The organism is Nostoc sp. FACHB-888, from assembly GCF_014696655.1.
In the GTDB taxonomy this organism is placed as follows: Bacteria; Cyanobacteriota; Cyanobacteriia; order Cyanobacteriales; family Nostocaceae; genus Nostoc.
Genome location: NZ_JACJQM010000014.1, coordinates 1 through 115,343, shown reverse-complemented (window position 1 = coordinate 115,343; position 115,343 = coordinate 1). Strand labels below are relative to the sequence as shown.

Sequence of the window (115,343 nt, the reverse complement as noted above, 5' to 3'; positions counted from 1 at the left end):
ATTTAGCTTTTGTAACAGTGCAATAGATTGCACTACTACACTACATTATGGCTAATCACAATTAGACTAGTGTGGGTAACAACCGACCTAACTTGTACGTGCTTAACGAACTTTGCTAAAAATTATCTATTGAACTGGCAGAGTTTTCCATACTGTTATCAACTTTTTCCATTCATTTTTTAAGAAAAAGTTGAAGTGAAGGCGGTATTTCAATTAAAGGCAGAAAAATTCTGCCAATTTGGCATTACAACTCTCTGTTTTGGAGTTTAAATGAGATATCAAGAGAACGGGACAGCCCAAAGGTTACATGAGGAATGGTTTACCATCTGCCTCAGTACCTCCACAAATCGCCAGTTGTTGACCCAACGCTGTAGAATATCTCTTCAGGCAACTTACAGCGTTCGGTCATCGCTTCTTTACAACTGGCTAGTAATTTACTAGAAAACACATAGCAATTGATTAAGTCTAAGCTGTTACGCATTTAACTTGAACATTTACACTAAGGCTGATGACTGCCTTTCTTGATAACGTTAGTAAACTCTTGCAAAGTTTCTTGAATATCATACCCAATAGGGACTATTTTGATTTTCGTGCCGATTTGGGCGGTGTTCGATGTGCGCCAAAGTACTTCTCACTACGGTAGCGCAGCCATACCCGCAACACTTGCGGAATCTGGTCTTTTTGTTCTTTGCTCAGTGTATTGTAAAGGAAGATTGCCCGATCGCGCTCACCTCGACAGGCAGCGTTATTATGAGCATCCCAATAGCTGCGGGCTACCCGAATCCGCCGACAGACTTCCTTAATTAGCGCTTCTCCTGTGAGTGGTTCGTCCTGCTTTGACATACTCAGATGCGATAAATTTCTAATGCGATCGTAGCGAGTCAGGCTCATTCTTACAAATACAACTTAAATAAATCAAACCCGCAAATCGATTTCACTAAACTTTAGACACAGACAGCAAAACCAACTTAGCAATCAAATTCTGTGAAAACATAAATTTGTTCACTCCTAAGTATGGTGATTATTCATCTTTTTTCATCTTTAAAAGAGATTAATGCTCGGTAGAATCATTTATGCGTATTCATCATCTTAATTGCGGTTGTATGTGCCCGATTGGTGGGGCACTCTTCGACGGTTTCAGTCGCGGACTAACAGCCTGTCTCGTCTGTCACTGTCTGCTCATCGAGACAAATCAGGGACTGGTTCTCATCGATACAGGCTTTGGTCAGCGCGATATTCAAGCGCCATTATCAAGACTCAGCCCCTTCTTTATGAATTTGAATCGGATCAAATTTGAACAAAAATACACGGCGGTTGCAGCTATTGAGAGGCTTGGTTTAAACCCGCGTGATGTTCGCCACATAGTGCTTACTCACCTCGATTTTGATCATGCAGGTGGGTTAGAAGATTTTCCCGAAGCAACCGTGCATGTAATGCTCAGTGAGATTGAAGCAGCCAAGGAACGGCACGGCTTTGTCTCATCTCGACGTTACCGCCCTGGCCAGTGGGATGAAGTAAAAAATTGGAAGTATTATTCGGCTGGTGGTGAACCTTGGTTCGGCTTTGAGGCAGTACGTAACCTTGAAGGACTACCGCCCGAAATTCTCCTGATACCGCTCGTCGGTCACACACGGGGTCATGCAGGTATCGCTATTGAGACATCCGAAGGCTGGCTCTTACATGCAGGCGATGCTTACTTTTACCGACACGAAGTCGGCTCTCCTAAACGAGTTTGCACACCTGGTCTACGTGCCTACCAATCGTTTATGGAGGTAGACCGCAAGGCTCGACTTTATAATCAAGATAAGTTGCGGGCGTTATCGCTCGACCACAGTAGTGAAGTGCGGCTCTTTTGTAGCCATGATGCTATCGAGTTCAAAACCTTCGCTGACCAAGATAATTTGCAATTGCAGAAAGACAATTCGCCTTCAACAGCCTCCAATTAGCTCAAAAACTCAATGCATCTCAACAGAATTATAAGGTTTTCAAGGTTCGGCTGAGATGCGTTGATCAGTTTTAACACACTCACCTCAAAGTAAAATATCTTACTTAAGCTTGTCAAGCTTTTAATATTTGCTCAAGTTGATTTCAATAAGCAGTTAAGCATATTGCTTTCCCAAAATGCTTGATTGCTTTCTCATTTCAGTAGATTTAGCAAGCAAAAAGGCATATTGCTTTCTCAAAATGCCTGATTGCTTTCTCATTTCAGTAGATTCAGCAAGCAAAAAGGCATATTGCTTTCTCAAAATGCTTGATTGCTTTCTCATTTCAGTAGATTTAGCAAGCAAAAAGACATATTGCTTTCTCAAAAGCTTAATTGCTTTCTCATTTCGGTATATCGCGCATTCATTTCAGTAGATTCAGCAAGCAAAAAGACATATTGCTTTCTCAAAATGCTTGATTGCTTTCTCATTTCGGTAGATTTAGCAAGCGAAAAGACATATTGCTTTCTCAAAAGCTTAATTGCTTTCTCATTTCGGTATATCGCGCATTCATGACAAGATTGCTATGTAACAAAAACCATTGGATAATTGCCGGAGTTCTCTCAAGCTGATCAATACGAAAGTTCTTTAGAGTAAAGAATATTAACCGTATTGGATTACAAGGTTCAGATCATGGCTCGGAGAAAAAGAACGTCTCAGGTATTAGAAAAAGCAGCGCGTCGTGCTGCTGGCATCAATTCAATTGATCCGAATTTAAATGTTGGCAATGGACTCACCCTACCAGCCTTCTCAACCCTAATTGAGACGATGCGAACTAGAGAGCATTTATACAACACTGCTCTTTCCAATCTCGATAAGTTATACCATGAAATGCTCGAAACAGAGCGCGAGTTGGCAGATATGGCAGAGCATATGCTGTTGGGTGTTGCTACTCAATATGGTAAAAGCAGTGTGGAGTATGGCATGGCGGGAGGTGTTCCTAAGAACCAACGCCGTAAGGGACTGCGAGGTGAGTCACCAGTTCCTAGTTCACAGCAACCGTCATTCATTGCCAGTGTGAACGGTAACGGCAGCAAAAATGGCAGCCAGAATGGAAACAAAGCAGCAGCAACAAGTTAGCTTAAGCATTTTTCTTTTGAGAATCGCTATAGCCTGACGCTTCATTAAAAATTATTCTGATTTATAGGAGTGATAAAGAAGGCGATCGCGCTAACACTTTCAATTCAAATGTACTACGTCACCTTACAATCACTCCTATTTTACAAAAAAGACGTATCAATAATCTATTAATCTACCAGGAGTAAATAAGATAAAATTCGGTAAACTGAATTGGACACTCAGGAGTTTTTTGTGCCTACTTTGAGAACCCTGCAACCTGGAGATGAAGTATCGCTGGAAGCATTTCTCTTGCAACACGCTAATACTTCTATGTTTTTGCGCTCTAATTGGCGAGCTGCGGGACTGCTTGATAAAGGTGCAAGATTTCAAGGAACTTATATAGCGGCCTACATAGATGAAACTATAGTGGCAGTTGCAGCCCACTTTTGGAATGGGATGCTCGTAGTGCAAGCTCCTGTACATTTGCTAGAGGTGGTACAAGCAGTTGTGGCACAATCTGGACGTGCTATTTCCGGAATTAGTGGTCCAGCAGCACAAGTCGAAGCGACAAAAAGCATTTTGGGACTTAGCAACCGACCAACTCAGCTTGATGAACCTGAAATATTGTTTTCTCTAGCGCTACAAGACTTACAAATACCTGAAGCTTTAGCATCGGCAAAGGTGCAGTGTCGTTTGCCATATCCAGAAGAGTTGGAATTACTCACTGAATGGTGCGTTGCTTATAATGTGGAAACTTTAGGAAAAACGGATACTCCCAGTTTAAGACCTGATTGCCGTCTGGTAATTGAAGCGCGTCAAGATATAGCTATGCATTGGGTTTTAGTGGCAGGAGATACCCCAGTTTCCTACTCTGCTTTCAATGCCAGTCTACCTGATATTGTGCAAATTGGTGGAGTGTGGACACCGCCAGCGTTGCGGGGTAAAGGCTACGCTAAAAGTGTAGTAGCAGGTTCGTTGTTAGATGCGCGATCGCTCTTAGTAAAACGTGCCATCTTGTTTACAGGTGATAATAACCAAGCAGCCCAAGCCGTTTATCGAGGAATTGGCTTTTTACCTACTGGTGAGAAGTATGGCTTAGTATTATTTGACGAGACTCAGGCTTGAGAAATATTAGTTCGCTTTTTTGAATTTGCTGGGATTACTTTTGTAGTATAAACTGTAAGTGATAGTAATACTTTAACTATGACTCAGTATCGTTTTAAACAGTCGTTCTCTGCTGAATCCAGCATAAGCGATAAACTTTTTGACTTAATGGAAGTCACATTTCCCGGACTCAGAAGTTTAGCAGAATGTGCAAGAAAATTAGGTGCATCTTGGGAAACAGCTTCAACTCCGTTTATTCGCTTTCATGATGATATAGCTATTACCCATGTGGGAGTGTTAGAAATTCCCATGCAAATTATGGGACAAAAGCTTACTGTCGGAGGAGTTCATGGAGTAGCTACCCGTGCAGAATTTCGCAGGAGAGGATATTACCGGGAAGTGATGGAGGAAGTGCTAGGATATTGCGATCGCATTTACGAAACTTTAGTACTGACAACACCACAACCAGAGTTTTATTTACCTTTTGGCTTTCGTATTGTTGAAGAACACATCTTTAAAGTTAAGTGTAACTCCATAGGTAGCACTGATAGCTTCAGAACACTGAATTTTACAGATACCAAAGATTGCACATTGCTACACAGACTTTTGGAAACACGCGCCCCTGTTTCTAATATCGTTGGCGTAGTCAAGGAAAAACCTGTGTTCTGCGTCAATGAAGGAAGTCGTACTTTATACTACGCAGAAGATTTAGATTTAATCGCCTGCATGGAGATAGAAGATACCCGACTTCATCTTTTTGATCTAGTTACACCGCAGATATGCTCTTTAAACAATATTCTTGCTAAAATACCTCAACCCATTGAAGAAGTCGTGATTTACTTTAGTCCTGACCTTCTCGATGTCAAAGATGTGCAATCATTCCCCCACCAATTTGATGAAACTGTGCTGATGGCTCGTGGTAGATTTGCAGCTGAGGATGAGAAATTTATGCTGCCTCGTTCTGCAAGGTGTTGAGTTAGATTAGCTTTTTTTGAAACTTAATCAAAAAATTGCATATTCAAAACTCACAAATTTTGACTTAGGTGATTTCTGATAAAGAATATACCCAGGTTGATGAGTTTCGACGTCTCACAGAGAAGTTGAAACCAACAGTGATGCTAGATTTATTCACGGAAATTGCCTTAATTCCCGACAAGTTTACTGTTTTGTGAATAGTCTGTATAGCCTTGAATATTCTCTGGTTCAAATTGACGCACTATACGCGTAGCTTCGCGTGTTAAATTCCGATTTCCAGTAACTACAATTAGGTATTTGCCATCATTCAAACGGTTACGATAGGGTAAAGCATCGCCACTGCCAACTGTTAAGCCAACTCCTCGACCGATTAAAGTAGCGCCTAGCGCAGCAGATATCGCCCCTAAAATACCAGCAAGAAGTTCATTGCCAAATCGAGTAATCTGGGGAAATATTTCAATTGCTGTGAGATAGTTGAAGGCAGCACCTGCAACAAATCCAAAGGGCACAAGCCACCATAAGAGCCGAGTTGATTGTTTGCGGGCTTGCTTGTCGGGATCAATTAGTCCAAATTCATCAGCACTTAAATAACCATTGCCCAAAATATTAATTTGTGAAGTTGGCAAACCTGCTTTTTCTAGAGCAGAGTAGGCAGCTTCTGCTTGTATTCGATCTGGTAAAACAGCAACAAGGTAATTCATAAGACCTCGGTGAAAATATGAAATAAGAAGTAAACAATATCTAGACACTTTACTGGCGTCTACATACAAATTCAAAATCGATTAAAACTGATACTTGAACCTTATCTGAATTTAGACCAACATCCTGCTGAGAGTGAGTGTTAATCAGGGGGACATTGGGTTTACTTGTCCCCTTATCTCCCTCATCTCATGTTTGCACTTGGCTTTGAGGTGGAAAGCCATGCTGGATTCTGCCTTCATCTCCATCAAACTTCATGGAGGTTTTGAAGAGTTCAAAACGCCCATCGGTTGCATATTGAACGCAACGATCGCGCAACGCTTGCATTTCTTTTGCCTGCATCGGTTGAAAACCACGAGCGATCGCTAAATTTTGCCGCAGTACTTCCAGCGAATCAATACCACTAACAAGTGTAGCGATCGGTAAACTCATGACATAGCGGATGGCTTCTTGGGGAGTCACGACACCTTTTTTTACTGCATCAGCATTCCCACTGAGACTTTTCATCGCAATTACGGCAATTCCCCGTTTATTGAGTTCCGGTAGTACTTGCCGTTCAAAGCTTCTAAAACTAGCATCAAAACAATTAAGTGGCAATTGCACTGCATCAAACGGGTAATTGTAGGAAAGCATTTTTAGATGAATAGCAGGGTCTTTGTGACCCGTAAAGCCAACGAATCTGACTTTACCTTCCTTTTTTGCCTGATCTAGAGCTTCAATTGCCCCATTAGTACGAAAAATCCTTTCTGGATCGTTGTCGTAAACAACTTCGTGGATTTGCCACAAGTCGAGGTAGTCGGTTTTGAGACGACGTAGGGATTCTTCAAGTTGCTGCATTGCTACTTTGCGATCGCGTCCGTGGGTGCAAACCTTCGTCATCAAAAAAGCCTTGTCTCGTCGCCCTTGCAACGCCTCTCCCATCCACTCTTCACTACGATGCTTGTTATACTCCCAAGCGTTATCCATGAAAGTGATGCCGTTGTCAATAGCTTCGTGGGTGATGCGAATCGCTTCTTCTTTGCTCTTTGCTTGCCCTAAAGTTGCACCCCCAAGTGCGATCGCCGACACTTTTACTCCTGTTTTTCCCAGTGGACGGAGAGGAATTTCACCAGTATCTGTGCTGTTGGCTGGAGTTGCAGATAATGCTGGAACTTCTGCCGCTTCCACCTCAGAATTGGCATTGAGGATGTGATCAGCAAAAATTGCCCCTGCGCCAGCACCGATAAAGCCTATTCCTTTTAAAAAATTTCGCCGCTTTATCTCTAAAGGTAGATACTTTTGGGCATAATTATCATCCTTTTTATCTGTCATTGATTTTTCTTAATTAAAAATATTTAACGTTTGCCAATTTCGCCTACTAATTACACGTTTGAAAATAATTAGTAACTAGCAATTGATTTTTTTTAATTACTAGTTACTAATTACTAATTACTAATTATTTAAATTAATTGTTTGTGGCTTGAAGCTGGATGCACTATCCCAATAATTAATTTGGTTAATATTCACCTTAAGCAAAGCAATATCGGGTTCGTCCAGTCCTTTAGGAAACCAGGTTTGAAGTTCCGGCTTCCATAACTCTCGCATTTTGTTGCGGTCTTTGACGAGTTGCGATATACCTGAGATAGAAACGTATCGCTGCTGTTCGGGTGACGAAAAACTAACATTTACCTGCTCATGATGTTCAATCTCAGTCACCTTATGAGAACCAGCATAAGTAAAGAACCAAAGCGTGGGTTCAGAGTTAATCTCACCACTTTTTGACATCGGGTAACTATGTAAACTGCCATCATCATCGACTGTGGTAAACATACCATAATCGATATTTTTGATTAATTCGTGCAGCTTTTTAATGTGTTGATCGCGGTCTGTAGAAATTGCCATTTTTTGCACTCTTTTCTCTATTTGCTTTTCCTAACCTGGAATTTGGATTACAACCAGGTTGAATGCTGGTAAAGTTATTTTTAGTATTAACCTTTTTTGTTTTAATTGCGTGAGTCTACAGATGGAGTTATCCTAAAATTAGCTTTCTTAGTTATATCTATAGAGATATTGGTTGAGAATGACTGTTCTGTGCATACATAATTTTTAGGCATAGCGAAGTAAGTTTTGGCTTACTTCTTTAGACATAATTTTTATAAATTTTGAATTATATTTAAACTGCCTCTATAACTTTAGGGTGATGAATCTATAGCAATCTGAAATCATTTATGACAAAATAGGTAAACTAAAATTTAGCTTCTTTTTTAACCAAACTAATACCTACCAGCTTGAGCATAATCCCTGTGAAAGCCTTTTTTTAGTTAAATGTCATTTTGTTTGCGGAAAACACTGAAATAAGTAAACTGGGGTTTGAGAAAATAAACAGGCATTTTGATAAACTAATTAGTAAATATATCTGACGATTAAAAATCACGGCTGCACATAGCTTGCTTCCCGTTCGCCCTTGGCATCCCGTAGAGAAGGGTACAAAACCGACGCTTAAATATTCTGCAACTGTAAAATTTTATATGACACAGCAATAGCGATCGCTCTTGTATTGCTAAATTAACTAAGTAAATCAAATTCTAGCTTGCTGTGTCCATAAATAGTATTTATTTATACCTTGCGTTGCTGTTCCTATTCATAGTATGCTATGCATCTGGGAAAAATTTGTATTTATGACAATCTAGACCGGAATTATCACTAATTGGATTGTATAAGACACTTGTGATAATTTAAGCATTAACCACAATTAGAGGTTGAAAATGGCGAGTACATCCAACGTCCAGCTTACCATCGCCTTGCAAGAGCCTGATTTAGATAACGATGAACTGCAAGACGAAACGCAGAGACTATTGCAACAAATGCTGGAACTGGATGAAGTGGAAGATGCTAGTCTTTTCCGTGAAGCAGAAGCACCAGGAGGGAGCAAGTCACTAACAGGGCTGGCTGTGGGTTGGCTAACAGCGCAGGTGAATGCCAAGAATATTAAAGCACTGATGGGATTTTTAGGCGATCGCCTAGGTAACAAAACTATTGAACTAGAAATTGAGGCCAATGGCAAGAAGCTGAAAGTCAAAGCCAGTAGTCGGCAAGAGTTAGAAGCAGCAATAGATGCAGCAGAGAAATTCGTAGCAGGATAGGGAATCTCAAATGGTTAAGGTAGCGTTGCTGATTGGGGTGAGTGAGTATGAGCCTGGGTTGAACCCGCTACCTGCTGCTGTCAAAGATGTAGAAGCGATGCAGCAAGTGTTGTTACACCCAGAAATGGGCGGCTTTACTGAGACAGATATTATGGTGCTAAAAAATCCCCAGCGCCAAGATATGGAAGAAGCTATCGAAAATCTATTTGTTCATCGTCAAAAAGATGATTTGTTAGTTCTCTTTTTCTCCGGTCATGGCATTAAAGATGACACGGGTAGACTTTTCTTAGCAACGCGCACCACACGCAAAACTCCTAGAGGAGATTTAATTCGCTCATCAGCAGTAGCAGCCAGTGTTGTCCATGAAAGCATGAGCCGCAGCCGTTCTAAGCGGCAAGTTGTCATTTTGGATAGTTGCTTTAGTGGTGCTTTTGCCGAGGGTTTATCAGCAAAGGATGACGGTACTGTAGATATCCGTGAGCAATTAGGCGGTGAGGGACGGGCTGTTCTCACTTCATCTAGTTCAACTCAATATTCTTTTGAGCAGCAGGGGGCAGACCTCTCAATTTATACCCGTTATTTGATAGAGGGAATTACAACAGGCGCAGCCGACTTAGATGAAGATGGCGTTGTCTCCATTGACGAGTTGCATGAATATGCCAGCCGGAAAGTTAGAGAAATACAGCCGACGATGAAGCCAGAAATCTACACAAGTAGAGAAGGCTTTAAGATTCGACTTACAAAAGTTCCTCAAGGCGATCCTAAACAGAAGTATCGCAAAGAAGTAGCGCGATACAGTAATCGTGGAGATGTTACTTTTGTAGGTCGCAAGATTTTAGATGCACTCAGGAATCGCTTGGGACTATCCGAAGTAGAAGCAACTGCAATTGAAGATGAAATGTTAGCAGTTGCTCGTCAAGAATTTCGAGAAAAGTTACAGCGATATGAGAGAGACTTGACAGAAGCACTACAGCAGCAAGTAGCTCTCAGTGAAGATGATATCAATATGCTACGTCTGAATCTTCAGCAAATTTTGGGGCTGAGGAATGAGGATACAATGCCAATTGAGGCGCGAGTCAATGCAGAAATTGAAGTCTATAAACAGCATTTACAACAGTACAGGCAGTCGTTAGCTAAAGCAATGCGACAAGAGTATCCCCTAAGTCAACCTACTCGCCATCAACTGCAACAGATACAGCAGGAATGGCAACTTAAGAATGAAGATGTAGCTGCAATTGAAAACAGCCTTATAGCAGAGGTGGAGGCATATCGACAAAAGTTACAGCAGTTTGAGCAGGCATTTACAAAAGCAGTGCAGCAGGAATATCCTTTAGGCGAAGCAAAGCATAATCAACTATGGCAACAGCAGCAACTCTTAGGTCTAAAAGCTGAAGATATTCACCCAATTACAGCCCGAATTACATCAGAGATAGAGGCATATCGACAAAAATTGCAGCAGTATGAGCAGATATTTACTAAAGCAACACAGCAACAGTATCCTTTGAGTACAACACAGCTTAATCAACTTCGCCAAGAGCGGCAAATCTTAGCGCTCAAGAATGAAGATATAGCTTCAATTGAAACTATAATTACGGCTGAAATTGAAGCTTATCTGCACAAATTACAACAATATGAACAGGCATTTGCCAAAGCAATACAGCAGCAGTATCCCTTGAGTACAGCCCAGCTTAATCAACTCCGGCAGGAGCAACAACTATTAGGTCTAAAATATGAAAATATTACTCCGATAGAAAACCGAATTAAGGCTGAGATTGAAGCATATCTGCAAAAATTACAACAGTATGAACAAGCGCTAATTCAAACAATTCAACACGAGTATCCGTTTAGTGAGGAAATTCATGAAGAGTTAAGGCGATATCAGCGCGTTTTGGAACTTAGTAATGAAGAAGTAGCACGAATTGAAGAAAAAGTTGTTCGAGAAAGAGAAGCAAAGCTAACTCAAACTCGACAATCAAATACTTATGAACCACCAGTAGTCCAATCACATTCAATTGATACAAATGTGTTTTTTGGGGAAGAGGTAAATTCAGATGAATTACCAACTCAGTTTTTATCAAGGTCAGTAACTCAGGTAATTCCAGACACTGAGTCTGCTAAAACTCCTAGTTTACCGCTACATTGGATTATCCCCTTAATATTTGTAGTAGCATCAGGTTCTTTAGGATTGTTTGTGCAGCAACTGCGATCGCAATCAGAGTCAGTTCCAATTTTTTCCAATCCGTTACAAACTCAAAACCCTACCATCGAAGCGACACCCGCAGCGCGATCGCTTGCTAATCTTTCTCCTGGTTGGGTTATTCAAACCAACAATCAAATATCTTTGGGAAACAACCAATCACTTCCCCCTAGAGCTTTTTTAGAAGTTATCAACATAAAACCAAATTCTCAACCAGCTTCTGGGGATTTTTTGGTGTCTATGCGAGTCTGTCCAAATAAAAGCACACAAACTTCAGCTAATACTAATAATCCTGTAGGAACTTCCTCTATTTCATCAAATTCAAAACCTTTGCCGGAAGAGAAAATAGTATTGCTGTTATCTCAACTGAAACGCTTTGGTGTCTCTGTTTTACAATCAGATGTAAAAAGTCCATGTACAACCGACAGCGATCGCCAATAATTACTAAAGTTATTATACTTGCGAACCACTCATGAGTTGTTCTTGGCGTGTTATACCAAGTTTTGTCCGATAGAGTATTCTTGCTCAAAAATTTTGTTAAATTTGTACCCTCAGAATGAGCCTCTTCAACCTATAGTAGGAGTGTCATGTTCCATTAAGCGCCTACTATGAAGAACTAGGTAATCAAATCGCAGTATATCTGCTTTTAAAATTATGGACTTGAAGTACAAGTGGAAAAATGGCTATCGACCAAGCCGAGATGAAGCGGTAAAAAATCCTCATTTGTTAGATGAGAGCCAGTTCGATAACGAGCAAGACCGAAAGCTAGCTGAAGAATCTGCAAGAAAGCATTTGGGTGTACCAGCACCAACCTTAGACGAAGATAAGCCAATACTACCTCATTAGATTTGCCTAACGAAAAGGCTTAATAACACCATTTCCAATAATCTTTGCAACAAATTGGCTGTAGGGGCGTCTAGTTGTACGTCCCTACTCATGTGTCTGTAGCAGAAATTTCGTGGAATAATATAACGTTTAGGCATTTTGTGCCCATTTATGCTCCGCACCATTATTAAAGTGAGAAAAAATGCAAATTTATCAACTTATCAATCGATTAAACAATAGTAAATTCGGTAAGTTACTCACTCAAACAGTAGCTTTAGGCGTAGGTGCTACTATTCTTCTCTCAAGTACTAATGCTAATGCTGCTGAACAAGTTGTTTTAAGGTATGGTACTTTTCAGGGGCAAATATCTGTTGAAGAATTAACTCAGTTTACAGAAACTGGCAAAACTACCCCGACATTAAGAGCTTATTTACAGGCGGCGCAACAAGACCCCGCAGTAGCTCGTAAGGCATTGAAAGCTTCGATAAAAGCCGATCCTGCCTTTTTAAATAGCTTACTGTCTAGTTGGGCAGGGCCAGTTTTAGTTGATCAAATTGGTGAGGTAGTTCACCCTCCCGCAGGACAACTAGATCAGCAGGCGCTGCGAACTGCTTTAAGTTCATCTATCGAACAAAATGGTGAAGTTACACTGCTTGGAGCCATTCAGAATTATCCGAATACTTCTGTCGAACTTAAAGGAGATCGTCTCATCGCTGTTTATGAACGCTTGAGCAATCTTGCAAAACTCTTATGAGAGTTATCTCATCAGATAATTGGTTTGGTGTTTCAATAGTCGTAAATTCTTAGCAGTAATTAGGATTAAGTTAATACTGATGAGTCTATCTTAGGGTTCATACTCTGTTACTTAGAAATTCCCTAACCTAAATGTAGAGTTTAGTTTAAAAATAGGGAAAAGATTTGTATGACAGCCGATGTTTCTAGAGATATTAAGAAGGATGTTAATGGGTCACTGATAAGTGGTGTTCTTTTGAGTATTTTCGGGGTTGTTGCGATCGCAGCGCCTAGTCTCTCGACTTTATTTACCGAGACTTGGATTGCAGTAATTTTGATTTTCGCCGGATTTACAAAACTAGTTTATGCTACTCAAACCCGCCACCAAGGAGGTTTTATCTGGAAACTTCTCTTAAGCGGACTTTATATTGCAACAGGTATAATGCTGTTTGTTTATCCTTATACAGGTATTCTCACACTAACTTTGTTGCTTGGCAGCTTTTTGCTGGCTGAAGGTACATTCGAGTTAATTCTGGCATTCAAGTTACGTCCGCAAAATAACTGGACATGGATACTGGGTGATGGCATTATTACGCTGGTCTTAGGTGCAATGATTTGGTTCCAGTGGCCTTTCAATGCCCCCTGGCTTCTTGGCACACTAGTTGGTGTCAGCGTTATTTTCACCGGCGTTTCCCGCGTAATGCTATCGTTAAACGCGCGTTCTACGTCAAATCCTCCTGAGCAAGCTGCAAATCCTACTTAGTACATAGGAGTTGGGGAAGAAGCAGGGGGCAGGGAGCAGGGAGCAGGGGTGAGAACTTGAAACAAATCTTTCCCCTTGTCCCCAAGTCTTCTTGCGAATGCCCAATCCCCAATCCCCAATCAAACTTAAGTAGTGAAAGTTTACTAAGATATTGCAGCAGCGATCGCTCGGATATATTGCTAAATTAACTAAGGAATCAAAATCAAGGCCAGCTAGCTGCAATCATCAATGGTATCTATTGCTATTCCCTTCTCGGATATTCAAAACCATTGGGCACGCTTATTTATTACAGCCTTAGCCCAACGTGGTATTGTCAGTGGATTGCCTAACGGCACTTATCGTCCCGATAACTCACTCACTCGCGCTGAATTTGCCGCCATCATCGCCAAGGCATTTCCGACAGTTACCAAAAAACGGCAGTATATTCCCTTTGTTGATGTACCAACTGATTATTGGGCAGCAGCCGCCATTAAAAACGCTTACGAAAAAGCATTTATTAGTGGGTTTCCTGATAAAAGTTTCCGTTTTGCTAACCGAATTACAAGAGTAGAAGTTTTAGTTTCTTTGGTAGCAGGCTTAGAAATTGCCATCAAGGTAAAACCTGATCTCCTCTCAGCACTCCCACAAATTTATCAAGATTCTGTTCAGATTCCTGGGTATGGTATAAATCAGGTAGCTATTGCCACCAGAGCCGGATTGGTGGTTAGTTTTCCCAATATCAAATTACTCAGTCCCAATGTCGCAGCCACCCGTGCAGATGTGGCAGTAATTATTTATCAAGCTTTGGTGTATTTAGGTGAGGCAGAAAAAATTACCTCTAGTTACTTAGTGCAGCCGCCGACACCAGCACCAACGCCCACACCCATACCAGTACCAGTACCAACGCCAACACCGACACCAACACCAACGCCCACACCTGTCGGTAGCGTTAAGGTAAATCATAGTCGAGAATTTCGGGGGGCATGGGTAGCATCAGTGTGGTATAGTAATTGGCCTTCCAAGGCGGGACTTTCTGTTGCCCAACAAAAAGCTGAACTCAGCGAGATTATTAGTAAATTACAAGCGCTAAACTTCAATGCCCTTATCTTCCAGGTGCGACCAGAGGGAGACGCTTTATATGAATCCCAATTAGAGCCTTGGAGTGCTTGGATTACAGGAACTCAGGGGAAAGCACCAGAACCATTTTATGATCCTTTAGCCTTTGCGATCGCAGAATGTCATAAGCGCAATATTGAACTTCATGCTTGGTTTAATCCCTACCGCGCTAGCACTTCCACCAACCCAGCTAAAACAGTCCGTCCCCACATAGCGGCTACCAATCCAGAAAGCGTTTATTTGTGGAAAACTCAACGCTGGATGGACCCAGGGCTAAAAATAGTTCAAGATAGAGCTTACAACGTAATTCTTGATGTAGTGAAGCGCTACGATGTTGATGGGATTCACTTAGATGATTATTTCTATCCATATCCCATCGAGGGACAGTCTTTCCCCGATGACAAAACTTATGCTGCATATAAAGCAGCTGGTGGTACACTCAGCCTTGGCGACTGGCGACGAGACAATGTTAACAAAATGGTACAGCGCCTTTGGCAGGGAATTAAAACAACCAAATCCGACGTAAAATTTGGTATCAGTCCCTTTGGGATCTATCGCCCCGGACAACCCACTGGTATTACTGGATTGGATGCTTACAATGTGCTGTATGCTGACGCGAAGAAATGGTTAGAAGAAGGCTGGATTGATTATATTGCCCCTCAACTTTACTGGCGCACAGACCAACCACAACAAAGTTATTCGGCGTTGCTACAGTGGTGGACACAGATAAATACAAAGCAAAGACACGTTTACGCTGGTAACAATCTGACAGAACCAAGCAACAAAAGTCGAGAGAGTGATGAGATTGAAAAGCAGGTGAAAATTAGTCGTAGCCAAGCTGGACGGTTGTCACTGGGGAATATCTTCTTTAATGTCGGTGTTTTGACGGAAAATAGTCAAGGCATTGCTGATAAATTCCAAAGTCTGCTTTATAACAAACCTGCGCTAGCTCCAACTTTGTCTTGGCAGGATACAAAACCGCCCTCTCCACCTATTGAACTACAAGTTAATAACCGCAAACTAAGTTGGCAGCCTGGAGATAATCAGCCAGTTCGTTCCTGGACACTTTATCGGCAAACTGGCGATACTTGGACAATTCAGCAAATTTTGTCTGCTGGCACAACCTTCGCTACCGTCCAACAAGCGGGAATTTATGCCGTGTGTGCGGTGGATAGATTGGCGAATGAGAGTCTAGGAACTGTTATTACAGTTAGTTAAACCAAAGTGCTATCTATGAGTGCGTAGGCGCAGCCCGTCGTAGACATCGCTGCGGCGAGCAATGCGTGTGTAGGCACAGTCCGTTGTAGACATCGCTGCGGCGAGCAATGCGTGTGTAGGCGCAGTCCGTTGTAGTCATCGCACCTATAACTAAACCAGTTAAGATCGATTGGATAGTCAGCTTTTGCTGATTGCTAACTTATGTACAAGCCAATTCCATATTTCATGCATATTATGTCAAAAAACCATTGAACCGTAATGGCGATCGCTAATTGCGGCCTAATCTGGAGTTGATGCTTAAGTTATAGCCTTCACAGACTGGGGAGATGTATTTATTGGCGTTGCATAATTGCGGAAGATTTAGCAACTTCCAATCGGATTGCTTATTAACGAGAACTGAATTTGCCACAATTCATGATGCCCATTGGGAAATTGAAAGTTTTCACATATATAGCCATCAAGCAAGTATGTGGTATTTATACATTCACTTTTGAGAGACAGCCACGCAATTAAAACACACATATTTTGTTCGTTTCAAGCATTTGTTACTTTGGAGTTAATGCGCTATCAAAATGCAATTTATAATTAATATGAATTGCCAATAAACTTATTCAGTTTAAGTAGATCGGCGTTAAAAAAGCAAGCTATGTGACGAAATGTAAAATTAGTAAATAGCTTATAAATTGGTAGTTATATAGTTTTTATAAACTAAACAGATATGGTTTTTATCGTGCCGACTTACTTAGTTGTGCATGAGTAAATAGTAGAAAGTCTCAGCTCACCTAAACGGAAAATATAAATTTATCGTAAAGGTATCTTGACAAGCTATATGTAATTCTACTAAATAGAATAGAAGTTAATACATGAATAATTCAGGAGTATTTACTTTGTCTAGATAAACTCAGCGCCGTAGCTGTGCTGAATGTCAGATTTTAACAGTTAGGTATCAACTTTTATATACATTCTGTCAGGCAGTATCTAGAAATGCTGCTGCTCTTGTTTGCAAATTCTCTGCCCACTAGAGTTTAATTTTCATTCGTCTTTCAATAGTTTCCAGTTCAGTTCAAAAACTGATACTTTGGGTGGAGATGAGGTAATGTCATCAGTATTTTCTCAACAACTGCTACATCAGCAGATTACCCTTCTTTTGGGTGAAAAACTTTCAGAGCAAGAAATCGCTAGCTGCTTAAAACTGGCAGAAATCTTTGAGCCACCAGTGGCAAAGCAGTTTTGGCTAACAACAGCAGCGAACCCAGGAATTTACATCGTTCTGGCTGGAAAAGTTAGAGTGCTGGATAATGAGGAAAACTTAATCACGACCTTGAGTGCAGGGTCATGTTTTGGGGAAGGCACGCTGTTTGCACAAGAAGCTTTTCAGCCATATGCCGTTAGAGCCTCGACTAATCTTAAGCTTTGTTATCTCAAACAAGAGATATTGCTTGAGTTAATGGATCGCTTTCCTGGGATTCTCGATCGCCTATTTAAACGCGCAGAACTATGGGATTTGGTGATGTTATATCGTCAAAACTCGCAACTTCTAAGCAACCCATTGGATGTACCAGGAATACTCAAAGCCTTATCCTTATTTGAGCGGCATAATTTAAGTTTACAGCAGCAAATAATTATACCAAATGATTGCAAGTTATTACTGTTGCAAAAAGGAGAACTGCGGAATTCTGAAGGTCACGCTTTAACACCAGGCAAAATTTATTCAGAGGCAAAACCTGGTGCTTGGCAAGCCACACAACCAGTAGTAGCCTACATTCTCCGAGATTCAAATTGGCAAATAGCTAAAGAGGACTGGCAGCAACTGTCAGAATTTGTTGAAATCGAAGAGAGAAAAGCTGTTGTTGAGAACCAAAAGACACCTCACAGCAAGCCAAAACCAGAGCGAATAAGTTCTTCTAGCAACGTCATTTCTTTTCCCCAGCGAGAACAATCACCAAAACAAAAGCAAAAGAAATCTCTATCTTACTTCCCCAGCCCTAAAGTCAAGGTAAGGCAGGTGTGGGGAAGCCTTACTAAAACCTATCCCTTCTATGCCCAACAAAGTTCCGCAGATTGTGGCGCAGCCTGCTTGGCAATGATTGGTCGCTATTGGGGTAAACAATTTAGCGTCAATCGCTTACGAGAGCAAGCTAATGTCAGTCGCAGTGGATCTTCTCTAAGAGCTTTAGCCGCAGCAGCAGAAAGCCTAGGTTTTTCAACTCGACCTGTCAAAGCTAGTCTAGATAAATTTGCAGAGCAACCTCTACCTGCGATCGCTCATTGGCAAGGAAAGCATTACATTGTTGTTTATAAAATCACCAACAAACAGGTGATTGTCGCTGATCCAGCCATTGGCCAACTGAGCCTGACCCATGCTCAGTTGAACGAAGGGTGGACTGGTTATGCATTGCTTATGCAACCCACAGCACTTTTTAAACAAGCCGAAGAAGGCGACGCATCATTGTGGCAGTTTTTTGAGCTAGTCAAACCTTACTCAAAAGTACTGTTAGAAGTTTTCTTGGCTTCGGTACTGATTCAAATATTTGGACTGGTAACGCCCTTATTCACGCAGCTGTTGTTAGACAGGGTGATTGTGCAAGGTAGCACAATCACTCTTAACGCTGTCGGGTTTGGGTTGCTGATTTTTGGTCTGTTCCGCATCATCATTAACGGCGTGCGGCAATATCTCCTAGACCATACAGCCAACCGTGTTTCGGTAGCAATGTTGGTAGGTTTTATCAAACATACCTTCGACTTGCCTCTTTCGTTCTTTGAGTCGCGCTACGTGGGAGACATTGTTTCTCGCATCCAAGAAAATCAGAAAATTCAGCGTTTTCTAACAGGTGAAGCACTGTCAATTTGCTTGGACTTGATGACAGTGTTTATTTATGTGGGATTAATGTTTTGGTACAGTTGGCAGATGGCATTGCTCGTGCTATTGATTGTGCCACCATTTTTCCTGCTAGCGCTGTTTTCCACTAGCATTTTGCGTCGTCTTTCCCGAGAGATTTTTACGGCTGGTGCAGAAGAAAATAGCTATTTGATTCAATCCCTAACAGGAATTCGCTCTGTACGGTCAATGGCAATTGAGCAAACAGTGCGCTGGCACTGGGAAGAACTGTTAAACAAACTCATCAAAAAAGGGTTTAGAGCACAAGTTGTTGCCAATCGCCTGCAAATTATCAGTGCAACCATTGAAACATTAATAACTACAGGATTACTTTGGTATGGGGCATCGCTGGTGATTCAAAACCAACTCACCATTGGGCAATTAGTCGCTTTCAATATGTTGCTAGGCAACGTCATTCATCCTTTTCAGCGTCTAAGTGTCCTGTGGAATCAGTTGCAGGAAGTCATGATTTCTGCCGAACGCATTAACGACGTGTTGGAAGCGGAACCGGAAGAAGACTTGTTTGCCTCACCTCGTCAGGCTTTGAGAAAATTTTGTGGTCGCATTCGCTTTGAAAATGTGACCTTCCGCTATCACGGAGAAAGCGAGACGAACGTACTAGAAAACCTTAGTTTTGAAATCGAGCCTGAGCAGACTGTTGCGGTGGTAGGAAGGAGCGGTTCTGGGAAAACCACCCTATCTAAATTAATTTTGGGGTTATATCCTCCCACCGAAGGTAAAATTTTAATCGATGATCATGATGTGACGAGTATTTCTCTCAAGTCGCTGCGTTCTCAAATCGGTGTTGTTGATCAAGATACTTTCTTGTTTGGCGGTACAATCCGGGAAAACCTAAGTATTGCTCATCCAGAAGCTTCTTTAGAAGAGATTATTGAGGCGGCGACTCTAGCTGGTGCTAATGAATTTATTCAGAAATTACCAATGGGTTACGAAACCCAAATTGGTGAAGGCGGCGGAATGCTGTCTGGTGGACAACGGCAACGTTTAGCCATTGCCCGCGCCCTGTTGGGAAATCCCCGTTTCCTGATTTTCGATGAAGCTACCAGCAATCTTGATGCAGAGTCAGAACGGATTATTCAAAACAACTTGAATACTATTCTCAAAAGGCGTACCAGCCTGATAATAGCTCATCGCCTCTCTACGGTACGTAATGCTGACCTCATCCTAGTGTTAGACAGAGGCATTTTAACCGAAAGCGGTACACACGATGAGTTAATTAGCAAGAAAGGTCATTACTACTACCTCAACCAACAGCAACTTGCTCAAGCAGGTTGAGTTGAAGCAAAAAGTTAAAAATCAATACTTTTCTCACCTTTGCTACTTCCAACCTCTCCCTTTTCCCTGCTCCCATACCTCTTCATATTAAAGATGAAGCTATGCCACAACCATCTCTCAATTCATCATCTGGCTTTTCCAAACAGGAACCGGATGAGTATAGAAAATACATCCAGCCAGAAGATAATGCAGAATCTTTTGATCTTCAAAACAAAATAGAGACACCCAATAAGACGCAGGATTGGTATTATGGCACCGAAGAACTGCTAGATGCTCTACCACGCCTATGGACGCGTTCTTTGCTATATGTGGTGTTCGGCTTTATTGTTATCATCTTACCTTGGTCAATGCTCTCCAAAGTCGATGAAACAGGCAGCGCTCGAGGACGCATAGAACCAAAAGGCGCTACCCAAAAATTAGATACTCCAGCTAGCGGGAGTATCACTTTTGTTAGGGTTAAAGAGGGCGAAACCGTAAAAGCAGGACAGATTCTACTGGAGTTGGATTCAGATGTTCTAAAAACTCAACTCGAACAAGCAAACTTAAAGCTTGGAGGGCTGCAAAATCGGCAAGGTTCTTTAGAAATACTCAAAAACCAATTGATAATTTCTGTGCAGACTCAGAAGCAACAAAACCAAGCTCAACAATTGGCAAAACTTTCTCAAGTTGAGCAGGCACAACAAAATCTGAATACTCTTAAAGCTACTTATAACTTTCAGAACGCGCAACAATTGGCTAAAGTTAACCAGACGCAGCAAGCTCTCGGTTCTGGGAAAGCAGTATATAAAGTAGCCGAGATTAATTTCCAAGGTGCTCAAGAAAAAGTTCCACGCTATCAAAAAGCCTATGAACAAGGTGTCATTTCACAAGACCGCTTCAGTGAGATGAAACAGTTAGAAAAAGAAAATTATCAACTTCTTGTTAAAGCTAAAACCGAGATTTCTCAAGCTCAGTCCAGCCTTCAAGAACAACAGAACATCTATCAAAAAACTCTTCTTCAGGCTCAGTCTGAGATCCAACAAGCCTCTCTGCGCTTGCAACAAGAACAACGCAATTATCAAAGCCTGATCCATACAGGTAAGCTGGCAGAACTTCAAATACAGGAACAACTCAAAGAACTACAAACACAAATAAACTCCCTAAAATCAGAAATTGCTCAAACCAGAAGCCAGATACTATCCATCAAGATTGAGTTGCGCCAACGAGTGGTGCGATCGCCTATTGATGGTGTGATTTTTGAATTCCCTATCACCAAGGCAGGAGCTGTAGTACAAATAGGCCAGAGAATTGCTCAAATAGCACCAGAATATGCTGGCTTAGTACTCAAAGCCAATATGCCCAACACCGAAAGCGGTTTTATGAAAGTGGGAATGCCAGTGAAAATTAAGTTTGATGCCTATCCATTTCAGGAGTATGGCATCGTGGAGGGGAAAGTCAATTGGATTTCTCCTGACTCTAAAACCAGGGAAACACCTCAAGGCAATATAGAAACCTATGAGTTAGAAATCACCTTAAAGCAGCCCTATATCAAAAATGGTGACAAGCATATCCTATTAACTGCTGGACAAACAGCCACTGCTGAAGTCATTGTCCGCCAACGCCGCATGATTGACTACATGTTAGACCCATTTAAGAAATTGCAAAAAAGTGGTTTAGAGCTTTAGTTTACAATCATCAGTGCTTGCTTATCATGTCAAACATTTTGAATATTTCTCAAGAAGATATAATTCACAAGCTTAAACTTTCCTACCAAATTCCTGGTGTGTTGGAAGCTGTTGCTACGGAAAAAATTATCGCCAAAGCAGCCCTAGAAGCAGAAATTACAGTCACACCAGAAGAAATACAGGAGGAAGCAGATAGAATACGGTTTGAGCAAAAACTTGTTAAAGCTGCTGACACCTGGGCATGGCTGAAAAAATATCATCTTTCTCTAGATGATTTTGAAACCTCAATCCAGATCAACATACTCTCTCGAAAGCTGGCACATTTTCTATTTGCAAATAAGGTTGAACACTTCTTTTACCAACACAAACTCAATTATGTTGCTGCCGCTACATATGAAGTCATCCTAGAAGATAGAGATTTAGCTTTGGAACTGTTTTATGCTCTTCAAGAAGGCGAAATCAGCTTTCCAGAAATAGCTCGTTGTTATATCCAAAATCCAGAACTTCGTCGTGCAGGAGGATATCAGGGTATTCGATACCGTAGAGATTTTCGACCCGAAATTGCTACTACGGTATTTGCTGCAAATCCACCACAAGTTATCAAACCTATCACTACACAGAAAGGGATCTATTTGATTTGGGTGGAGGAAATCATTCAACCGCAATTAGACGAACAGATGCGCTTTCAAATACAGCAAGAATTATTTTTTGATTGGTTAAAGGGACAAATCGAGCAACTAGAAATTGTGGTTCAGCCAGGTTCAGATAGCAATTTACAACTATCCCAAGAACTTCTGCCGTCAGCTTAAGCCCATACCAGTTTTCAATTAACTCTTCGCTAAACATGTGCAGCCTGAATATTTTGATTCTGAAAGTATTAACAGAGTATAAGTGTTGAGGTTACACTTGACAGTTTATTGCTTGGTGGTCGCTCTGATTGTCTGAATACTAAATACGAGATGAGGTAAATTATCCATCTTTACAACCCCCTGTGGACTAAGGTAGGCGTAGGCATCGCATATTTTTTTTTGCTTTCACTACCACACTTGTTGTCTAATTTATCAATGCGTAATTTCTGATCATATCTATAGTTTATTGAAGATAAAAAGGTAATTTGGTAATAACCCGAGTTGCTAGTTATTTATTTGAACGATACCTACGGTAAGCTTTGCTAACGCAACGAAGTTATTTAAACAATAAAATCCTCTTCAGATAGAAAATTAGGAGGGGAATATGCTTAATGAAATAATTTCCATCTATAGCTATCACTGATAACCTCTTAAAGGCGATTAGGCATGAAAATGATCCTAGATCGGAAATGAGTAATGCGTAAATTATTACAACGGCGTTGATTGCAGTAATCTTATTTAATGTTAATCATAGCAAGGCTTATCCTATATAAAAGACGGTAATTTAATTTTATAAATTTTAAAAAAATACTATTTTATCGCCGCTTGCATAGAGACTTAATACTAATTAAAAATTTATTTTATCAAATTAAAATGATGTCGATAACCAGCAATTTGCATTAATATAAATTTTATTCTTTATGAATATAAAATTTGCGTAAAACCACTATTTATTAATTTTTAATAGTGTTATTATTTTTTTCGTCACGAGAAATAAATTCTATCTAGTGGCACAAAACCAAACAAGTCCACTTTACTAATTATTAGAAAAGTAAAACCATGATTATCAATGATCTTTCTCATGTAGAAACCATTCTTGAAGATAAAAATATTCAAGGTGGATTAGCAGTTTCAGAAGCTTTCTCTGATGGATTTGCTGTTGGTAACTTCTTGGCTATCACATCAACTTCCACTTTTACCTCTGCTTCTTCAAGGAGCTTCCGCTTTAAAACGTTGAACTCAGCTAGTTCTAGTTCTAGCTCTCAATCAGTTTCTGCGTAGCTAAACATGCCTTAGCACTACAGTGTGCTACAGAGCATTTAAGAATAGAAAAATTGCTGAAAGTTTTTCACAACTTTCAGCGATATATCTGTTTGCCAAGAAGAGCTTTATTTATGGAGCGATGGAGACTTTTCGATCTCAGTTTTTGCGAAAACGAAGTTAACGACTGTCGGTTCAGAGAGTACCAGCCAACTTGATGGTACAGTGGGTAATTTCAACGTATTCTTTGGAACACGAACTTTTGGTTTTACTTCATCACGTTAGACAATTTAATGCTTTAGGCATTACCTAAAGCTGCATATTTAGGGCTGGAGTTAAAGTTTGACTCTAGCCCTTCATTTTTAACGTCGTGCTTATAATGTTCCTAATGGCACGATGCAAGTATATGTTCATTTCAGTCAAGGCTTTGAAGTTTTATTTAGATGTGTTTGCCCTTGGCTGACTCATATCTTGTACAATTTTGACCCTGACCTGAAAAGTACCTTTTTAAACGAAAAGCTCAGTATTTGAGGTTAAATCAATGGTATTTAATCTATTTTTGGATGCTAATTCAACATTTGAATAAATTTCTTACAGAGTTATTTAAAAATAAAAAACTAATCATTTATTTACAATCTTTTAAATCGAGTGATTATAAAGTATAAAACATTGCTTTTGCTACAGGGCAATCATTAGCTCATATCTAACTTCTTAATTACTTCAGTTTATTTTGCTGAACCTAATAAGAATATAGAAAAGTTAATTTTGTAATCTAAATTTTAGTTCTGTAAAAATACTAGGAATTCAATTATGGGGGCTATCTTATATCCACTCTATACGGTAGCTAATTTGGTCTTAGCTACATGGAGCATAAGTTTATGGCAACACTCACACCATGCAAACATATTGTTGCTGCTGTTAGTGATAGCTGGAATGACCTATGACAATCTTATTATTTCGCTGGGTCGTTTGATTAATGAAGGTAGTTTCCTAAAATTCCTTAATCGTCTGCGGTTTTTATTACATGATTTATTGATTCCGTTGTTAGTGGTAGTGGCTGTTAAACTAGCTAGTGCTGCTGGTGTGTTGTGGGCAAGTAAACCGATTTTGCTCTCTGGTTCCTGGACGATTACATTTGGTTTGATTGGATTGGCATTGGTGACTAATTTCAAGCACTTGGAACTAGCACCAATAACTTTTGCTGGCAGTTTGAGATATAAACCTAAAAAAAGTCAAGCGCCAATTTTGACAATTTTAATCGCTTTGTTGGTTGGTGTGGCAGGATTCTACATTTGGCGCGAAATCCAATGGCCTTAGATGTTTGTGGGAACAGTGGTAATGTTGTTTGGCAATGCTTTACCTACAAAGATTTTTGGTTCTCTAGTTGGTTCGGCAGTTGATTTTGTATTTATCTTAGGCATCATGTAAAAATAAGTTGTACAAATTTAATTTGGAATAAGCTGTTAGCCTTACTTTCCAATCAAAAGTGTTCAAGTTATTTTTGCGCGACTCCTTAGCTCTGTTGACAACACAGATTGTATTGTATTAATTAGGGATAATTTCGCGCCTCTATAAAGCCCAAACTTTAGTTTAAGGCTTGCTGCAAGATGGGAATCCAATCCATAAATTAGTAATCAAGGGTAATAGCATGGCTCAGACTGTCTCTAAATATACAGAAAGTCTTCCTGCTCCAGTGTCACCAGCAAAGCAGCATCGCACCAAAGCGGTTCCTTTGATATTGGCAACGGTGACGATCGCAGGTATTGGTTATCTATTTTGGAGCTTAGGATTTGTGTAAAAATAACCTGAACAATTTTTGTGCGAAAGCTAGATTTAGCAAGCTATTCCAAATAAATTTTGTACAACTTATTTTTACATGATGCCTTACAGCCGCAACCGAGAGCAGACATACTCAAAGTAAGTGGACGCATTGAAGGTTATGAAACTGAGATTGGCGTAAAGCTTTCGGGACGAATTGAGTCGATCGCAGTACGCGAAGGGGCAGCAGTTAAAAAGGGTGAGAAATTAATTAAATTAGATAACAGCAACGACCAACTGCTGCAAGGACAACTGCAATCTGCAAACGCACAGATTGCGTCTGCTCAATCTGATGAACAACAGGCTCGTTCAGATGTAGAGCGGGTACAAGGTGAGATAGAAGAAGTCAACAGCCAAATCCTTGAAGCACAACTTAATTTACAGCAGTCTCGAGGTGATACGGTAGGTCAAGTTAATCAAGCACGAGCTAACACTGCGGTAGCTAGGGCACAAGTTGTGCAAGCGCAGGCGGTACTTAAACAGGCAGCAGCGGAAGTCAAGCTAGCTAAAATAAATCGCGATCGCTATGCTAAATTGCTGAATGATGGAGCAGTTACCCAACAGCAATTTGACCAAACACAAACTACTTTCGACACTGCGATCGCAACTTTACAGGCACGAGAGGCAGCAGTAAATGCGGCTTCTGAGCAGTTAATCGCTGCCCAAGCGGCACTCACCCAAGCACAATCAACTGGTTTCAACCCCGGTATAAGAAACGCGCAGTTAGAAGTTTTTCTTACAGACAGTGTTTTATTTGGTTTGCTATTTGGGGTACGAAGCAGTAACCAAAATGCTGCTGTACAAAGTGTCTCTGTGATCGGTTTTGTTACCTCTCTATTACTGTCTGGTTTTATTTATCCTATTAGCAACATTCCCTTTCCCATATCACTTATGCCTAACATAGTTCCCGCCCGCTATTTTATAGATATCACTCGTGATGCATTTGTCAGGGGTACTGGATGGGCAGGAGTTTGGTTTGATGTAGTCGTACTAATTGTTTTTGGATTGGTGTTTTTTAATATAACACGTCGTGCTTTAGGGAGGATGCAATTGCCTTATTAAACTGTTACTTCCTAAGTATTAATTCCTCATTATTCTTTTACACTTATAAATTGCATTTTTGTAGGCTGAAATCCTTAGCTTAAGGTTATTTTACAGGAAACTTATATAATCTAAAGATTGCTAAACTCTAACCTATAACTACTAACCAATATGTGTTTTTCACGATTAATTAATAGCTCGTTTTGGGCATTACTCCGGAAAGAAATCAATCAAATTCTGCGAGATAAGCAGTTAATTATTCTCTTGATTGTGCCACCAACAATGCAATTATTACTTTATGGATTTGCACTTAATCCTGATGTACATAATTTGAAATTGGGTGTTATTGATTATGCGAATGTAGGTGCTAGTCGGGAACTGGTTCAGGCAATGACCTCTAATGGCATTTTTACCATAGAATCTGTACCAACAACGGAGAAAGATTTAAGCCGTCAAGTAGAAGAGGGCAAACTGAATGTGGGGGTGCTCATTCCACCAGAATTCCCCAGAAAACTGCCAACAAAAGAAGCTGAGATTCAAATATTCATTGATGGAGTGGATGCAAATGCAGCAGGCATTGCCAGTGGCTACATGACTCAGATTATTCAAAATTATAATCGTAACTTTGGGCAAACCCAGCTGAATCCTCCAGTATCACTCCAAGTGGTATTTCTATATAATCCAGGACTAATAAGTAGTTGGTATTTTGTACCGGGAGTTATGGGTCTAGTGTTAACCCTTGTTGGAACACTAGTTTCATCAGTCGCTGTTGTGCGAGAGAAAGATAGCGGAACTTTGGAGCAATTACTTATGACACCAGCCGCAAACTGGGAAATTTTGCTCGCCAAAATTTTGCCCTTAGCGTTTTTGCTCATGGGAGATATTCTGCTAGCTTTGATTTTAGGACAATTGGTCTTTGGTTTACCGTTGCGGGGAAATTTTCTACTATTTTTTGGGCTGTCAATTATATATCTGCTTGTTGGGATCAGTATAGGTATTCTGTTGGCGATGTTTTCAAGCTCGCAACAACAGGTGGTACTGATGTCATTTTTCGTCAATATGCCGATATTGCAGACTTCTGGGGTGCTTGCCCCTATCGAAGCCATGCCCCCCTTTTTTCAAGTCCTATCTCTGCTGAATCCCTTACGTCATTACATTGCCATTGTTCGAGGCATTTTACTTAAAGGGGTTGGTTTAGAAGTGTTATGGATGCATATTCTGGCATTGCTTAGTATTGCTGTTGTGTTATTAACTATTAGTCTTAGCAAGTTTCGCAATCAATTAAGTTAGAGGATGTCTGATAATGCCCCTACCAGCGTATTTGTATCATTATTAAAGTGAAATGGTATAACCGCCAAGCGGGAGAAATAAAAGTATTTAGGACTTACGCACTGAAGCCTGAAACCTAGATCCCTCCTAGCCTCCTTAAAAAGAGGGGAACTTCTAACTGTCAAGAATGTTTTCCTTCCTTTTCATTCAAGCAAAAATCCCGCCAGCGACTTCAAGTAATTGCCAGGCGGGAGAAATAAAAATATTTTGCAATATCTGAGGATAAGTGCCCTCTCTTCACGGCAGATTAAAGTTTGACGAGGCTTGGCGAATCTTGTTGAACATGTTCAACCAAAAGCTCATCTGATTTATCAAACCTGCCTAGATTACATTATTTTAAGAAGGGATTTTCTCGACTTCCCCCAAATTGAAGATTTGATGGACTTAGCGGACATGTTGGGCTAGATAAGAGTGTTCCATTTAAAGTAAAAGTAGTTCCATTGGAATTCATCCCACTACCACTTATCCCAGGAGCTGAAACAAAGTCTCCCATTACTTGACCGTTAAATGCAATACTTACTAATGCTGAAGGGGGGGTGACTGCTCTCCAAGTTGCCTGATTGTTACCATTAGAAGTAGTATAAGTAGCGTTTTGCCCAAGAAAGCGTAAGGTACCATTGGTGTTAAATTGAAAACAAGCAGTAAAATTATCTCCTAAACTCGAATTAACACTGACAGTGTAGCTTTTGCCCTCCACTCCAGCTTGTACTGGCGCAGCAAACAACATTATTTGTCCAAGTAAACAAGTTAAAAATAAACCACATTTAGATTGAATGATTCGCACTGACATAATTGTTTGCCTGTTTTACGTAATTAAGTAATTGCTTGCCTTTGCCCATTGGTGACAGCTTAAGCTAAGTTTATTAACCATTTGTTAATAAATAATGGCGCTTAAAATCTACTCATAACCGAGGTTGAAAACACAAATTTTCAGCCTACGATGCCTACGGGTCATATTTAAAAGCATCGCTCGTTTTTATCTTTAAAGCTTAATTAAATACTCGGTAACATGAATAATTTATAGCCTAATTACGATTTACAAAACGAATTATATCATTATGAATACTTTTTTTGAGAGAGAAGAATAAGAGTCAGATCGAAGTTTATTCCATATAAAAGACGTGGAGCGGCTACTCTACGAGTTCTCCAACGTAGTACCCGTAAAGCACCAAAACTGCTATAGTTAAAGCTCTTGAGTGGGTATTGGTACAAGACAAGACTGAAAATTTATCCTCCACTCCCGCTCTCTACTCCCTTTAATTAATATTCTGGAACGATCGCAACACCATCCCTAAGATTAAGCAATCCTGAGATAATAACTTTATCTTTTGGCTGTAACCCTTCAATAACTTGATAATTATTATCTTTTATCTCGCCTAGCTTCACTCGCTTTTGCCGAGCTACTTGTTGGGATACACCTTGGGGAGATGTTTCTGTTTCAACAACATAAACAAAAGTGTCTCCCCCTATACGAGTCATTGCAGTTGTGGGGATTAAAATTCCGGGGCGCTGATTCCAGAATACTCTAGCCCTTACCAATTGATCTGCACGTAACTGACCATTAGGGTTATCAAAAAGTGCTTTTATCAGTATTCCTTGTGTTTCATTACTAGCACTAGGTGCAATAAAAAATACTCTACTTCTACCCAGCTTTTGACCTTGTGCGTTCATCACTTCCACTGGCATTCCCTTACGCAATTGTGGCCCTTGCTGTAATGGCACAGAGATATTGACTTATAAAGGTCGATTTTGCGTGATATTAACTAATGGTGTGGAAGTGTTAACTAAATCACCTACTTTCACAGCGATGTTGCCAACAGTGCCACTAAAAGGAGCAATCATTTTGTCAGACTGGAGATTCCCTTGTTGTGGAATATTTACATTAGCTTGCTGCAAAGTTTGTTCAGCCTGCAATATGTTGGCTCGTTGTGCTTGAATCCTGGAATCAATTGCATCAAGATTAGTTTTAGCATTGGCGAGCCGATCAGCAAACTGATTGCGAGTCTGTCGAGATACGGCTCCTTCTTCAGCTAGAGTGACAAACTTTTCGTAGTTCTGCTGGTACAATTGTACATTGGCAACAAAGGATGGTCGTTGTGCTTCCAGAGATTTGAGTATGGCGCGGGCATTTTCCAGTTGCACTAAAAATCCTTGAGGTATAGCATTGCTTCCACTGACACCTGCAAGTGAAGCAGGATCTACTTGGAGAATTGCTGCTCCTGCTGCGACTCGATCTCCCGATTTGACAAATATCTGGGTAACTTGGCCCTGAATCCTCGGCTGGAGCGTGACTGACCGCTGGGACTTGAGGCTAGCAATAAAATCTGAACTTTCCTCAATAATACCGCTTTGTACTGTCGATATTTTGACTCTTACCCCTTGAGGTTGAACATTAGCAGTTGAAGATACTGGATTTTGGGGAGTGAGCAAACGCCAAACTAGAGTTGCTCCGCCTCCTAACAATAGTAGTGCAGCTAAAACCCAAAGCCACCGCCGTTTTCCAGAAGGTGGCTCAAATGAGGTTTGTGGAGCTTTTTCTCCAAAATCAGTTTGAGGCTCAGGGGATGTCATGGCTTATGAGGAACTTAAGGAACTAACTAGAATTCTAGGACTTACGCACTGTACAAAGGAATCATCTTGTGTATCAATGTAAAGACGTTGTTTCAGGCTTTTATAAACCCCTTTGGTTGGTTGCGATCGCTTGGTGAATAATAGAAAAATCAAGTTAGAAGCGCTGAAAATCATACCTCTTATTTTGATTTTTATGTCAATGCGTAAGTTTAAATTCGCTCAATATTTTATCTGTTGATGTGGAAATTACTGATTTAGCATGAGGTTTTGTGGCAAATTATCTGTTATTACATCCAAATATACAGTTTTGATCATTCTGTCTAAATCTACCCAAAGGTGAATCCGTTTCTTAAAACCTATGGAAACATGCCGTTGTAGAACAGTGGTATGAATGTGAGGGGATCTTTACACTATGCACCTTAACCGAACCGTATTTATACTAATCCTGACTTCGACAATTGGTAGAGGTTCGCTTGATTTTACGTGGCTTGCTTGCTCATCAAAGGATGCTCTGGCATCAACATCACTTATGTCAATTCCTCTCTACCTAAATCCTTACCTAAATATCAATTAAGGAACGCTCCATTTTACTCAAAGTTTACATGACATGAATCGACGCACAATTAGTATAAGTATGTACTTAATTTTCTGCAATCTAGGGTTTATGACTAAATTACTGGTGCGGATATTACTGAACTTGGGGTGAGAAAACGGTAAATAAGCATTCATTGTTAAATAGAAGATTTCTTTTGCATAAGACAAAATCGGCTTGAAAATTCCCCAAGCTGTCCATCCTGCTTGCCTATATTTTGCTCTTGCTCATTAGTAAGGCAGTAAGTAAGCATGACAAATTTCCAATCCAAGCATCGTAAAAGGAAAAACAAAAAATTGTATGAAAAAATACATTAAAACTGTCAAGCGTTTTTTGGCACTGGTTACTCCAGCGATCGCTACTTCGATATTGGCAACCTCGCCGAGCCAAGCTGCTACCATTGCATATTCTGAGTCAAGATTCAACATAGACAACTTTAGTAGCAGTCCTTCAAGTGTTAGGACTCTGACTGATACTGTGACTGAAGCAATTAGCACAGGTGGTCAAGTAAGTGCTGATGCTAAAGCTGAGGCTAATTTTAATGTCGATGCAAACAACTCTGCCTCCAATTGGTCTTTCAGCCAAGCTAAAGGTCAGGGTGATGGGTATACAGGGTCGGCGAAAAGCTTGGCTGCGATTATCGGTTATGACTTTACAGTAGACAAAGAGTTTTATTTTGATTTCAGTGGCTTATTTAAGCTTGGAACATCCATTGATGATGCATTCACTGAACGTGCAAATGCTCGTGGAGAGTTATTATATGAGTTATACGACAGCGACACTGATGAACTTTTGGACTCTTTCAAGATTTATGGAAATTTATCAACTCTAGGTAACAATGATGCTTTTGTATTTGAACCGAGTAGCAGCATAACTCTTGATTCAAGTCAGACTTCTCGTAAAAACTATTTTGGCGGAAAACAGGAATATGCTTCGACTAGCTTTAAAGGTAAATATTCCCGTACTTTCGATAAGTTAACTCGTTTAACCTTAGTAGAATCTAAAAGTAATCAGGTGAACGTCTATACTGTCCCAGAACCCTCAACAATTCTAGGTTCACTGTTTAGTTGCACTATGCTTGGTGCTGCCTCGATACGCAAGCGTAAAAGAGCTTCTTCGGCTGCGTTGTTGGTTAATAAGGATTAAAGGGCTGTTTAGTACATTTGCTCCGGGGGAAGTTCAGCTTAAGTTTTAGCGATCGTTGAAAATAATTTTTTTGTTTTCATGCGCCGCGTATTTTAGTTAGCCCTCATAAAGAATTGGTATTACTTAAAACGAAGGCAGGAGGCAGGAGGGAAGAATTTGGTGAAGATTTAGACCCCCATCAATTAAGTGCCACTGAATCAGAGATTTCAGTGGGGGACTCAAACCCTTGCTTATTGCAGTCGCGGCAGAGGATAGAGGACAGAGGACAGTATTCCAACTGAGCCTCCTGCCCTCTGCCCTCTGCCTTTCCGGTTGAAGTCGCTGGCGGGATTTTTGCTTGAATGAAGTTGGCACTTTACCAGCGATCGCTAAATTTAACCTTGGTACAGTATGTTAACAGCAGATAATCACTTTGGCGAACCAAAATAAAACTAGATTAATCTATGGCATCAATAGCCGGGAAAGTTGCAATTATTACTGGTGCATCGCGGGGAATTGGACGAGCGATCGCACTCAAGTTAGCTGGTAACGGCGCATCTATTGTCGTTAACTATGCGGGTAATGCAGGCAAAGCACAGGAAGTTGTTGCAGAAATAGAAAAGTTGGGAGTAGAGGCGATCGCCGTACAAGCTGATATTAGCAAATTACCCGACATTCAACGGTTATTTGAGCAAACACTTCAACGCTTCGGTAAAGTCGATATTTTGGTCAACAATGCCGGAATCGCCCTCTATAAACCAATTACTCAGGTGAGTGAAGAAGATTTCGACGCGATTTTTGCTATTAACGTCAAAGGCACTTATTTTACTTGCCAACAAGCCGCGCAACACATGGCAGAAGGGGGGCGGATTATCAACTTTTCTTCATCAACTACGGCAATGATGCTGCCAACTTATAGTGCCTATGTTGGAACCAAGGGTGCTGTTGAACAAATTACACGGGTACTAGCTAAAGAATTGGGTGCAAAAGCGATCGCAGTTAATGTTATTTCTCCTGGCCCCACCGATACAGAAATGTTTCGAGAAGGCAAAACACAAGAACAGATAGATCGTTTAGCCCAAATGGCTGCTTTTGGCAAACTCGGAGATGTGCAACAAATCGCCGATGTAGTAGCGTTCCTCGCTAGCGACGAAGCCAGATGGATCACTGGGCAAAACATCCGTGTAAACGGTGGAATCGCGTGAGGCGATTGAAGCTTTCATCAGGAAAGCGATATTCCCCGTTTCAAAACCTCAACCAGTAATGTATAACGCCGTTAATCTACCAATAAAATTTCAGCCATGAATTCCAATATCAATCTTTTCACACCAGTTCAGCTTGGCCCTTACACTTTACCAAATCGGATCGTAATGGCACCGATGACGCGTTTGCGGGCAATTGCAAGCATCCCAAACTCGCTGATGGCAACTTACTACGCGCAACGGGCTAGTGCTGGGCTAGTTGTTACTGAATGTACAATGGTTTCACCTCTGAGCTTAGGATACATCAACTGCCCAGGAATTTACTCAGAAGAACAAGTGGCAGGATGGCAGTTGACAACTAATGCAGTACATGAACAAGGGGGCAGAATTTTTTTGCAACTTTGGCATTCTGGGAGAGTTTCTCACTCGGCTTTACTTGGTGGAGAGTTGCCAGTTGCTCCTAGTGCGATCGCTGGAGTTGGCTCACTCCATACACCCATAGGTAAAGTGTCGTTGGAAACTCCTCGTGCTTTAGAAACTCAAGAAATTTCCGAGATTGTCGAGCAATTCCGTAAAGGCGCAGAAAATGCCTTGGCGGCTGGTTTTGATGGGATTGAACTTCACGGTGCATTTGGCTATTTAATCGATCAATTCCTCCAAGATGGCTCGAACCAGCGCACAGATGAGTATGGCGGTTCAATAGAAAAGCGCAGCCGATTCCTCTTAGAAGTTGTGGAAGCAGTCGCTAGCGTTTGGGGTGCAAACCGTGTTGGGATCAAACTTTCGCCAAGTAATACTTTCTACGGGATGCATGACTCCAGCCCTCAAGAAACTTTTAGTTATGCCATCAACGCTCTTAACCCCTTTGGACTTGCCTATCTTCACCTGATGGAACCGAATGAAGTCGATTTAGCAACGCGCGAAGTCATGAACCCCGTAACACCTTACTTCCGCCAAATATTCCAAGGTACTTTAGTTACCAATGGTGGCTATGATCGCCTAACAGGAGATAGTATTCTGTCCAGCAACAATGCAGATTTAGTTTCCTTTGGCAAGTTATTTCTTGCTAATCCTGACTTACCAAAACGCTTAGAACTTAACACACATTTGAACACCCCAGATTCAAAGACATTTTATGCCCCTGATGCAACAGGATACACTGATTACCCATTTTTAGAACTTCAGACGACTTGAAGAAATCACAGTCATCTCTAAATCAAAAATATCATTTGTCATCTGTAAAACTTTTCAGTTTTATAATTGTCCAAGAGCAGCTCACAAAACGGATTACTAAATATAAGCCAATCAATTTTGTATAAAACGTTTCTAAAATTGTACAAAGAATGGCTCATCTATCCGGTTGTAGAGTCTGTATTTTCAGGCTAAACATCACTTTGCAGGCATCCAAAAATTATGGATTTGTCCAACTTTACTACACTTCAAAACTTAGAAGCTGCTTTCGGTGGTGAATCGATGGCAAATCGCAAGTATCTGTTTTTTGCAGATGTAGCGCGTCAACTTGGGTTTACAGACTTGGCAAAACTTTTTAAAGAAACAGCTGATCAAGAAACCGAACACGCTTTTGCACATTTTAAGTTGCTACATCCAGAACTTGTGGTAGAAGATTCGGCTGCTTTAACTGATGAACAAAAACGGGAAATTATCTCACGCTGTTTATCTTTGGCAATTGAGGGGGAGACTTACGAATATACCACAATGTATCCTGAGTTTGCCGCAGATGCTCAACGCGATCGCGACAATCCTGCGGCTGAAGAATTTCTCAAACAAGTTAAAGAATCTAGCGATCATGCTGACACGTTTCGGGAAGCTGCACACCGTTTTGGGTTGTTAAAATTTATCGAAAATTACCACGCCGATCGTTATGCTGAAGCCTTAGAAGTATTAAATGGAGGACAAACAGCAACCAGAGTCGCAGGTGAAGATGCCAAAACTCGGAAATGGATTTGCAAAAAATGCAGCATGATTTACGATCCGGTTGCTGGCGATCCTGATTCGGGAATTGCACCTGGTACACCTTTTGAAGAAATTCCCGATGACTGGGAATGTCCGATTTGCGGTGCTAACAAAAAAACCTTTAAACCATTTGAGGAAAAAGTTGCAGCTTAAGACGACAATCAATTAGGCACTCTTTTTTGCACATAAACGCGAAGCGTCTTAAGAGATGCTTCGCGTTATTGATTATTTATACACCAAAGTAAAATCATGAATTCACCAGAAGATAACAGCCAATTTGAACGACAGAGGCCAATTTATCTAGAGCTAAATTTTCAGATTATTTGTGCAGTTACATTGATTGCTGTTATCGGAGTTTCTAGCGTGACTCCGGCTTTTCCCAAGTTAGCCAAAGACTTAAATATCAACCCGAAAAATTTAGGTTTATTGATTACAGCATTTACATTCCCATCTCTGATTTTAGGGCCAATTATTGGTATTCTTGCCGATAGATGGGGCAGAAAGAGAATTATTGTTCCTTCACTGTTTTTATTTGGCATAGCTGGTACAGCCTGCGCCTTTGCTCGTGATTTTAATTTATTGCTATGGTTGCGTTTGCTACAAGGAATTGGTGCTGCTTCTTTGCTTTCTTTGAGTATCACCTTAATCGGCGATTTATACACAGGAGACAGACGAATTACTGCAATGGGTTACAATGCAAGTATTAGCAGCGTCGGCACATCAAGTTATCCAATAATTGGTGGTGCATTAGCAACAATGGGCTGGTATTATCCCTTCATGCTGCCGATATTAGCGATTCCTCTTGGATTACTAGTTTTGTTTGCACTCAATAATCCAGAACCAAAAGGCGATCGCAACCTTCAACAGTATTTAAGTAATGCCGTCAAAGTTCTGAAAAATCGTCAGCTATTTGGACTTTTTATTGCCAGTGCTGCTAACTTTGTGTTTCTTTATGGCGCTTACGTTACCTATTTACCACAGCTAATTAACGATACTTTTAAAGCGCCGCCTACGATTATTGGATTGCTACTTTCTAGTGTTTCTGTAGCAATTACTATTACAGCTTCCCAATTAGGTAGATTAGGTAGAAGATTTAGTGGCACAAGTTTAATTAGTGCATCTTATGTTTTTTATGCTTTAGCTATGTTAATAGTTCCCTTTGTGTCAAATATCTGGTTATTATTAATCCCTAGTACAATTTTTGGTATTGGACTTGGTATTGGTTTTCCTACTATCCAAACACTTTTAGCAGATTTAGCACCAAAAGAATATTTGGCAACAATTATATCGGTAAACGGAACATTCTATGGATTAGGACAAACATTAGGGCCATTGTTAATGGGCTATGCGTTTGGTTTTGGCGGAATTAATAGCGTATTTTATGCGGCGGTTGGTTTTGCAGTTCTGGTATTTTTTGTGTTTAGATATTGCACTTGTGTGAAAGGAGTCTAATATCGCTCATCACATTATGGCAGTTCTCATTTGCATAAAATACAAAAAACTTTATCCCGTCCTATTAGATATCTCTGTTTGATGGGGCAAGGTTTTTAGATAAGGTAAGGGAAAAGAAGGGGTAGATTTGTTTTTGCTAGTCGAAACAATCACATTGTCAGGCAAAACAATCACATTGTCAGGCAAAACAATCACATTGTCAGGCAAAACAATCACATTGTCAGACGAAACAATCGCATTGTCAGGCGAAACAATCGCATTGTCAGGCGAAACAATCGCATTGTCAGGCGAAACAATCGCATTGTCAGACGAAACAATCGAATATTGAACAAATACGTTCAGCGAGTGAGAGTATTTTCAATGCGACGGTCAGGGATGAGCCACATAACTGCAACCACAACATATAGTATACAGGCAAGCCATGAGTTTACAAAGGCAAGTGGAATTGCCACTGCATACAACAGCACCGATATTTTTCCTTTGAAATTTCGGCCTACTGCGATCGCTAATGTCGAATCGCTGCCATGATGAGAAATTAGGGTGCGGGTAAGGATGAAGTAAGCAATCGCTGACAATAACAATACCGTACCATAAAGGGCTGCTGGCATAGCAGCAAAGTTATTCTCGCCCATCCAGCCAGTGACGAAGGGGATTAGCGACAACCAAAACAGCAAATGCAGATTCGCCCAAAGAATACGCCCATTAACGTGTCGGACTGCCTGTAGGAGATGATGATGATTGTTCCAGTAAATGCCAAGAAAGATAAAACTCAGCACATAGCTGAGAAATACTGGAATCAGGGGACGCAGCGCAGCTAAATCGAACCCATGCGGCACTTTGATTTCCAGCACCATAATGGTGATGATAATGGCAATCACCCCATCGCTGAATGCTTCTAACCTCCCTTTTCCCATGTACGTATTCCTTTTTTATTTACTTGAAAGTAAGTTGTGACACTCTGCACTTTATCGTATCAAGTAGCCGCCGTTGATGAAGATTGTCTGCGCGGTGATCTTTGATATGCTGTGGTTGCTTTCCCTTAAGCTACTCCATACCCTGTATACGGACGCTTATACGGCGGATGTAAACCCAGAATACAGCAGTTTTCTTTTGCATGAAGTACAAAGTCACTGGTTTTGAGGCAGGAGGCAGAAGGCAGGAGGAAGAATAATTTGATTTGTGAATCCTTGGTTCTGCACCTCATTGTCTGAATTGCCACTCTCAAAATTACCGTGAGACGTTAATATTTGGCGGATGCTTTGGCGATACTGTTCTATTCTTTCCATTCGACAATCACCTCCTGAAAGCGATCGCAAAATATTTAATTCTCACTGGCCAATTTCCGCCGTAATTCCCGAATAGCAGCGCTAGTATTACGCTCGTAGGCAATTTTCAAACACTCTGTAACTACCTCTGACACATTGATGTTAGGAAAATAGCGGCTACTAGTTTCAATAGTGTAGACATCCCCTTGCAATCTGTAAATCACAAGCTGATTCTTTCTAAACAACCAAACTTCTGGTACTTTATAAGGCAGGTAGTCATTTACATCGGTGTAGCTAGTGATGTCTATCTCTACCACTAAATCAGGGGATGGATCAACACCCCAATTGATGCGGTTTTTACCTGCAATCGCTTGCCAGTTTTCAATATAAAAACAATAGTCTGGTTCTATACCACTTTCCTGTGGCAGTTCCATTGTGATTGGGGTAAATGCTTCGTATTCTCGCCCCAGATGATCGAGCAAAACTTTGATTACATCTGCAATTACACTTACTTTTCGCCCATGTTCTGGTAGCGGTGCCATCAAGAGAATTTCTCCATCTCGATACTTAATGCGAGGAGAGGAGCGATCGCCTAGTTGTTCATTGAGTGCTTGATAGTCTTGCCAACTTCCGGGTAGGCGTACTACTGCGCCTGGGGGCAAATGGATTGTATCGGGCGTGACAACAGCAAACATAGAACTGAACCTCCACCTTCACTGTAATGCTTAAATATCAACTGCTGCGGCTGAAAAATACAGCAGCGACAATAATTAAACCTAAAAGTGCCAAGGGAACCCAAAGATTAGGGATATCTGACAAACTCATTTTAATTACGAATTACGAATTATCTTAAGCCAATGCCTCCTTTAGCGAATTCTTCAACAGTTTTCTGTGAGAATTCGTGAGTTGCGATCGCTTGCAACATTACCAATGGTAAAGTCAAATGATCCGCCCCGGCTTGCAATGATGCGGCTGCTTCTTCGGGAGATTTGATACTAGCTGCCAAGATTTCAGTATCACTGCCTTTGAGTACACTAGCTATATCTCGCACCAAAGCAATACCATCACCTAACAACCGCGTCGCGCGATTTACATAAGCTATAGCAATTTTAGCTCCCGCCTCCCGTGCTACTGCTGCTTGTGCTGCACTGTAAATTGCTGTCACCGAACAGGTAATTTCTGGTGATAGACTCGCCACCACTTCAAAACCTAACGGTGTTGCGGGAATCTTCAAAATTGTTTGTGAACCAATAATCTCGAAAGCTTTTCTACCTTCAGCTAACATCCCAGCTTTATCAGATGCCACAAGTTGATAGTATAAGGGGCCATTCGTCAAGGCAACCAATTTTTTGAGCGTGGTTTCTGGTGGTGTATCGCTTTGAGACAACAGCGTGGGATTGGTTGTAATGCCTTTCACCCATCCCCAAAGTTTAACAACTTCAGCTTCAGATGCGATCGCTGAGTCTAGATATAGTGCCATAATTTCTCCCGATCAATTTCCCAATATTAATATGCAATAGCTGCACATGAGTCATGACAAGTTATACCAATTCACAATTCGCAATTCGCAATGGGCTAACGCCCCGCTCCGCTAACGCAATTAAAAAACTTAGATGCAGCAAGGCTTTCAGTGTTTACATTTGCATCAAATTTTTCGTGAAATGGTATTACAGCAGTTTTCAATTGGATAAATTTAATTTCTGCTCAAGTTTTTCAATCAGGCAACCAGCAGTATATCGTTACGTTTTATACTTAATAATCAAGAAGCGAGTATTTATCTTAGTGTTATTCGGCTAATCTGTACAAGTATCAATTACGTATAGCCAGTTATAGCATTTCTCATGAATCGTTACTCGTTAGCCAAACGATGTTTTGCAGAAGCTCTAGGTACAGCTTGGTTGGTTCTAATGGGCGTGGGTACTGCGGTTATTTCTGGCACAGTCCCTTGGGTTGGAGTTACTGGGGTGGCGATCGCTTTTGGCTTAAGTTTGTTGACTGCTGCCTATACTTTTGGGTCGATCAGTGGATGTCACATCAACCCCGCCGTCACAATTGGTTTTTGGGTAGCCAAGCAATTTTCTTTCCGAGACGTTTTGCCATATATAGGAAGTCAAGTTCTCGGCGGAATTTGGGGAACTACTATCCTATTTTTGATTTGCATGGGCAAGCCTGGGTTTACAACAGCCGACTTTGGTTCTAATGGGGTGGGAATTCACTCCCCTGGTAACTATAGCTGGTGGGCTTGTGCATTAGCCGAACTCATTGTTACCTGTGGCTTTGTGCTGCTGATCTTGAGCGTCACATCTTCTCCTGCCCTCAAGCAGTCTGCACCCATCCCCATAGGTTTAGGGCTTACCTTGGCGCATCTTATCCTGATCCCGGTGACAAATGCCAGCGTCAATCCGGTGCGATCGCTAGCCACAGCTGTCTTTACTCGTGATTGGGCATTGGCTGACCTTTGGATTTTCATCGTGTTTCCAATTTTAGGTGGAGTTTTAGCGGGTATGGTCGCGCGATGGCTGCAAGAACCAGACATTTAACGAAGAGGTAGGGGGAAAGCATTCTGCCCTTTTCTCTTTGCTCCCTTGCCTCTTTTTCAATAACTACTCACAACTTTACTGATACCAATTCTGTATTGTTACGCATCGATCGCTAGATACAGATATTTTGACCTAGTTTTCAAGGGATAATTCGTTTTATACAGCAGCCTATACGGAGAAATTAATATGACATCTCCAGAAATGGTTACATGGCTACAAGAACGCAGTACTTTAGGAATTCTCTCACATGAGGTGTTAAATGCGATCGCACAAGTAATTGAAGAACAAGTGGTGAGTGCCAAAACTGATTTAGTTAGCGAAGGCACTCCTCCAGAAGCCCTTTATATTCTCCAAGAAGGTCAACTCGAAAGCAACAGCACCAATAAAACTAACCCAGCCTTCGCTTGTGGATTTCTCCCCGGTGCAGTGATTGAACTTAAAGAATTGCTGTTGGATGAATTAACTCCATTCACAATTACTACAGTAACTGAATGTCATTTGTGGGTTGTACCCGGTGATAAATTCCGTGAATTAGCCACCCAATATCCCGAAATTGCTCAGGCTTTTTCGCGTCAATTGGCTCAAGAATTAGCTCAGGCAACATCTGCACTTGGCTATGAACAAGAACGTTCCGTAGCTTTGCGACCATATTTAGTTACCAAAGCCCAACGCGGAATTGTCGGTACAAGTCGCTATGCTGTAAGGCTACGTGAGCAAATTCGTTTATCGGCGGCTGACCGTAAATCTGTGGATATTTTTGGAGAACCAGGGTTAGAAAAAGATAATATAGCAGCCCTCATCCACTTTGGTTCTCCAAAACGGCGAGAACCAATTATTAAAGTAAATTGCGGTATTCTGCAAACTAGCGGTGCAGATTTATTTGGTCGCGCCGGCGGCAAACCAGGATTATTGGAGTGGTTGGGAGAAGGTACTTTAGTTCTCAACAACATCCAAGAATTGCCCGAAGAATTATTACCTTCCGTGACGCAGTTGCTCAAAACTGGCACATATACCCCCGTCAGCCGTTCTGGAGAAGTAGCACCCGAACCTCGTCCCAGTAAAGCCAGAATTTTGATTGTTTCAGAAAAAACTCAGCCGACAATTGAACGCTGTATCGGTCACATTATTAAAGTTCCACCGCTACGGGTGCGGAAAGCTGATATTCAGGCACAGGTAGAATATTACACTAGTCTTTACATTCGGGCTAGAGGCATTCCGAAACCGCGCATCACCCCAGAAGCTTTACGTCGCTTACAGTCTTATGATTTTCCTGGCAATCTTAAGGAATTAAAAAATCTGGTAGAAAGAGCGATCGTGCAAGCGGAGGGTGCTAATGAATTAACAGAAGAAATTTTCTGGCCAGCCGAAACGAAGAAAAAACGATTTCGGGTGAATCTGTTAAATGCCTATCCTGGTTTGCGGCGGTTTTTGCGTAGTCCCTGGTGGCCGGATCGCATTAACTATGGTTTTACTGCAACGGCTTTTGCCATCATCGTTGCAATATTATTTATTGGCCCACAAACCCGCGATCGCAATTTCGTATTAAATTTATTTTGGGCTTGGTGGTGGCCCTTCTTCCTATTTCTCTTTCCCTTTTTGGGTCGTATCTGGTGTTCTGTTTGTCCCTTCATGATTTACGGGGAAATTACCCAAAAGTTATCTCTCTGGCTGTGGCCTCGACAACTCAAGCGCTGGCCTAGACAGCAAGCTGAAAAATGGGGCGGATGGTTCATGTTTGGTTTGTTCTCCCTAATTTTCTTATGGGAAGAACTCTGGCATTTAGAAAATACTGCCTACCTCAGTGCTTGTTTGCTACTGTTAATTACTGCTGGGGCGATGATTTTCTCTGCGATTTTTGAGCGGCGATTTTGGTGTAGATATCTCTGTCCTATCGGCGGGATGAATGGTTTATTTGCCAAACTCTCAATGACGGAACTCCGCGCCCAGCAAGGGATTTGTTCTGCCAGTTGCACCACCTATCAGTGTTATAAGGGTGGGCCGCAAAAAGGCGAAGGGATGGAAACTAATGGATGTCCTTTATACTCGCACCCAGCGCAGTTAGAAGATAATAGAGATTGTGTACTATGCATGACTTGCCTTAAAGCCTGTCCCCATCGTTCCGTCGAATTCAACTTGCGTCCACCTGGTATTGAACTATGGACAACTCATGTACCCCGCACCTATGAAGTAGCATTATTGTTTTTGCTGTTGGGTGGGATATATCTGCATCGCTTGCCAGAATTGCAATCTTGGTTGGGGCTAGAACTGGATTTAACTCAGTTTTGGCCGCATTTGGGATTATCGCTGCTAGTGTTAATTATCCCAGCGATTTTTACCTTTGCGGCTTATGGCTTACTGCAACTGTTCAACTTTAACCGTAAGTCTCGCTCATTTGTAGAACTTGCTTATGGCTACCTACCATTGGTGTTAGGGGGAAACTTGGCTCACTATCTGCGTTTGGGCTTGGGCGAAGGTGGGCAGATTTTACCCGTAACCTTTGCTACTCTTGGTTTGAGTGGTGAACAATTGCCAATATTGGTGGCTCACCCGGCTGTGATTGCCTTTTTGCAAGGTGCAACGATAATTTTATCAGTATTACTGACTATATTATTAACGCAGAAGATTGCAAAGCAACCACTGCGTACACCAAAGGGGTTAGCGAAGCTATCGCTCCTTTGGCAACACCTAGCAGCGATCGGGTTGGGAGTTAGTATGTGGGCAGTTATCGTGTTTTGAGCTTCACATATAGCGCCAGCCCTTAATCCCCTCCTCGCTTGCGGGGTGGGGTGCAATGACTGTGGGAATCGTAACTAATTATGCAGACATCATATAACAGAGTTTGCGATCGCATCGTGTTCGTACCTGCTATTACACCACCAGCCAATGAACCCGTTGGTGTTCTCCTTTCTGGAGTGGAAGAAAAAGCAGTTTTAAAGCAAGCGATCTGCTGTATTTTACCAGACGCGTTGTAAGTTTAGAAATTTGGTTACAGGTGAATCAAAAAGCGCATTAGCCAAAGCAAGAAAAGCATAAGCGATCATTATTAAGTAATAAGCTTAGACAGTTAACTTTTTATGAACTGGATGAGTTATTTCTATCTTCTTACAGTAGCCGTATAAGTATATTTCTAATTATAATATTAACTTCTTCTGGAATTGGGATTTTATAATCTGTAATTACACGTAGAAAAATCAAGTTTAAAACTTTTAATAAAAATTGTGAGCAACAAACTAATGACACAAGATAACTCGCAAGACAAAGATAGCTTTCTTTACCCTCGTAGCCGATACTATGGTAAATTCCAGCCAGAGACTTTAGCATTTAATGCCAACCTCCAAGAATTTGCCCAAAAAATTAGTTACATCACTTGCCTAGAAACAGGCGGAAAGCTTTCTCCAGAAGAAGCTTACCAGCAAATTAGGGTGCTTTGGAAACACTTGAAACATAGCAAGAAGGAACTGGCGATTGGTGAAAATAAAGAAGTTTAAGCTTTAAACACGACGTGCGAACTATTCTAAGCAAGTCTTATCTGATTTTATTCTTATCTAAAGTCATAAAGGAGGTTAGCCCAGCTTATATATTCTTGCTAAAAGTTTGTATCTTAGCTTACAATTATATTTAACAATGAGCATTCCTTTTGAACGATGTTGCTGCTAACAGCAGCTATTATTGTCCTGATTAATAGCTTTGTTGATCTGAAATCAGTTTACTAATGTTTAAGTTTCTTAAACAAGTTGGTGATTACGCCAAGTACACCTTTCAACGTAAAAGCAGGGGAGAAAAGAGGGTTATTGTTTGGTAATTCTCCTCTCCCGGTCATGGGCAGAGTGCAGGAGTCAGAATTTCCTTCTGCCCTCTGCCTCCTGCCCTTTGCCTTTCTAGATAAACGCTTGATTGGCTCAAATTACTGAAAGCCTTACGATTCAACGACTTTACTCTAGTTTACAAATTAGCTCTAATCTGTCATTATGTAAGTTTTAATCATTTCAAACCACTATAGTGCCATTATTAACTGCCTCAGCCAAAGCTGAAGGAAAAGAACCTTCAGACTGAGAGTTAAATATGCCACCAAGACTAGAAGTGATCTCTCCATAGTTGAATGCACTGCGGCTAGTACTGATTCCCGCAGCAGGGTTAATCCGGTTATCGCCTTCAGGCAGCCTTTCGCTAGTTACAAGTTCGTTAGTGATATCAATGGTGGGAATTGATTCAGGAGCGGCAATACTTATGACATCTGAACCGCCGATAAATTTTTGCAGTTTTCCGTCCTTGATGTCAAGTTTAGCCAACCAACCGTCCAGAGCTGAGGTATTAACGCCACCACTGTTCCCTAATAAGCTATCAGTAGCTCCAGTCACGAAAAGACTACCTTTTCCCTCAGTAGTAACACCTATAGGATAGTCAAGATTATTTTTGCTTCCAAATTGTTGAATCCAGTTGTTATTGCCATCAGTGTCGAACTTCGCCACCCAGGCATTATAAGATTCGTCTTTTTGGCCTTTTCCTAACTTGCCATTAGATTCTCCGATAATAAAGATGTTGTCATTTTCATCTATTTGCATATCTGACAAGTACATGCCATCATCATCTGGAGAACCAAACTGTTTAGCCCACACTTGAGAGCCATCTGGGTTAAGTTTGCTAATCCAAATATCACGACCCCCGATTCCTTTTTTTCCGACCTTTGTGCCAATATCCCCTGTAGTCCATCCTGTAACATAAATATTGCCCTTGCTGTCAGTATCAACACCCCAAGCAAAATCAAGTCCCTGATTTGTACTTCCAAGCTGTTGAACCCACTGTATCTCCCCTGCGGTATTGACTTTTGACACCCAAGCATCGTACTTCAAAAGTTGTCGTGATGGGTCTGACTCTCTGAGTAAGCCCTGAGTCCAGCCTACAGCTATGCTGTTGCTATCCTTATCAACGGCAAGGTCGTAACATTCATCAAAAAAGGGAGTTATATCAAAAGGAAAGGTCGCTGAAGGATCTTTAATCAGGGTAAGCCACTGCTGGTTGCCATTGTTGTCAAACTTAGACACCCAGGAATTATCCTGAACGGCAAAATTGAAAATGTCTGTTCTATCATTGTTGTTAATTTCTATTCCTGATAAGTAGACATTCCCTGTTGGATCTAGATCAATGGAAAAGGCTCCACTACTAAAGCCACCAGCACTAAACTGCCTACCCCAAACCTGGTTGCCATTGGTGTCATATTTAGCCACCCAAACATCAGTTTCTGTTTGCTTGGTTCCAAACAAGTTACTCGACGTGCCACCTGCCATGTAGGAGTTACCATCCTTATCTGTAACCATCGCAAAGTTAGACTCATCCCCAGAAGAGCCAAACTGCCTACCCCAAACCTGGTTGCCATTGCTGTCATATTTGGCTAGCCAAGCATCTCCAAAACCAAGATTTGTTCCAAACAATGGCCCAGTGGTAGTTCCTGATATATAAACATTGCCAGCAGCATCTGCACCCGTAGCAAGACTGAGATCGTTTCCGGTAGTCCCTAATTGCTGAATTTTATTGTTTTTTGTTGGTTTTTTTGCTGGTTTTTCACCGACAAACCGGAAATTCTTCGATGTCAAATCTAAACTGACTTCCGGCTTGGCAACTACAAAAGTTACAAGGTCAGGTGCTCCCTGTTGCAGTGAAAATATCGCTTCTCCAGAAAGAGGTTGTGCTACTCCTGCAATCTGTAATCCATTAATTTTTACGATTCGATAGTCTGTCGATTTACCATTTAGCTGGATGACATCATTATTGATACCGAAATCATAAATGACAGCAAACTCGTTCAAACCAAGGAAGTTTGTGGTTAGTAGAGTATCTGGGTTAGAGGTAGTGTAGTAGGGCTGACTTGTATCACCAAGAACAAATCTGTCTGCCCCTACAGATGGGATATTTCTATCTAAGATCAGAAATGGATTACCACCTTGTTGAGCATTCTGAATATTCAGAATAATCTCATACTCTTCAGCAGAGTTGTCAAATATATCACCGAACAAATAATCTACATTTGTTGCTTGAGTCGCGCTTGCAATCGGATTGTCAGGATAAATGGTGTCGTTTCCGGCACGACCGAAAAGGGCTTCAGAATCATTTGTACCCCCTCCGAAAACTACATCGCTGGCAGGTGTTGCTAATGAGACTACTAATTTTTCGTCAGCCATTTTGTTGAAATCCTTTATTTGAAAAACAATCTAGATTTTTTCGAGACTCAGTTTCGGACTTATGAGAGGATGTTTTAAAAGTCGCAAAATCTACTATCTTGAGAAAATTTTTACTTACTCGAATGAAACGTCCCTGGGGACTAAGGCAGGGCTGTTTCATTCGATAAGATCATGATTTTGTCAAGAGTATGAGCGATAAATTTAGGAAAGTAGGAAAAAGAAAAATTACCTTAAAACATCCTTTTACTAATTTTCGTTAGCTGCTATCGATGGATGCTTTGGTGGTTATATTTAGGTATCTTCAAAGAATAGTATCCAATAATTAGACCAAATAGTAAATGATTTATTTTTCGTAGCGTCCTTAACAGTCTCAAATAAACGATAAATCCTGATTTTTCAGTTTATACATAAGTCATCTTTTTTGTAAAGTATAATTCAGATGCGTTTATCCTGTTTCTTGTATTTAATAGAAAGAAAAGAATTTTTAGTGACTTGGTTAAAAGTTGGCTGAACAAACACCAGAATCAAAAATGCCCCACCGAAGAGGGCAATACTAGCTACAAGCACAGTTGCGTGTAGACCCGACACAAATGCATTACTAATCGCCTGATGCATAGCTTGGGCTGAAATGTTGATTGGCAGGTTGCTGGGGACTTTAAATCCACCATGCAAAACATCAGCGATGAGGCGATCTTGGAGATTTGAGGGGAGGCCCAAAGTAGAGAGTGATCGCGCCAAATTTGAGGCTAGCTGTTGTGTGAGAATTGTTCCTTGTATAGCAACTCCTAAGATATTGCCCAGACGATTACTAGCGTTGATTACTGCTGAGGCAATTCCCACTTTTGTGGAGGGTGCAGAACTCAGACCTACTGCTGCTAAGGGTGCGAGTGTCAAGCCGCTACCGAACCCCGAAAGAATCAGGCTCCACAAAATCACTCCATACTCTGTATTGGCATTGATTCGGATCAAGGAAAACGTAGCTATGCTTGCTAAGATCAGTCCTGTTGTGATCGTAAAGCGCCACCCGAAGCGAGAGGCAAACCACCCAGAACATATAGATGCAATTACAAAAGCTCCATTCATCGGGAGGAAGCGCAAGCCCGCCGCCGTTGCCGAGTAACCCTGCACTTGCTGCAAGAACAGGCTGAAAATAAAAAGCAAGCTGACAAGAGTGAAGAATACCAAAATTTCAACGATATTGACTACAGTAAACGTTGAATTTTGAAATAAGGATAATGGCAGCATTGGGTGGCTACTGCGGGACTCAACAAATAAAAATGCTACCAAGCTAAGTGCAGCAACCATCAGCAGCAAGACAATGAGCGGCGATCGCCACAATCCAGCATTACCCTCAGTAAGTGCATAGGTAAGTGAAGCCAGAAAGATTACACTGAGCAATAAACCAGGCAGATCAAGACGTTGCCTGTTGGGATCTTTACTTTCCCTAACAACACGCGAAGTCACCCGAAAAGCGATCGCGCCCAGTGGTAAGTTGAGAAAGAACACACTCTGCCATCCCAAAGTATCCACTAGCAGTCCGCCTAGTACTGGGCCAGCAACGAGGGCGAGTCCTGACACCGCAGCCCAAATACCAAGGGCTTTAGCTTTTTCCTTCGGTTCAGGAAACGTATCAGCGATGATCGACAGAGAACCAGGCACTAAGGCAGCAGCCCCAATTCCTTGAAGAGCTCGCCCAGCAATCAATATACTTAAACTGGGGGCGAAACCACAGATTACAGAAGCGATCGTAAAGATGACTAGTCCTGAGAGGAAGACTCGCTTACGTCCATAAATGTCTCCTAATGTTCCACTTGGCAACACTAGACTAGCCGCAGGTAGGGTGTAAGCATTAAGAATCCACTGCAATGCTGACAGACCAGAACCCAGACTTGTCTGAATCTTGGGAAGCGCCATATTCATCACAGTGTCGTCAAGATTGGCCATGAAGAGGGCGAAACACATTGCCGCCAGCGTAATTGCTTTAACACGATCTTGATTCATCGCTTTCACTACCTCTGCTGGAGTGGTTCTGCCACTGTTGTTTTATAATTACTAGCCAGAATCTTCTCCAAAATATCGGGAATTTCAAATACGGCTCTATTGTTTACCGCAGCGACATTTGCACGGTAGCGGGCAAAATTCTCGGGCTGAAGAAACTGCTCAACTGCTCGATCAATATCTCGAAAACTGGGGATAACCAGACCCACCTGCTGCTGTTGAACCCAGTCAGTGTTGTATCGTTCCTGTGGCATTGTCGCAGCACTGCGTTCCACAATCACTGGTAACTTCATTACTAGCGCCTCGGTAATGCTACCAGGGCCTGGTTTACCAATCAGAAAATCACAAAGATGCATATAGTAAGGAATGTCTTTTGTAAAGGTGGTGACAAACCTCTTTTGAAGACCTTGGCTCTCACGTAAAGCCACAGCCAGTTCCTCATTGCGTCCGCAAATAAAGATGAGTTGTAGCTTTTGTTGAAAACGCTCCAGATGCTTGGCAATTTCTAGCATGACTTTGGAGCCATTACCCCCGAATAACACAAGTCCAGTCAGACAATCTGGATCTAGACCCAACCCTTGTCTTTCCTGGCCGCGATCCCTCACAATTGGTTCATAAAAGCGAGGGTTAATTACCAGTCCCGAAGTTTTGACGATCAGCTCCTCCTTTACTCCCAAAGAACGAGCTTGCTCTACTGCTCTTCCAGTGCCGCAAGCCACATAACTTCCTGTCTCTGGTTCTATCCAAAATGCGGGCGAACAATCAGCAAAATCTGTCATAACTGTCACAAAAGGTGTGTCTGGTTTTACCCGCTGTAAACTTTCCCATACCATTTTGTTAAACAACGGCACTACAGAAACTACCATATCTGGCTGTTGCTTGCGCCAATGTTCCTCAAACATCTTCACTCCAGCATCATAATTTAGTTTGATTAGTAGTTTAATCAGAGGCATTGTTATTTGGAGAACCCATGTCCAGCCCTTTTGCATCATCTGGTTTATAAATTGATCTCCACTAGTTCCGAATAGCTTAAAGATATCCAGTGTCTTTTTTTGTTCTGTTAAGCGCTGCCCTAATTCGTCCACATCGGTTAAACTAATTTCCCAAGGTCGTTGTTGCTGCTCAATGATTGAACGTAGCGCATTATAGGTAGCGATATGCCCGCCACCACCATTTCCGATGACGATATTTATCAAAAAACTTTTTTTTGGAGATGAGGGTGATTGGATTATTTTCATAAATGTAAAAACTCTTCTTTTATGCACAACAAAACTACTTTTTATTTGGCTGCTGCGCGAATTTCTATTACAGCAGTTTTCATGTATTTGAACTATATCTGTCGTAGGAACGTAAGTCTTTACGCCCCTACCGCGTGATCTATTTACCTGAAAATAGGTTTAAACACCCAACAGTGCTGTTGAATTAAATGCTTTTGCGGAACATGACAGACATCCTAGAATGGAAACTCAGCCAGTAGCCGAAAGTAGCGTAGAAGAGGAATTTAGGAGAGGAAAACATTTTCCATAGTTTGAGCGGCTCAAAAACAACATCTACTGACCCGTCCATGAGGCTGACGTAGGTATTCCAAGCTCGAACGTTATAGCCAAACCAAGGTGTATCGTCAAATCCCCGGTCAAAGAAATCTACAACCTCCCATCCCTGAGAACGCCCTAAAGATTCCAGGGTTTCACGCGTGTATGTATGAAGATGGTAGGGAACATGCACAAAGTTATAGTCATCGGGTGAGTCGGGTCGGTTCAGGTCAAGTTTGGCTGCGTTAGGTGTACCGATGAGGATATAACCACCAGGGGATAGCAAGCTGTTTAAATTTTCTAATAAAATATAAGGATCTTCAACATGTTCAATGACATCTTGGAGGGAAATATAATCAAATGGTCTAGACTGGAGGATTGTTGGATTGCCGAAGCCATCCTTTGACCCGTAAGGGTCGTATCCGTAGGAATTGGTAAAGCCGCGTTCTTGCAAATATTGTACAAATAGACCATTAGCACCACAGCCATAATCAAGCAGGGAGTGATCTTTAGAAAATCCGTGCTTTGTCAGTCGTCCGCAGAGGTTACTATAGATAAATCGGTAGGACGATGTTAATTGAGCTTGAAAAACTGGGAATTTTGCGTAGTAATGGTCGAGATCGACGACATCTAGACAATGAATTGTCTTGCAATCGGGACATCTCCAAACTTTAAACGTCTCATCCATAAAAGCTCTGACGTTACAATTGAACGTCGAAAATGCACATTCATCATTCGGATTGACGCGATAATTGCAAATTAAACATTCAAGGCGTTGCTTGGTTGTACTAACGAGTTGTTGTTGCACCATAATCCTTCTGTGAGAAAATATTAACAATTTTTTAGGGAGAATTTTAGAGAAATTCTATGTTTTTTATCCATCACAAGCGCGATCGCATCTTTTTGACACTTTTTACATAGAATTGGCTATTTCTTTCTCAAACAAACCAAGTGCCCGAAGTACTGCGTGATCCATGTCATAGTACTTGTAATCTCCAAGTCGTCCGGCAAACAGTACTGTACCGTTGAGTTTCTCTACTTCTTTAAGGTATAAGCTCAAGCGATCGCGGCTCTCTTCATTGAGAATAGGATAATAAGGATCATTTCTCCCTGGTACATAAGCCTGGGGATATTCCATCACCAAGGTAGTTTTAGGAGAAGTTTGTCCTGATAAATACTTCTGTTCAGTGATGCGAGTGATGTCGTAATCGTTGGGGTAGTTAACTGTACCCACTTCTTGATACTGTTCTTGATCCAAAGTGTCGAATTGAAAGCGTAGACTACGATAAGGCAATTCACCATACATATAATCAAAAAAGGTGTCAATCGGCCCAGTGCAAAGTAACCGATGAAACTTAACATCTTTGATAATCTCGCGGTAATCTGCGTTTAGCAGTACCTTAATGTTGGGATGAGCAAGCATTCGCCGGAACATTTCTGTATAGCCTAGCTTAGGCATAGCCTGATAGGGGTCTTGAAAGTAACGGTCATCCCGACTGATATAAACTGGAACACGTCCCGTTACTCCGCGATCCAGATCCTCTGGTTTCATGCCCCACTGTTTGATTGTGTAATGGAGAAAAACATTTTCATAAATGTAATCAGCTAAAAAGCTAAGATCCCCACTAGCACTTTCTCGCAGTTTCAAAATGGGTACTTTTACTCCAAAACCGAAGTTTTCTAAAAGCAAATTCTCCAACTTCTCTGCATATTTCTCAGGAAAAAGTGCATAGAGAGAATTGAGATTAAAAGGGATAGGAACTTTCTTACCCTCCAAAACTCCCAGCACATGATGATAGTAATGTCTCCATTCTGTAAATTGAGAGAGATAATCCCATACTTTCTTAGACTTAGTATGAAAGATGTGAGGTCCATATTTATGAACGAGAATACCATACTCATTGTAGTAATCGTAAGCATTACCCCCGATGTGATCTCGCTGCTCTACAATCAGTACTCTCTGCCCAAGCTGAGTTGCTAGGCGTTCAGCCATTACACAGGCTGAATATCCAGCCCCTACAATCAGCCAATCAAATAGCATATTATTTCACTCCGGTTATTTTTTTCGGAACTCATCAAACTGTTGAGGATAACTGCTTATTTATCTCAATTGTTGAAGAAGGCGCAACTGAGAAGGAGTTTTCAAGAATTTGTTCCAAAATATCAACAACTTCAAATACTCCTTGATTGTTGATCGCGGCGGCGTTGGCACGGTACTGAGCTAGGGTTTCCGGTTGGATTAGCTTTGCTACAGCTTGGTTAATATCGCGGAAATTGGGGACTACAATTCCAATCTCATTTTCTGCAATCCACTCAGCCGAAGGTCGCTCTTGAAACATACTTAAGGCGTTGCAATCTGTAATTACTGGCAAGCTCATTGCCACAGCTTCGCTAACACCTACAGAGCCAGATTTACCAATGAAGAAATCCGATAGATGCATATAGTAGGGAATTTCACTAGTAAAAGTTTCAATGAACCTTGGTAAACGACTTTGTTGACCGCGCAAAGTGTTTGCTATCTCTTGATTGCGTCCACAGATAAAAATTAGTTGTAGATTCAATGACGATTTCTCTAGAGAATCGGCAATTTCTAGCATTGCTTTTGATCCCTGACTACCAAAAGTGATTAAACCTGTTGGTAAATCTGGATTTAGACCTAAGCGTTCTCTTTCAATTTTGCGATCACTATTTACCGATTCAGAAAATCGAGGATGAATTACTACTCCTGAAGTGCTGAAAATTCGCTCTTGCGTATAACCCAAATTTTTTGCTTGTTCAACTGCTCGTTGAGTAGGACAAATTAAAAATTGTCCTTGTGGATCAATCCAGAAGTTGGGTGGACAATCGGCATGATCGGTCATTACGGTTGTAAAAGGCACACTAGGCGATACTGCCTGCAAGCTTTGATTAATCAGACCGTTGATATAGGGCAATAATGAAACCACCATATCAGGTTGATGCTGCTGCCAGTATCTTTTAAAACGTCCTAGCCAAGCAAAACGAGAAAGGCGTATTTGTAATTTGAATGAGGGAACTAAGAAAGGGTCATTAATAATTTTTGCCCAGTCTTTTTTGAGTATTAGCTGATTATAAACGTAATGTGGAGCAGTCGTACCAATAATTTCTTTGAAAGCATCAACTATATGAATTTCCCAAGGTAATTGCCGCTTATCGATCACTTTTTGCAAAGCATTGGCTGTGCTGCGATGACCTGCACCTAAATCATAAATCATCAAATATATTTTTTTCATGGCTTTTCCATTGGGTTTGTATTTGGGTTCGAGACAATCTTTTTAAATTTCATATCTAAATTCAACAAGATTATCTTTCAGTAGTTTTGTCTGTTGCTGCTACCATTGATTTACTTCCACTAAATTTCAACGCAACGGGCTTTTGATTCTCGATGCGGAGTTGATTGAGCTTACCTACTCCCATCCACTGATAAACTGCGTCGCCAAATAGGGGAAAAATTTGCCATAGCCCCATTAGCAGTTTTGATAAAGTTTCTGTTGTCGGATCTTGATTGACAATCACTTCTGCTTGATTCTGCTTAATAGCGCGGATGACGGCTTTTGCGACATCATCCGGTGTAGATGCACCTGCTAACTTTGGTATAGGTACGCCAGTATCGGCAATCATTCCCTCGCCAGAAACATATCCCGGACAGATTGCAGAAATCTCCACGCCACTACTAGCTAGTTCTTGTCTGAGTGCATCAGTCCATATAAGAAAACCGGCTTTGCTAGCAGAGTAAACACTGTTGTAAGGGTTTCCCTTTTTACCAGCCAGAGAAGCAATATTAACAATGTGACCCCTGTTTTGGGCTAACAGCGTTGGTAGTACCAAACGACTTAATTCCATCCCCGACAGCAAGTTAATTGTTAATATTGACTGTAACTCCGCAGTTGAATAATCTTGAAATTTCTTGTATATCTCTATACCTGCGTTGTTAATCAAAATGTCAATTGGCCCTGCAAGCTGATTGATTTGCTGAATGAGGTTTGGCAGATCCTCAACCTTGCTGAGGTCATATTTAATACCTAACCAGCGACCTCCTAAAGCTTTGACTTCGGCAGATACTTGATCTAGTGCCTCTTGCGATCGCGAAACACCAACTATAGTCGCTTTTTCTTTTGCCAAAGCACGAGCAATAAAGACTCCTATCCCGCGTGAGGCTCCTGTCAAAAGTACTGTTTGACCTGCAATAATTGACATGATTGCTTAACATCCTCTTTCATCAGTACCAACCTATTAGTCCGCCAAGTCAACAATGCTTAAGTAAACCAAGTTTTAGAATCTTTCTCTCTTTTTCTCTGTGCCTCTGTGGTTCGTTAACCCCACTCACTAGGAAGTAGCAACGCTCTCTTTGAGAGAAGGGAAATGCTTACCACCCAGTTCAATTTGTTCCTCTTCAACTCCAGTTTTGATTCTGGCGAGTAAATATTTCCAGTCAGAGGCGATGATATTTGTGCCATGATCTGGTTCTATCAAACTAGCTAAGGCAATATTGCTGCCATATTTATTCACTAGATTGTATATACCTAAGAAATTAAAAACTCCTGATTCATAAGTTCCACAAGGAACCGAGGGATTTTGAACTCCAGTGCAGTATTCATGGGGTTGCAACCATTCTTTTGAAGGATATCCGTGGAAATGAATCATTGGCATCCCATTTTCAATTAACTCTGGTGCGTATAAAGCAGCAGCCAGTGCGATCGCCACCATGACATAGATATCGTAAGAGGGTTTGATATCGCCGACTACAGAATCAAGTCCTTTTGGTAACTGGAGTAATAACCTATCTTGTAATCCAACTCTAAACACGTCTGTTTTTAAATTCAGGTTTGTTTTATTTGAGCCTGAACGAGAACTAGCAAGCCAGATATCTGGGATTTGTTTAAATACGTATTTTTCGGCAATCTTAGTTTTGATATACCTTCTACCAATTTCATTTTGACGCAGTTCATCACGGCTGAATCCTGCGATCGTTGATAAGGTGTCCCACTCCCTCTCGGATATTTCTACAGCACCGATATATTGTGGCGGTTCGGCGTATGCAACAAAACCGTAAGAAACTCCGGTTCTGCCATTTATCATCCAGTCCACAATATCTCGATGAGACTTTCTTTTCATTACATCGTTAATTTTAAAACCAGAAGGTAGTAAATCTGTTGATGCTAATTCTTTACCCAATTTGACTAATTGACCTGCATAGGTAGATGCTTTCGCGTCATATTCACCAATTTCAAATCGACTTAAAGGTAATGGTTGAATTGGTACAAAGATTTTAGGAATTAAAGATTTAGAAACGAACTCATCAAGCAACTCTGTAGAAAATACTGAGTCTGAGAGGTTCATGTTTAAGATAGAGATATTGGTGTTATCAACCCCAATCACAATTTCCGAAAAGTTCTTGATGAGGGTATTTACACCAATTGGAATTTTTTGCTGATAAGGTATTTTTGGATCTACTAGCTTTGGATTCAGTTTTGTTAAAACGATCGCTTGAGTATTTGTTGGGTCTTCAAGTGGTTGAACACTCTCTTCAGCCCAACTAATAAATTGCATGATTTTAGAAGCAGATATCGGGCTATTGTTGAAAACAAAACGAGAATATAATCGATATAGTACTTCTGCTACAAATATCTTTGCTTTGCCAAATAAAGAAGGATGTTTTTCAACATCTACGACAGCATTGACACCTGATTTAACTACCCTTGTGGTAATATTATTTTTCCAATTAATCAAAGGAATAGTAATTTCGTAGTTAAACTCTTTAGTTGCTTCTTCCCAAGATAATATCTGAACTCCGTTCTCTTGCAGTTTATGTTCTAGCTCTTTCCTAAACTGTAAAACTGTTTCTTCTTTGTAACCATTAGGTAAAGGTCTAAAGGTAACTTTTAACTTATTTGCCATCAGCTTTGGATCGATGACAGGAGGGATAAAGCCTGTAATTTTACGACAATAACCACCAATCAAACGGCCAATTGTTTGTAAGCTCAGGTCTTGAGCTTTAGTTGTAGAACTATCACTAACGGCATCGTTAGTTTTTTGCAGAAAGGCAAGGATTTCTGTTTTGCGTTGAGCTAATTCTGTGCGGATTTCTGCTGTTAGTAATCCTTTCGGAGAATTAATCTTGAGTTTATCATTATCAGCCCACAACTGAACGCCTTGATGATTAAGATTTTCCAAAAGTTCTGATACGTTCATAGATTCACCATTTTTGTTGTTATGTAAACAGAATTCAGGGGTCAGGAGTCAGAATGGATTATGTATGAATAGGCTTGGGTAAAAGGCAATTTTTTGAATGAACCGCAAAGGACGAAAGGGGGAAATAAAGAAAGGTTTAACTTAAATTTCAAATGTTTCTGATTCAGAAGCTTCTACTTCTTTGGCTAGATGCTGTGAAAGTGCCTCTATAGTGGGATAATGCACCAAGAGAAGTGGAGACATATCAAGTCCGAGGAATTGTTTTCCAGTACTGGCGATCGCGATCGCTAGCACGGAATCTAAGCCGTAACTGTCAAAAGGTAGCCGGACATTAATTTCATCGGGTTTGACTCCCAGTTCTTGGGCAATTTGGTTAACTAACCAAGCTTGAATATCTTCTGCTGTCAGAGACTTGAGACTGAGTTGCTGCAATGTTATGTTAGTTTCCTCCTGAGTTTCGGTCTGTTGGTGTTGCTTTTCTAATAGCTCAAGCAGTCTCGGCAGCAAATTCAACTCTGCTTGTGAAAGTTCTGCGGTCATTTCTAACTGCTTGACTAATTGCTTGAAGTCTGAATTATTAACAGATTTATTCGGGGAGACGCTCTCAACTTTCTCGTGCCCATTACGATTAGCTCCAAACCAGTGGCGCTTTCGCTGCCAGGGATAGGTTGGTAATTGCAGACGTTGACGCGAGTAATCTAGGTCAAAAGCTAACCAGTCTACTTTTGCCCCATGTACATATAAAGTCCCCAAACTTTCTAGTAGTTGTTGCCAATCTTGTTTTTCTGGATGCAGACTAGGAAGCGAAACTTTTTGATTCTTAGATAAGCGATCGCTACCTATTTCTACAAATATTTCGTACCCCTGTTGAGCTAAAATATCTACGCTAGCTGCATTTACGGGTTTTCGTACTTGCTCAGACCAATACTGAGGGGTAGCTATTTCATCAGTTAGATGAGAAACTACGGGAATTCGTGGTTGAGAGTAGGTTACTTCCTTAGCGATTTGTTCAAACTCGTCTACTTGGGACTTGACAACCAACTTTAAGGCATCTTCCAAGCTGAAAACTCCAGCTACACAGGCAGCAACATATTCTCCAACATCCTTACCCATAACTGTGGTAGGTTGTATACCCCAGGATTTCCATAACTGGAAAAGGGCATACTCTAGGGAGAAAAGGACAGAGAGGGTGGGGGAAGATTGAGAGAAAAGTAGCTCTAGTAATGGTTGCTCTAAGTAAGGACGCAGAATTTTATCGCAATGGTCGAGGACAGCACGGAAGGTAGGTTGAGTTTCGTAGAGTTTACGCCCTATTCCTAGATGCTGGTAGCTCAAGCCTGTGAAAATGAAGGCTATTTTAGGAGAACCTGTGACCTTTCCTTTAAATAATCCTGCTACTTCTTGCCCAGCGCGGAAGGCGGCTAGCTTTTCATAAAGTTTGGCTGATGAAGATGCTACCACACTTAACCGATGCTGAAAGTGCGATCGCCCGCTATTGGTACTAAAGCAGATATCTCCTAAAGCTAAGTCTGGATTAACAGCCAAGTGCTTCTCATACCGTTCGGCTAACTGGATTAGAGCTTCGTCTGTCTTCGCTGATAGTGCTAGTAAATGTAGGGGGCGTTCTATTGACCTTGGCGCTACTTCTGAAATTGGAGCCTCTTCCAAAATCACATGAGCGTTAGTGCCGCTAAAGCCAAAGGTATTAACTCCCGCCAATCGGCTCTTTGCTCCTACATTCCAGGGCATCCGCTCAGTCGGAACTTTTAGCCTGAATTCATTCCATTTAATGTTAGGATTAGGCTGCTGAAAATGCAGATGCGGTGGGATTTCTCCATGTTGCAGAGCCAGCACCACTTTAATTAAACTGGCAATCCCAGAAGCGGGTTCTAAGTGACCAATGTTGGTTTTTACTGAACCAATAACTAAAGGTTGATCTTGAGGACGATTCTTACCAAATATTGCCCCCAAAGCTGCCACCTCAATCGGTTCTCCAACTGATGTGCCAGTACCCTGAACTTCTACATAGTCAATCTGGGCTGAGTCTACGCCACTATTTTCTAAAGCTTGGCGAATGGTAGCTTGCTGAGACATCCCATTAGGAGCAATCAAGCTACTACTACGCCCATTGTGGTTAACCGCAGAACCCCGAATCAAGGCTAAGATATTGTCTCCGTCAGCCAAAGCATCTTTGAGACGCTTGAGGACGACGACACCACACCCTTCTCCTTTCACAAAGCCATTCGCAGCAGCATCGAAGGTTTGGCAGCAACCGTTAGGATTTAACATCCGTGACTTAGAGAGAGCAATGCTGGTGTCTGGGACGAGATTCAAACCAACTCCGCCAGCTAGGGCTAAATTGCATTCTCCCAGCCGCAAACTTTGACAAGCCAAATGCACTGAAACTAATGAAGAAGAACAAGAAGTATCGATCGCCATACTCGGGCCTTTTAGCCCTAAAATATACGACAAGCGCCCAGCCGCTACGCTCAAGGAGTTACCGATCGCACTAAAAGCGTCGATTTGGGTTGAGTCTCCTACTGACGACATTACCTTGCTGTAATCATTGAGGTAAATGCCGATAAATACTCCTGTAGAACTGTTATACAAATGCTCTGGTGCTTGAGTTGCATTTTCTAAAGCCTCCCAACCAACTTCTAGTAACAGCCGTTGTTGAGGATCTATACTTGCTGCTTCTCTAGCTGAAATCCCAAAAAATTCTGGGTTAAAGCCATCTACCTGAGCCAAAAAACCGCCTTTACGGGTACACACCTTGCCAGGAGCATCAGGATCTGGGTCATAGAATTTTTCAATATCCCAGCGATCGGCAGGAACTTCAGTAATGGCATCAACTCCGTTACGTAACAGTTGCCAGAAAGCCTCTGGATTTTCAGCACCGGGAAATCGGCAACCCATGCCAATGATGGCAATTGGTTCTCGTTTGGCATACTCCAACTGGTTAACTTTGGCTTCCAGGTCTTCAATCGCCCGAAGTGCCCGCTTGATGGGTGATACACTATTTTCTTGTTCTGACATCTCTTCAGTACCTCATGCTATTTAATTTACCAAGCAGCAGTTCTTCCGCTTCGCTGTCTGATAAATCGTCTAAATATGAATCAGTTACAACTTGCTCCTCATGGTTGGTTTCTTGTGACTCGACAGCAGATTCATCAGAAATTAAAGATGCGTTAGCGTTCGCGTAGCGTTCCGCAGGAAAGCTTACCGTTGGCGAAGCCTCTCGTAGAGAAGGTATCGCATCTTTAAGTAGGTAATCGACAAGTGCTTCGATTGTGGGATAGTCAAAAACTAAAGTTGAAGGTAGAGAACAACTCAGAGTGCTTTCCAAACAGTTTTTCAACTCCACCGCCATCAGAGAATCCATGCCGAGATCAAGAAAACCTTGTTGCGGATCTAATTCCGATGCATCAATCCCTAAAAGCTTAACAAGTTCAGTTTGGATGTGAGCAATTAAAAGAGTTTGCCGCTCGTTTACAGGGGTTGCCTCTAACTGTTGTAAAAATTGTGTTCGCTGGAACGATGGTTTTTTATCTATTGCAATGAAAGATTCCAGAAATGGTGAAACCACACCTTCAGGAAATTGTTCGCAGAACTTAGACCAGTTAACTGGCAATACTCCTACCTGGCTTCTATCCTGTCCTAGCAAATTTCCTAATATCTGCAATCCCTGTTCTAGTGGTATTGATTCCATCCCTTGAGCAGCTAATCTCGCTTGGTCGCGGTTTCCCAGACTTGTAGCCATGCCAGCATCTTTCCAGAGTCCCCAGTTGATGCTTAATCCTGGCAGTCCCGATGCTCGGCGATAATCGGTTAACGCATCCATGAAAGCATTAGCGGCTGCATAATTTCCTTGACCTAGCGAACCTAATAACGCCGCAGCCGAGGAAAATGTGACAAAGAAATCCAGTTGTAACTGCTGGCTCAATGTGTGCAGAATCCAAGTTCCTTTAACCTTTGCTGCCATAACTTGCTCGAAGGACTTCCACTCCTGCTGTCGAAGGATGCCATCGTGGAGCATACCAGCAGCGTGGATAATTCCTCCCAGAGGCGGCATTGAGGTTTTAATTTCCTCGAATACTCTAACCATATCGCTCCAGTGGGCAACATCAGCTTGAGCGATCGCTACCTTAGCTCCCAGATTTTCCATCTGAGCGATCGCTTGGAGTACTTCAGCTGATGCCTGTTTGCGCCCAGTCAGCATTAAGTGCCGCGCCCCTTGCTCTACCATCCACTGTGCTACTTTTAGACCTAATGCTCCCAACCCTCCAGTAATTAGATATGTGCTATCCGATTGCAGAGATATTGAGCGAGCCTCTGGTACTTCGCTGCGGATGAGACGAGCCACATAACGCCGTCCTTCTCGGAAGGCGATTTGGTTTTCCCCTTGAGAATCCCAAATCTCTGCTAACAGATTTACTGCTTCATCTGTGGGAGCATCAGCAGCCAAATCTAGTAATCCTCCCCACAACTTGGGATGCTCTAAAGCAATAACTTTACCCAATCCCCATAAAGAAGCCTGGGCTGGTGCTTGCAATGAAGATACTGCTGGTACTGCTCCTCTAGTTACTAACCACAAACGGGGTGAGGCGAGGCGGTCGGCAAGAGCTTGCACTAGATGCAAGGTACTGGCACAACCAAGAACCTGAATCTTTTCTATTAAAGGGACGGTTAATTCTGAAGTCAATCCTGCTTCTAAACTCCACAGGTGAACAACTCCTTTTAACGGTAACTTGTCAGTTCCCACTACCTCTTGGAAAAGCCGCTCAAAATCGGCTGGATTCGATGGGTTAACACTCCAAGTTCCAGGCTGTTTAACTTCATAGCTGTTCCCAGGATAGACCAGAAAACAACTTTCACCCTGCTTTTGTAAAAGATGCGCTAGAGCTTGTCCAACACCCCGTTTGTCAGCTAAAATCAGCCAGCTACCAGGTTCTTGATCGCTGATTTGTGTCAACTGACGGGGCTTGGGCTGCCAACTAACTTCGTAGAGCCAATCTTTGTAAGATGCTGCTGTTAGTTGTTGCTGATGTTGCTTGGCTAATATTTCTAGCAGCTTAGGCAGTACTTTAATTTCTTCTTGGGAGAATTGTGTTGCAGTTTGTAAGTATTTGGCTAGTTCTTGAGTCTCCCCTTGATGTAAGAGATTGAAGATTTGAGTCTGAATACAATCTTGGGATAAAGACTCTGTTTTTGAATGCCCATTCTTAACTGCTTCAAACCAATAGCGCTGGCGTTGAAATGGATAATTTGGTAAAACAACTCGACGACGGGCATAGTCTCGATCAAAACCATTCCAGTCTACGATCGCACCACTAATGTACAATGCTGCTAAACTGTCAAGGATTTGTTGCCAATCATCACGCCCAGTCCGCAGGCTAGGTAGCCAAGTTCCCTCTCCCTCCGGTAAGCAATAACGACCCATTCCCATTAGTATAGGCTTGGGGCCAATCTCGACAAATATTTTGTAGCCCCTCTGATACAGAGCCTCCATGCTGTCTGCAAATCTTACTGCCTGCCGCACATGATTGCACCAATACTCAGGGGTAGCCATTTCATCTGTAATTGGTTGACCAGTGAGATTGGAAATTAGGCTAATTTTAGGTGAAGAGTAGGTAACATTTTTGGCTACTTGCTCAAACTCACCTAGCATTGGTTCCATTAAGGGAGAGTGGAAAGCATGAGAAACTTGTAACTTTTTCGTCGTGATTCCTTGTGTCCGCAGAATGTTGGTAACTGTTTCTATAACGTGGCGATCGCCAGAAATTACTATATTCTTAGGGCCATTAATAGCAGCAATGGCAACTTGGGCATAAGGTTCAATAATTGAGGTTACTAAAGCTTCCGACGCAATTACCGCCACCATCTCACCATCTTGGGGCAATGCTTGCATGAGACGAGCGCGTTCGGCAATTAACTTTAGACCATCTTCTAAACTAAATATCCCGGCAATACAAGCAGCTGCATATTCACCTACGCTATGCCCCATCACTGCATCTGGTTTGATTCCCCAGGATTCCCATAACTGAAATAGAGCATATTCCAGAGCAAACAAGGCTGGTTGAGTGTAAGCTGTTTCATCTAAAAGCGAAGATTTGCCTGCTTCGGGATAAAGAATCTCAACTAAAGGTTGCTTAAGATATGGATGCAGAATTTGGGCGCATTTGTCAATAGCTTCCCGAAAAATTGGTTGGGTATCGTAGAGTTGACGACCCATACCTACATACTGCGATCCCTGACCGGTGAATAAAAATGCAAGCTTCGGCAATTTCTTTTTCTTTAATTGCCCACTCCTAAGACCGGAAGTATCTTCTCCAGCGCCAAAAGCACTCAATTGCTGACAAATTTCTACAGCAGATTCACCAACAACAGCCAAGCGATGCTCAAAATGCGATCGCCCCGTATTTCCACTGAAGCAGATATCCGCCAACGATACTTCTGGATAAGACGCAAAGAAATCTTGATACTCTTGTGCTAGTTCCGCTAGAGCCGGAGCAGTTTTCGCCGATAGGGTCAGAATGTGCTGGGGACGTTCAACTTCACTCGTGACTGGGGTTGGGAGCGGTGCTTCTTCTAAAATTATGTGGCAATTGGTGCCACCGAAACTAAAAGCACTGACCCCTGCCAAGCGACTTCCAGAGGAAGACCAAGGCTGACGCTCAACTGGAATGGCAAAGGGTGTGCCTTCCAGAGAAATATAAGGATTAAGCTGCTTGAGGTGCAGATGGGGGGCGATTTCCCGTTGCTGCATTTGTAACACCACCTTGATCAGGCCAGCCATGCCAGCAGCACCTTCCAAATGACCAATGTTGGTTTTAACTGAGCCAATCCAACAGGGTTGCTCTGGAGAACGACCTTCCATCAGTACAGCTTTGAGGGATTTGACTTCAATGGGATCTCCTAAAGAAGTGCCAGTCCCGTGAGCTTCTACATAGCTAATCTGTGCTGGGGCGACTCCAGCCTGTTCTAGGGCTTGGCGAATAACTGCTTGCTGGGAAGGCCCATTGGGGGCTGTCAGTCCATTACTCGTACCATCTTGGTTAACTGCCGAGCCTCTGATTAGCGCCAAAATGTTGTCTCCATCACGGAGAGCATCTTCTAGACGCTTAAGTACGACTACGCCGCAACCTTCTCCTCTGCTATAACCATCAGCACTAGCGTCAAAAGTCTTACAACGCCCGTCAGGAGCCATCATCTGAGCTTGGGAGCAAGAAATTGCAGGCTCTGGAGCTAACATCAAGTTAACTCCTCCAGCTAGGCAGAGATTAGACTCTCCGTTTCGCAAACTTTGGCAAGCTAAATGAATTGCTACTAATGATGAAGAACAAGCCGTATCTATAGCTATACTGGGGCCACGCAGATTCAGCAAGTAGGATAGACGATTGGCGGCAATGCAAGGGGTAGTCCCTGTAGCACTATATGCACCGATTTGGGAAGAGTCTTTGTAGATCAGTTTGTGGTAGTCAGCGTTGGTAAGACCGATGAACACCCCTGTTTGGCTACCTGCTAAAGTTGTTGGTACAAGTCCAGTATTTTCTAAAGCTTCCCAAGCTACTTCTAAGACTAATCTTTGCTGGGGGTCTAAATGTTCTGCCTCGCGGGCAGAGATTCCAAAAAAGTTGGGATCAAACAAATCTACCTGATCTAAAAAACCGCCCGAACGGGAGTTCATTTTTCCTGGTGTCGCTGGCTTAGATTCATAAAAGGCGTTTATATCCCATCGTTCTGGTGGTACTGGTGCGATCGCATCTACTCCATCACGCAAGAGATGCCAAAATGATTCAGGATTTTTAGCTTTGGGAAAACAGCAACCAATGCCAACAATTGCTATGGCTTCCATCAAAATATTATGCCTCTTTTTAACTAATTACTAATTCGTAGTTAAGAATTTAATTACGAATTGCGAATTAGGGATTTCCAAGAAATAAATTACCCAAATAAACCAGGGCGAACGCACGGTATTTCTGAAACCCTTGCTAGATAAGGATCTTAACGAAAAAATAGGCTAAATTTAAAAACGCTCAAACCCTTACTATTAAAGGATTTTTATACTTTAGATGCGTTTGCCCTACCAAATAAACCTAGACGCCGAGAACACAGAGAACACACAGTAATAAAGAAGAGAGAGTTTTTGGGATATTTTTTATTTGGAATTCCCTTACAGATTGCTTTAACTGTCTTGAGCTAGAACCGATTTTTTGAACTCTTTAAAAACCGGAATATTGTTTTGAATTGCTTTGTCAATTGAGGCTCCAGCAGCCATAATCCCCATGTTACGGTTGACAGCCCACTGATAGTCTAGGCGATTAAATAATCTCCGCATCAATTCCAAAAGACTTTGATGATATTTAAGCCCGGTTTGAAAACCTTCGTGTTCTTGGCAGAAGCATTTTTCCATCCAATCAAGTGCTTCTTTTGTTTCCATCTCAAATAAAGGAGACTTCAAGAGCTTGTAGTAAAAGAGCATCAACATCTGGTCATCATAAACACAACGACCAGGTAAGACTCCAGAAAGTCCGCTCAAAAGGTTGCGTTGGATCTGATAGACTATCGAACCAGAGATAAATTTCTCGTAAGCAGTTGGCTTCGGGAAATCCTTATACATATCTCTGGCAATGGTTTGAGAGATTGTAGTATGGAAAGCCTCATCCAATAAGTGGTAATAAGAAACCGCTGTTGGGGCCGGAATATATTCGCCTTTTTGCTCTAACTCTCGGTAATACCTGACATAAGGATATTCTTGATTTTTGAGAATCGCATTAGCCGTGTAGCGCAAGGAATAGTATTGACACGCCATAAACGGCGACATACCCCAGTGAACAGTAAAAAACCGTAACCAGTGCCGGGGTGCGATTCGTCCTGCTAGTCCATCTGCTGGTGCAGGAATCGGCTCACCTTTTTCTTCTAAATTTCTCAAATACTGAGAGTAATACTGTTTCTTATCGCTCAACATTGTCTTAGCGATCGCGCTTAAAGTATTATCTCGCTGTATTGAAAAGGGAGAACTTCCTTGACTAGAGGTGAAATACTCTCGCACAGGTTGAGGAATCAAAAGATTAAGCCAACTATTATTGTCTTTTGCCGTTTTGCCATAAAGGGAATTACCCAATATGGTTTTGCCAACAATAGCCATTTTCGATTTGTAGCCTATCTTTTGAAAGGTGCGAATGTGGTAGCTTTCCTGCTCGGTTTCAAAGTCCAGTTCATCACAAAGTGTTTCATAGCCACCAACGGCACGAAATACACCAGACGTTACCATGTTGTAAATACTTGTACTGGCTTCGCTAACAGCAGTATGGTTATAATTTCCAACCCAATAAAGATGATTAAGGGCTAGTTTTTGGGTTTCAGAAGCAGCATCATAAAGAGGAGTCCCATACAGAAGCGAAAGGTCAGGTTTACTCCAATAATAATTGCTGTTTTTGGCGTAATTAAATTCTTGACCCAGTTCTTTGAGTTTCTCAGTATAATCTGAGTCTTTATTGTTTTTGTAAGTTTTTTCAATCCGATGGAAGTGCGTTGGCTCCTGCGCTTCTAATGGTTCGAGAGTCTTGTTTACAGTTACCATGATTTTCTCCTGAATGCACTAAATATGAAGAGAATTGAGATTATTTTTCAACTTTTAACTCTGAGACTAAATGCTTAACTAGAGCCTCAACAGTTGGGTAATCGTATAGTAGGGTTGGATCGAGTTCACATCCCAACCAGTCTTCCAAATCACCTGTCAAACCGACTGCTGCTGAAGAGTCTAATCCATAGCGGTCAAAAGGTATTGTGACTTCGATTTCGTCTGAATGAACTTCCAGCAAGTCAGCTAGATAAAGGACTATCCATGTTTGAATCTCTGCTGCTGTTGGGATCTGCTTGATTACAACTGTAGATGTGGTATTCAATTCAAGATTCTGCATTGTCATAATTTAAGTCTTCGTCTATGTAGATGTTTCAACAATCAAATGTGTTCAATTTTTCACTGCAACCATGCCTGTCTTAGGAATATGAATATTCCTAACCAAGCTAAAAAACTCTAGAAGATAAATGATCCCCGTATATGGAGCTATCTGCCACCACTGCAACTGAGCTTTTGTCAATCTAACTGGCAAATTAGCAAACATGATATGAGAGGAATGGCACGCCTTCTTCCCAGCCTGGAGGCTAGGAACCAGCCAACCAGCCCTTGCTAGTTTATAGCTGCTTGGTTGGTGTTAACTGCTTGAGAACAGAATCAACCTCTGCTTCTAAATCCTTAAACTTAGCTTTGTTCTGAGGATTCTCACTCCAATCCTCCATGACATCTAAGGTGCCGGTAAGAAACGCAGTTCGACAAGCTTGACGGCGAATTTTACCACTAGAGGTTTTAGGGATACTTCCAGTCCTGATGAGTACCGTAGCAAATATATCCAGTCCATGCTGTGCAATCACTGCTTGTCTCACATTTCCAAGAATTTCTTGAACGTTTAACTTCCGCAAGTAACTCCGCTCTACCTCCTGAACAATAACTAGTCGTTCGGAACCCTTAAAATCGATGGAAAATGCTGCTCCTGAATCAGGTTTCAGGGCTGGATGGCTCTTTTCAACACTCAGTTCAATATCTTGTGGATAATGATTTTGCCCTCTGATGATAATTACATCTTTGAGTCTCCCTGTGATAAACAACTCCCCATTTTGCAAAAATCCTAAGTCTCCAGTGCGAAAAAACGGGATTGAGGTTTCACTGTCGCTAATATCTGTATCTGCTAAATAGGCATGGAAACTCTTCTCTGTCTGCTCAGGTTGATTCCAATAACCTTGAGCAACACTCGGGCCTGCTACCCAAATTTCCCCAACTTGTTCAGACGCACACATCGTTAAGGATTGGGGATCAACAATGATCACCTTCTGATCAGAAGGACTTTGGCCACAACCTACTATTGTCTGGGTATCTTCCTGAGCCTTGTGCTCCTTGACAATTCGATTTTGCTCTAATGCTGCTTTTTCTACGTTGCAAGTGATTGGTAAAGCTGTTTTCTCACCCCCGGTTACTATCAGAGTGGTTTCTGCCATACCGTAGCAGGGATAAAATGCTTCCTTGCGGAAGCCACAAGGTGCAAAAGTAGAAGCAAACTGCTCCAAAGTCTCTGCCCGGACAGGTTCAGCACCAGTAAAGGCAACTTCCCAACTGCTGAGATCGAGAGTCGCTAACTGTTCGGGTGTCACCTTGCGAATGCAGAGATCATAAGCAAAGTTTGGTCCACCACTAGTTGTAGCTTTGTAGCGGGATATTGCTTGCAACCAGCGAATTGGTTTTTGGAGAAACTCAACTGGAGACATCAGAATGCAAGGAACCCCTAAATATATCGGCTGCAACACATTTCCAATGAGTCCCATGTCATGGAAAACAGGCAACCAACCAACAACAATAGTTTTGTCTGTATGTCCAAAGGCTTTCTCGATCATCCGCTCGTTATGCAGCAGATTCCCATGAGTGATCATCACGCCCTTTGGTGTCCCTGTAGAGCCAGATGTGTATTGAAGGAAAGCTAAGGTATTACCGTTGAGTTCCGGCGGTTGCCATGCTTGGGCTAGATCGTTACTCAAGTCATCGGTAGCTAGCCAATGCAATCCAGAAAGCTCTAAATCCTCTTCATTGAAGCTGGTTTGTAGGCTATGCAAAAGAGATTGAGAAGTAAGTACAATCTTGGCTTGGGCATCTGCCGCTATAGCCTGCAACCTGGACAACTTTTGATTTCGTCTAGGTGGATATGCAGGAATAGCAACAACGCCGGCATATAAACACCCAAAGAAAGCAGCAATAAACTCTATACCCGGTTGATATAGGAGCAAAGCACGTTCGCCAACTAGATTTAAAGATTGCATACTAGCTGCGATCGCTTGCGCTTGCAGATGTAGCTCTTTATAAGTCAACGATACTGCTTCTGTCTCTGTACTTTGTAAAAAAGTATAAGCTTTCTGTTCAGATTGATTTTTTGCTCTGTAACTCAGTAATTCTACTAAAGTTGAAAAATGGTGCTGCGTTATCAAGCCATTAGAATCAGTACTCATTTAATGTACCTCTCTCTATACTATTACAGTTCTTTTTGTAAGGTAGACATATTAAATCTGTGCCAAAAATCTGGATTCATAGCAGGCTTTTTAACACATTTTTAAGATGTTTACGCTAATAAGATTAATTCACCTACCCTTATAGGTTCTATTCTGCCTGTAGGCTTACTTTACAAAATTTATTTTTTTACTTTCTAGATTCAGATTACTCTTATTTCTTTAACAAGTCAATACATTAAATAGAGCAAACTGATATGTTTATGTGAAATTTATATTTGATCATTTTAATCTTTATACTCCTTAAAAGCTAAAACTTCGCATGAAAAATTAAAACCTAATACACCAATTAGGCTGTCGTATTTTAATTAGCTTCTTACAGCTTATTTCAAATTAATTAATAAAAGTACTTTGACTCTACAAGTTATAGATACAGCTCGTTTTAGTTGTAACTATTCGCTAAAATTACTAAATATTTGCTATTGTATTTTGCTATAAATTTACTTCAAAAAAATTGTTTTATCATTGTAAGGCTCATCCTTAAATAATAAATTCGATAATTTGATTTGCTCATAATATATTTTTTCCTAACTTAAATTATGTTACAAAGTCTGTTTTGTTCACTTTAAATATACATCAGTTAGCATTTGTATTTCTGTAATTTAATTACTAATTATTTGCAAATACTAAATAGCCTTAGTAGTTACAATTAACTAGGGCATTTTCTAAGTTAATAATGGCAATTGGCGTTGTATCCAACTTTGTAAACAATATTTATTCTGTCTTGTATTGCAGCCTTGGTAATCTTAATAAAGTTATTAGAATGAATGGAAAATCAGTCTGGGATCACACCGCTTAAAAAATTGCAGATACTTGGTACAGTTATCCGATGCTGGCGTGAGTTACCACAACAAGCCAGCAATAAATCCCAAAGTTCAAAGCGAAAGAATAAGCGATCGCGAATTGATACTCGAAAAACATAGATAGCACCTGCTCATCTTTAAAAACGGGATACAGGATTAAAAATTTTGATCTCTGTTTTCTATGTACATATCTTGCTTGGAATGCAATTATCCTGCTTTAACTCAAAAGAAATCATCAATGCGTAAACAAGTAATTCCCGCATATGTCTATTTCTCTTGATTGGAGATGTATAGGTGATTAAGAATCTACAGAATTCAGATTCGCTAACCTAAGTCGCTAGTTATTAAATTTCGCGTTTTTAGCAAAATGTATGCTGCCACATAAAAATTTACATTAGCAAATCTTATCTATTAAAACCCAAAATTAAGCCTCTTTGAGGTTTTAAAGATTGTAGCTAGCACCTATATTAGCGAGAAAATCAGCCTGGCGTGCTAAAATTTAAAAACGCAAATTTCGTGGCGAATTTGCAATTTTTTAATTAATAGAGAAATAAATTTATATATTAAGCCAAAATTTTGGTTATTAAGGCAAAATTCTAGTTTCAGTACTAGATTTGTCAAATAATCAGTGTTGTAAGCGTTATACCTTACAAAAGGTTGCTTAATTGAAGCTTGATTTTGAGGAAGTTTAAGTGTCATAATTGAAATTAGTTGTAGTTAATGGTAAAAGAGCAGATGCACGAAAGTGCAGCAGCTAAATTCTGAATTTCTCTTGCCCGAGATTTTGCAGAAAAATGCACAAAAACTTAACCCACAAAGGTTATTTTTTAGCAGCCTGATAAACAACTAAAACTGGGATGATCCCTCTAGTACTTTCGGAGGCTAGGGGGAAATGTCCTGGTTTAAGTCATAACTTAGATTTTACCTTGGTAGCATTTTGGATGTTTAAAGGTAAATCCAGATTTACTATGGCTTTTAGTTGATTTTTGAAGGAGAGCTACTATCTCAAGTAAATATTACAGCGATCTTCTCTAAAGATATCATGTGTATCTAAAGATATCATGTCATGGTTAACAACTACTACCTTTGAATAGATCCCTTAAAACACGAAAAATTAGCACATCAGGTAAATGGAATACTTATTCGTAAAGGAGAATCTGGGAAAAGGTAGATTGCACTGTTAATCAATTAAGCAAAGTCATTTTATCATCCTTACTATTTGCGTATCTACCGTTAATCTTTTTAGGGAGATCACCTTTAACAATACAGCTATTTGACGGTTAATGCAACACTTTTTAAGTAAGATTACTAGGTTTTAAGGAGCAGCCCTTTTAAATGTTGACAAATGAGATGTTATTTGATTCTTGTAAGAGGATAAACCTAAAGCTATAGGGATATTTTACAAGGTTAATTTTCTCTTTTTAAGATTTAAACTTTTATTAGTGTTTTATTTATCTACCTATAGACATAGAAGATTAGGTTTACTTCTATAACTAAAGGCATAGAATATATTAACTTTATTGGGTAATCAAGAATACAAAACCAACAAAGGTCGATGTATTTTAAAAAACTCAGTAAGTAAGTAAGCACGAAAAAACCTAACTATAAACCTATACCACTATTAAAGAAGGCAGTTATTCCTAGAGGAGCAAATCAGTTGGGGATTCGGTACAAGTTAGCGAACCACCTAACGCGTTGCTTCATGAGTTGCGACCAGTATAAAACCGATCGCAGGGATACTTCTACACAAATTTCCTTGACGGCGAGACTGTCAAGAAAAAGGATTAGCTTCTGTCACCACTTCTGGCAGTGGAATAAACTCTGTTTCATCTGGCACAGAAGCAAAGCGGCAGTCGCGCCAATCAGCTTTAGCTTGCTCTATTCGCTCTGGTCGACTAGAAACAAAATTCCACCATTTGTAGCGTGTACCTAACGGCTCACCCCCAATAACAATACACTGAGCAGCAGTAGTACCAGAAACCTTGATCTGCTCGCCTGGCTGTAAGATTGCGAGACGATATTGCTCTATTGGTTCATCATTAATCCTCAATCCTTCTGTGACACTGTATACTGCTCTTTCTGAATAATCAGTAGGAATAGTGAAGTGAGCATTGGCAGACAACACCGCATCTAAATAGAGGATAGGTGAGAAAACTTTCACAGGTGAGGCGTAGCCAAGTATTTTTCCCGCGATGAGTTTGATGAGAGTGCCATTCTCTTCCCAAGTAGGAAGGGTTTCAGCAGGATAGTGGATGAAGTTTGGCTCGGTTTCTTCGTGTTCAACAGGCAGAGCTACCCAAGTTTGAATGCCGTGAATGATGGCTTCATTGTAACGATCATGGTCGGGCGATCGCTCTGAATGTACAATTCCCTTTCCAGCTGTCATCCAGTTCACTGCACCTGGTTGGATTTCTTGCACAGTACCCAAACTATCACGATGCATCAAAGCACCATCAAATAAATAAGTCACCGTTGCAAGATTGATATGGGGATGTGGTCGGACATCAATGCCTTGATTGGGGCGCATAACGGACGGGCCAAGATGATCAAAAAAGATAAACGGCCCAACCATTTGGCGATTAGGATATGGTAAACTGCGGCGGGCAAAAGACTCACCCAGATTTTTAATTTCGGGTTCAATCAGTTGGAGGATTGTCATAAGTCATAAGGTAAATGCTAAAATTATTATAAGTATATATACTTGAAAACAAGCTGACCTTTTTAGTCCGTCAAAAGTCTTTCGTGTTATCCCATCCCCTTTTAGAGGATGTTTGAAAAGTCCTCTTGTCGGTATCAAAAGTTCTAAATATTAACTGGAATGGAATTGAAGCTAGCTTTTTACGTCAACCCCACACCCAGCAATTAATAAAAGCGCCGCCAGAATAAATGATTCATTGATTTGACAAAGGCAAGCAGATGGTGAAACAAGTTCTACCTGGCTGCGACTCAAATGAGAGCGTACCGTGATGGCGATTTTCTACAATCCGGCGAACGGTTTCCAAACCAAGTCCTGAACCACGCCCTACTGATTTGGTAGTGAAGAAAGGTTCAAAAATGCGGGTTTTAATTTCAGGTGGAATTCCACTACCAGAATCGATGATGTCAATATGGGCAAAGCGATCGCAATGGTGTGTTGTAATTTCTAGCAGTCCTTTACCCTCCATTGCATCAATGGCGTTGTCAATTAAGTTTGTCCACACCTGATTCAGTTCGCTGCCATAAGCCAGGATTTTAGGAATATGTTGATCGTAATTGCGTTGTACTTGGATGCCGCACTTGAGTTTATGAGCAAACAATCGCAGGGTATCTTCTAAAGCTTGATGCACATTTACTTCTTGCTGAACGCCTTGGTCGAGGTAAGAATAAGACTTCATCGCTTGCACAAGTTCAGAAATCCTCTCGGCTCCTCGCAAACCATGTTTAATCATTGACATGACTTCAAAGGAGAGCGATAGCCAGTGCAATCCCATTTCACGCAATTCAGTGCCGTCATTGCGCCAACGTTCCATCATCTGATCTAAGGTTTCGACCTCAACACCGCCTTCGGCTAAAGGCTCTGCTAATTTCCATGCCTGCTTCACACCATAATCTTCTAACCAATCCAGCAACACGGTTTCGCGATCGCTTAGTGTCACTGGATCTAGACGATTATTTAAAATCGCATCATAGCCTTGATCGCGCAATCTCAACCAGTCTTGAGTATGCGCTTCCTCAACGTTGCGTTGCCCATAAACTAAGTTCATTCGTTGTAGCTCTAAGATCGCGGCTGGCATTTCTCCTAAAGTCCGAACGAGGGCTGAGGCTGGGTTGTTAAGTTCATGAGCTAGACCGGCGGCAAGTGTCCCTAAAGCTGCCATTTTTTCTCGCCCCCGAATAAAAGATTCTAGCCCCCGCAGACGACGTTCCATAATCCGGAAGACCATCCGCTCAAAATCACGACATTCATGCAGCAGCTTACGGAAGTCGTCTGGCTTAACTTCATAGAGGTAGCAATCTTTGAATGCCCGCATTGTCACAGGTGCAGGCTCATCTGTGAGGACTGGAATTTCACCAAAAAAGGATGGGGCTTCGTGTTGCCCAATGGGAATTTCAACTCCTTCAGTGCGGCGGGTAATATTCATTTTTCCTTTGATTAGGATAAATAAGCCGCGTCCAGAGTCTCCCTCATGCACCAACACTTCTCCGGTACGGAGTTCAACTGTACCAGCGCGATCGCACACCCACTCCAATCGCTCTTTAGGAAGCCGTTGAAACGGGTCTAAGTTGATCAAGTCTTCAATACACAACATTAATCAATCTCCTTAGTTTTTCCCGATCTAGCTAAACATTGCTTAGATAGCGGTGAACAAATTGAATGGCGATCGAACCTTCACCCACACCAGATGCCACCCGCTTAATTGACCCGGAACGCACATCTCCGGCTGCAAATATGCCAGGAACGCTGGCTTCTAGTAAGAAAGGTGAGCGTTCCAAACCCCAACCTGGATGAGGTTTGCCATTGTGCATCAAGTCGGGGCCTGTAATGATAAACCCCTGAGTATCGCGTCGAACAACACCATCAAGCCAATCAGTTTTAGGGCTAGCACCGATAAAGATAAAAAGCGATCGCGCTGGTACGGTTTCAGTTTGTCCCGTGTTGGCGTGTTTAATCACAATTTCTTCTAAAGAATCATCTCCCTTCACTTCCACGACGCTGCAACTTGTGCAAACTTGGATATTCTCAGTAGCCGCAATCTGGTCAATCAAGTATTGGGACATACTCAATGAAAGCGACTCACCCCGCACCAACATGATCACTTTGCTGGCATACTTAGAAAAGTGCATTGCTGCCTGTCCAGCAGAATTTGCCCCACCTATTAAGTAAACTTCTTCATTGGTACAGGCGATCGCTTCAGTCATAGCAGCACCGTAATAAACTCCCGCCCCTGTCAGCTTCTCGGCTCCTGGGACATCTAGCCAACGGTAGGAAACGCCAGTTGCAACTAAAAGTGCATGGCAACTAATCTCGCTGCCATCCGCCAATTGTAGAACCCGATAAGGATCTTGTAGCTTGACTCCAGTTACTATTTGAGGAGTAAGAATTTCTACCCCAAATCGCCGCGCCTGAGTGACTCCCCGCCTGGCCAAATCACTGCCGCTTAAGCCAACAGGAAACCCCAGATAGTTTTCAATGCGTGAACTCGTACCTGCTTGTCCACCTGGTGCTTCACGCTCAATTAAGACAGTACTCAATCCTTCAGAAGCCCCATAAACGGCGGCTGCTAGCCCAGCAGGGCCACCACCCACGATCGCTAAGTCATAAAATGGGCGCTCTGCCTGGGTTTGGAGTCCAATTTTAGCGGCAATCTCTAAATTTGATGGTTGGATTAATCGGGAACCATCGGGAAACAGCACCAGGGGCAATTGCTGTCTGCCATCAGCTTCTGCGTATTCCACTAATTTTGCTGCATCCGGCTCCAGTTCAATATCCAACCACTTATAGGGAATCTGGTTACGCGCTAGAAAGTCTTTCACCTGATGGGAAAAAGGCGACCAGCGATTACCAATGACTCGAATCCCTTCAAAGGGTGGGCGGAATCCAGCTAGCCAGTCATCTAGCAAATCATCTAAAATCGGATATAATCTTTCTTCTGGTGGATTCCAGGGCTTAAGTAAATAGTAATCAAGTTTGGCACTATTAATTGACTTAATCGCAGCATCCGTATCTGCATACGCCGTCAGTAAAGCACGTTTCGCATCAGGAAAGATGCCTTTTGCTTGTTCAAGGAACTCCACACCTCCCATTTGGGGCATTCTTTGATCCACCAAGAATAGAGCAACTGCTTCATTCCGTAATTTGAGTTGCTGCACCGCGTCCAGAGCAGTAATACCGGAATCTGCCCGGACAATGCGGAAGCGATCGCCATACTGATGCCGCAAGTCTCGTGATACTGCTTGCAACACTTCTGGATCATCATCGACAGTTAAAATTGCAGGTTTCGCCATAACTACTGTTACTTAACAATTGCAGTGCCTAAGCTGTTGTCTTCAAAAACTTGTCGCCCAAAAACTTATTGTCCAACCAATTTTTTTAAACGAAAGTATGCCTCTTCTGGTGTCAGTGCTTCTGATTTACTTTCATTAGGTATATAAAATACCCAGGTATCAGGAAAGTAATGCACCACAAAGCTGGGAATCAAACCCAAGTTTACTGCTTGCTTTCCGAGTTTCTCAGCTTGTTCTTCTAAACTAAGTTGGTCATGAAATGGGTGTTCAGCCATACTTTTCATCTCCCTACACTTTATATAGATGATCCCGCATGAGCTAGTGCGAAAGTGTGCCCCGCAGCTGAAATTTATGTTTTAAAGTGGGAAATAGTTTGATAAACAGCGTTTGTTAACAAACCAATGAAAATGTTAAGGTTCCTTCTGCCAGTCCTGTTGCTGCTAGGTACGCCTGCGATCGCAGTTGAGTTCAAAGGCCAGAATATCGATGGTCAAAAGTTGCCTGCGAGAGCTTACTATTATGCAACTGGTGGGGTTTATAAAGTTCAGGTACGCTTTCATAAAAAACGAGCCACAATTTACTTTGATGACGGCAACCAAATAACTATACAGCTGAACCAACAGGTAATCACTGACTCAAACAATATTGAAGGTTTTGGAAAAATAGGGCAATATCCTGTAAATAATATATTCAGTGTTGGGTTGGTATATGGCAATAATTGGCCCAGCACGAGTGATAGTCAATTGCAACAGCCCAATCCGCTAGAGGGGTTGTGGAAAATTAGTTTGGAGTGAACCTCAAAGCCGTGGTAGTCAATGAAGAAGGCAGGGGGGAGAACTCTATAGAACCCATTTGGGATCTTGAAAGAACGAGTAAAATGAGAAATAAATGCCGTACTCCAGCAGCTTAACCGACAAAGAGTGGGCAATCATTGAACCACTATTGCCGCAGAAAAAGCAAACCAGACCACCAAAGTCGACAAAGCGACAAATCTTAGATGGTATCTTCTATCAACTCAAGAATGGGTGTAACTGGTGTGATTTACCCTGCATATTTACCGCCCTACTCAACGGTGTTTTGGCATCTCCTTGCAGTGGCGAGAAGGGGGAGTAATAGAGCAGATGATGACGACGTTGCATGGGAAAGTGCGCGCAGACGCAAAAAAAAACCAAAATGGACAATATATCCTTGGACTCCATAAACCTGTCAGTTCACAGATAAGGGCATTCTACTGCCGAGGCAAGGTCGGATCAAGTTATCCGGAAACTTCTCAACGTCTCCCCTCTATCAGGTTTCTGCGATGCGATCTGCTTTGCAGCAACGCTTCGTGATCGCTTTCAGCCCCTACTCATCCCTACTCAATCTTCCAATTAGGCGTATAACCAGAAGTAACTTGGCTATACATTTGCAAGACCGATGCAGAAATACGTCCTGAGAGTTTTGTGATCACCCATAGCGTTAGGTAAAATCATTTTCAATTGTTGAGAATTCGCCTAGGAAAAAGTTTATGGCAGATAAGTCCGGTCAAGACCCCTCGGAAATCACAGTGGCAACGGTTGATGAAGAACGAAAAGGCACAACTTTCAGCGGTACGGTCATCCTTGGTATAGATCCTGAGGGTGGGGCAGTCGTTTTCTTTAGAGACTTTTTAATTGAAGATTATAAAGGCGAACTTACCGCTTATCTGGCAACAGATGGCGATATAACGAAAAGCATTGATTTAGGCGAACTCGATCATAAAAGCCCCAGTTTTAAGCTGCCAATTCCGCTGGGAACGGATACATTACCCTACAATACAGTCGTGTTAAGCGACAAAAAAAGCAAGAAAAAAATCCTGACGATCAATCTATAAAATTTGTAACTTAGCTCGTAGTTCAGCCAAATTCGATTGCCCTCCTGTATAGATATCAAATGGGTTCTATACATAAATGCATTGGCTCTGGAACAAGGACGTATTATTTCTCGCGCTTGTGCGCCTCGAAATAAATGTTTCTATCCTACGCATAAATAAATTTAGGGGCTTGAATACCCAAAAACTCCATCCATAAAGGGATGGAGTTTTTCATTTTGAGGCTGATGTTGTATTGCCAGACTACTAGACTTGCGCTACAACTCCCTGATTTGGCAACTCGAAAGAAGCTGCTGTAATGACAGGTGCATTTGGATCTGACACTGTAATTTCAGTAGGTTGAGACTGAGGCAGCAGCCGATAGTCAGTACGCCAACGCTCACGGTTGAGATCGCAGCGAACATAACCGCGCAGTCTACCATTGAAATATTTCACCCACGGGTTCTTGGGCAATGCTGCTTCTACGTCAAATGTCCAGGGACAACCTGAACTGATCGAAGTACCGACAAACTCAGTCGCTACCGTTTGTGAGTTGGGGTCGTCAAAGTTAGCCTTAAGGTCATTAACCCAGCTAGAATGCCAGTCACCAGTAATGACTACGGGGTTTGAGGGACGGCGTTGCTGGATGAAACCGAGAATGCGATTGCGAGAGGCAACATAACCGTCCCATTGGTCAAGGTTGAAGACTTTTTCAGATCCAGTATTGTAGTCAAACTGAGCCATGATAGTCTGTTGTGCAATGACGTTCCAGCGTGCGCCAGAGCGATTTAGTCCCTCAAACAGCCACCGCTCCTGCTCTGAACCAGTTATTGTGGCAGTTGGGTCAGTAGCTTCAGCACATCGCGGCTTACGTCCATCACCACAGGGCTGATCGGTACGGTACTGGCGGGTATCTAGGACATTGAATTCAACGAGGTCGCCAAAAGTCAACCGTCGGTAGAGCTGCAAATCAAGACCTCTAGGCTTTGAGAAGTCCCGCAGTGGCATGTGTTCGTAATATGCCTGAAAAGCGGCAGCACGACGGGCAAGAAACACCGAGCGTGATTGTACTTCGGGGTCTTGAGGAATTTCGTCTGCCCAATTATTGTCAACTTCGTGATCATCCCAAGTGACTAACCAAGGAAATGCAGCATGAGTTGCTTGTAAATGTGGGTCAGTCTTGTAGAGAGCGTGGCGGTTACGGTACTCCTGCAAAGTAAATGGTTCACCATCGCCATCGTGCGATCGCAGCGCAGTTGTACTTGGCGCGCCTTCATAAATATAGTCACCCAGGTGAACCACTAGGTCTAAATCCTCTTGAGCCATATTTTTGTAGGCGGCATAATAACCATTTTGCCAGCTTTGACAGGAAGCGAAGGCAAAGCGGAAGCGATCAACGCGATCGCGCGGGTTGGGAGCAGTACGAGTCCGCCCAATAGGACTGACTTGATTACCTACTTTGAAGCGATACCAGTACCAACGGGCAGGTTGTAGTCCCTGCACTTCTACATGGACAGAGTGGCCAAATTCTGGAGTAGCCATCTGTGTGCCGCTGCGGACGACTTGCTGCATCTTTTCGTCGGTAGCAACCTGCCACTGCACTGGAACATTATATGACGGCATCCCACCACCATTGAGCGGATCGGGAGCTAAACGTGTCCACAGCACTACATTATCTGGGAGTGGTTCACCGGAAGCGACACCCAGACTAAAGGGATAATTAGAAAATCGGGGCTGGGCGAGAACTTTGTTAGGCCATTGATTGGCGATCGCCAAACCAGTTAAGGCTCCAGTCCCAATCAAAACTTGTCGCCGTCTCACCCGACTTGATAGCAAGCGCTCGATGTTCAAGTTCTGCATATACTCCCCTTATTGTCGCGTTTGGATCACAGCAAAGTGTAACAGCTCAACTTTAATGCTTCTTTGCAATCAGGTTAAGCGTTGATTATTCTAATAAGATCCTAATTTTCTACCTAAACTAATAGCGCGATTTCTGACTATATTTGAGCGCAGAAAATACTCCTACAATTCCCAAAACTAACAAACTGACTGTTGAATTTGTTTCGGGAACAGCTTGTACCTTATCAACAAGCAGCCCTGAAATGATTGTTGGTTCACCTACATCTACAACCCCAACACCTAAAGTATATTCTCCATCAGTTGGTAGGGTAAAGGAAAAAGTTTTAAATCCGGTTTCTTCAAAAAACTTAGAATCAGAATCTCTAGCCAAAAAATCTGTAGTGGTATCTGCTAATCTAAAAAATAAGTTTTGAGAATTATTACTCACAGTTGCGAAAGCGAAATCATTAAAATCAGGATTGCTATTATCGCCAATTGATTCATTGGTGAGGAAATTCCAAGCAAAAGATAAAGTTTCTCCTGCTTGTACTTTGAATGTTTGTTTAATAGCAGAACCCTCAATCGCATCTGCTAGTAAGCCTTCTCCAAAGAAAGATGATACATCTAAAAAGTTCTCTAATGAGTTTTCAGCAATGCCTGTGATGTAGGCAGCAGGAGCGGCACTTCCTCCTATAACTTCTCCACCATTTTCGTCGACACCAACCACTTCATTATAAGCAGTTGATAGAAAAGCTTGAGAATTTCCTTCTACTGTTTTGCTCCCGAAAGCTGAAGTTTCTATTCTGTAATCGCCTAACGTTTGCCAACTCTCAAAGCTATTTTCAAAGCCACCGTTGAAGATTGCAGCTAGAGCAGCAGTAGGTAGAGCCAAACTTGCAAAGATACTAACAGTAGCAGAAACAACTATATTCATTATTTACTCCTTAATTTTTAGCTTCAACTTTCAATACTGTATTTTTCATAGGTATTTACATAAAAATTTACTGCAAAAGGTATCTATACATTTTTCTATAACTCAAATTAAAAAGCAGAAGGTTAACAAAATTTTAAGTAAACGTTAAAAATAGAAAATTATCCAACAAACATCCTTGAGATAGAAATATAGTTATTTCTTCAGATTGATGTGATTGGTAAAGGTATACCTACATAGTTATGAATGTAAATTAATATTCTTTATGCCGAATAGTTGCAAAATTAAAAGTAATTAGCAAGTCTCCAGAATAATATTAACTATTGCTATATCTGCATCTTTTTTAATATCAATTTGCTGAAAATCCGAGTTACTAGATGCAGCAAATAGTCGAAATATCTGATAACGATGGATAAAATTTATCATTTCTAGAGAAGAAATTGTAAAAGTTTTAGGCTAATTATTTCCGCTATTCCTAACAAGAGGTAACCTAATGACTAATTTTACACGTAGACAGTTACTCGCTTTCTTCGGTGCAAGCGCTGGTGCAACTGTCCTAGTTCCTGCTTTTGGAGAAAAACTTTTGGGCGCTAATGCTGCTAATGCGGTTCAACCCTTAAAATTTACCCCAATTCGGTTGCCCCATCCTTTACCGATTTACACACAACAAACAAGCTACTTACCAACAGGAATTGGGCAAGGAAATGTATTACAACCCTCTGCTAATGCCCAGTTAAGTAGCTATAGCATAGTAGATGATGTTGTGGTTCCACCGGAATACGAACGGTATGTAATTGTGAGTTGGGGCGATCGCGTTTTTCCAAATCAAGAAGATTACTTTGGCTACAATAGCGACTACACAAGTTTTATTCCTACTGATGGTAGAAGCCCCAATGATGGCTACCTTTGGAACAATCACGAATACATCTCTTACCCATTTTCTACAACTGTACCTGGCTTCTTAACTGATAGCGGTTTAGGAGGATTCCCCACATCTTACCCCCTAATCATTGGTCGAGATTTACCAGAAGACAGAACTAATATCGAAGTCTTAGGTGAATTCATGTATAACATCGGTGGCTCTGTTGTGCGGATTGCCCGTCCAAATCGCAGTGGCCGCTTTGCTGTGGTTCGTGACCCGAATAACCGCCGCATCCACGGACTTTCTGGTTTAGCAATTAATCGCGATCGCACTGATAATTATAAAAACATCACATCTTGGGGTGGCAAAAGTTACCAGCGAGGAGACAACAATTATTTGATTGGTACTGGGCCAAGTGCGACAGAAGTTTTCCCCCTCAGTTCTGACGGACTAGGTAACAAAATCATCGGCACCGGATTTAACTGTTCTGGCGGTACAACTCCTTGGGGAACTGTATTGTCGGCTGAAGAAAACTTTCAAGCCAGTCCAAGCTCTTTTGTAGGAGTTCAGGAACTTGTCAAGCCCAATGGCACACAAACAAGCTACATCGAAGGCACAACAGGCGCTACATTTGGCTTAGTTGGCGAAAAATACGGCTGGATGGTAGAAATTGATCCAGCTAACCCCAGTTTCCGCCCACGCAAACATACTGCTTTAGGTCGCTTCCGTCATGAAAATATCGCTGTGCGTGCGAAAGCTGGAAAACCATTAGTGGGTTATATGGGAGATGATCGGCGCGGGGGACACACTTGGAAGTTTGTCAGTTCTGGTACAGTTACAAATCCCACTGATAAAAACAATAGTCGCTTATTTGAAAGCGGCACTCTATATGTCGCCCGTTACAATCCCAACGGTACAGGGCAATGGATTCCTCTCAAACTAAATACGCCGACAAATCCGATTCCACCTTCAACTCTTGCTTCTGTAGAAATTGCTGCATTGGGACAGGCTTCTAATAATGGTAATACTCGGCTACCAAAGCGCAGTGGGATTTTAGGACAAACTGAAAATGGTGGGTCAATTATTGTCACGATACAGACAGTTATTGATTCAGCCGGAACTATTAGCTCTTATGGTGAGACTGAAGCTTTACCTGCTTACAAGGGTAAGAAGTTGTCAGATTTCTACACGAGTCAGGGTGCAGTGCTGGTTGATGCTTTTTTAGCTGCTAATCTCATCGGCGGAACTGCAACGGCTCGTCCTGAAGATTTGGAAATCAACCCCAGAAATCCTAATGAAGTCTTTATTGCTTACACAGACGGTGCGCCATCAGGAGATGGATATCCTGATTCTCGAATCTTTGTGGTTTCCAAGTACAGTTCTAATGTCAACGCTGCACAACCTTCTGGTGAACTTTTTAAAATTATCGAAGATAGTGCTGATGGTACAGGTACAACCTTCCGTTGGCAGCGATTTGCTAAAGGTGGTGAAGCGGGAGCAGAACCGGGAGATGGCTTTGCTAATGTAGATAACTTAGCATTTGATAGCCAAGGTAACATTTGGGGTGTCACTGATATGTCTACTGAAGCCCACAATGGTTTCACCACAGGCGCTAACCCAGAAGTATTACGGGTAGACCATCGGGTAGTGGGTTCTAACTCACCCAGTGTGGATGATTCTAATTTTAATGTCAGAACTTCTAACCTGATTGGGGTTTTTGGCAATAACTTTCTTTTCTTCATTCCCACCAGTGGCCCTGATGCTGGGGAAGTTGTACCTTTTGCTTATGGGCCACCACGCTGTGAGTTGACCGGGCCTACTTTTGTTGGCGATACACTGATTATTTCAGTGCAGCATCCTGGAGAAGAAGTACCATTCACCCCTCAGCAAACTCTCAGCCGAGATATTGAGATTTTGAACTTGGATGGTACTTTGTTTACTCAAAAACGCAGTGTACCTCGTGGTAGTAATTGGCCCAGTAACATTGAAGGGAATTCTGACGGACCACCGCGTCCAAGTGTGATTGGGATTCAACGCAAACAATCAAGCGGTCGCTTTGTTTAGGGACATCCAAAAATTAAATTACTCAATTCCTGCGTTCAATAGGACTGTCCGATTTCTTTAGGACTTACGCACTGAAGCCTGAAACCTAGATCCCGCCTAGCCCCTCTTTTTAAGGGGGGAACTTCTAAAGCCCCCTTTTTAAGGGGGTTGGGGGATCTGAGTGCGTAAGTACTGTTCTTCTCTCCCTGCTTCCCCTGCCCACTAAAGCTATTGATTATTTTATTTGGAAGTCCCTTAGTGGGTGTACGTCTGTGGTGTGCGATTTGTTGGTAGCAGTGTAGGTCATCGAATGCTACACCAGCCTGCGGCAATGTGAGAGCTTTTGCACAGCGATCGCTTACGTTAAGATGCGTTATAATTTTAATTCTAACTAGTTGCTCTCGCCCGACAAGTGTGCTATGTCAGTCTTGCTGCAACTACAGCACTCTCACAACTGGCCCACGCCAGGACAATGGAACGACGATGAACCACCCAAAAGATTGGTCATGGCCATTCTGGGCTACTGTCCCACTCTATCCCTACGGCAGGCGGCGGACACTTCGCAAGGAAATAGTTTTTGACACTATCTGGACATTCGATCAGCTTCACGGTATTCTCTACACCATCGTGCCGATTCGCATGACTATCGTCAAGCTCGCTGCCGGAGGACTTCTGGTCTATGCACCTGTCGCTCCAACAACTGAGTGTATCCGCTTAGTTAATGAGTTGGTAGCAAAGCACGGTGAAGTTAAGTACATCGTACTGCCAACCAGTTCTGGTCTGGAGCATAAAGTCTTCGTTGGCCCCTTTTCTCGCCGCTTTCCTCAAGCACAAGTCTTTGTTGCGCCGCACCAGTGGAGTTTCCCGTTCAACCTGCCGCTTAGTTGGCTAGGCTTTCCCCAAAAACGAACTCAAGAACTGCCAGAGGACTCAAGCCTTGCTCCCTTCGCTCTGGAGTTTGACTATGCAATATTGGATATCAATTTGGGACGAGGATCTTTTGCAGAAGTTGCAGTATTTCACAAGCGATCGCGCACTCTGCTTGTAACCGATTCTATACTTTCTGTACCGGAAGATCCACCAGAAATCATACAATTAGATCCTTATCCCCTGCTGTTTCATGCAAGGGAAAACGCCTTGGAGACGGTCGAGGACAATGAAGACAACCGCCGCAAGGGATGGCAACGAATTTCATTGTTTGCGCTTTACTTACGTCCAAGTGCCCTAGAAGTTACTGCAATCGGACAGATGTTTCGTGATGCTCTTAAAGCACCACAGCGATCGCTAAAAGCATACTTTGGTTTATTTCCTTTTCGCTGGCAAGAAACCTGGAAGCAGGCATTCGATGCTTTACGAGGTCGGGGGCGACCATTTGTCGCACCGATTCTGCAAATCCTCATTCTTCCGCAAGCACCAAGACAAGTCCTCGACTGGGCTGATAGAGTTGCAAGTTGGGATTTTCAGCAGATTATTCCCTGTCACTTTGACTCGCTAATTAAAGCAAATCCGCGTCAATTTCGGCAAGCATTTGCTTTCCTTGAGAAAAATCCCTCTGTAAGTAAGGACTTTTCTTTTAGCGAAAGCCAGCCTCTATTGGAGGAAGACTTAAAATTCATTAAGGAACTTGAAGCGAGTCTAGTTAAGCGCGGTATCGCAACACCACCTAAAGAGAAAGTGTAATCAACTGAATAAGCTGTTATGCACTTTTTGAACCATCAGGGCGGATGATCCGAATTCTTCAAATGCCTTCTAAGTAACGTGGTGAAGCAAATAATTAACTCCATACGAGCTAAAACGACGCGCAAAGGATTGATATCAGTCATTAGAACTGACAATAAAATATTCCTTAAGTCTAATGTAATGCACATCTGGAGTATGAAGTTAGAATCTATCAGGTGAAATAGAATTGTAGAGTATTCTTAATGTAGTCTCAACTGTTGATAGCATCTGGCACCTTTAAAATTATAGTTGATTTAAGCTTAACTAAGAATAATGTCAAATAAACTAATTAGTTTTGGTAAGTCAACAATACTTTTTGATTTAGCGATCGCTTGTAATTATCAAGTAGGTAGATGTGAATAAATAAAAGGTTTTACTGAATTTTTGGGAAAGCAAGCTAAACGTCATATCTTCTATCTATGGCTTTAATCGCTATTTATAAGGGGCCATTTCATTTAATTAGTTCTACATTAATACATAGCATAGTTTTATTTATTATTACATACTTAGTTAATGAATCTAAATAAGTAACTAACAAATCCTTAAATTCACTATAATTGGTAGAAATTTTATGGTTAAAGATTTTGTTTTTTGCTTACAAGAAGCAGCTTTGTACTTTGTATTCAAAAAATTTCAAACACATAAAGATCCTGCTGATTGTTTTGTAAACCCTCCCTGTGGATGTACCAATCCAGGAAAAAATCCTCAGTGTGAAGATTGTGTTTATCTTGAGGTATGCTTATCTAATTGCAAGCTCGAAAAAATTTCATTATCTTCACGTTAATCAACTAAGTTTAATGCGAAATTAATTCTTGCGATAGAACTTTTATACTCTTATGGTAGAAGGCAGATAAAAGACTAGCAGCTATCTTGAATAGGGAATGGCAAAATAATTCACAATTAGGTAATTATAAATTAAGATGCAAGTGAATGTAAGTTTATGAAAAATAAATATTATTATTCCTTGGTTTTGTGAACAAGTGGGTTTGCTAATAAGTTCACAATCATATCATACAATTAATGATTACTGATTATGAATTAGTTTGAATATGACGAATAGTAAGTTGTTGTGGAAGCTTCAAATGCTTTCAACTTTTCCAAAATAAATTAGATGAAAGACTCTACTGTATTGTCAAAACTCCTCTAATTTAGCAGTGAATTGAGTAGACAATATCGGTTTTGAAAATCAATCAACCACGGAAATCTAAAACATAAAAGGAACCATAAGTATGAAGCCTTTCGATTTATCTAAAGCTGTTTTGGCTACTGTCTTTGCCATGAGTTTCGCTTCTGTATCGTTACCTCCTTCTGCTTTTGCCCAAAGCGGAGGCTCCGGCAGCGGAGGTGCTAGTAGTGGCAGTAGCTCAGGCGCTGGAACAACAGGCGCTGGAACAACAGGTACTGGCTCAGGTTCTGGTTTAGGTTCTGGAACCACAGGTACTGGCTCAGGTTCTGGTTTAGGCACTGGAACCACAGGTACTGGCTCAGGTTCTGGGTTAGGCACTGGAACCACAGGTACTGGCTCAGGTTCTGGTTTAGGCACTGGAACCACAGGTACTGGCTCAGGTTCTGGGTTAGGCACTGGAACCACAGGCACTGGCTCAGGTTCTGGTTTAGGCACTGGAACCACAGGTACTGGTTCAGGTTCTGGGTTAGGCACTGGAACCACAGGCACTGGCTCAGGTTCTGGTTTAGGCACTGGAACCACAGGCACTGGCTCAGGTTCTGGTTTAGGCACTGGAACCACAGGTACTGGTACAACAGGTAGTGGTACAACAGGCACTGGAACTACAGGCACTGGAACTACAGGCACTGGTACAACAGGTACTGACACAACAGGTAGTGGTACAACAGGCACTGGAACTACAGGCACTGGTACAACAGGTACTGACACAACAAGCACTGGAACTACAGGCACTGATGCTACAGGCACTGACACAACAGGTACTAATAGGAATACAGGTGTCACAACTGCCGATAGAACTAGCGATCGCGGTTTCGATTGGGGTTGGCTAGGTTTACTTGGTTTAGCCGGTTTAGCAGGTCTGACTGGTAAGCGCGAAAAAGTCCAGGCTTATAGAGATCCTAATGAAGTAACAAGCACTCGTAGATAGTATTACCACACTGTAGATAGAAGCCGTACAGTCGGCATTTGTGACCATTTCAGGCTATTACAGTGCTTAATGAGACGCGTAGGTAGGGGCACAATATGATATTGTGCCCCTACAATGACACTGCAATAGTTGCCCCTCTAAAGTGAAATATCCAATAGCTTCAGAGCCGAGGGCTGTCAGAGCAAAGGCATGAGCTGAGAGATGGGTAGGCTCAAAGGCAACAAAATTGCCCAGATTTTCCCATAAGAGTTTGTTAAAATTTTGTTTGTCAGAACGGACAATTAGACGAACGTGCGGATTAAGTCGGCGTGCTGCAAAGGCAGCTTCTATGTTTATCCGCTCATTTCTTGTCACTAAAAGTATTGAACGACACTGGCTTATACCTGCCTGCTCTAAAACACAAGGCTTGCGGCAATCTCCTATGATTAACTTTTCTAATAAACTTGGTACTTCTGGGACTTCCCAATGTTCGGACTGGACATCATCAATGGCGCTAACTTTAACATCGTACTCCTTTAGGACTGCAACACAGTGTTGCCCTAAACTTTGGAGTCCGCATACTAAGAAAAGGTCAAGGTTTTTTTTTGATTGGTGCTAGGAGGGGGATGCACTTTCTCTTGATGGCAGCATTTAATACTGCTAACAGTATGTGTTTATTAGGATTATATCTTACTATTTCCGTAATCCTAATTCCAGTCCCTAATTCATCTTCACGACAGCAAACTTGCAGAATTGACATCTAAAAATAACGTCGCTTGGGGTTGTTGACGCAGAACAGAAGCTGGACAGTCTGTATTTATAGAACCCTGCAACATTGCTTTAACCACATTTGCTTTACGTTTTTCTGGAGCGAGGCAGATAATTTTTTTAGCTGAACAAATAGTCGGGATAGTGACAGTAAAAGCATATTGTGGAACAGTTTCTAGATTCGGAAAGTGGCCTGTGCTTACTTGTTGCTGACGGTTCACTATATCCAGTTTCACTAGTTTCACACTGTAAGGATCTTGAAAATTTGCTACTGCTGGATCGTTAAAAGCCAAATGTCCATTTTCGCCAATACCAAGACAGCATAAGTCTATTGGTTGCGCTTGCAATAGTTTGGTGTAGCGATCGCACTCGTTTACTGGTTGCAATGCATCACCTTCTATATAATTAAATTGCTTAGGAACAACCCGTTTTTCTACACGTTCTCGCATATAGCGCCGGAAACTGGCAGAATGGTCAGCAGTAATTCCCAAATATTCATCTAGATGGAACAGAATAATTCGTGACCAATCTACACCACCCAATGCAATCAAAGCATCAAGAAATTTGAGTTGAGAGTTACCTGTTGCTAACAATACAGCAGCTGTATCCTGTTGTTGCAGAACTTGTTGTAAATGCTTTTGCGCGATTTCGGCAACATTCTGAGCCATTTCGACTTCAGAGTTGTAAATCTGCACTAATAAATCATCAACGCGAAAAAAGTTTGGATCGGCTAGCATTTGCTTACATTGAAGGTTATCAATTATACGGCAGTCTATTAAGAGGCTCTACCTGTTTGCTCTTATATGTCCTATCAGGTATAGATTTTAGGATTTAGCAGATTAATTTATAGCTTTTTACGCTGTATAAAGACAAAAAAACAATGTAAACTATTTAAATTAAGTTAACAATTATTTACATTTTACCCAAAAATCATGCTAGCTGCAATTCTCTTTGACCTAGACGGCACTATTGTCAATACTGACCCTATACACTACCAAGCTTGGCAGGAAATGCTGTTAAATTACAGCGTAGAAATTGACGAAACATTTTATAAATCCAGAATTAGTGGGCGGCTAAATCCAGAAATTGTCAAAGACATTCTGCCACAATTATCAACAGCAGAAGGGCAAAAATTTGCAGACGAAAAAGAGGCGCTTTTCCGCAAACTTGCCCCGCATCTCAAACCGCTAAATGGATTTTCTGAACTATTAAAATGGACAGAGACACATCAGTTAAAACGCGCATTAGTAACTAATGCTCCTAGATTAAATGCAGAATTTATGCTAAATGTTTTGGGAATAAAAGAAGCTTTCCATACAGTTGTTGTAGCGGATGATTGTGTAGCAGGTAAACCTGACCCTGCACCCTACCAAGTCGCCCTAAATAATTTGGCTATTACAGCAGAGGAAGCGATCGCTTTAGAAGACTCTCCCTCTGGGATTCGGGCGGCGGTGGGCGCACATATCCGCACTATTGGCATCGCCTCCACCCATGATCCCCAAGTATTGCAGGAAGTCGGTGCATTTATGGCAATTCCAGATTTTACTGATTTGCAGTTGTGGACATTGCTCAACTCACTCATTGAGCCAGATTTAAGTGCGATCGCTTCTAACTTGTAAGCGCAAAATATTAGAACATGGAGAGTAGAGACGCGAATTTATTAAGCCGTTTCTACTTATTTTTGGGCGAGAATTGCGTAAATTTCCCGTTTAACCTGCTCTAAAAGCTCACGCACCCGATTTATTCGCTCCACATTGCCACTACGAGCAACCTGCACCACAACAGCAGCTAATTCTGTTGCAGCATTCCGCAACTCAATAAACTCTTGAGGCTTACCTTTTACGAAGCTTTTGAAGGTATCCCAAGGAGAGTCTGAAGTATTCTGTTGGGAACGTTCTGCTAATAATTGTCTACCCTCATCGGTAATCGTATAAATCCGCTTGCCACCTTCTTGTGCGCTCTTGAGATAACCACCTTCCTCCAGCAATTGGAGTGTTGGATACACCGAGCCAGGACTGAGGCGACGGAAACCACCATAGCGAGTTTCCGCATCTTTGATCAGGTCGTAACCATGACTAGGATGCTCGGATAACAATTCCAGCAGGATGAACTTGATGTCACCCCGACGAGTCCGATATTCATCTCCCCAACCACGACCAAACATTTCATTGCCAAAATGTTTGTCATGATCTTTACCATGATGCTTACCATGCCCAAACCAAGACTTGACAAGCAATGAATCGTCTTTGCTAACTCCTGCCCATGCAGGTGTCCCAAAGCGTGACCGAAAATGTCTAAACATAAATCAATCTCAAATCAACTTTCTCTAATATACGATATATCGCAATATATCACGATATATCGGAATAGAATTTTGATGAAGATTTTTGAAGTAAGCAACTGTACCAAACTACAAGCGATGCCTCCGGTAGTCACGTAGCTCTGCTGTAAAGCCTGCGGCATAGCTACGCTTAGGGCGCAGCCTCTCCAAGAGTTAGGTTTTGTGGCAGTCGTAGATATGGGTTAACAGTGATAGCGGCTAGTAAGTCTGTGGCACAGGTTTAGCCACGTTGGCTTGGAAAAAAGAGTACGGGATACCAGCTAAAACGTAATAATTCAGCTGTAAAACTGGAAACCAACCATTCTTGGAGTTTACCTATCGTTCCTGAAGAGACTGCGATCGCACTAATATCACCCATTGCAGCCGCCTCTAAAATCTCGGTAACAGAGTATCCTTCCCGAACTTCTATCTCTACTTGTAAATTTATCCCCTCCAAATCAGCTTTAATCTGAGACAGAGTTTGTTCAGCCTGCTGTGGTAGGATTTTCCTTGGTATTTCTCGACGACCAGTATCTTCTAAAACCCAGCAAAGCTTGCATTGTTGTAGATATTTACCAGATTGTTGTTGAGCCAATTGCTTTACTTGTTGTACCAAATAATCTGCCTCTTGAGTACCGTTGTAGGGAACTAGCAAAGAACGGAAAAGGTGCTGACAACGGAGTATTAATTCCTCAGAAGTATAAGCAGCGATTAACTGAGGACGCAGTACCAGTAAGGGAATAGGTGTTCGACGAGATAAGTTAGCCATTGTACTACCCACCAATTTTTCCGTGAATAAGCTGCGGCTTTGAGAACCCAAGATAATCAATTGAGATCGATAGGTTTGGGCAACATTAAGGATAGTATCAACAGGCTTTCCCGATTGAACTTCTATTTTTACTTCTACATCAGTGGGGCTTTCGCCAACAGCTTCTGCGAATCGAGTTTGAGCTTGTTCTATTTTTTCACTATCGACTTGTGGAACAATGCCTCTTTCCGATAATGGAACAGTGTGCAGAAAAACTATTTGCTTTATCCCTGTAAGCGCAAGACTAGAAACAAAATGTCTTAAACGATGTAAACCGTCGGAAAAGTCTGTGCAAATCAAAACTCGTTGAAACATATGTAACTAATAAAAGGTATTTAGAAATCTTCTAATTTAATCCTAAAACTTATAATCAAGTTTGCTTGAATAGTTACAGCATATTTCATTTCGGTGATGAATCTGTAATTTTTTTTGCAGAATTTAGCGACAAGTCTAATGATTATTTCCATAAATATCTGAAATAAGTCTTTAATATTACTCTTTATGAAGATACGTATTATGACAATAATCGCACCCAAAGGGAATATCTACTAGATCACACTTTTTCAAAAAAAGACTCTACCCATTGCAAATATTGCAAACCGGCAATTACTGCTGTGTCATTATGATCTGCTCCTGGAACCAATAATAGTTGCTTTGGTTCGGGAGCAACAGCATATAATTTTTGACTCATGAAAGAAGGTACAGTCGAATCAGCAACGCCATGAATGAATAAAACTGGCATTTTTAACTTTGGCAATTTTTTAATGGAATTAAACCGTTGTGTCAAGATTAAATCCACAGGAAACATCCAAAATACGTTTCGATAAGTTATTACATCGCGGATAGATGTAAAAGAGCTTTCCACAATCAAACCAGCAGCTTGTGGCTGTTTCACTGCTAAGTCGATGGCTATTGCGCCCCCAAGAGAATGTCCATAAAGAAGAATTTGGCTAGGTAGAATCTCTTGTTGCTGCACTAAGTAATTCCAAGCTGTGAATGCATCTTCATAAACACGCTTTTCGTTGGGAAACATCCCCTCACTGCGACCATAACCCCGATAATCAATCAGCAATACCGAAAACCCTAGCTGATGAAACCGATTAGCATGAGCTATATTTGCGCCAATATTGATACCGTTTCCGTGTAAGTATAGCAACACCTTAGCATTAGGTTGCTTGGCTTCTATCCACCAACCGTGAATGTGTTCTACCTTGCCTGTTTTAACTGGTACAGGTAACCAAACCTCTTTGTAAGGGAGATTAAAAAACTCTGGGGTCTTTTCAATGACAGCAGAGGGAAAGAAAATGAACCGAGGTTGCCCAATAAAAAGAAATATACAGATGGCAAAGTATACGATCGCTGCAATGATTCCACCCCAAAATAGCAGTTGGGGAAATACTTGTATTATAAATTGCAGTTTATTAAATTTCATGCCCTAACTTTTTGTAGAATACAAAGTGTCTATATTAACAAGGAAATTACTTAGCAAAAGTAGCTGTAGCATTTTTATAATTAGATTTCAAGCATTCTCAAAAGATTTTACCCTAAAATCAATTATTCAGTAAAAATACGTATGCATATTTAAGTCTTCTCACTATATGAATAGAGAATTAGCCCATACAGGAGAAGACAGTGACGCTCTTAAACCAAGCTCAAGTAGAGCAGCTAAAAGAAATAACCACACAATTGCGACAAGTAAGACAAGAAAAATCTATATGTATAGAAGAAATAGCCGCAAGAACACTGATTCGAGCAGGTGTTTTGCAAGCTTTAGAAGAAGAACGATTTGAAGAATTGCCTGAGCCTATTTTCATTCAAGGATTCATCCGTCGCTATGGAGATGCTTTAGGACTGGATGGAAATGCTTTATCACATAGTCTTATAAGCAATGTAGTCCGTCAAGACTCCAAGAATGATCATAATAATTCAGACAACAAATCAAATACATACATACCTCTTGCCCTCACCTACATTCTATTATTAGTAGCTGCATCTACGGGTCTTTTATATATACTTAATCCACCACAAATTACATCTGAATCTCTGACTCCAGAAGTCAATGGTCAACAGTCAATGGTCAGTAATCAGTGAGTGGGGGAGATGGGGGAGCAGGGGAGCAACGGAGGCAGGGAGCAGGGAGCAAGGGAGAAAAGTTTTCCCCTCTGCACCCCGCACCCTGCCCCTCTGCCTCTTCCCCAATGCCCAATTTCAAGATATTTGCGGTTTACGCAGATGCCAAGTAGTGGATTGCTCATAAGCGTAAGCTACTTGAAACAGTAGGTCTTCTCGCAGCACATTGCCAATTAGCTGTAATCCTATCGGTAGCCCCTGATCATCAAAACCGCATGGCAAACTTAAACTAGGTAAACCAGCAAGATTCACAGGAATAGTCATCAAGTCAGTTAAATACATACTCAAGGGGTCAGTAGTTTTTTCCCCTGCTTTGAATGCTGTAGTGGGGGATGTGGGACAAACTAACACATCAACTAAGCCAAAAGCCTTTTCAAAGTCTTGCTTAATCAGGGTGCGGACTTTTTGCGCTTTCAGGTAATAAGCATCGTAATAGCCAGCCGAAAGTGCGTAAGTACCGATCATAATCCGGCGTTTGACTTCTGTACCAAAACCAGTGGCACGGGTGCGAGTGTACATCGATAACAAATTATCGGCATCAGGAGCGCGGTAACCATATTTAACGCCATCGTAACGAGCTAGGTTTGCTGACGCTTCTGATGGGGCGATGATGTAGTAGGTGGGTAAGCCATAGCGAAAGCGAGGACAGGAAATTATATGAATCTCTGCTCCCAAACTTTGTAGTTGGTCTACTGCTTTGGTAACAGCTTGTTCCACAACAGAGTCTAAACCTTCACCAAAAGTTTCTTTGATGATGCCAATTCTTAGCTGACCTCTGGGTTTGAAGTCTGGTTTTAAGCTGGCGGCGTAGTTGGGAATGCCAACTTTAAGGCTGGTGGAATCTTTGGGATCGTAACCTGCGATCGCACTTAATAATATTGCCGCATCTTCTACTGTGTTTCCAAATGGCCCAATTTGATCCAAAGATGAAGCGTAAGCCACCAAACCATAACGGGAAACCAAACCATAAGTCGGTTTCATTCCCACCACACCGCAAAAAGATGCCGGTTGCCGAATCGAACCGCCAGTATCAGAACCGAGAGCAACTACACATTCTTGAGCCGCCACCGCCGCCGCAGAACCCCCAGAAGAACCACCTGGAACTCGTGACAAATCCCAAGGATTAGCCGTGACTTGGTAGGCAGAGTTTTCTGTGGAACTACCCATCGCAAACTCATCTAAGTTAGTTTTGCCTACCATTATTGCCCCAGCATCGGCCAGTTTTTGCGTCGCAGTCGATTCATAAGGCGGCACGAAATTTTCTAAAATCCGAGAGGCACAGGTGGTAGGGATTCCCTTAGTACATAAATTGTCCTTGATCCCAACAGGAATGCCTGCTAGCAGCCCAATTTCTTCTCCGGCAGCAATTTTGGCATCTACAGCACCCGCCTGCTCTAATGCCCGTTCTGCCGTAACACATAAAAAGCTGTGCAATTTCGGCTCTAACGCTTGAATGCGGTCTAAAGCTTCTTGGGTAATTTCAACGGCAGAACGTTCTTTTTTAACCAGTTGTTGGTGCAACTCGCGGATGGATGCCATGATTGCTCTCTTTGTTACTCAAGTCCTTGATTTTAGTACATATTGTAATTTAGTTACAAAATCCTTAGCATTTTCAGCTTTGCCCTCTGCTTGTTCCCCATGCCCTATGCCTCATCATTGTAAAAATAGGACTAATACCTCCAAAGAACTAAGCAATTGTGGTGATGGAAAAATTGCCAAGCAGAAACAAAATAATAGGAGGAATTTAACATCATCCGTAAATAGAAGGACTACAATCAAAACGGACAAATGTTTCATGCTCCAACAACAGAGGATTACAAAGCTATGTCCGACTTAAATCGCGGAATTATGAAATTTGAGGGTGCAGATTCCCCAAAAGTAGTCACTATCTCTACCGTGTTGCTTCTGGGATCGATCGCTGCTCTCATAATTTGGGCGCTGCAAGCTGCCTATGCGCTAAACTAAAACCATTAGTAACCTAGAAGGACACTTGTCTTAAACGGTTTCCGTCGTAGCCAAGTGTCCATCCAGGAACTAGTAAATAAAAACGCCTTTATAACCATCAAAAATTTCAGAAAAACTTTAGATTTTAGATTTGAGGTTTTAGATGGAAAATTTAAATCTAAAATCCAAAATCCAGAATGTTTGAACCTTGGGGTGTCTTAGTTATTTTAATCGCCTGCCCCCTCTTGGGCGGATTACCCCTGATTGCATGGATAACTTACGCGTTAACGCGCAAGCAATTATCAGAAGTTGGTACAAAAAACATTAGTGTATCAGCTGCTTTTTATCATGGCGGTAGGTTTGTAGGAATTCTGGCAGTCTTGTCAGAAGCTTTTAAAGGAATTGCAGCAGTCTTACTCACCCGCCTTTTCTTCCCAGAGGGATCGTTTTGGGAATTGATTGCCCTCATTGCTCTGGTAATAGGTAGATACTGGATAGGCAAAGGAGCAGGTACGACAAATGTCGTCTGGGGATTTGTTGTACATGACCCATTAGTGGCAGTATTTGTATCTTTCTTTGCAGGTATTAGCTTTACAATTCTGCAATCGAGACAGGTAGTCAAATTTGGGGTTTTGCTTCTCTTTCCTCTGTTTGTAATAGTTCTGCATATTAGCGATTACCCCAGAATCTTTGCTGCTGTGGTCTTGGCTGGTTTAATGGCCTGGATTTATGCAAAAATTCCAGATGATATGAATCTGCCAGCCCAAGAGGCACAAACAGAATCTCTTGCGATGTTGGAATTTTTACGTGGCGACCGCGCGATGGTTTCTTTAGATGAAGAGTTGGATGCTGCCATTGTCGGAGAAAAAGCGGCTACATTATCTCAAATTAAGCGCTGGGGTTATCCAGTGCCGAAGGGGTGGGTACTTGCTCCAATCGACGATCCTGAAGGATTGACAGAATTTCTCCAACCATCAGAATTATCTCCCTTAGTGGTGCGTTCTTCTGCCATTGGAGAAGACTCAGAACAGGCTTCGGCTGCTGGGCAGTATGAAACAGTTTTAAATGTTACCAGCTCAGAGGCATTGCAATCAGCGATCGCCCAAGTTCAAGCTTCCTACAATCATCCATCTGCCGTGCAATATCGGCGCGATCGCGGCTTAAATGATACAGCAATGGCTGTGTTGATTCAACAACAAGTCCAAAGTGTATATTCTGGCGTTGCTTTCAGCCGCGATCCCATTACTCAGCAAGGTGATGCGATCATTATTGAAGCCCTTCCAGGCAGCCCAACACAAGTCGTTTCGGGAAAAGTTACACCAGAACAATATCGCGCTTTTGTCATTGAAACAGAAAATTCTTCCTCTGTACAATTAGAGGGTCAAGGACGAATCCCACAAGCATTAATTAAGCAAGTTGCATACCTAGCCTACCAACTCGAAAAACGTTATCATGGCACTCCTCAAGATATTGAATGGAGTTACGACGGACAAACTCTGTGGGTGTTGCAATCTCGACCAATCACTACTTTACTGCCCATCTGGACACGCAAAATCGCTGCCGAAGTGATCCCCGGAGTAATTCACCCCTTAACATGGTCAATTAATCGTCCATTAACTTGTGGAGTGTGGGGGGAATTTTTTACTCTAGTTTTGGGCGATCGCGCCTTGGGGTTAGATTTTAATGAAACAGCAACTCTGCACTATTCCAGAGCCTACTTTAATGCATCTCTCTTAGGGAATATCTTTCTCCGTATGGGATTGCCGCCGGAAAGTCTGGAATTTTTAACCAGAGGAGCTAAATTGAGTAAACCATCCTTGCAGTCTACCTGGGAGAATTTGCCAGGACTAGGAAAGTTGCTAAGGCGGGAATTAAGTTTAGAAAAGGACTTCAAGGAAGATTATCACAAACGCTTCGTTCCTGGTTTGTCGGAGTTGGCGCAGGAAAATGCAGAGAACTTGGAACCAGTTAAGCTGTTGGCAAGAATTGACTCTATTCTAGAGTTGCTGCATCGAGGAACGTATTACAGCATTTTAGCTCCCTTGAGTGCTGCTCTGCGGCAGGCGATTTTTCGGGTGAAGGATGGGCAAATTGATAATAGCGTTACTCCAGAGGTAGCGGCATTGCGATCGCTGAGTGCAATAGCAACAGATGCCAAGCAAGTATTGCTTGAGTTTGAGCCACAGCAAGTATTTGAGCAATTAAAGCAAACCCCAGACGGAGAAAAGATCCTGCAAGAATTTGACGAGTTGCTTCAGGATTACGGCTATTTAAGTGAAGTGGGAACTGATATTTCCGTTCCCACCTGGCGGGAAAATCCCCAGATGATTAAGCAAATGTTTGTGCAGTTAATGCAGGGTAACGAACCACAATCAGGCGCTAAAGACGCGATTAATAGCATTTTTGCGGGTAAGCGCAAACGTGGATTTGTGCAACGGCGTGTAGATATCAAAGGACGAGTTACCGAAGTTTATTCCCGGCTTTTGGCTGAATTGCGTTGGAGTTTTGTAGCTTTAGAGAAAATTTGGTTAAAGTCCGGCTTACTCCAGAAAACGGGAGATATCTTTTTTCTAGAGTTTGATGAAGTGCGGCGTTTAATTGTAAGTGGAGATTCCAAGTTAATTGAGGAGTTGGATAAGTTAGTGGAATCAAGGCGATCGCAATTTCTCCAAGATAGCGAGTTCATTCAAGTACCCCTTTTAGTGTACGGCAATGCACCCCCTCACCCATTAGCTCCCTCTGCCCTCTACTCTGACCAATTCTTACAAGGTATTGGAGCTAGCCACGGGCAAGCTGAAGGTAGAGTGAAGGTGTTACGAAATTTACAAGACGTGCCAGACATTGATCGAGATACGATTTTGGTAGTACCTTACACAGATTCCGGCTGGGCCCCATTGTTATTAAGGGCTGGAGGATTAATTGCCGAAGTTGGCGGACGGCTTTCTCACGGTGCGATCGTAGCTCGTGAATATGGGATTCCCGCAGTGATGGATGTTAAAGGCGCTACATGGCTCCTGCAAGATGGTCAACGGGTAAGGATTGATGGCTCTAGGGGTATTGTGGAATTATCCAACGATTTAAGACCCGAATGATTACCACTTCTCTAAAAAACTTGCCAGAAGAATCTGTTTCTCACAATGCCGAAATCAAGAAAAAGGTGATGCTACGCTTCGGCGATTTGCCTCACCTAACTAACTTTTCTCAAGCACGTTTTGCCCCTGGACAAAGCGCATCAGCACACGTACATCAAGATATGTGTGAAGTATTCTTTGTAGAAGCTGGTTCGGGAGTCATTCACGTTGATGGTACAGAATACCCTCTGCTTCCAGGAAACTGTGTAGCGATAGAACCGGGAGAAGTACATGAAGTTGTCAATAGTGGTTTCACTGAGTTTGTTTTGACCTACTTTGGTTTGCGAGTGGAAAAATCAGCGTAATTATTTTGAATACAACATATTAGTGAGGGCATAACAATGTTATTGTTATGCCCTCACTAAAGTTTGCGGAATGTGGGTTATAAACAAAGGTAAATTTGTAAAATCCTAATATACCAAGGGTGTCGCGCCGCGCATCTGACGTAAAGAATTTATACAAGCAGGACAATCACAGCCAAATAAGTCGATTGCCACATTGCTTTCTTCGTCATTGAACTCCAGCATAGGAGCATCTTCTTGAGAAAACTCTATTTCACGCTGATAACTAGGAATTTGAGCCAATACAGAAGCTCTTGCACATACTAAACCCACTTTATGTTTATTGCGTATACAAGATAGACTATCTGTGGTTTTAGCTTCTGGTTGTGCCTCTATAGCTTGTGCTTGATTGAGCATTACTCCCATAGAGAGAATAGAGCTAATCATTACAGGGGAAGAAAGCAAACTCAGTATGAATTTGTTCATTGGTTTCCTTAAAAAACAATTGCGATCGCTTAAATTATCCGATTAAATCTTACAGTGCAAGTAAAGCGTATCAGGAATATCACGAGTTGTAGCATTTGGTGGCTTCTCCTCTGCTTCTTGAGCAATCCCATAGCTAACTAAGGCTGATGCGGAATTAGACCCGTGTTCAGAGCCTTCCGCTTAACTTAGAAGCTCGGAAGTATCGCCGCAATCCAGCGCCTGCTGATAGGCTGGACGCGTCTAAATACGACCCAGGAAAACCATAAGCTTCGGATGCCTCGCATCCAGATGCCTACACTTTGAAAGAGCTAATCTTAACTACAGCAATTCTAGTTAAGCTAATCGTCATTTAAATTGCACCATTTTCATGGTAATAAAACCTGCAAACCCTCTCCCTGCTCCCTGCCCCCTGCCCCCCTGCTTCCTCTGCCTCCCCTGCCTGCCCCAATTCATCCCACTGTTCTGCAACGCCTACTTTCTGCGTCGCTGTTGCATTTCTTGCTGACGCATAGGCATAGCATCGATTTCCTCAAAAATTGCTGTCGCTTGCACTGGTGTAGCATCACTTCGCTTAACACCACCATCTTTACCCACCAAAATCACGCGGAAATTTTCTTTGTCAACACCAAAGGAGTCGCGCAACTTGGCAGCAGAAGACTCATCTATTGGCTGTCTGTTGACATAGCTTTCATTTGTTGCCAACACCTGAACGAGAACTAAATCCCGCTCTGCAAAACCTCTGTTATGCTTTTGCAATAGTTGCATTTGCTGCTGATAGATATGGTTATCAACAGACAATGCAAAAACTATTAGCACACGGTTTTTCCATTTTTGGGAACTGAGGTTAAATGAAGACATTTTGATGGCATGATTGGTCGAGCTTTGGGCAGTATCAGCTTTGCTAACTGGCGATAGAACTACACACGCTAATAGTAGGGGAAGTGTAATTAATACTGAATTATTCACAATGGGTTTTTATTTATTTTCTATCGTCTCAACCTATCATTATCCCCACTTTTTCTGTATCTGTTGATAATTTGGCATTAGGTAAGTAGCTTGGTGAAAATCACTCAAACTATAACAGGCTGATGGTTCGTCAAAATCTAGCCTGAAGATCCCAAAATTTTCCCTTCAAACGGTCTGGATCTTCTCCTAATCCAATCAGCAAAGTACGCACAGCCTGCATCATTTGGCCTTCTGTTACAGTTTGCTGTTGCATAGTTGCTAAAGATGACAGTACCTGATCGGCAGAAGTTAGATCGGGACGAGTCGATAGAGTCATTTTGTAAGTTCTGTGGGAATATTTGGTAAATTAGCTTGTTGTCAGATGCCAGTTGCGAGCAACTCCTGACTCGTAACTAAGTGTAAAGTTCTGTTACCCTTCTTAATAAAACCAAACATTTTGTCAGCTATGGTGAACTGCCCAAATGTGTAAATTAGTGTTGTAGTCTAATACTGCTCGATTAATGGGAAAAGGAAAGATGAAACCCCTTTTGGTGATAAGGGGCAGCTTGTATTGGGGACAGAAAAAAGCTTTATCCTAAACCCAATTGGGAGTTGAAAATACACAAATTCAAAAGTATTGAAACATAGGGGCGGGGCGCGTGCTTAGTTATTTGCTAACTCCCTAACCTCAAGTAGTTCCCGCTTTACAAGCAGTATCCCTAATTCTTTGCGTTGGCCCTTTGAGTCAATGAACGCAAACCGAGCCTGCGCTGCATATTGGCAGGGGTGACTGTAGCGCATTTGCACCCCACGAAACTCGTACAGCTTTCCTTTGATGAGTTTTTTTGGCTCAATCATTTATAGTTCCTTCCTTTTGTTAAGTGATTTGTTTTACTTCATCAATCGCTTCAATCACTTCTCCCAAAACATAAAATGCATCTCCAATGTAGAGATAATTCGTAGCTAAACAACTCCCACTTCACCATTGAGACTGAGGTGGGAGTTGTTTATTTTCTATTCCTATTTTCCTGATCATTGATGAAAATTATCTCTGCTGATAGTAAGACTTGCCCCCAGCAAGGAAATACCCAAGAAGGTGGAAAAACTTTTCACCATAGTTCCCCATACGGTTCAGTTAAGCCCGGATTTCCCTCTGCTCTCTTCAGCGCTTATCATACCTGCGGTTCGGTATAGCGACGCGGCGTATAAACCCAGATATTATCATCGTTGCGCTTGATGGTTCGGGTTTTTGTGGAACCAACGAGAATAATTGTCCGCATATCAGCGCTTGCTGGTGTTAACTGGTCAAGTGCGATCGCTTTCACTGTTTGTCCTGGTCTACCGAGATTTTGCGCCAGCACTACTGGTGTATCCGGTCTTCTATGTCGCAGCAAAATATTTCTCGCTTCTGCCAGTTGCCAGGTACGCTCTTTGGAAACAGGATTGTAGAAAGCAATGACGAAATCAGCCTCGGCAGCAGCAGCAATTCGTTGCTCGATCGCAGACCAAGGTTTCAAGATGTCAGATAGGGAAATAACACAGAAGTCATGCCCAAGGGGCGCACCAATGGCTGCTGCTGCTGCCTGCATAGCTGAGATGCCTGGGGCTACATGAATATCGATGGTGTCCCATTCGGGTTTAGCATAGCGATCGCACACTTCAAAAACTGCTGTTGCCATTGCATAGATACCGGGATCACCAGATGAAACTACAGCTACATATCGCCCAGTTGCCGCCAAATCAAGGGCCATTTTTGCCCGTGCTTCTTCTTCGCGGTTGTCGGACTCATGCCGTTGCTTGCCATTAGCCAGAGAACCAACTAAATCTAAATAAGTTTTATAACCCACTAGGTCAGTTGCCGACTTGAGTATCTCCCTCACTTCTGGAGACATCCATTGCAATCCACCAGGGCCCGTGCCAATAATCGCTAACCGTCCGCGTGGTTGACCGATGATGTTGGGGTCAATTGGTTGAGGGGCAATGGCGATCGCTATCTGGGGAGATGAGACAGATAAGGGGGATGTGCCTGTGGCAGCGATCGCTACTGCTTGGGCGGGGCTATAACCTTGTGATAACAGACTTTCTAGCTGATTTGGGGTAAAAAAGCGGGCAGGCACTCCTAAGGCGCTAGCTACGGCGTGGATTGCGGGATCACCTGCGGCGGTGATGGGTGCAAATATCCCGGCGACTGATGCTTTTTCTAGTTTGACATCAACTAGTAGCTGCTGTACTAAAGTGACTGCATCATCAATGGTGTCATTAATTGCGATCGCGATCGTTGCTGGGTGGTAGACAAGACAGTTGGCTGTAGGAGTCACCAAACGTTCCGTAACTTGAATGGTCAAATCTCCCTGTGGATCTATGGGCAGTTTACTATGGCTCAACCAAGGTGCTGTGCCTTCTAATTTGACTTTTGCCCCGGCTAGCAAATCTGAGATAAATTTCTTAGCATCCTCTGGGTTTGCTAAATGGTATCCGGGGGGAGGAGACAACAGCGTTGTGCCTAAACGTAAATCGCCTGTGGTCGTAATTGCAGCCTTGACATCAAGCGCTTCGGCAATGCGACGGGCCAAATCGTTTACCCCACCAAGTCCGCCCAAGAGGGGGACAACAGCACTACCATCTTCAGCCACAGCTAGCACTGGTGGTTCCTGTTGTTTATCCGAGAGTACGGGAGCTAGCGTCCTAATTAAAATGCCGGCGGCACAAATGCCAATTAGCGGCGTTCCTTGGGCAAATAACTCGCGCAACGTCTCGCCAAAGTTAGTAAAGCTGACATCAACTCCAGATGTGCGATCGGCTAGACCGTATAGTGTCGCCCCTGGTAGGATGCTGATGATTTTGCGTGCTACTGTCACGCTATTTTGACCTAGTATTACAATAGCGGGTGCTACGTTCATTATCATAAGTAGATATCTTGCAAAATTTAATATCCTTCAAATAAAAGCACAGATTTAGATATGCTTAAAAACCTATTTTGGGTTTATCCCATATTAGGTTTTAGAATTTAACAGAGTTTAGGAATATGTACTAACTCTCATTGAGATCGAATAAATCATCGCCAGAAAAAGGCAAGCGAAAGTGCCTAAATCAGTTTTCAGCGAAGAGTACAATCGGTTTTGCCAGCTACTTATCGAAGCCCGCAAAGCTGCCAAGCTCACTCAAGCAGAGTTGTCAGCAAAGCTAGAGCTTCCGCAATCCTATGTATCAAAGTATGAACGTGGAGAGCGTCGTCTTGACGTAATTGAATTTTTACAAGTTGTCCAGGTTCTTGAAATAGATCCTCTTGCTTTTATCGAAGAACTGTTGAAAGACCAAAAGGAGGCATAATAATCATTATTCAATATGTTGACTTTAACGCAGCAGATACAATCATTAATACCCAATACCAGAAGGAATGGCATGAGATTAGTACTATTCTCACTAGAATGCCTTTGCACATCAAGGCTTCAGATCAAGCTGGAATTCAGGGTAATGCAATATTTGATCCAGTAGGTACAAACGAATACATTAAAGCAGCCTTTCTTCATGATAGTTGGCAATCAAATATACCTATTCCAGCACCTTATAGATTTTTAGGTACAGATGTTGATTTTGCAAAAGCTGGTATCATTATTGAAATTCAATTTTCTAACTATCCCTTTCTACTCAATAACACTTTACGCTCAGAATTGTTCTTCAAAGCTAAAACTGAATTTGTTGGATACCCGACTAATTTGGTAATTATAGTGACAAAGGCTCTGATGTTTCCTGCTTCTAATAGCACTCTTTATTATGAGCAAGCTGTTAATCAGTTAACAGCGTTGGCTAAAAACCAAGTTTTTGATGTACCAATCAGACTTATTGGATTATTTGAACAACAAAATACAATAGTGCCCATAATCTGGACTGAGTATTTATTTAAAAGATATTCTAGAACTGTGAATACTAGAGTTAGTCGCCAATGCGAAATAATTGCTGGACGTTCAGCCCGTAGTCGTTCTCTGCTTCGCTTATTGTAAGAATTTCTCTATTAACTCCATAATCTCAATTCAGTTTGTTCTACTTCTTCTATTTTTTTTACTATTGGATTTTGCAAAGAGGTCTTTTTACCATTGCCATTAAGATTTGGATCTACTGGAATCTCTTCACCTCTTAAATTAGCTGCAAAAGCAGATTCTTCATAGATTAATCTATCTTCCATTTCTTGCAAGTGATACTCTTCTGGATAAATTTTTGCTTTACTGCGTTCTGAAGCTTTATTTCCTACTTGCACGTCAAACTTAAATTTATCAATAGATTGACCAGTTTTTTCAACATAGTCGCGCAATGTTTTTAAATTGGGAAAACAACCATTTTTATCTGGATTGCCACTAAGACGGCGCAACGCTACTTGATGATATTTTGGTTCAATTTCTGAACCGATAAAATGGCGTTCATGATCTCTTGCAACCACTGCCGCAGTACCAGATCCAATAAATGGGTCTAAAACAATATCATTTTTGTTGGTTGTAGCTAATATAATTCTAGCTATCAAGTCTTCTGGAAATTGGCAGGGATGTATAGTTTGTTCTTCATGATTATGTTTAACATTCCGAAATAGCCAAATATCACCAGGATTTTTACCTTCTGGATTGCATGAAAGTTCCCCCTTCCGATTTCCTCGATAATGTTTCTTATTTTGATACTTTTGCGGAACTCTAATAGCATCTAGATTAAATTTATAATTATCAGATTTAGTAAACCAAAGAATAGTTTCATGTCTACAAGAAAACTTTTTCTGGGCATGAAGACCATGTTGCCTAGCCCATATAATTCGGTTGCGAGGAATTAATCTGCATGACTCTAAAATCGGAAAAAAGCGAATATCCAGAGGAATCAGCATTCCTCGGTCAGAAAAAGCACCAACTTGCCAAAATAGCGAACCTGTATTTTTAAGAATCCGGCTACATTCAAGTAGAACAGCTGTTTGTTCTGCCAAATAAATCTCAAGAGCCTGCCTTGATTCGTATTCTTTGCCTAGATTATAAGGTGGAGAGGATACAACTAAGTCAACACATTCATCTGGCAGATTACTAAGCAGTTGTAAGCTATCCTCTAAGAGAATCTGATCTAAGGGTAGATTCTCTCTATTAGTCTTCATTACTATACCTACCTTGCAACTAATACTAGACTTTCGTCATCATAACCTATTTTAGGTTATTAACTAGTTCAACGTCTTCGGGTAGAGAAAGTCCTTGTTCTTCCTATTCTTCCTGAATCATTTCAAAAACATAGACAAGTTCAGCATGGGCGGGCCTCATCTGGCGTTTGTCCCCAAGCGTGACAACCGATAACAGTGGTGCAGTCTTGTAAAGGCTTCATCGGGATGGCCGCTAGTTTGAGTTACACCTTTAATTTACAACGATCGCATCTTTCAAAAAATGCGATCGCTTCTTGTTTCAATTAGCTTTACGCTCTTTAAGGACTTGATCTAGCAAGTTTCTCGCAGATTGCGCTTTAGCTAACGCTATTTGATGGTCATTATAAGCCCGAACAAGGCGAGAAAGACTGCTCACACCTGTCTTAAGTTGCTCAAGTTCTTCACCAGCAACCAGTTCACCATCAAGCATCCGCCCGATTAACGGTTTGATATCGCCCACTTCTTGCCGGACTTTTTGGAGCTTTTCTAGGCTACTCAGTAAGGTTTTGAGTGAGTTCAAGATGTCGTCAATATCCTGGATATCCTCTACTACTTCCGGCGAATCTTCAATTGTCTCTGTATCTTCATCTGAAATTGTAGGTAATTCCTGTGCAGACATTTCAGTTTTAACCCCGTTTGACCGTGCCATCAAAGCTTCCTCAAGGAATTTTCCTTAGTGTATCGCTGATTTAGCTTATGTTAAGCAATTTCGCCATAGCTAACCGTTGCAGTTTCCCAGTAGCACCACGAGGTAGTTGCTCCAAAATGTGAATTTGTTTAGGAACTTTGAAGTCTGCCAGCATGGTTGAACAGTGAGTTAAAAGTTCTTTTTCACCAGCTTCTGCTTTGAGGACAACAGCAGCATGGATATCTTCTCCTAAAGATTTGTGGGGGACAGCAAAAGCTAAAGCTTCAGCGACGGCGGGATGGCGCAGCAAAACATCATCCACTTCTAAAGGAGAAATTTTTTCCCCACCCCGATTAATCAATTCTTTAATGCGTCCAGTCAAGCGGAGGTAGCCGTCTGCATCCAATGTACCCTGATCCCCTGTGCGGAACCAACCGTTTACAAAAGCTGTGGCGTTAGCTTCCGGGTTGTTTTCGTAGCCATCTATAACATTGGGTGCTTTTACCACCACCTCGCCCAAGCTTCGCTGAGATAATAAATTGCCTTCAGAGTCCATAATGCCGACTTCCACACCGAAGCCATAACCGACAGTACCCGGTTTCCGCACTTTTGGCGGTAGGGGGTTGGTGGTCATTAAGTGAGATGCTTCAGTCATACTGTAAGATTCCACGACGGGAGCATTAAGAGTTGCCTCTAGTTGTTCAATAATAATCGGTGGCAAGGGAGCGCTACTAGAGCGAATAAAACGAAAACGGTTGGCTTTGACAATTTCTGTGTTGCGGCTAGCGCGGGCTAAAATTGTCTGGTGCATGGTTGGCGCTGCGGAGTACCAGGTAGGTTTGTAGATATCTACCAATTTCCAAAACTCCAGGGCATTAAAACCATTGGGACAAATTAATGTGCCGCCTGATGCGAGAGTTGACAGCAAACATCCCACCAAACCGTGAATGTGGAACAGGGGCATTAGGCAAAGTGTAGTGTCATCTGCTGTGAGTGAGTAAGCACCAATGATGTTGTTAGCTGAGGCGATTAAGTTACGATGACGAATCGGCACACGTTTGGGACGGCTGGTGGTGCCGCTAGTGTGGAGAATCATCGCCAGATCATCAGACTGAGGCAAGGGAGATTTTAGCTGGGAGCAAGCGGGAAGTTTCTCTTTGACTAATTCAAAACTCAGTGTACCGTCAGTATTTACCTTGGCATTAATCAGCATCATGTCGGGTGTGACGGCGGCAATAGCTGCTTTTGGCGACTCAGATAGCGTAATCAGTGCTTTTGCTTGGATATCTTCGTAGTAGAAGGTAAATTCTTCTTGTTTGTATTTGGGATTTAAGGGTGCAGCAGTGCCACACAGGGCGGCAGCCAAAAAGGTAATAGCCATTGGTGAACCGTTAGTCATGGCAATGGCAATGCGTTCGCCTCGTTTTAATCCAAAGCTGTTGAGTTGCGATACCAGTCCAACAATATTCTCGCGCAATTGCTTATAGGTTAGCGATCGCTCAGACGGCGTAACTAGGGCAGGATGATTGTCTTCCCCTGCTAAAAGCTCAAATAAGTTCATTAGTTTTCCGCCCTGTCAACAGATAATTCAATCAGTTTTAAGAATAAAGTACACGCCACGGGTAAACAACGTTTAGCCCGGCCTTTGCGACATGGTAATCTTTATTACACTAAAGCTCTTAATGACTATCATTGACAAATACATAACTTAATCATAGTTTAAGTAGAATGTGCTGTACATAAATATTTGATGAATTTATCTACCCTAAATAAGCTCTTTTGTTATGAGTCCTATAAAGATTACTATGTTAGGCGAAAGCTTGGAGCGGCAAGGTGGAATAGTTTCCGTGCAAAAGCTCATCCTTGAAGAAGCCACTGAAGCTACTTCTGATATTAAATTTACACATATAACTACTTTACCCAATGGCTCTGCTCCCCAAAAAGTATTAGTGTTTGTGCAGGCAATAGGGGAGTTATTTTGGAACTTATTAAATAATAAAGCCGACCTAATTCACGTTCATGTTTCAGAGAGAGGTAGCGCTTTTCGTCACTCAATCACTAGTCTTATTTGTTGGCTATTTAAAAAACCGCTAATTATTCATGCTCATAGTGCTGACTTTCATTTGTTTTACTCTGAGCTTCCCCAATTGCTTCAGAAATGGCTCAGTTGGTCTTTTAGTAAATGTACCCGTTTTATTGTTTTATCAGATAGCTGGAAAAAATTTTATATCGAAAATCTTGGTTTGAAGCCAGAGCAAGTTATTGTTCTACCTAACGCGGTAAGAATTCCCGCCCAAATTCCACAGTATGTAGATTCCAACGAGGTATTTTTCTTATTTTTAGGGCGCATTGGTCAGCGCAAAGGTGCATTTGATTTAATTAACGCATTCGCTTCTATACCTGCCGAAGAGAAAAGTAAAGCAAAGTTGACTATGGCAGGGGATGGAGATGTAGAAAAAGCTCGTAGTTTGATTCAAACTCTAAATCTTGTTGACCACATCACTATCCTTGATTGGGTAGACAAAGAAAAACGCGACGAGCTTTTAGGTAAAGCTGATGTATTTGTTTTACCTTCTTACAACGAAGGTTTGCCGATGGCGCTACTAGAAGCAATGAGTTGGGGTTTAGCTGTCATAACTACTAAAGTAGGAGGGATACCCGAAGTAGTTACTCAAAACCAGAATGGTTTATTACTTAATCCGGGTAATATTCAACAGTTGTCAGAGGCAATGCAATCTTTAATTGCAGATAAAAATTTGAGAATATCTCTAGGAAATAATGCACGGGTTAGTGTTAAACACTTAGATATCAACAATTATCTTGCATCCTTAAAATACATTTATGCATCAGTCGTAGGTTGAAAGCCATATTCTGAAGATAATTGATTGCCCATAAGTTTGTCTAAAGTAAACAAAAAGGAAATAACAATGGATACAAAAACTTTCCCTGAAATCAAGTTGTTTGATACAAGATTCCATAAAGTTAAAGTACAAGAACTAATCGATTATTTAGTAGAATCAGTCAAAACCCCCAAAAAGACAATTGTAGAAAATGTAAATATTAGAGCAATGAATTTTGCTTATGAAAAGCCTTGGTATCGAGACTTTTTAAATAACGCAGATTTAGTATTTTGCGATGGATTTGGTGTATTGTTAGCGGCTAACTTAAGTGGTTATTCTCTGGATTCTGCACATCGCATGACAGCACCAGATTATATAGAAGATTTAGCATTGAAATGTGAAAAAGAAAATATCTCATTATTTTTATTAGCTGGAAAACCCGGGGTAGTCGATGAAGCAATTACAAAGTTAGTATCAATTGCACCTAACCTTCGGATAGGCGGACATCATGGTTACTTTGATAAATCAGGAAAAGAGAATGATTTAATAATAGAAAAAATTAATAATTTTCGACCAGATATTTTATATATTGGTTTTGGTATGCCATTACAAGAAAGGTGGATTTTAGATAACTTCAATAAAATTGAAGCTCGTGTATTTTTACCTTTAGGCGCGTGTCTAGATTTTTATACTAACTCTACATATCGTGGCCCCGAGTGGCTGACGAATAATGGCTTCGAGTGGTTAACACGCCTAGTTACTGAACCTACTCGTCTATGGGATCGTTATATTATTGGTAATCCATTGTTTTTTTATCGTCTATTTAAGCAAAAAATTGCTCAAAAATTGGTAGCAAATCGCTAAGAGGTTGTTTGAAAAGTCCTGTTGTCGGTATAAAAGGTTTTAGATACCTCTAAATCCACGCCAGATGCAATAAGAGTGGCTCGCCTTAAAAAGGGGGACTTTAACTCCGGTTCCCCTCTAAAAAAGGTGAGTTAGGGGGGATCTAAAAGTGCCTATCACAGCGAAACACTTTTCAAACGACCTCTAAGGAAACTTTCTCGAAATAAGAGACTTCCAGTAAAAAGCATCCCATCCCTGCGGGACGCTTTGCGAAGATAGGGGCGCACATCTGTCATAGGTATCAACTTAACGTGAATGGCATTATACCTAGTACTTACGCACTGTATAAATGCATCGTGATGCGAATTATCTAAAATAAGAAGTTTTCAGGCTTTTCTTAATTATCCTGCGATCGCACTTTTATCAAAAACTGGCTTTAAATATCTGCTTTCTGAAAAAGAGTTTTGATTGTCTATAATATTACCATCATTTGACTTCTTTATTAAGTAAGTTGACGGCAGAAATAAAAAGTTAAAATTAAGTAAATAGCTAATCTAAACCGTGTCTGCCATTACCAGCAATCATAAAAATCTTTTTAATGGGTAAACCTATTAATAAAATATGGATCGTCGGAATTTTCTAAAGTATGTCACTTTAGCAGGATCTAGCTTTGCCTTAAATAGTTGCTCTCAAGGCAAAAATTCCAAATTGCAGGGTGAGGTATCTCCCTCAGCGTCGCCTGTAGCGGTAAACGAACCTCTAAAGGTGGGATTTGTTTATGCCGATTATGTAGGCGATTTTGGCTGGACTTATGCCCATGATTTAGGTCGCAGAGACATGGAAGCCAATCTTCAAGATAAGGTAAAAACTACCTTTGTGGAAAATGTCAACGAAGGTGTTGAAGCTGAAAGGGTAATTCGCCAACTCGCATTAGATGGTAACAAGTTGATTTTTACAACTTCCTTTGGGTACATGAACCCAACAATTAAAGTTGCCAAAGACTTTGGTGATGTTGCCTTTGAACACTGTAGAGGATACAAACGTGCTGCCAATGTTGGCACTTATCTAGGGCGCTTTGAAGAACCGCGTTACTTAACCGGTATGATTGCTGGCAAGATGACAAAATCAAATGTAATTGGTTTTATTGGCGCATACCCAATTCCAGAAGTGATTCGGGGAATCAGTGCATTTACTCAAGGAGTAAGGTTAACAAATCCCCAAGCAAAAGTTAGAGTACTTTGGGTAGAAAGTTGGTACGATCCAGCTAAAGAAAGAGAAGCGGCTCAAGCTTTGGTCAATTTAGGTGCGGATGTACTGACGCAGCATATCGGTTCTGGTGCTGTTGTCCAATTGGCACAGGAAAAAGGCATTTATGCTTTTGGCTACAACACTGATATGAGTAAGTTTGGTCAAAAAGCCCACCTGACATCAGCTATTAACAGATGGGGCAAATTCTATACAGATAAAGCCTTGGCTGTAATGAGTAATACTTGGAAGTCCCAAGAGGTTTGGGATGGCATTGCTCAAGGAATGGTAGATATTTCCCCAATGAATCAGGTAATTCCGGCGGATGTGCAACAACTGGTGAATGCGAAGCGGGATGAGTTTATTCAGGGTACTGCACATCCTTTTGATGGCCCGGTGAAAGACCAAAAAGGGGTGGTGCGAATACCAAAGGGTAAGGTTTTGGATGATCAGGAACAACTGGCGATGGATTGGTATGTTGAGGGAATTGAAGGGTCAGTTCCCAAGGGTAAATTTTAGCACTTTTAAAAGTCTGAGCGGTGGCTTTTGCCTTTTCCACTAGTCGCGCAACTTGTCAAATAGCCATGCCAAAGCACCATCAACATCAGTAACTTGCTCACCTGGCGGTATGGCTGGACGATTTACCATAACAACGTTTACGCCCAGTTCTCGCGCTGCAATAATCTTGGGCTTTGTTGCATCGCCACCGCTATTTTTACTTACGATGGTATCAATCTTGTTATGAATCAGGATTTGCCTTTCATTATTGAGGGTAAAGGGCCCGCGATCGCACAATATTACTCCTGGTGGCACTAAAGCATCATCTGTAGGAGGGTCAATCATCCGCATCAGAAACCAAATTTTCTCGCAGTGAGCAAAGGCGGCGAGTTCTTGCCTTCCAACTGTCAAAAATACCCGCTGTGCCTGGTTTTCCAGAGATGCTGCTGCGGTTTCAATAGTGTCAACTTCAATCCAGCGATCGCCACTTTCTTTTTCCCAAGGGGGGCGTATTAACATCAAATGGGGTACTCCCACTTCGGTTGCAGCATCTGCTGCATTGAAAGAAATCTGAGTAGCGAAAGGATGGGTTGCATCAATTAATAAGTCGATTTGCATTACTCGCAGATAACTAGCCAATCCAGCCACACCACCGAAGCCTCCAACCCGTAAATCACCCAACGGAGCTGATGGTTCACGGGTGCGGCCAGCTAAAGATGTGATTGCTTCTAACCCTTGGATATTCGCTACTTGGGCAGCTAATTCTGCGGCATCTCCCGTTCCACCCAGTATCAAAACGCGCATCATTGAGATAAAGGTGGAATCTTTGCCAAAATGCCTTTTTTCAGGGCTTCTGGACGCTCTGACCAAGGCAATAAACCATCTGCTTTGACATAGTACTGACTAGCACATTCTAATACCGCAGATGCACTACCATCAACAGCTAAATCACCAAACAAATATGTTAATTTGCCTTTGGCAGCAAAGGCGACTACACAGGAACGATTACAAGCACTCATGCATTCAACTTCTTGAATTGGGAATTTATCTCGTAAGTCCCAATCTTGTGCAAGCTGCTGAAGTTGGGATAGAAGTTTTTGACCGCCACTTTCACCTAAGCGTTTTCCATCTTGCCAAACGCTAGCACAAGTTTTGCAAACAAATAAAGTATGGTCAGCAACACCCAAGGGACTAGTTGGAGAAATATTTACAATAGTAGTCATCTGTACCTCGCAGATTTGTGGAACTAATTAATCTATTTCGGCGGGCATCCTGACTCACTCTATTTGGGATTTTAGATTACATCTCAAATTGGTTTACAGTTGCGGGACAGCGCCGGATTTGCACCGAACTTTCCCCGTTACCTCTGGTAGCTGCTCCCCACCAGAACCGAATAACCTTATCGATCATACACTAGGGTATCAAGGAAAAGGATATGACCAAAAATTGCTCAGGAGCGATCGCTTATTAACTACAGTACAGTTCTAAGCTAATTAACATTCAATCGTTAATTTAATTTTGTCGTCTAGTACCCCAAGAAGGCTTAATGGCAGAGGCTAGGGACTCTTACGAATATATTGATTCAGAATCAAATTGCAGAGTTTGCCTAATTTGCGCCTTTTATTTTGTGCATATTAGACAAATGTATGCTAAGATGATAAATCGTGTAGTTAAGGACGTATAGCTCAGTTGGTTAGAGCGCTACGTTGACATCGTAGAGGTCACTGGTTCGAATCCAGTTACGTCCATGTACATTTACAAATTGAATGTCGCTGTTCATGTGACTTCAAGCATAAGTTTGCCGCAACGGCAACTTTATGGTTGAAAAGTACTGCGGCAAACTTATGGGTTCTTGGCAACTTTTGGGTCTGGTTACACTAAATGAAGCTTTGACGGCATTTGAGGAAAGTAACGAAGCACTGACAGGTGTATTAAAACATATTGATTTTAATCGTCAAGCCGGTAAAAATCGGATTCCTGATGTCAAGTTGCGCGAACTAAGTACACGCAAAGATCCCAATATTACTAGAGATGATGTAGTCAATTTTCTGATTCCATTACCAGTTTTACCAGAACAACAGCGTATTACTGAGATTTTGGATACGGTGGATGAAGCGATCGCTTTTGAGATTGGTTTGTGATTCTCTTCACAGAAGTATCAATATTTTCTGATGCGAGGAAATCTAATAAGGTGATTCCCAGAAAACCGCAAATTCTGAGGAGGACATCAATCTGGGGTAAAGCTTTTCCAGTTTTCTACGTCCATACCGTATTTTTTGGTAGTCCAAGTAGACGGGCAAACCCAGCTATATTTCTATCGCAAACTATATCTATAGCTATACCAAGGGATTTTGCAATGTTTTCTTTTGGTAGTGGAGTTTTTAAATATGGGGTAGCAGCAATTAATTCTCCAAGTAAAAATTCAAGTTTAAACTATATAACTTCTGCATTGGGAGCAACCATCTCCACTAGCTGTTCTCACCTACAGATGATGGATTTTGTCAGTAGAATTTGTGTACTCAACAGTAGGAGTTGCTAAGTCGTGCTGGTTTATGTCCAGAAATACAACAGTTACCTTTAGTTAAGGAAGCGATCGCAATAGTACTAATACCGTTTCTTTGTGAAGCTGCATATATTTACCCCCCGGCTACGCCGTCCCCCCTTGTGAAGGGAGGACTGATTATGTGCATCTTCATACAGAATTGGTATAAAGACTTGAAAGAGCTATATTTTGATGATTTTACTAGCCTAATCAATCCCACGATCGCGTTAATGGATCAATTGGTATCTCTGGATCAATCTCAATCACGGTAATCTTGGCATTCTCCACCACCGTATTTCCCATGATTGTATTGTGCATTGCCTCAAACTTCGATTCTTCCTCAGCAATGCGTTCGTAGTGCAGAATTACATGGTAATGTTTGGCAATTGGTTCTCCAGTGTCTGATAGCTCTACTGTGTCCCAATCTATATTTTGTCGTTCTTCCGCTATTCGGCGATACTCATCGGCAAGTTGTTCTAAGGCGATGGCGATCGCGTGTTCCTTTGTTTGACCATAGCACTGTATATCCTCTTTGGTAAAATCGCTTGGAGACAGTGACATCTGACAAACATACTGTCCATTGTCTTGAGGCAGCACTGTGATCGTAATAGTTCCAGTTATGCGATCGGGGTTCACGTCAGTCATAATTAAACGTGCTGAAAGATTTAGGATAATATGCTCATAGCTAAATTGTAAGCGTAGAGGCAAAGCGCCTTGTCGTCAGACATCCTTCTATTCGGATGTTGCACGTTTGCGTTTTTCGAGTTCCGCGATCGGTAATAATAATATTTCCTCAATTTCCTCTCTTAAATCATCACTCGATACACAACTAGAATTTAAACAATCTACTAACAACGTGTTAACGTTGTAATATTTTTCAAGTTTTTCTTTTTGCTCAACATCAAATCCCCAATCATGACAGATATTACAATATTTGTTTACAATATGTATAATTTTGTTTGTTGAACCCCAAAGGAATTTGTAGCCAGGGTTATATATGCCTTTAGCTCTTCTTTCATACGTTGCTTTATATCTTGAGGGAAGGCATGTATTTCGTAATATCTCCCTGAGTTCAGGAGCCAGTTCACTATCGAGGGTATAGGCAAAAATATAATTTGTGCCAACACCAAGAAGCAAATCAAAAAATAAAGGCTTCTCAAGATTCATGAGATGTTGCACTAGATCGGCTTCAAGATCAATCGTAAGATAGTGCGGAATCCTGGAATCAAGACTATGACATAGGTGGCAGTACATAAGATCGCCATCAATTTCAAACTTAAAGTAAAAACATAGTTCAAGACTAAAGTAGAAAGAGCGAATAGCAGCTGATTTGTATGATGCCTTCACAGATGTAGATTTATTGTTTAACCATTCCAAAAATTTCTGTATTTTGTCGTCATAAGTTACAATTGAACAAATGTTTCTTATCATTAACTTAAGTAATAAATCTGCATTAGGCGATGTTTCCATTATCAACAAGAAAACTTCACGCCAATATTTTTTGGTAATTTGTTTGCTTAAGCTATTCCAATCCTTTTGTTTGCAAAAATATTTTGCAGCTAGGTACTCTTGAAACGTTAGATGTGAAAACGACCAAATTTTTTGACTTCTCTCAAGCAATAACCCATGCTGAGACTCGATTGCCCTCAACACTGCTCGACTATTTCGCCGCTCAATTCCCAAAAACTCTGCAATGTAACCCTCAATTTCTTCCTGCTCAAACAACACATACTGTGGTTGCTCAAACTTTTTCACTGCCAGATAACTAAGTAATTCGAGCTTCCGTTCCAGCGATAAATCTCGGTAAATCTCATCTCGCTCAATCTCACGTGACTTGTCCCACTGCTCTAGTAGTAGCTCTAACCCTTCCTCATAAAGCTTGGAACGCTTTGAGTAAAACTTGCCAGTTTGGTGAAATACAGCACAGGTCAAACTCAGCAAAATCGGTGTGATTGCTAAATCCCGAATTGCTATATTCGTTTCTAGAAAAAGCTGATTTAGAAACTCATGTGACCGTTTTAGTCCTGCTGACTCATCCTGTATGACTGCCTTGAACCAATGCTCGGCAAACGATCGCACCTGAACTTCATTAAAATCTGCCACTTCCACGAAGCTAAAACGCAGGGATTTCCAGTCAGGGCGAACGCATCTTATTTACTAATAAAAACTAAGAAAGATTTCAAAATGACATAAATAATTGTAGAAATTGAGTGAATGATAAACAAAATAAATCAAA

90 protein-coding genes, 1 tRNA gene, 5 pseudogenes and 1 riboswitch are annotated in these 115,343 nt (G+C 41.7%); of the genes and pseudogenes, 48 read left to right on the top strand and 48 right to left on the bottom strand.

Annotation, left to right across the window (positions count from 1 at the left end; translation table 11 throughout):
* Nucleotides 1-270: 270 nt before the first annotated feature.
* A complete protein-coding gene (locus tag H6G26_RS11690; protein WP_190729410.1) occupies nt 271-441 on the top strand; it encodes a hypothetical protein in 171 nt (56 codons plus the stop codon).
* A 135-nt stretch (nt 442-576) separates the two neighbouring features.
* On the opposite strand, the gene H6G26_RS11685 is transcribed toward H6G26_RS11690, so the two are convergent.
* On the bottom strand, nt 577-843 hold the full coding sequence (locus tag H6G26_RS11685; protein ID WP_190729433.1) for a Precorrin-3B methylase: 267 nt from the start codon (nt 841-843) through the stop codon (nt 577-579).
* A gap of 260 nt (nt 844-1,103) precedes the next feature.
* Between H6G26_RS11685 and H6G26_RS11680 the strand changes: the two genes are divergently transcribed.
* Nucleotides 1,104-1,946 carry an MBL fold metallo-hydrolase gene (locus tag H6G26_RS11680; RefSeq protein ID WP_242053673.1) on the top strand — a complete coding sequence of 281 codons (843 nt, stop codon included), beginning with the start codon at nt 1,104-1,106 and terminating at the stop codon, nt 1,944-1,946.
* 153 nt (nt 1,947-2,099) lie between these two features.
* Here the strand turns inward: H6G26_RS11680 and H6G26_RS11675 are convergent, their stop codons facing one another.
* On the bottom strand, nt 2,100-2,309 hold the full coding sequence (locus H6G26_RS11675; RefSeq protein ID WP_190729439.1) for a hypothetical protein: 210 nt from the start codon (nt 2,307-2,309) through the stop codon (nt 2,100-2,102).
* Nucleotides 2,310-2,615: 306 nt separating this feature from the next.
* On the opposite strand from H6G26_RS11675, the gene H6G26_RS11670 reads away from it, so the two are divergent.
* The 3 genes from H6G26_RS11670 (at nt 2,616) to H6G26_RS11660 (ending at nt 5,120) form a co-directional block, all read left to right on the top strand.
* On the top strand, nt 2,616-3,062 hold the full coding sequence (locus tag H6G26_RS11670; protein WP_190729408.1) for a hypothetical protein: 447 nt from the start codon (nt 2,616-2,618) through the stop codon (nt 3,060-3,062).
* Between the two features lie 231 nt (nt 3,063-3,293).
* Nucleotides 3,294-4,166: a GNAT family N-acetyltransferase gene (locus tag H6G26_RS11665; protein WP_190729407.1), complete on the top strand. Its 873-nt coding sequence runs from the start codon at nt 3,294-3,296 to the stop codon at nt 4,164-4,166.
* Nucleotides 4,167-4,244: 78 nt separating this feature from the next.
* A complete protein-coding gene (locus tag H6G26_RS11660; protein WP_190729406.1) occupies nt 4,245-5,120 on the top strand; it encodes a GNAT family N-acetyltransferase in 876 nt (291 codons plus the stop codon).
* A gap of 167 nt (nt 5,121-5,287) precedes the next feature.
* Here the strand turns inward: H6G26_RS11660 and H6G26_RS11655 are convergent, their stop codons facing one another.
* From H6G26_RS11655 to H6G26_RS11645, 3 genes are all read right to left on the bottom strand, one after another.
* Entirely contained in the window at nt 5,288-5,821 is a 534-nt protein-coding gene (locus H6G26_RS11655) for a hypothetical protein (RefSeq protein ID WP_190729405.1), read from the bottom strand.
* Between the two features lie 187 nt (nt 5,822-6,008).
* Nucleotides 6,009-7,130: an aldo/keto reductase gene (locus H6G26_RS11650; RefSeq protein ID WP_190729404.1), complete on the bottom strand. Its 1,122-nt coding sequence runs from the start codon at nt 7,128-7,130 to the stop codon at nt 6,009-6,011.
* A gap of 120 nt (nt 7,131-7,250) precedes the next feature.
* Nucleotides 7,251-7,700 carry a pyridoxamine 5'-phosphate oxidase family protein gene (locus H6G26_RS11645; RefSeq protein ID WP_190729403.1) on the bottom strand — a complete coding sequence of 150 codons (450 nt, stop codon included), beginning with the start codon at nt 7,698-7,700 and terminating at the stop codon, nt 7,251-7,253.
* 863 nt (nt 7,701-8,563) lie between these two features.
* On the opposite strand from H6G26_RS11645, the gene H6G26_RS11640 reads away from it, so the two are divergent.
* The 15 genes and pseudogenes from H6G26_RS11640 (at nt 8,564) to H6G26_RS11575 (ending at nt 27,647) form a co-directional block, all read left to right on the top strand.
* Nucleotides 8,564-8,941 carry a hypothetical protein gene (locus H6G26_RS11640; RefSeq protein WP_190729402.1) on the top strand — a complete coding sequence of 126 codons (378 nt, stop codon included), beginning with the start codon at nt 8,564-8,566 and terminating at the stop codon, nt 8,939-8,941.
* Nucleotides 8,942-8,951: 10 nt separating this feature from the next.
* Complete coding sequence (locus H6G26_RS42515; RefSeq protein ID WP_242053672.1) at nt 8,952-11,579, top strand: caspase family protein; 2,628 nt, start codon at nt 8,952-8,954, stop codon at nt 11,577-11,579.
* A gap of 213 nt (nt 11,580-11,792) precedes the next feature.
* Nucleotides 11,793-11,984 (top strand): bromodomain-containing protein, encoded by a 192-nt coding sequence (locus H6G26_RS11630; protein WP_190729401.1) that lies wholly within the window; start codon nt 11,793-11,795, stop codon nt 11,982-11,984.
* A 181-nt stretch (nt 11,985-12,165) separates the two neighbouring features.
* The gene (locus tag H6G26_RS11625) at nt 12,166-12,717 is read left to right on the top strand and encodes an alpha/beta hydrolase (protein WP_190729400.1); all 552 of its coding nucleotides are present in this window, start codon (nt 12,166-12,168) and stop codon (nt 12,715-12,717) included.
* A gap of 168 nt (nt 12,718-12,885) precedes the next feature.
* Nucleotides 12,886-13,458, top strand: a complete 573-nt coding sequence (locus H6G26_RS11620) for an HdeD family acid-resistance protein (RefSeq protein WP_190729399.1) — start codon at nt 12,886-12,888, stop codon at nt 13,456-13,458.
* Nucleotides 13,459-13,686: 228 nt separating this feature from the next.
* A complete protein-coding gene (locus H6G26_RS11615; RefSeq protein ID WP_190729398.1) occupies nt 13,687-15,771 on the top strand; it encodes a family 10 glycosylhydrolase in 2,085 nt (694 codons plus the stop codon).
* A gap of 386 nt (nt 15,772-16,157) precedes the next feature.
* Nucleotides 16,158-16,357, top strand: a pseudogene (locus H6G26_RS42510) (IS701 family transposase); the annotation flags it as partial.
* 510 nt (nt 16,358-16,867) lie between these two features.
* On the top strand, nt 16,868-19,945 hold the full coding sequence (locus tag H6G26_RS11610; RefSeq protein WP_190729397.1) for a peptidase domain-containing ABC transporter: 3,078 nt from the start codon (nt 16,868-16,870) through the stop codon (nt 19,943-19,945).
* Between the two features lie 101 nt (nt 19,946-20,046).
* Nucleotides 20,047-21,609, top strand: a complete 1,563-nt coding sequence (locus H6G26_RS11605) for an HlyD family efflux transporter periplasmic adaptor subunit (RefSeq protein WP_190729396.1) — start codon at nt 20,047-20,049, stop codon at nt 21,607-21,609.
* A 26-nt stretch (nt 21,610-21,635) separates the two neighbouring features.
* Nucleotides 21,636-22,418, top strand: coding sequence for a peptidylprolyl isomerase (locus H6G26_RS11600; RefSeq protein ID WP_190729395.1), 783 nt, complete (start codon nt 21,636-21,638; stop codon nt 22,416-22,418).
* Between the two features lie 879 nt (nt 22,419-23,297).
* Nucleotides 23,298-23,519, top strand: coding sequence for a hypothetical protein (locus tag H6G26_RS11595; protein WP_190729394.1), 222 nt, complete (start codon nt 23,298-23,300; stop codon nt 23,517-23,519).
* 789 nt (nt 23,520-24,308) lie between these two features.
* Nucleotides 24,309-24,815 carry a hypothetical protein gene (locus H6G26_RS11590; RefSeq protein ID WP_190729393.1) on the top strand — a complete coding sequence of 169 codons (507 nt, stop codon included), beginning with the start codon at nt 24,309-24,311 and terminating at the stop codon, nt 24,813-24,815.
* 331 nt (nt 24,816-25,146) lie between these two features.
* Nucleotides 25,147-25,296: a hypothetical protein gene (locus tag H6G26_RS11585; RefSeq protein ID WP_190729392.1), complete on the top strand. Its 150-nt coding sequence runs from the start codon at nt 25,147-25,149 to the stop codon at nt 25,294-25,296.
* Nucleotides 25,297-25,355: 59 nt separating this feature from the next.
* Nucleotides 25,356-26,378, top strand: coding sequence for a biotin/lipoyl-binding protein (locus H6G26_RS11580; RefSeq protein ID WP_242053671.1), 1,023 nt, complete (start codon nt 25,356-25,358; stop codon nt 26,376-26,378).
* 150 nt (nt 26,379-26,528) lie between these two features.
* A complete protein-coding gene (locus tag H6G26_RS11575; protein WP_190729391.1) occupies nt 26,529-27,647 on the top strand; it encodes an ABC transporter permease in 1,119 nt (372 codons plus the stop codon).
* A 370-nt stretch (nt 27,648-28,017) separates the two neighbouring features.
* On the opposite strand, the gene H6G26_RS11570 is transcribed toward H6G26_RS11575, so the two are convergent.
* A complete protein-coding gene (locus tag H6G26_RS11570) occupies nt 28,018-28,476 on the bottom strand; it encodes a hypothetical protein (protein ID WP_190729390.1) in 459 nt (152 codons plus the stop codon).
* 470 nt (nt 28,477-28,946) lie between these two features.
* Nucleotides 28,947-30,257, bottom strand: a pseudogene (locus tag H6G26_RS11565) (efflux RND transporter periplasmic adaptor subunit).
* An 892-nt stretch (nt 30,258-31,149) separates the two neighbouring features.
* Between H6G26_RS11565 and H6G26_RS11560 the strand changes: the two are divergent.
* The 6 genes from H6G26_RS11560 to H6G26_RS42075 all read left to right on the top strand — a co-directional run bounded on the left by H6G26_RS11560 (nt 31,150) and on the right by H6G26_RS42075 (nt 36,930).
* Nucleotides 31,150-31,995: a PEP-CTERM sorting domain-containing protein gene (locus H6G26_RS11560; protein WP_190729389.1), complete on the top strand. Its 846-nt coding sequence runs from the start codon at nt 31,150-31,152 to the stop codon at nt 31,993-31,995.
* Between the two features lie 443 nt (nt 31,996-32,438).
* On the top strand, nt 32,439-33,179 hold the full coding sequence (locus H6G26_RS11555) for an SDR family oxidoreductase (protein WP_190729388.1): 741 nt from the start codon (nt 32,439-32,441) through the stop codon (nt 33,177-33,179).
* A 96-nt stretch (nt 33,180-33,275) separates the two neighbouring features.
* Nucleotides 33,276-34,370, top strand: a complete 1,095-nt coding sequence (locus H6G26_RS11550) for an alkene reductase (RefSeq protein WP_190729387.1) — start codon at nt 33,276-33,278, stop codon at nt 34,368-34,370.
* A gap of 219 nt (nt 34,371-34,589) precedes the next feature.
* A complete protein-coding gene (locus H6G26_RS11545) occupies nt 34,590-35,303 on the top strand; it encodes a rubrerythrin family protein (protein WP_190729386.1) in 714 nt (237 codons plus the stop codon).
* A gap of 96 nt (nt 35,304-35,399) precedes the next feature.
* Entirely contained in the window at nt 35,400-36,602 is a 1,203-nt protein-coding gene (locus H6G26_RS11540; RefSeq protein ID WP_190729385.1) for an MFS transporter, read from the top strand.
* Nucleotides 36,603-36,735: 133 nt separating this feature from the next.
* Entirely contained in the window at nt 36,736-36,930 is a 195-nt protein-coding gene (locus H6G26_RS42075; protein ID WP_206757537.1) for a hypothetical protein, read from the top strand.
* 10 nt (nt 36,931-36,940) lie between these two features.
* Here H6G26_RS42075 and H6G26_RS11535 read toward each other — a convergent pair whose 3' ends face one another.
* The 4 genes from H6G26_RS11535 to H6G26_RS11520 all read right to left on the bottom strand — a co-directional run bounded on the left by H6G26_RS11535 (nt 36,941) and on the right by H6G26_RS11520 (nt 39,347).
* A complete protein-coding gene (locus tag H6G26_RS11535) occupies nt 36,941-37,516 on the bottom strand; it encodes a TMEM175 family protein (protein WP_190729384.1) in 576 nt (191 codons plus the stop codon).
* A gap of 213 nt (nt 37,517-37,729) precedes the next feature.
* Nucleotides 37,730-37,888: a hypothetical protein gene (locus H6G26_RS11530; protein WP_190729383.1), complete on the bottom strand. Its 159-nt coding sequence runs from the start codon at nt 37,886-37,888 to the stop codon at nt 37,730-37,732.
* 35 nt (nt 37,889-37,923) lie between these two features.
* A complete protein-coding gene (locus H6G26_RS11525) occupies nt 37,924-38,562 on the bottom strand; it encodes a Uma2 family endonuclease (protein ID WP_190729382.1) in 639 nt (212 codons plus the stop codon).
* A 149-nt stretch (nt 38,563-38,711) separates the two neighbouring features.
* Nucleotides 38,712-39,347, bottom strand: coding sequence for a transaldolase family protein (locus tag H6G26_RS11520; RefSeq protein WP_190729381.1), 636 nt, complete (start codon nt 39,345-39,347; stop codon nt 38,712-38,714).
* Between the two features lie 361 nt (nt 39,348-39,708).
* Here H6G26_RS11520 and aqpZ point away from each other — a divergent pair, with 361 nt between their 5' ends.
* From aqpZ to H6G26_RS11500, 4 genes are all read left to right on the top strand, one after another.
* Nucleotides 39,709-40,407 (top strand): aquaporin Z, encoded by a 699-nt coding sequence (aqpZ, locus tag H6G26_RS11515; protein WP_190729380.1) that lies wholly within the window; start codon nt 39,709-39,711, stop codon nt 40,405-40,407.
* Nucleotides 40,408-40,593: 186 nt separating this feature from the next.
* Entirely contained in the window at nt 40,594-43,143 is a 2,550-nt protein-coding gene (locus H6G26_RS11510; protein WP_190729379.1) for a sigma 54-interacting transcriptional regulator, read from the top strand.
* Between the two features lie 80 nt (nt 43,144-43,223).
* Complete coding sequence (locus H6G26_RS11505; RefSeq protein WP_190729378.1) at nt 43,224-43,379, top strand: hypothetical protein; 156 nt, start codon at nt 43,224-43,226, stop codon at nt 43,377-43,379.
* Between the two features lie 261 nt (nt 43,380-43,640).
* Entirely contained in the window at nt 43,641-43,895 is a 255-nt protein-coding gene (locus H6G26_RS11500) for a hypothetical protein (RefSeq protein WP_190729377.1), read from the top strand.
* A 498-nt stretch (nt 43,896-44,393) separates the two neighbouring features.
* Here H6G26_RS11500 and H6G26_RS11495 read toward each other — a convergent pair whose 3' ends face one another.
* The 17 genes from H6G26_RS11495 to H6G26_RS11415 all read right to left on the bottom strand — a co-directional run bounded on the left by H6G26_RS11495 (nt 44,394) and on the right by H6G26_RS11415 (nt 75,497).
* A complete protein-coding gene (locus tag H6G26_RS11495; RefSeq protein WP_190729376.1) occupies nt 44,394-46,583 on the bottom strand; it encodes an SBBP repeat-containing protein in 2,190 nt (729 codons plus the stop codon).
* Between the two features lie 435 nt (nt 46,584-47,018).
* A complete protein-coding gene (locus H6G26_RS11490) occupies nt 47,019-48,584 on the bottom strand; it encodes an MFS transporter (protein WP_190729375.1) in 1,566 nt (521 codons plus the stop codon).
* Nucleotides 48,585-48,592: 8 nt separating this feature from the next.
* Nucleotides 48,593-49,819 (bottom strand): glycosyltransferase, encoded by a 1,227-nt coding sequence (locus H6G26_RS11485; protein ID WP_190729374.1) that lies wholly within the window; start codon nt 49,817-49,819, stop codon nt 48,593-48,595.
* A gap of 184 nt (nt 49,820-50,003) precedes the next feature.
* Nucleotides 50,004-50,924, bottom strand: a complete 921-nt coding sequence (locus tag H6G26_RS11480; RefSeq protein WP_190729373.1) for a class I SAM-dependent methyltransferase — start codon at nt 50,922-50,924, stop codon at nt 50,004-50,006.
* Between the two features lie 102 nt (nt 50,925-51,026).
* Nucleotides 51,027-52,154, bottom strand: a complete 1,128-nt coding sequence (gene glf / locus H6G26_RS11475) for a UDP-galactopyranose mutase (RefSeq protein ID WP_190729372.1) — start codon at nt 52,152-52,154, stop codon at nt 51,027-51,029.
* A 34-nt stretch (nt 52,155-52,188) separates the two neighbouring features.
* A complete protein-coding gene (locus tag H6G26_RS11470) occupies nt 52,189-53,364 on the bottom strand; it encodes a glycosyltransferase (protein ID WP_190729371.1) in 1,176 nt (391 codons plus the stop codon).
* Between the two features lie 70 nt (nt 53,365-53,434).
* Nucleotides 53,435-54,328, bottom strand: a complete 894-nt coding sequence (locus H6G26_RS11465; RefSeq protein ID WP_190729370.1) for an SDR family NAD(P)-dependent oxidoreductase — start codon at nt 54,326-54,328, stop codon at nt 53,435-53,437.
* A gap of 129 nt (nt 54,329-54,457) precedes the next feature.
* Nucleotides 54,458-56,323 carry a hypothetical protein gene (locus H6G26_RS11460; RefSeq protein ID WP_190729369.1) on the bottom strand — a complete coding sequence of 622 codons (1,866 nt, stop codon included), beginning with the start codon at nt 56,321-56,323 and terminating at the stop codon, nt 54,458-54,460.
* Between the two features lie 141 nt (nt 56,324-56,464).
* Nucleotides 56,465-59,359, bottom strand: coding sequence for a type I polyketide synthase (locus H6G26_RS11455; RefSeq protein ID WP_190729368.1), 2,895 nt, complete (start codon nt 59,357-59,359; stop codon nt 56,465-56,467).
* 4 nt (nt 59,360-59,363) lie between these two features.
* Nucleotides 59,364-64,178, bottom strand: a complete 4,815-nt coding sequence (locus H6G26_RS11450; RefSeq protein ID WP_190729367.1) for a type I polyketide synthase — start codon at nt 64,176-64,178, stop codon at nt 59,364-59,366.
* Nucleotides 64,179-64,508: 330 nt separating this feature from the next.
* Nucleotides 64,509-65,906, bottom strand: coding sequence for a hypothetical protein (locus H6G26_RS11445; RefSeq protein WP_199326793.1), 1,398 nt, complete (start codon nt 65,904-65,906; stop codon nt 64,509-64,511).
* 40 nt (nt 65,907-65,946) lie between these two features.
* The gene (locus tag H6G26_RS11440; RefSeq protein WP_242053670.1) at nt 65,947-66,231 is read right to left on the bottom strand and encodes an acyl carrier protein; all 285 of its coding nucleotides are present in this window, start codon (nt 66,229-66,231) and stop codon (nt 65,947-65,949) included.
* Nucleotides 66,232-66,520: 289 nt separating this feature from the next.
* Nucleotides 66,521-68,377, bottom strand: coding sequence for a fatty acyl-AMP ligase (locus H6G26_RS11435; RefSeq protein WP_190729365.1), 1,857 nt, complete (start codon nt 68,375-68,377; stop codon nt 66,521-66,523).
* A gap of 2,631 nt (nt 68,378-71,008) precedes the next feature.
* The gene (locus tag H6G26_RS11430; protein ID WP_190729364.1) at nt 71,009-71,896 is read right to left on the bottom strand and encodes a pirin family protein; all 888 of its coding nucleotides are present in this window, start codon (nt 71,894-71,896) and stop codon (nt 71,009-71,011) included.
* Between the two features lie 232 nt (nt 71,897-72,128).
* Nucleotides 72,129-73,526: an ATP-binding protein gene (locus tag H6G26_RS11425; protein WP_190729363.1), complete on the bottom strand. Its 1,398-nt coding sequence runs from the start codon at nt 73,524-73,526 to the stop codon at nt 72,129-72,131.
* Between the two features lie 31 nt (nt 73,527-73,557).
* Entirely contained in the window at nt 73,558-75,222 is a 1,665-nt protein-coding gene (locus H6G26_RS11420; protein ID WP_190729362.1) for an FAD-dependent oxidoreductase, read from the bottom strand.
* 65 nt (nt 75,223-75,287) lie between these two features.
* Nucleotides 75,288-75,497, bottom strand: coding sequence for a hypothetical protein (locus H6G26_RS11415; protein WP_190729361.1), 210 nt, complete (start codon nt 75,495-75,497; stop codon nt 75,288-75,290).
* Between the two features lie 132 nt (nt 75,498-75,629).
* Between H6G26_RS11415 and H6G26_RS11410 the strand changes: the two genes are divergently transcribed.
* From H6G26_RS11410 to H6G26_RS11400, 3 genes are all read left to right on the top strand, one after another.
* The gene (locus H6G26_RS11410; RefSeq protein ID WP_242053669.1) at nt 75,630-76,016 is read left to right on the top strand and encodes a hypothetical protein; all 387 of its coding nucleotides are present in this window, start codon (nt 75,630-75,632) and stop codon (nt 76,014-76,016) included.
* A 94-nt stretch (nt 76,017-76,110) separates the two neighbouring features.
* Entirely contained in the window at nt 76,111-76,335 is a 225-nt protein-coding gene (locus tag H6G26_RS11405; protein WP_199326791.1) for a transposase, read from the top strand.
* Between the two features lie 394 nt (nt 76,336-76,729).
* Complete coding sequence (locus H6G26_RS11400) at nt 76,730-77,074, top strand: hypothetical protein (RefSeq protein ID WP_190729359.1); 345 nt, start codon at nt 76,730-76,732, stop codon at nt 77,072-77,074.
* A gap of 243 nt (nt 77,075-77,317) precedes the next feature.
* Here the strand turns inward: H6G26_RS11400 and H6G26_RS11395 are convergent, their stop codons facing one another.
* Both H6G26_RS11395 and H6G26_RS11390 read right to left on the bottom strand, forming a co-directional pair.
* Nucleotides 77,318-78,910: an alkaline phosphatase D family protein gene (locus H6G26_RS11395; protein WP_190729358.1), complete on the bottom strand. Its 1,593-nt coding sequence runs from the start codon at nt 78,908-78,910 to the stop codon at nt 77,318-77,320.
* 118 nt (nt 78,911-79,028) lie between these two features.
* A complete protein-coding gene (locus tag H6G26_RS11390) occupies nt 79,029-79,823 on the bottom strand; it encodes a hypothetical protein (protein WP_190729357.1) in 795 nt (264 codons plus the stop codon).
* A gap of 490 nt (nt 79,824-80,313) precedes the next feature.
* Here H6G26_RS11390 and H6G26_RS11385 point away from each other — a divergent pair, with 490 nt between their 5' ends.
* The 3 genes and pseudogenes from H6G26_RS11385 to H6G26_RS42500 form a co-directional block, all read left to right on the top strand.
* The gene (locus H6G26_RS11385) at nt 80,314-82,746 is read left to right on the top strand and encodes an alkaline phosphatase PhoX (protein ID WP_190729356.1); all 2,433 of its coding nucleotides are present in this window, start codon (nt 80,314-80,316) and stop codon (nt 82,744-82,746) included.
* 462 nt (nt 82,747-83,208) lie between these two features.
* Complete coding sequence (locus H6G26_RS11380; RefSeq protein ID WP_190729355.1) at nt 83,209-84,405, top strand: DUF4336 domain-containing protein; 1,197 nt, start codon at nt 83,209-83,211, stop codon at nt 84,403-84,405.
* Between the two features lie 2,027 nt (nt 84,406-86,432).
* A pseudogene (locus H6G26_RS42500) lies at nt 86,433-86,558 on the top strand (WGxxGxxG-CTERM domain-containing protein); the annotation flags it as partial.
* Between the two features lie 66 nt (nt 86,559-86,624).
* Here the strand turns inward: H6G26_RS42500 and H6G26_RS11370 are convergent.
* Nucleotides 86,625-87,065: pseudogene (locus H6G26_RS11370) on the bottom strand (NAD-binding protein); the annotation flags it as partial.
* A gap of 203 nt (nt 87,066-87,268) precedes the next feature.
* Complete coding sequence (locus H6G26_RS11365) at nt 87,269-88,042, bottom strand: glucosamine-6-phosphate deaminase (RefSeq protein WP_190729353.1); 774 nt, start codon at nt 88,040-88,042, stop codon at nt 87,269-87,271.
* Between the two features lie 195 nt (nt 88,043-88,237).
* Here H6G26_RS11365 and H6G26_RS11360 point away from each other — a divergent pair, with 195 nt between their 5' ends.
* Nucleotides 88,238-88,924 carry an HAD-IA family hydrolase gene (locus H6G26_RS11360; protein ID WP_190729352.1) on the top strand — a complete coding sequence of 229 codons (687 nt, stop codon included), beginning with the start codon at nt 88,238-88,240 and terminating at the stop codon, nt 88,922-88,924.
* 56 nt (nt 88,925-88,980) lie between these two features.
* Here H6G26_RS11360 and H6G26_RS11355 read toward each other — a convergent pair whose 3' ends face one another.
* The 3 genes from H6G26_RS11355 to H6G26_RS11345 form a co-directional block, all read right to left on the bottom strand.
* Nucleotides 88,981-89,607, bottom strand: a complete 627-nt coding sequence (locus tag H6G26_RS11355) for a PadR family transcriptional regulator (protein WP_190729351.1) — start codon at nt 89,605-89,607, stop codon at nt 88,981-88,983.
* Between the two features lie 259 nt (nt 89,608-89,866).
* Complete coding sequence (locus H6G26_RS11350; protein ID WP_190729350.1) at nt 89,867-90,748, bottom strand: universal stress protein; 882 nt, start codon at nt 90,746-90,748, stop codon at nt 89,867-89,869.
* Between the two features lie 238 nt (nt 90,749-90,986).
* A complete protein-coding gene (locus tag H6G26_RS11345; RefSeq protein WP_190729349.1) occupies nt 90,987-91,865 on the bottom strand; it encodes an alpha/beta fold hydrolase in 879 nt (292 codons plus the stop codon).
* Nucleotides 91,866-92,065: 200 nt separating this feature from the next.
* Between H6G26_RS11345 and H6G26_RS11340 the strand changes: the two genes are divergently transcribed.
* Entirely contained in the window at nt 92,066-92,524 is a 459-nt protein-coding gene (locus H6G26_RS11340; RefSeq protein ID WP_190729348.1) for a helix-turn-helix domain-containing protein, read from the top strand.
* Between the two features lie 117 nt (nt 92,525-92,641).
* Here the strand turns inward: H6G26_RS11340 and gatA are convergent, their stop codons facing one another.
* A complete protein-coding gene (gene gatA, locus H6G26_RS11335) occupies nt 92,642-94,102 on the bottom strand; it encodes an Asp-tRNA(Asn)/Glu-tRNA(Gln) amidotransferase subunit GatA (protein WP_190729347.1) in 1,461 nt (486 codons plus the stop codon).
* Between the two features lie 249 nt (nt 94,103-94,351).
* On the opposite strand from gatA, the gene H6G26_RS11330 reads away from it, so the two are divergent.
* The 3 genes from H6G26_RS11330 (at nt 94,352) to H6G26_RS11320 (ending at nt 97,943) form a co-directional block, all read left to right on the top strand.
* The gene (locus H6G26_RS11330) at nt 94,352-94,528 is read left to right on the top strand and encodes a hypothetical protein (RefSeq protein ID WP_176727114.1); all 177 of its coding nucleotides are present in this window, start codon (nt 94,352-94,354) and stop codon (nt 94,526-94,528) included.
* A gap of 176 nt (nt 94,529-94,704) precedes the next feature.
* A complete protein-coding gene (locus tag H6G26_RS11325; RefSeq protein WP_190729346.1) occupies nt 94,705-97,599 on the top strand; it encodes a glycerol-3-phosphate acyltransferase in 2,895 nt (964 codons plus the stop codon).
* Nucleotides 97,596-97,943 (top strand): cupin domain-containing protein, encoded by a 348-nt coding sequence (locus tag H6G26_RS11320; RefSeq protein WP_190729345.1) that lies wholly within the window; start codon nt 97,596-97,598, stop codon nt 97,941-97,943. Before H6G26_RS11325 ends, H6G26_RS11320 begins: the two co-directional genes overlap by 4 nt.
* A 105-nt stretch (nt 97,944-98,048) precedes the next feature.
* On the opposite strand, the gene H6G26_RS11315 is transcribed toward H6G26_RS11320, so the two are convergent.
* The 5 genes and pseudogenes from H6G26_RS11315 to cobJ form a co-directional block, all read right to left on the bottom strand.
* Nucleotides 98,049-98,405 (bottom strand): hypothetical protein, encoded by a 357-nt coding sequence (locus H6G26_RS11315; RefSeq protein WP_190729344.1) that lies wholly within the window; start codon nt 98,403-98,405, stop codon nt 98,049-98,051.
* Between the two features lie 471 nt (nt 98,406-98,876).
* Nucleotides 98,877-99,371 carry a DUF4174 domain-containing protein gene (locus H6G26_RS11310; RefSeq protein WP_190729343.1) on the bottom strand — a complete coding sequence of 165 codons (495 nt, stop codon included), beginning with the start codon at nt 99,369-99,371 and terminating at the stop codon, nt 98,877-98,879.
* Nucleotides 99,372-99,540: 169 nt separating this feature from the next.
* Nucleotides 99,541-99,687, bottom strand: a pseudogene (locus H6G26_RS11305) (GTP cyclohydrolase I FolE); the annotation flags it as partial.
* A 326-nt stretch (nt 99,688-100,013) separates the two neighbouring features.
* Nucleotides 100,014-100,208: a hypothetical protein gene (locus H6G26_RS11300; RefSeq protein WP_190729342.1), complete on the bottom strand. Its 195-nt coding sequence runs from the start codon at nt 100,206-100,208 to the stop codon at nt 100,014-100,016.
* A 314-nt stretch (nt 100,209-100,522) separates the two neighbouring features.
* On the bottom strand, nt 100,523-102,256 hold the full coding sequence (gene cobJ, locus H6G26_RS11295) for a precorrin-3B C(17)-methyltransferase (RefSeq protein WP_190729341.1): 1,734 nt from the start codon (nt 102,254-102,256) through the stop codon (nt 100,523-100,525).
* Between the two features lie 175 nt (nt 102,257-102,431).
* On the opposite strand from cobJ, the gene H6G26_RS42495 reads away from it, so the two are divergent.
* Complete coding sequence (locus H6G26_RS42495; RefSeq protein WP_190729340.1) at nt 102,432-102,680, top strand: helix-turn-helix domain-containing protein; 249 nt, start codon at nt 102,432-102,434, stop codon at nt 102,678-102,680.
* Nucleotides 102,677-103,351 carry a BglII/BstYI family type II restriction endonuclease gene (locus H6G26_RS11285; RefSeq protein ID WP_347242456.1) on the top strand — a complete coding sequence of 225 codons (675 nt, stop codon included), beginning with the start codon at nt 102,677-102,679 and terminating at the stop codon, nt 103,349-103,351. The genes H6G26_RS42495 and H6G26_RS11285 overlap by 4 nt, the downstream gene beginning before the upstream one ends.
* Before the next feature lie 11 nt (nt 103,352-103,362).
* Here H6G26_RS11285 and H6G26_RS11280 read toward each other — a convergent pair whose 3' ends face one another.
* The 3 genes from H6G26_RS11280 to H6G26_RS11270 all read right to left on the bottom strand — a co-directional run bounded on the left by H6G26_RS11280 (nt 103,363) and on the right by H6G26_RS11270 (nt 106,700).
* On the bottom strand, nt 103,363-104,472 hold the full coding sequence (locus H6G26_RS11280) for a site-specific DNA-methyltransferase (protein WP_190729339.1): 1,110 nt from the start codon (nt 104,470-104,472) through the stop codon (nt 103,363-103,365).
* A 298-nt stretch (nt 104,473-104,770) separates the two neighbouring features.
* Nucleotides 104,771-105,160, bottom strand: coding sequence for a hypothetical protein (locus H6G26_RS11275; protein ID WP_190729338.1), 390 nt, complete (start codon nt 105,158-105,160; stop codon nt 104,771-104,773).
* A 40-nt stretch (nt 105,161-105,200) separates the two neighbouring features.
* Nucleotides 105,201-106,700 (bottom strand): acyl--CoA ligase, encoded by a 1,500-nt coding sequence (locus H6G26_RS11270; RefSeq protein ID WP_190729337.1) that lies wholly within the window; start codon nt 106,698-106,700, stop codon nt 105,201-105,203.
* A 223-nt stretch (nt 106,701-106,923) separates the two neighbouring features.
* On the opposite strand from H6G26_RS11270, the gene H6G26_RS11265 reads away from it, so the two are divergent.
* From H6G26_RS11265 to H6G26_RS11255, 3 genes are all read left to right on the top strand, one after another.
* Complete coding sequence (locus tag H6G26_RS11265) at nt 106,924-108,000, top strand: glycosyltransferase family 4 protein (protein ID WP_190729336.1); 1,077 nt, start codon at nt 106,924-106,926, stop codon at nt 107,998-108,000.
* Between the two features lie 66 nt (nt 108,001-108,066).
* Nucleotides 108,067-108,843, top strand: a complete 777-nt coding sequence (locus H6G26_RS11260; RefSeq protein ID WP_190729335.1) for a WecB/TagA/CpsF family glycosyltransferase — start codon at nt 108,067-108,069, stop codon at nt 108,841-108,843.
* A gap of 600 nt (nt 108,844-109,443) precedes the next feature.
* The gene (locus H6G26_RS11255; RefSeq protein WP_190729334.1) at nt 109,444-110,586 is read left to right on the top strand and encodes a BMP family ABC transporter substrate-binding protein; all 1,143 of its coding nucleotides are present in this window, start codon (nt 109,444-109,446) and stop codon (nt 110,584-110,586) included.
* 39 nt (nt 110,587-110,625) lie between these two features.
* Here H6G26_RS11255 and H6G26_RS11250 read toward each other — a convergent pair whose 3' ends face one another.
* Both H6G26_RS11250 and H6G26_RS11245 read right to left on the bottom strand, forming a co-directional pair.
* The gene (locus H6G26_RS11250; RefSeq protein WP_190729430.1) at nt 110,626-111,369 is read right to left on the bottom strand and encodes a cobalt-precorrin-6A reductase; all 744 of its coding nucleotides are present in this window, start codon (nt 111,367-111,369) and stop codon (nt 110,626-110,628) included.
* Nucleotides 111,369-111,788 (bottom strand): DUF1636 family protein, encoded by a 420-nt coding sequence (locus H6G26_RS11245; RefSeq protein ID WP_190729333.1) that lies wholly within the window; start codon nt 111,786-111,788, stop codon nt 111,369-111,371. Before H6G26_RS11245 ends, H6G26_RS11250 begins: the two co-directional genes overlap by 1 nt.
* Before the next feature lie 21 nt (nt 111,789-111,809).
* Nucleotides 111,810-111,974: riboswitch (cobalamin riboswitch) on the bottom strand.
* A gap of 265 nt (nt 111,975-112,239) precedes the next feature.
* Between H6G26_RS11245 and H6G26_RS11240 the strand changes: the two genes are divergently transcribed.
* Both H6G26_RS11240 and H6G26_RS11235 read left to right on the top strand, forming a co-directional pair.
* Nucleotides 112,240-112,313, top strand: a tRNA-Val gene (locus H6G26_RS11240).
* 69 nt (nt 112,314-112,382) lie between these two features.
* Nucleotides 112,383-112,706 (top strand): restriction endonuclease subunit S, encoded by a 324-nt coding sequence (locus H6G26_RS11235; RefSeq protein WP_190729332.1) that lies wholly within the window; start codon nt 112,383-112,385, stop codon nt 112,704-112,706.
* A 611-nt stretch (nt 112,707-113,317) separates the two neighbouring features.
* Here the strand turns inward: H6G26_RS11235 and H6G26_RS11230 are convergent.
* Together H6G26_RS11230 and H6G26_RS11225 are read right to left on the bottom strand one after the other, a co-directional pair.
* The gene (locus H6G26_RS11230) at nt 113,318-113,752 is read right to left on the bottom strand and encodes a hypothetical protein (RefSeq protein ID WP_190729331.1); all 435 of its coding nucleotides are present in this window, start codon (nt 113,750-113,752) and stop codon (nt 113,318-113,320) included.
* A gap of 87 nt (nt 113,753-113,839) precedes the next feature.
* The gene (locus H6G26_RS11225; RefSeq protein ID WP_190729330.1) at nt 113,840-115,210 is read right to left on the bottom strand and encodes a hypothetical protein; all 1,371 of its coding nucleotides are present in this window, start codon (nt 115,208-115,210) and stop codon (nt 113,840-113,842) included.
* Between the last annotated feature and the right edge of the window lie 133 nt (nt 115,211-115,343).

Excerpts from the sequence above, each read along its gene's own strand:
- H6G26_RS11690 (WP_190729410.1), top strand. The coding sequence starts at position 271 with ATGAGATATCAAGAGAACGGGACAGCCCAAAGGTTACATGAGGAATGG.
- H6G26_RS11685 (WP_190729433.1), bottom strand. The coding sequence starts at position 843 with ATGTCAAAGCAGGACGAACCACTCACAGGAGAAGCGCTAATTAAGGAA.
- H6G26_RS11680 (WP_242053673.1), top strand. The coding sequence starts at position 1,104 with ATGTGCCCGATTGGTGGGGCACTCTTCGACGGTTTCAGTCGCGGACTA.
- H6G26_RS11670 (WP_190729408.1), top strand. The coding sequence starts at position 2,616 with ATGGCTCGGAGAAAAAGAACGTCTCAGGTATTAGAAAAAGCAGCGCGT.
- H6G26_RS11660 (WP_190729406.1), top strand. The coding sequence starts at position 4,245 with ATGACTCAGTATCGTTTTAAACAGTCGTTCTCTGCTGAATCCAGCATA.
- H6G26_RS11655 (WP_190729405.1), bottom strand. The coding sequence starts at position 5,821 with ATGAATTACCTTGTTGCTGTTTTACCAGATCGAATACAAGCAGAAGCT.
- H6G26_RS11650 (WP_190729404.1), bottom strand. The coding sequence starts at position 7,130 with ATGACAGATAAAAAGGATGATAATTATGCCCAAAAGTATCTACCTTTA.
- H6G26_RS11645 (WP_190729403.1), bottom strand. The coding sequence starts at position 7,700 with ATGGCAATTTCTACAGACCGCGATCAACACATTAAAAAGCTGCACGAA.
- H6G26_RS11640 (WP_190729402.1), top strand. The coding sequence starts at position 8,564 with ATGGCGAGTACATCCAACGTCCAGCTTACCATCGCCTTGCAAGAGCCT.
- H6G26_RS42515 (WP_242053672.1), top strand. The coding sequence starts at position 8,952 with ATGGTTAAGGTAGCGTTGCTGATTGGGGTGAGTGAGTATGAGCCTGGG.
- H6G26_RS11630 (WP_190729401.1), top strand. The coding sequence starts at position 11,793 with ATGGACTTGAAGTACAAGTGGAAAAATGGCTATCGACCAAGCCGAGAT.
- H6G26_RS11625 (WP_190729400.1), top strand. The coding sequence starts at position 12,166 with ATGCAAATTTATCAACTTATCAATCGATTAAACAATAGTAAATTCGGT.
- H6G26_RS11620 (WP_190729399.1), top strand. The coding sequence starts at position 12,886 with ATGACAGCCGATGTTTCTAGAGATATTAAGAAGGATGTTAATGGGTCA.
- H6G26_RS11615 (WP_190729398.1), top strand. The coding sequence starts at position 13,687 with ATGGTATCTATTGCTATTCCCTTCTCGGATATTCAAAACCATTGGGCA.
- H6G26_RS11610 (WP_190729397.1), top strand. The coding sequence starts at position 16,868 with ATGTCATCAGTATTTTCTCAACAACTGCTACATCAGCAGATTACCCTT.
- H6G26_RS11605 (WP_190729396.1), top strand. The coding sequence starts at position 20,047 with ATGCCACAACCATCTCTCAATTCATCATCTGGCTTTTCCAAACAGGAA.
- H6G26_RS11600 (WP_190729395.1), top strand. The coding sequence starts at position 21,636 with ATGTCAAACATTTTGAATATTTCTCAAGAAGATATAATTCACAAGCTT.
- H6G26_RS11595 (WP_190729394.1), top strand. The coding sequence starts at position 23,298 with ATGATTATCAATGATCTTTCTCATGTAGAAACCATTCTTGAAGATAAA.
- H6G26_RS11590 (WP_190729393.1), top strand. The coding sequence starts at position 24,309 with ATGGGGGCTATCTTATATCCACTCTATACGGTAGCTAATTTGGTCTTA.
- H6G26_RS11585 (WP_190729392.1), top strand. The coding sequence starts at position 25,147 with ATGGCTCAGACTGTCTCTAAATATACAGAAAGTCTTCCTGCTCCAGTG.
- H6G26_RS11575 (WP_190729391.1), top strand. The coding sequence starts at position 26,529 with ATGTGTTTTTCACGATTAATTAATAGCTCGTTTTGGGCATTACTCCGG.
- H6G26_RS11570 (WP_190729390.1), bottom strand. The coding sequence starts at position 28,476 with ATGTCAGTGCGAATCATTCAATCTAAATGTGGTTTATTTTTAACTTGT.
- H6G26_RS11560 (WP_190729389.1), top strand. The coding sequence starts at position 31,150 with ATGAAAAAATACATTAAAACTGTCAAGCGTTTTTTGGCACTGGTTACT.
- H6G26_RS11555 (WP_190729388.1), top strand. The coding sequence starts at position 32,439 with ATGGCATCAATAGCCGGGAAAGTTGCAATTATTACTGGTGCATCGCGG.
- H6G26_RS11550 (WP_190729387.1), top strand. The coding sequence starts at position 33,276 with ATGAATTCCAATATCAATCTTTTCACACCAGTTCAGCTTGGCCCTTAC.
- H6G26_RS11545 (WP_190729386.1), top strand. The coding sequence starts at position 34,590 with ATGGATTTGTCCAACTTTACTACACTTCAAAACTTAGAAGCTGCTTTC.
- H6G26_RS11540 (WP_190729385.1), top strand. The coding sequence starts at position 35,400 with ATGAATTCACCAGAAGATAACAGCCAATTTGAACGACAGAGGCCAATT.
- H6G26_RS11535 (WP_190729384.1), bottom strand. The coding sequence starts at position 37,516 with ATGGGAAAAGGGAGGTTAGAAGCATTCAGCGATGGGGTGATTGCCATT.
- H6G26_RS11530 (WP_190729383.1), bottom strand. The coding sequence starts at position 37,888 with ATGGAAAGAATAGAACAGTATCGCCAAAGCATCCGCCAAATATTAACG.
- H6G26_RS11525 (WP_190729382.1), bottom strand. The coding sequence starts at position 38,562 with ATGTTTGCTGTTGTCACGCCCGATACAATCCATTTGCCCCCAGGCGCA.
- H6G26_RS11520 (WP_190729381.1), bottom strand. The coding sequence starts at position 39,347 with ATGGCACTATATCTAGACTCAGCGATCGCATCTGAAGCTGAAGTTGTT.
- aqpZ (WP_190729380.1), top strand. The coding sequence starts at position 39,709 with ATGAATCGTTACTCGTTAGCCAAACGATGTTTTGCAGAAGCTCTAGGT.
- H6G26_RS11510 (WP_190729379.1), top strand. The coding sequence starts at position 40,594 with ATGACATCTCCAGAAATGGTTACATGGCTACAAGAACGCAGTACTTTA.
- H6G26_RS11505 (WP_190729378.1), top strand. The coding sequence starts at position 43,224 with ATGCAGACATCATATAACAGAGTTTGCGATCGCATCGTGTTCGTACCT.
- H6G26_RS11500 (WP_190729377.1), top strand. The coding sequence starts at position 43,641 with ATGACACAAGATAACTCGCAAGACAAAGATAGCTTTCTTTACCCTCGT.
- H6G26_RS11495 (WP_190729376.1), bottom strand. The coding sequence starts at position 46,583 with ATGGCTGACGAAAAATTAGTAGTCTCATTAGCAACACCTGCCAGCGAT.
- H6G26_RS11490 (WP_190729375.1), bottom strand. The coding sequence starts at position 48,584 with ATGAATCAAGATCGTGTTAAAGCAATTACGCTGGCGGCAATGTGTTTC.
- H6G26_RS11485 (WP_190729374.1), bottom strand. The coding sequence starts at position 49,819 with ATGAAAATAATCCAATCACCCTCATCTCCAAAAAAAAGTTTTTTGATA.
- H6G26_RS11480 (WP_190729373.1), bottom strand. The coding sequence starts at position 50,924 with ATGGTGCAACAACAACTCGTTAGTACAACCAAGCAACGCCTTGAATGT.
- glf (WP_190729372.1), bottom strand. The coding sequence starts at position 52,154 with ATGCTATTTGATTGGCTGATTGTAGGGGCTGGATATTCAGCCTGTGTA.
- H6G26_RS11470 (WP_190729371.1), bottom strand. The coding sequence starts at position 53,364 with ATGAAAAAAATATATTTGATGATTTATGATTTAGGTGCAGGTCATCGC.
- H6G26_RS11465 (WP_190729370.1), bottom strand. The coding sequence starts at position 54,328 with ATGTCAATTATTGCAGGTCAAACAGTACTTTTGACAGGAGCCTCACGC.
- H6G26_RS11460 (WP_190729369.1), bottom strand. The coding sequence starts at position 56,323 with ATGAACGTATCAGAACTTTTGGAAAATCTTAATCATCAAGGCGTTCAG.
- H6G26_RS11455 (WP_190729368.1), bottom strand. The coding sequence starts at position 59,359 with ATGTCAGAACAAGAAAATAGTGTATCACCCATCAAGCGGGCACTTCGG.
- H6G26_RS11450 (WP_190729367.1), bottom strand. The coding sequence starts at position 64,178 with ATGGAAGCCATAGCAATTGTTGGCATTGGTTGCTGTTTTCCCAAAGCT.
- H6G26_RS11445 (WP_199326793.1), bottom strand. The coding sequence starts at position 65,906 with ATGGTAACTGTAAACAAGACTCTCGAACCATTAGAAGCGCAGGAGCCA.
- H6G26_RS11435 (WP_190729365.1), bottom strand. The coding sequence starts at position 68,377 with ATGAGTACTGATTCTAATGGCTTGATAACGCAGCACCATTTTTCAACT.
- H6G26_RS11430 (WP_190729364.1), bottom strand. The coding sequence starts at position 71,896 with ATGACAATCCTCCAACTGATTGAACCCGAAATTAAAAATCTGGGTGAG.
- H6G26_RS11425 (WP_190729363.1), bottom strand. The coding sequence starts at position 73,526 with ATGTTGTGTATTGAAGACTTGATCAACTTAGACCCGTTTCAACGGCTT.
- H6G26_RS11420 (WP_190729362.1), bottom strand. The coding sequence starts at position 75,222 with ATGGCGAAACCTGCAATTTTAACTGTCGATGATGATCCAGAAGTGTTG.
- H6G26_RS11415 (WP_190729361.1), bottom strand. The coding sequence starts at position 75,497 with ATGGCTGAACACCCATTTCATGACCAACTTAGTTTAGAAGAACAAGCT.
- H6G26_RS11410 (WP_242053669.1), top strand. The coding sequence starts at position 75,630 with ATGTTAAGGTTCCTTCTGCCAGTCCTGTTGCTGCTAGGTACGCCTGCG.
- H6G26_RS11405 (WP_199326791.1), top strand. The coding sequence starts at position 76,111 with ATGCCGTACTCCAGCAGCTTAACCGACAAAGAGTGGGCAATCATTGAA.
- H6G26_RS11400 (WP_190729359.1), top strand. The coding sequence starts at position 76,730 with ATGGCAGATAAGTCCGGTCAAGACCCCTCGGAAATCACAGTGGCAACG.
- H6G26_RS11395 (WP_190729358.1), bottom strand. The coding sequence starts at position 78,910 with ATGCAGAACTTGAACATCGAGCGCTTGCTATCAAGTCGGGTGAGACGG.
- H6G26_RS11390 (WP_190729357.1), bottom strand. The coding sequence starts at position 79,823 with ATGAATATAGTTGTTTCTGCTACTGTTAGTATCTTTGCAAGTTTGGCT.
- H6G26_RS11385 (WP_190729356.1), top strand. The coding sequence starts at position 80,314 with ATGACTAATTTTACACGTAGACAGTTACTCGCTTTCTTCGGTGCAAGC.
- H6G26_RS11380 (WP_190729355.1), top strand. The coding sequence starts at position 83,209 with ATGAACCACCCAAAAGATTGGTCATGGCCATTCTGGGCTACTGTCCCA.
- H6G26_RS11365 (WP_190729353.1), bottom strand. The coding sequence starts at position 88,042 with ATGCTAGCCGATCCAAACTTTTTTCGCGTTGATGATTTATTAGTGCAG.
- H6G26_RS11360 (WP_190729352.1), top strand. The coding sequence starts at position 88,238 with ATGCTAGCTGCAATTCTCTTTGACCTAGACGGCACTATTGTCAATACT.
- H6G26_RS11355 (WP_190729351.1), bottom strand. The coding sequence starts at position 89,607 with ATGTTTAGACATTTTCGGTCACGCTTTGGGACACCTGCATGGGCAGGA.
- H6G26_RS11350 (WP_190729350.1), bottom strand. The coding sequence starts at position 90,748 with ATGTTTCAACGAGTTTTGATTTGCACAGACTTTTCCGACGGTTTACAT.
- H6G26_RS11345 (WP_190729349.1), bottom strand. The coding sequence starts at position 91,865 with ATGAAATTTAATAAACTGCAATTTATAATACAAGTATTTCCCCAACTG.
- gatA (WP_190729347.1), bottom strand. The coding sequence starts at position 94,102 with ATGGCATCCATCCGCGAGTTGCACCAACAACTGGTTAAAAAAGAACGT.
- H6G26_RS11330 (WP_176727114.1), top strand. The coding sequence starts at position 94,352 with ATGTTTCATGCTCCAACAACAGAGGATTACAAAGCTATGTCCGACTTA.
- H6G26_RS11325 (WP_190729346.1), top strand. The coding sequence starts at position 94,705 with ATGTTTGAACCTTGGGGTGTCTTAGTTATTTTAATCGCCTGCCCCCTC.
- H6G26_RS11320 (WP_190729345.1), top strand. The coding sequence starts at position 97,596 with ATGATTACCACTTCTCTAAAAAACTTGCCAGAAGAATCTGTTTCTCAC.
- H6G26_RS11315 (WP_190729344.1), bottom strand. The coding sequence starts at position 98,405 with ATGAACAAATTCATACTGAGTTTGCTTTCTTCCCCTGTAATGATTAGC.
- H6G26_RS11300 (WP_190729342.1), bottom strand. The coding sequence starts at position 100,208 with ATGATTGAGCCAAAAAAACTCATCAAAGGAAAGCTGTACGAGTTTCGT.
- cobJ (WP_190729341.1), bottom strand. The coding sequence starts at position 102,256 with ATGATAATGAACGTAGCACCCGCTATTGTAATACTAGGTCAAAATAGC.
- H6G26_RS11280 (WP_190729339.1), bottom strand. The coding sequence starts at position 104,472 with ATGAAGACTAATAGAGAGAATCTACCCTTAGATCAGATTCTCTTAGAG.
- H6G26_RS11275 (WP_190729338.1), bottom strand. The coding sequence starts at position 105,160 with ATGGCACGGTCAAACGGGGTTAAAACTGAAATGTCTGCACAGGAATTA.
- H6G26_RS11270 (WP_190729337.1), bottom strand. The coding sequence starts at position 106,700 with ATGAACTTATTTGAGCTTTTAGCAGGGGAAGACAATCATCCTGCCCTA.
- H6G26_RS11265 (WP_190729336.1), top strand. The coding sequence starts at position 106,924 with ATGAGTCCTATAAAGATTACTATGTTAGGCGAAAGCTTGGAGCGGCAA.
- H6G26_RS11260 (WP_190729335.1), top strand. The coding sequence starts at position 108,067 with ATGGATACAAAAACTTTCCCTGAAATCAAGTTGTTTGATACAAGATTC.
- H6G26_RS11255 (WP_190729334.1), top strand. The coding sequence starts at position 109,444 with ATGGATCGTCGGAATTTTCTAAAGTATGTCACTTTAGCAGGATCTAGC.
- H6G26_RS11250 (WP_190729430.1), bottom strand. The coding sequence starts at position 111,369 with ATGCGCGTTTTGATACTGGGTGGAACGGGAGATGCCGCAGAATTAGCT.
- H6G26_RS11245 (WP_190729333.1), bottom strand. The coding sequence starts at position 111,788 with ATGACTACTATTGTAAATATTTCTCCAACTAGTCCCTTGGGTGTTGCT.
- H6G26_RS11235 (WP_190729332.1), top strand. The coding sequence starts at position 112,383 with ATGGTTGAAAAGTACTGCGGCAAACTTATGGGTTCTTGGCAACTTTTG.
- H6G26_RS11230 (WP_190729331.1), bottom strand. The coding sequence starts at position 113,752 with ATGACTGACGTGAACCCCGATCGCATAACTGGAACTATTACGATCACA.